The 114,323-nt window shown below is 55.6% G+C and carries 110 protein-coding genes, 1 other RNA gene and 1 other annotated feature (2 of these 112 only partly in view); of the genes, 52 read left to right on the top strand and 59 right to left on the bottom strand.

Going from position 1 to position 114,323, the window contains the following annotated elements:
* The 5 genes from folD to L3068_RS05275 all read left to right on the top strand — a co-directional run.
* Positions 1 to 754, top strand: partial view of a bifunctional methylenetetrahydrofolate dehydrogenase/methenyltetrahydrofolate cyclohydrolase FolD gene (gene folD, locus L3068_RS05295; RefSeq protein WP_014882841.1) — the 3' portion only. 113 nt of this gene lie to the left of the window's left edge; 754 of the gene's 867 nt are visible here — the last part of the coding sequence; the start codon falls outside the window, past its left edge; it ends in the stop codon at positions 752 to 754.
* Position 755: 1 nt separating this feature from the next.
* Positions 756 to 968: a ribosome-associated protein YbcJ gene (gene ybcJ / locus L3068_RS05290; protein WP_004143016.1), complete on the top strand. Its 213-nt coding sequence runs from the start codon at positions 756 to 758 to the stop codon at positions 966 to 968.
* Between the two features lie 283 nt (positions 969 to 1,251).
* Complete coding sequence (locus tag L3068_RS05285) at positions 1,252 to 2,751, top strand: PTS transporter subunit EIIC (protein ID WP_014882840.1); 1,500 nt, start codon at positions 1,252 to 1,254, stop codon at positions 2,749 to 2,751.
* A gap of 86 nt (positions 2,752 to 2,837) precedes the next feature.
* Positions 2,838 to 3,854 (top strand): Mal regulon transcriptional regulator MalI, encoded by a 1,017-nt coding sequence (malI, locus tag L3068_RS05280; RefSeq protein WP_117581131.1) that lies wholly within the window; start codon positions 2,838 to 2,840, stop codon positions 3,852 to 3,854.
* Between the two features lie 73 nt (positions 3,855 to 3,927).
* Complete coding sequence (locus L3068_RS05275) at positions 3,928 to 4,455, top strand: metal-dependent hydrolase (protein WP_117581133.1); 528 nt, start codon at positions 3,928 to 3,930, stop codon at positions 4,453 to 4,455.
* Positions 4,456 to 4,544: 89 nt separating this feature from the next.
* Here the strand turns inward: L3068_RS05275 and cysS are convergent, their stop codons facing one another.
* Complete coding sequence (gene cysS, locus L3068_RS05270) at positions 4,545 to 5,930, bottom strand: cysteine--tRNA ligase (protein ID WP_014882837.1); 1,386 nt, start codon at positions 5,928 to 5,930, stop codon at positions 4,545 to 4,547.
* Positions 5,931 to 6,105: 175 nt separating this feature from the next.
* Between cysS and ppiB the strand changes: the two genes are divergently transcribed.
* The 5 genes from ppiB (at position 6,106) to mnmH (ending at position 10,176) form a co-directional block, all read left to right on the top strand.
* Positions 6,106 to 6,600, top strand: coding sequence for a peptidylprolyl isomerase B (ppiB, locus tag L3068_RS05265; RefSeq protein ID WP_236904780.1), 495 nt, complete (start codon positions 6,106 to 6,108; stop codon positions 6,598 to 6,600).
* A gap of 3 nt (positions 6,601 to 6,603) precedes the next feature.
* Complete coding sequence (lpxH, locus tag L3068_RS05260; RefSeq protein ID WP_063861238.1) at positions 6,604 to 7,326, top strand: UDP-2,3-diacylglucosamine diphosphatase; 723 nt, start codon at positions 6,604 to 6,606, stop codon at positions 7,324 to 7,326.
* Between the two features lie 111 nt (positions 7,327 to 7,437).
* Positions 7,438 to 7,947, top strand: coding sequence for a 5-(carboxyamino)imidazole ribonucleotide mutase (gene purE, locus L3068_RS05255; protein ID WP_014882834.1), 510 nt, complete (start codon positions 7,438 to 7,440; stop codon positions 7,945 to 7,947).
* Positions 7,944 to 9,011, top strand: a complete 1,068-nt coding sequence (gene purK / locus L3068_RS05250; RefSeq protein WP_117581135.1) for a 5-(carboxyamino)imidazole ribonucleotide synthase — start codon at positions 7,944 to 7,946, stop codon at positions 9,009 to 9,011. The genes purE and purK overlap by 4 nt, the downstream gene beginning before the upstream one ends.
* A 94-nt stretch (positions 9,012 to 9,105) precedes the next feature.
* Positions 9,106 to 10,176 (top strand): tRNA 2-selenouridine(34) synthase MnmH, encoded by a 1,071-nt coding sequence (gene mnmH, locus L3068_RS05245; RefSeq protein ID WP_117581137.1) that lies wholly within the window; start codon positions 9,106 to 9,108, stop codon positions 10,174 to 10,176.
* Between the two features lie 87 nt (positions 10,177 to 10,263).
* On the opposite strand, the gene L3068_RS05240 is transcribed toward mnmH, so the two are convergent.
* The 3 genes from L3068_RS05240 to ybbA form a co-directional block, all read right to left on the bottom strand.
* Positions 10,264 to 11,409: a porin gene (locus L3068_RS05240; RefSeq protein ID WP_014882831.1), complete on the bottom strand. Its 1,146-nt coding sequence runs from the start codon at positions 11,407 to 11,409 to the stop codon at positions 10,264 to 10,266.
* A gap of 182 nt (positions 11,410 to 11,591) precedes the next feature.
* Complete coding sequence (gene ybbP / locus L3068_RS05235) at positions 11,592 to 14,006, bottom strand: putative ABC transporter permease subunit YbbP (RefSeq protein WP_117581139.1); 2,415 nt, start codon at positions 14,004 to 14,006, stop codon at positions 11,592 to 11,594.
* Complete coding sequence (gene ybbA, locus L3068_RS05230) at positions 14,003 to 14,689, bottom strand: putative ABC transporter ATP-binding protein YbbA (protein ID WP_014882829.1); 687 nt, start codon at positions 14,687 to 14,689, stop codon at positions 14,003 to 14,005. Before ybbA ends, ybbP begins: the two co-directional genes overlap by 4 nt.
* Between ybbA and tesA the strand changes: the two genes are divergently transcribed.
* The 3 genes from tesA to L3068_RS05215 are packed head-to-tail and all read left to right on the top strand — an operon-like array spanning position 14,660 to position 16,995.
* Positions 14,660 to 15,283 (top strand): multifunctional acyl-CoA thioesterase I/protease I/lysophospholipase L1, encoded by a 624-nt coding sequence (gene tesA, locus L3068_RS05225; protein WP_014882828.1) that lies wholly within the window; start codon positions 14,660 to 14,662, stop codon positions 15,281 to 15,283. The genes ybbA and tesA overlap by 30 nt on opposite strands.
* 28 nt (positions 15,284 to 15,311) lie before the next feature.
* Entirely contained in the window at positions 15,312 to 16,082 is a 771-nt protein-coding gene (locus L3068_RS05220; RefSeq protein WP_014882827.1) for an SDR family oxidoreductase, read from the top strand.
* 58 nt (positions 16,083 to 16,140) lie between these two features.
* Positions 16,141 to 16,995 (top strand): co-chaperone YbbN, encoded by an 855-nt coding sequence (locus L3068_RS05215; RefSeq protein WP_117581141.1) that lies wholly within the window; start codon positions 16,141 to 16,143, stop codon positions 16,993 to 16,995.
* Between the two features lie 86 nt (positions 16,996 to 17,081).
* On the opposite strand, the gene fetB is transcribed toward L3068_RS05215, so the two are convergent.
* Both fetB and fetA read right to left on the bottom strand, forming a co-directional pair.
* Positions 17,082 to 17,864, bottom strand: coding sequence for an iron efflux ABC transporter permease subunit FetB (fetB, locus tag L3068_RS05210; protein WP_023336832.1), 783 nt, complete (start codon positions 17,862 to 17,864; stop codon positions 17,082 to 17,084).
* Positions 17,857 to 18,528, bottom strand: coding sequence for an iron efflux ABC transporter ATP-binding subunit FetA (fetA, locus tag L3068_RS05205; protein ID WP_014882824.1), 672 nt, complete (start codon positions 18,526 to 18,528; stop codon positions 17,857 to 17,859). Before fetA ends, fetB begins: the two co-directional genes overlap by 8 nt.
* A 136-nt stretch (positions 18,529 to 18,664) precedes the next feature.
* On the opposite strand from fetA, the gene L3068_RS05200 reads away from it, so the two are divergent.
* Together L3068_RS05200 and L3068_RS05195 are read left to right on the top strand one after the other, a co-directional pair.
* On the top strand, positions 18,665 to 19,579 hold the full coding sequence (locus L3068_RS05200) for an SPFH domain-containing protein (RefSeq protein WP_008499312.1): 915 nt from the start codon (positions 18,665 to 18,667) through the stop codon (positions 19,577 to 19,579).
* The gene (locus L3068_RS05195; RefSeq protein ID WP_023332259.1) at positions 19,576 to 20,028 is read left to right on the top strand and encodes an NfeD family protein; all 453 of its coding nucleotides are present in this window, start codon (positions 19,576 to 19,578) and stop codon (positions 20,026 to 20,028) included. Before L3068_RS05200 ends, L3068_RS05195 begins: the two co-directional genes overlap by 4 nt.
* Here the strand turns inward: L3068_RS05195 and cueR are convergent.
* Positions 20,025 to 20,435 carry a Cu(I)-responsive transcriptional regulator gene (cueR, locus tag L3068_RS05190; protein ID WP_014882822.1) on the bottom strand — a complete coding sequence of 137 codons (411 nt, stop codon included), beginning with the start codon at positions 20,433 to 20,435 and terminating at the stop codon, positions 20,025 to 20,027. The genes L3068_RS05195 and cueR overlap by 4 nt on opposite strands.
* A 108-nt stretch (positions 20,436 to 20,543) precedes the next feature.
* On the opposite strand from cueR, the gene copA reads away from it, so the two are divergent.
* From copA to ybaK, 3 genes are all read left to right on the top strand, one after another.
* Complete coding sequence (gene copA / locus L3068_RS05185; RefSeq protein WP_023332258.1) at positions 20,544 to 23,042, top strand: copper-exporting P-type ATPase CopA; 2,499 nt, start codon at positions 20,544 to 20,546, stop codon at positions 23,040 to 23,042.
* Between the two features lie 50 nt (positions 23,043 to 23,092).
* Complete coding sequence (locus tag L3068_RS05180; protein ID WP_014882820.1) at positions 23,093 to 23,887, top strand: TraB/GumN family protein; 795 nt, start codon at positions 23,093 to 23,095, stop codon at positions 23,885 to 23,887.
* A gap of 199 nt (positions 23,888 to 24,086) precedes the next feature.
* Positions 24,087 to 24,566, top strand: a complete 480-nt coding sequence (ybaK, locus tag L3068_RS05175) for a Cys-tRNA(Pro)/Cys-tRNA(Cys) deacylase YbaK (RefSeq protein ID WP_117581143.1) — start codon at positions 24,087 to 24,089, stop codon at positions 24,564 to 24,566.
* An 89-nt stretch (positions 24,567 to 24,655) separates the two neighbouring features.
* On the opposite strand, the gene ushA is transcribed toward ybaK, so the two are convergent.
* On the bottom strand, positions 24,656 to 26,308 hold the full coding sequence (gene ushA / locus L3068_RS05170) for a bifunctional UDP-sugar hydrolase/5'-nucleotidase UshA (RefSeq protein WP_014882818.1): 1,653 nt from the start codon (positions 26,306 to 26,308) through the stop codon (positions 24,656 to 24,658).
* 164 nt (positions 26,309 to 26,472) lie between these two features.
* On the opposite strand from ushA, the gene L3068_RS05165 reads away from it, so the two are divergent.
* Positions 26,473 to 27,675 (top strand): MFS transporter, encoded by a 1,203-nt coding sequence (locus L3068_RS05165; protein WP_117581145.1) that lies wholly within the window; start codon positions 26,473 to 26,475, stop codon positions 27,673 to 27,675.
* Between the two features lie 232 nt (positions 27,676 to 27,907).
* Complete coding sequence (gene ybaL / locus L3068_RS05160; RefSeq protein ID WP_023336830.1) at positions 27,908 to 29,584, top strand: YbaL family putative K(+) efflux transporter; 1,677 nt, start codon at positions 27,908 to 27,910, stop codon at positions 29,582 to 29,584.
* A 91-nt stretch (positions 29,585 to 29,675) separates the two neighbouring features.
* On the opposite strand, the gene L3068_RS05155 is transcribed toward ybaL, so the two are convergent.
* The 9 genes from L3068_RS05155 to L3068_RS05115 form a co-directional block, all read right to left on the bottom strand.
* Complete coding sequence (locus tag L3068_RS05155; protein WP_023336829.1) at positions 29,676 to 30,980, bottom strand: inosine/guanosine kinase; 1,305 nt, start codon at positions 30,978 to 30,980, stop codon at positions 29,676 to 29,678.
* Positions 30,981 to 31,042: 62 nt separating this feature from the next.
* Entirely contained in the window at positions 31,043 to 32,005 is a 963-nt protein-coding gene (hemH, locus tag L3068_RS05150; protein ID WP_014882814.1) for a ferrochelatase, read from the bottom strand.
* Between the two features lie 124 nt (positions 32,006 to 32,129).
* Positions 32,130 to 32,774, bottom strand: a complete 645-nt coding sequence (adk, locus tag L3068_RS05145; RefSeq protein ID WP_006809841.1) for an adenylate kinase — start codon at positions 32,772 to 32,774, stop codon at positions 32,130 to 32,132.
* Positions 32,775 to 32,968: 194 nt separating this feature from the next.
* Complete coding sequence (htpG, locus tag L3068_RS05140; RefSeq protein ID WP_023332254.1) at positions 32,969 to 34,843, bottom strand: molecular chaperone HtpG; 1,875 nt, start codon at positions 34,841 to 34,843, stop codon at positions 32,969 to 32,971.
* Between the two features lie 110 nt (positions 34,844 to 34,953).
* Positions 34,954 to 35,559, bottom strand: a complete 606-nt coding sequence (gene recR, locus L3068_RS05135) for a recombination mediator RecR (protein ID WP_014882812.1) — start codon at positions 35,557 to 35,559, stop codon at positions 34,954 to 34,956.
* On the bottom strand, positions 35,559 to 35,891 hold the full coding sequence (locus L3068_RS05130; protein WP_014882811.1) for a YbaB/EbfC family nucleoid-associated protein: 333 nt from the start codon (positions 35,889 to 35,891) through the stop codon (positions 35,559 to 35,561). The genes recR and L3068_RS05130 overlap by 1 nt, the downstream gene beginning before the upstream one ends.
* Positions 35,892 to 35,945: 54 nt before the next feature.
* Entirely contained in the window at positions 35,946 to 37,871 is a 1,926-nt protein-coding gene (gene dnaX / locus L3068_RS05125) for a DNA polymerase III subunit gamma/tau (protein WP_014882810.1), read from the bottom strand.
* Positions 36,552 to 36,616: a sequence feature (DnaX frameshifting element), on the bottom strand. It overlaps the preceding gene by 65 nt.
* A gap of 88 nt (positions 37,872 to 37,959) precedes the next feature.
* Positions 37,960 to 38,511 (bottom strand): adenine phosphoribosyltransferase, encoded by a 552-nt coding sequence (gene apt / locus L3068_RS05120; RefSeq protein WP_000127359.1) that lies wholly within the window; start codon positions 38,509 to 38,511, stop codon positions 37,960 to 37,962.
* Between the two features lie 152 nt (positions 38,512 to 38,663).
* Positions 38,664 to 39,041 (bottom strand): DUF454 family protein, encoded by a 378-nt coding sequence (locus L3068_RS05115; protein ID WP_117581147.1) that lies wholly within the window; start codon positions 39,039 to 39,041, stop codon positions 38,664 to 38,666.
* A 50-nt stretch (positions 39,042 to 39,091) separates the two neighbouring features.
* Here L3068_RS05115 and priC point away from each other — a divergent pair, with 50 nt between their 5' ends.
* Positions 39,092 to 39,619, top strand: coding sequence for a primosomal replication protein N'' (gene priC, locus L3068_RS05110; RefSeq protein ID WP_014882808.1), 528 nt, complete (start codon positions 39,092 to 39,094; stop codon positions 39,617 to 39,619).
* Positions 39,620 to 39,633: 14 nt separating this feature from the next.
* Positions 39,634 to 39,819, top strand: coding sequence for a pleiotropic regulatory protein RsmS (gene rsmS / locus L3068_RS05105; RefSeq protein WP_014882807.1), 186 nt, complete (start codon positions 39,634 to 39,636; stop codon positions 39,817 to 39,819).
* Between the two features lies 1 nt (position 39,820).
* Here rsmS and mscK read toward each other — a convergent pair whose 3' ends face one another.
* Together mscK and acrR are read right to left on the bottom strand one after the other, a co-directional pair.
* On the bottom strand, positions 39,821 to 43,168 hold the full coding sequence (gene mscK / locus L3068_RS05100) for a mechanosensitive channel MscK (RefSeq protein ID WP_032637303.1): 3,348 nt from the start codon (positions 43,166 to 43,168) through the stop codon (positions 39,821 to 39,823).
* A 112-nt stretch (positions 43,169 to 43,280) separates the two neighbouring features.
* Positions 43,281 to 43,934 (bottom strand): multidrug efflux transporter transcriptional repressor AcrR, encoded by a 654-nt coding sequence (acrR, locus tag L3068_RS05095; protein WP_014882805.1) that lies wholly within the window; start codon positions 43,932 to 43,934, stop codon positions 43,281 to 43,283.
* A gap of 141 nt (positions 43,935 to 44,075) precedes the next feature.
* On the opposite strand from acrR, the gene acrA reads away from it, so the two are divergent.
* The 6 genes from acrA (at position 44,076) to L3068_RS05065 (ending at position 50,917) form a co-directional block, all read left to right on the top strand.
* Positions 44,076 to 45,269 carry a multidrug efflux RND transporter periplasmic adaptor subunit AcrA gene (acrA, locus tag L3068_RS05090; protein ID WP_014882804.1) on the top strand — a complete coding sequence of 398 codons (1,194 nt, stop codon included), beginning with the start codon at positions 44,076 to 44,078 and terminating at the stop codon, positions 45,267 to 45,269.
* A 22-nt stretch (positions 45,270 to 45,291) separates the two neighbouring features.
* Positions 45,292 to 48,438, top strand: coding sequence for a multidrug efflux RND transporter permease subunit AcrB (gene acrB, locus L3068_RS05085; protein WP_014882803.1), 3,147 nt, complete (start codon positions 45,292 to 45,294; stop codon positions 48,436 to 48,438).
* 511 nt (positions 48,439 to 48,949) lie between these two features.
* Entirely contained in the window at positions 48,950 to 49,324 is a 375-nt protein-coding gene (tomB, locus tag L3068_RS05080) for an Hha toxicity modulator TomB (RefSeq protein ID WP_008499288.1), read from the top strand.
* Between the two features lie 27 nt (positions 49,325 to 49,351).
* Positions 49,352 to 49,570 carry a hemolysin expression-modulating protein Hha gene (hha, locus tag L3068_RS05075; protein ID WP_014882802.1) on the top strand — a complete coding sequence of 73 codons (219 nt, stop codon included), beginning with the start codon at positions 49,352 to 49,354 and terminating at the stop codon, positions 49,568 to 49,570.
* A gap of 209 nt (positions 49,571 to 49,779) precedes the next feature.
* Positions 49,780 to 50,331 (top strand): maltose O-acetyltransferase, encoded by a 552-nt coding sequence (gene maa / locus L3068_RS05070; protein ID WP_014882801.1) that lies wholly within the window; start codon positions 49,780 to 49,782, stop codon positions 50,329 to 50,331.
* Between the two features lie 118 nt (positions 50,332 to 50,449).
* The gene (locus L3068_RS05065) at positions 50,450 to 50,917 is read left to right on the top strand and encodes a YlaC family protein (RefSeq protein ID WP_014882800.1); all 468 of its coding nucleotides are present in this window, start codon (positions 50,450 to 50,452) and stop codon (positions 50,915 to 50,917) included.
* On the opposite strand, the gene pdxR is transcribed toward L3068_RS05065, so the two are convergent.
* Positions 50,889 to 52,349 carry a MocR-like pyridoxine biosynthesis transcription factor PdxR gene (gene pdxR, locus L3068_RS05060; protein WP_117581149.1) on the bottom strand — a complete coding sequence of 487 codons (1,461 nt, stop codon included), beginning with the start codon at positions 52,347 to 52,349 and terminating at the stop codon, positions 50,889 to 50,891. The genes L3068_RS05065 and pdxR overlap by 29 nt on opposite strands.
* Positions 52,350 to 52,450: 101 nt before the next feature.
* On the opposite strand from pdxR, the gene L3068_RS05055 reads away from it, so the two are divergent.
* Complete coding sequence (locus L3068_RS05055) at positions 52,451 to 53,161, top strand: GNAT family N-acetyltransferase (protein WP_032637309.1); 711 nt, start codon at positions 52,451 to 52,453, stop codon at positions 53,159 to 53,161.
* On the opposite strand, the gene ykgO is transcribed toward L3068_RS05055, so the two are convergent.
* Both ykgO and L3068_RS05045 read right to left on the bottom strand, forming a co-directional pair.
* Positions 53,158 to 53,298, bottom strand: a complete 141-nt coding sequence (ykgO, locus tag L3068_RS05050) for a type B 50S ribosomal protein L36 (RefSeq protein WP_003859006.1) — start codon at positions 53,296 to 53,298, stop codon at positions 53,158 to 53,160. The genes L3068_RS05055 and ykgO overlap by 4 nt on opposite strands.
* A gap of 2 nt (positions 53,299 to 53,300) precedes the next feature.
* Entirely contained in the window at positions 53,301 to 53,561 is a 261-nt protein-coding gene (locus L3068_RS05045) for a type B 50S ribosomal protein L31 (RefSeq protein ID WP_010428154.1), read from the bottom strand.
* A 221-nt stretch (positions 53,562 to 53,782) separates the two neighbouring features.
* Between L3068_RS05045 and pdeB the strand changes: the two genes are divergently transcribed.
* Complete coding sequence (gene pdeB / locus L3068_RS05040; RefSeq protein WP_117581150.1) at positions 53,783 to 55,348, top strand: cyclic di-3',5'-guanosine monophosphate phosphodiesterase PdeB; 1,566 nt, start codon at positions 53,783 to 53,785, stop codon at positions 55,346 to 55,348.
* A gap of 37 nt (positions 55,349 to 55,385) precedes the next feature.
* On the opposite strand, the gene L3068_RS05035 is transcribed toward pdeB, so the two are convergent.
* The 3 genes from L3068_RS05035 to yczE form a co-directional block, all read right to left on the bottom strand.
* Positions 55,386 to 58,478: a beta-galactosidase gene (locus tag L3068_RS05035; protein ID WP_117581151.1), complete on the bottom strand. Its 3,093-nt coding sequence runs from the start codon at positions 58,476 to 58,478 to the stop codon at positions 55,386 to 55,388.
* 102 nt (positions 58,479 to 58,580) lie between these two features.
* Positions 58,581 to 59,651, bottom strand: coding sequence for a LacI family DNA-binding transcriptional regulator (locus L3068_RS05030; RefSeq protein ID WP_014882794.1), 1,071 nt, complete (start codon positions 59,649 to 59,651; stop codon positions 58,581 to 58,583).
* A 76-nt stretch (positions 59,652 to 59,727) separates the two neighbouring features.
* Entirely contained in the window at positions 59,728 to 60,339 is a 612-nt protein-coding gene (gene yczE / locus L3068_RS05025; RefSeq protein WP_014882793.1) for a membrane protein YczE, read from the bottom strand.
* A gap of 87 nt (positions 60,340 to 60,426) precedes the next feature.
* Here yczE and yczR point away from each other — a divergent pair, with 87 nt between their 5' ends.
* Positions 60,427 to 61,848 carry a MocR-like transcription factor YczR gene (gene yczR, locus L3068_RS05020; RefSeq protein ID WP_014882792.1) on the top strand — a complete coding sequence of 474 codons (1,422 nt, stop codon included), beginning with the start codon at positions 60,427 to 60,429 and terminating at the stop codon, positions 61,846 to 61,848.
* An 81-nt stretch (positions 61,849 to 61,929) separates the two neighbouring features.
* On the opposite strand, the gene L3068_RS05015 is transcribed toward yczR, so the two are convergent.
* The 3 genes from L3068_RS05015 to ffs all read right to left on the bottom strand — a co-directional run bounded on the left by L3068_RS05015 (position 61,930) and on the right by ffs (position 62,751).
* A complete protein-coding gene (locus tag L3068_RS05015) occupies positions 61,930 to 62,145 on the bottom strand; it encodes a hypothetical protein (RefSeq protein WP_023310588.1) in 216 nt (71 codons plus the stop codon).
* Positions 62,142 to 62,393, bottom strand: coding sequence for a hypothetical protein (locus L3068_RS05010; RefSeq protein ID WP_023310587.1), 252 nt, complete (start codon positions 62,391 to 62,393; stop codon positions 62,142 to 62,144). The genes L3068_RS05015 and L3068_RS05010 overlap by 4 nt, the downstream gene beginning before the upstream one ends.
* Before the next feature lie 261 nt (positions 62,394 to 62,654).
* Positions 62,655 to 62,751: signal recognition particle sRNA small type (ffs, locus tag L3068_RS05005), an RNA gene on the bottom strand.
* 170 nt (positions 62,752 to 62,921) lie between these two features.
* Here ffs and L3068_RS05000 point away from each other — a divergent pair.
* Positions 62,922 to 63,233 (top strand): MGMT family protein, encoded by a 312-nt coding sequence (locus L3068_RS05000; protein ID WP_014882790.1) that lies wholly within the window; start codon positions 62,922 to 62,924, stop codon positions 63,231 to 63,233.
* Positions 63,234 to 63,266: 33 nt separating this feature from the next.
* Here L3068_RS05000 and L3068_RS04995 read toward each other — a convergent pair whose 3' ends face one another.
* Complete coding sequence (locus L3068_RS04995; RefSeq protein ID WP_014882789.1) at positions 63,267 to 63,794, bottom strand: YbaY family lipoprotein; 528 nt, start codon at positions 63,792 to 63,794, stop codon at positions 63,267 to 63,269.
* Positions 63,795 to 63,997: 203 nt separating this feature from the next.
* Here L3068_RS04995 and tesB point away from each other — a divergent pair, with 203 nt between their 5' ends.
* Positions 63,998 to 64,858 (top strand): acyl-CoA thioesterase II, encoded by an 861-nt coding sequence (gene tesB / locus L3068_RS04990; protein ID WP_014882788.1) that lies wholly within the window; start codon positions 63,998 to 64,000, stop codon positions 64,856 to 64,858.
* Between the two features lie 95 nt (positions 64,859 to 64,953).
* Here the strand turns inward: tesB and amtB are convergent, their stop codons facing one another.
* From amtB to L3068_RS04965, 5 genes are all read right to left on the bottom strand, one after another.
* The gene (gene amtB, locus L3068_RS04985) at positions 64,954 to 66,240 is read right to left on the bottom strand and encodes an ammonium transporter AmtB (protein WP_014882787.1); all 1,287 of its coding nucleotides are present in this window, start codon (positions 66,238 to 66,240) and stop codon (positions 64,954 to 64,956) included.
* Between the two features lie 35 nt (positions 66,241 to 66,275).
* Entirely contained in the window at positions 66,276 to 66,614 is a 339-nt protein-coding gene (gene glnK, locus L3068_RS04980; RefSeq protein WP_008503304.1) for a P-II family nitrogen regulator, read from the bottom strand.
* A 220-nt stretch (positions 66,615 to 66,834) separates the two neighbouring features.
* A complete protein-coding gene (locus tag L3068_RS04975) occupies positions 66,835 to 68,616 on the bottom strand; it encodes a SmdB family multidrug efflux ABC transporter permease/ATP-binding protein (protein ID WP_214602852.1) in 1,782 nt (593 codons plus the stop codon).
* Entirely contained in the window at positions 68,609 to 70,381 is a 1,773-nt protein-coding gene (locus L3068_RS04970) for a SmdA family multidrug ABC transporter permease/ATP-binding protein (protein ID WP_045134720.1), read from the bottom strand. The genes L3068_RS04975 and L3068_RS04970 overlap by 8 nt, the downstream gene beginning before the upstream one ends.
* A 30-nt stretch (positions 70,382 to 70,411) precedes the next feature.
* Complete coding sequence (locus tag L3068_RS04965) at positions 70,412 to 70,870, bottom strand: Lrp/AsnC family transcriptional regulator (RefSeq protein WP_008503307.1); 459 nt, start codon at positions 70,868 to 70,870, stop codon at positions 70,412 to 70,414.
* Between the two features lie 115 nt (positions 70,871 to 70,985).
* Here L3068_RS04965 and L3068_RS04960 point away from each other — a divergent pair, with 115 nt between their 5' ends.
* Complete coding sequence (locus L3068_RS04960; RefSeq protein WP_117581154.1) at positions 70,986 to 72,032, top strand: PLP-dependent cysteine synthase family protein; 1,047 nt, start codon at positions 70,986 to 70,988, stop codon at positions 72,030 to 72,032.
* Between the two features lie 41 nt (positions 72,033 to 72,073).
* Here the strand turns inward: L3068_RS04960 and cof are convergent, their stop codons facing one another.
* Complete coding sequence (gene cof, locus L3068_RS04955) at positions 72,074 to 72,892, bottom strand: HMP-PP phosphatase (RefSeq protein WP_014882783.1); 819 nt, start codon at positions 72,890 to 72,892, stop codon at positions 72,074 to 72,076.
* A gap of 100 nt (positions 72,893 to 72,992) precedes the next feature.
* Here cof and L3068_RS04950 point away from each other — a divergent pair, with 100 nt between their 5' ends.
* The gene (locus L3068_RS04950) at positions 72,993 to 74,693 is read left to right on the top strand and encodes an SgrR family transcriptional regulator (RefSeq protein ID WP_047344470.1); all 1,701 of its coding nucleotides are present in this window, start codon (positions 72,993 to 72,995) and stop codon (positions 74,691 to 74,693) included.
* Between the two features lie 66 nt (positions 74,694 to 74,759).
* Complete coding sequence (queC, locus tag L3068_RS04945) at positions 74,760 to 75,455, top strand: 7-cyano-7-deazaguanine synthase QueC (RefSeq protein ID WP_014882781.1); 696 nt, start codon at positions 74,760 to 74,762, stop codon at positions 75,453 to 75,455.
* 2 nt (positions 75,456 to 75,457) lie between these two features.
* On the opposite strand, the gene L3068_RS04940 is transcribed toward queC, so the two are convergent.
* The 11 genes from L3068_RS04940 to bolA form a co-directional block, all read right to left on the bottom strand.
* Positions 75,458 to 75,787, bottom strand: coding sequence for an addiction module antidote protein (locus L3068_RS04940; RefSeq protein WP_014882780.1), 330 nt, complete (start codon positions 75,785 to 75,787; stop codon positions 75,458 to 75,460).
* Positions 75,759 to 76,124: a type II toxin-antitoxin system RelE/ParE family toxin gene (locus L3068_RS04935; RefSeq protein ID WP_117581156.1), complete on the bottom strand. Its 366-nt coding sequence runs from the start codon at positions 76,122 to 76,124 to the stop codon at positions 75,759 to 75,761. Before L3068_RS04935 ends, L3068_RS04940 begins: the two co-directional genes overlap by 29 nt.
* A 48-nt stretch (positions 76,125 to 76,172) precedes the next feature.
* Complete coding sequence (locus L3068_RS04930) at positions 76,173 to 76,571, bottom strand: YbgC/FadM family acyl-CoA thioesterase (protein ID WP_014882778.1); 399 nt, start codon at positions 76,569 to 76,571, stop codon at positions 76,173 to 76,175.
* Positions 76,572 to 76,670: 99 nt separating this feature from the next.
* A complete protein-coding gene (locus tag L3068_RS04925) occupies positions 76,671 to 77,051 on the bottom strand; it encodes a helix-hairpin-helix domain-containing protein (RefSeq protein WP_047344471.1) in 381 nt (126 codons plus the stop codon).
* A gap of 148 nt (positions 77,052 to 77,199) precedes the next feature.
* Complete coding sequence (ppiD, locus tag L3068_RS04920) at positions 77,200 to 79,071, bottom strand: peptidylprolyl isomerase (protein WP_214602851.1); 1,872 nt, start codon at positions 79,069 to 79,071, stop codon at positions 77,200 to 77,202.
* A 212-nt stretch (positions 79,072 to 79,283) separates the two neighbouring features.
* Positions 79,284 to 79,556, bottom strand: coding sequence for a nucleoid-associated protein HU-beta (hupB, locus tag L3068_RS04915; protein ID WP_002444653.1), 273 nt, complete (start codon positions 79,554 to 79,556; stop codon positions 79,284 to 79,286).
* A gap of 210 nt (positions 79,557 to 79,766) precedes the next feature.
* Positions 79,767 to 82,121: an endopeptidase La gene (gene lon / locus L3068_RS04910; RefSeq protein ID WP_014882775.1), complete on the bottom strand. Its 2,355-nt coding sequence runs from the start codon at positions 82,119 to 82,121 to the stop codon at positions 79,767 to 79,769.
* A gap of 183 nt (positions 82,122 to 82,304) precedes the next feature.
* The gene (gene clpX, locus L3068_RS04905; RefSeq protein WP_014882774.1) at positions 82,305 to 83,579 is read right to left on the bottom strand and encodes an ATP-dependent protease ATP-binding subunit ClpX; all 1,275 of its coding nucleotides are present in this window, start codon (positions 83,577 to 83,579) and stop codon (positions 82,305 to 82,307) included.
* A 126-nt stretch (positions 83,580 to 83,705) separates the two neighbouring features.
* Complete coding sequence (gene clpP / locus L3068_RS04900; protein ID WP_014069126.1) at positions 83,706 to 84,329, bottom strand: ATP-dependent Clp endopeptidase proteolytic subunit ClpP; 624 nt, start codon at positions 84,327 to 84,329, stop codon at positions 83,706 to 83,708.
* Positions 84,330 to 84,589: 260 nt separating this feature from the next.
* Complete coding sequence (gene tig, locus L3068_RS04895) at positions 84,590 to 85,888, bottom strand: trigger factor (protein ID WP_014882773.1); 1,299 nt, start codon at positions 85,886 to 85,888, stop codon at positions 84,590 to 84,592.
* 330 nt (positions 85,889 to 86,218) lie between these two features.
* Positions 86,219 to 86,536: a transcriptional regulator BolA gene (gene bolA / locus L3068_RS04890; protein WP_013095855.1), complete on the bottom strand. Its 318-nt coding sequence runs from the start codon at positions 86,534 to 86,536 to the stop codon at positions 86,219 to 86,221.
* 305 nt (positions 86,537 to 86,841) lie between these two features.
* On the opposite strand from bolA, the gene L3068_RS04885 reads away from it, so the two are divergent.
* The 8 genes from L3068_RS04885 (at position 86,842) to L3068_RS04850 (ending at position 95,715) form a co-directional block, all read left to right on the top strand.
* Positions 86,842 to 87,420 (top strand): lipoprotein, encoded by a 579-nt coding sequence (locus tag L3068_RS04885; RefSeq protein WP_014882772.1) that lies wholly within the window; start codon positions 86,842 to 86,844, stop codon positions 87,418 to 87,420.
* A gap of 45 nt (positions 87,421 to 87,465) precedes the next feature.
* The gene (gene ampG / locus L3068_RS04880; protein ID WP_023332233.1) at positions 87,466 to 88,941 is read left to right on the top strand and encodes a muropeptide MFS transporter AmpG; all 1,476 of its coding nucleotides are present in this window, start codon (positions 87,466 to 87,468) and stop codon (positions 88,939 to 88,941) included.
* 478 nt (positions 88,942 to 89,419) lie between these two features.
* Positions 89,420 to 90,367: a cytochrome o ubiquinol oxidase subunit II gene (gene cyoA / locus L3068_RS04875; protein WP_014882770.1), complete on the top strand. Its 948-nt coding sequence runs from the start codon at positions 89,420 to 89,422 to the stop codon at positions 90,365 to 90,367.
* A 16-nt stretch (positions 90,368 to 90,383) separates the two neighbouring features.
* Entirely contained in the window at positions 90,384 to 92,375 is a 1,992-nt protein-coding gene (gene cyoB / locus L3068_RS04870) for a cytochrome o ubiquinol oxidase subunit I (protein ID WP_014168864.1), read from the top strand.
* Complete coding sequence (locus tag L3068_RS04865) at positions 92,365 to 92,979, top strand: cytochrome o ubiquinol oxidase subunit III (protein WP_008503324.1); 615 nt, start codon at positions 92,365 to 92,367, stop codon at positions 92,977 to 92,979. Before cyoB ends, L3068_RS04865 begins: the two co-directional genes overlap by 11 nt.
* A complete protein-coding gene (locus L3068_RS04860) occupies positions 92,979 to 93,305 on the top strand; it encodes a cytochrome o ubiquinol oxidase subunit IV (RefSeq protein WP_006176899.1) in 327 nt (108 codons plus the stop codon). The genes L3068_RS04865 and L3068_RS04860 overlap by 1 nt, the downstream gene beginning before the upstream one ends.
* A gap of 11 nt (positions 93,306 to 93,316) precedes the next feature.
* Positions 93,317 to 94,204: a heme o synthase gene (gene cyoE, locus L3068_RS04855; protein ID WP_014882769.1), complete on the top strand. Its 888-nt coding sequence runs from the start codon at positions 93,317 to 93,319 to the stop codon at positions 94,202 to 94,204.
* A 149-nt stretch (positions 94,205 to 94,353) separates the two neighbouring features.
* Positions 94,354 to 95,715, top strand: a complete 1,362-nt coding sequence (locus L3068_RS04850; protein WP_023332232.1) for an MFS transporter — start codon at positions 94,354 to 94,356, stop codon at positions 95,713 to 95,715.
* A gap of 31 nt (positions 95,716 to 95,746) precedes the next feature.
* Here the strand turns inward: L3068_RS04850 and L3068_RS04845 are convergent, their stop codons facing one another.
* Entirely contained in the window at positions 95,747 to 96,238 is a 492-nt protein-coding gene (locus tag L3068_RS04845) for a YajQ family cyclic di-GMP-binding protein (protein WP_008503327.1), read from the bottom strand.
* A gap of 121 nt (positions 96,239 to 96,359) precedes the next feature.
* Between L3068_RS04845 and panE the strand changes: the two genes are divergently transcribed.
* Both panE and yajL read left to right on the top strand, forming a co-directional pair.
* On the top strand, positions 96,360 to 97,271 hold the full coding sequence (gene panE, locus L3068_RS04840) for a 2-dehydropantoate 2-reductase (protein ID WP_047027720.1): 912 nt from the start codon (positions 96,360 to 96,362) through the stop codon (positions 97,269 to 97,271).
* Complete coding sequence (yajL, locus tag L3068_RS04835; protein WP_014882765.1) at positions 97,234 to 97,827, top strand: protein deglycase YajL; 594 nt, start codon at positions 97,234 to 97,236, stop codon at positions 97,825 to 97,827. Before panE ends, yajL begins: the two co-directional genes overlap by 38 nt.
* A 131-nt stretch (positions 97,828 to 97,958) precedes the next feature.
* On the opposite strand, the gene thiI is transcribed toward yajL, so the two are convergent.
* On the bottom strand, positions 97,959 to 99,407 hold the full coding sequence (gene thiI / locus L3068_RS04830; protein WP_117581160.1) for a tRNA uracil 4-sulfurtransferase ThiI: 1,449 nt from the start codon (positions 99,405 to 99,407) through the stop codon (positions 97,959 to 97,961).
* Positions 99,408 to 99,598: 191 nt separating this feature from the next.
* Here thiI and xseB point away from each other — a divergent pair, with 191 nt between their 5' ends.
* The 4 genes from xseB to L3068_RS04810 all read left to right on the top strand — a co-directional run bounded on the left by xseB (position 99,599) and on the right by L3068_RS04810 (position 103,665).
* Positions 99,599 to 99,841 (top strand): exodeoxyribonuclease VII small subunit, encoded by a 243-nt coding sequence (gene xseB, locus L3068_RS04825; RefSeq protein WP_008503331.1) that lies wholly within the window; start codon positions 99,599 to 99,601, stop codon positions 99,839 to 99,841.
* On the top strand, positions 99,842 to 100,741 hold the full coding sequence (gene ispA / locus L3068_RS04820; protein WP_014882763.1) for a (2E,6E)-farnesyl diphosphate synthase: 900 nt from the start codon (positions 99,842 to 99,844) through the stop codon (positions 100,739 to 100,741).
* Positions 100,742 to 100,765: 24 nt separating this feature from the next.
* Complete coding sequence (dxs, locus tag L3068_RS04815) at positions 100,766 to 102,628, top strand: 1-deoxy-D-xylulose-5-phosphate synthase (RefSeq protein WP_023332229.1); 1,863 nt, start codon at positions 100,766 to 100,768, stop codon at positions 102,626 to 102,628.
* A gap of 62 nt (positions 102,629 to 102,690) precedes the next feature.
* Positions 102,691 to 103,665 (top strand): aldo/keto reductase, encoded by a 975-nt coding sequence (locus tag L3068_RS04810; RefSeq protein ID WP_014882761.1) that lies wholly within the window; start codon positions 102,691 to 102,693, stop codon positions 103,663 to 103,665.
* A gap of 62 nt (positions 103,666 to 103,727) precedes the next feature.
* On the opposite strand, the gene thiL is transcribed toward L3068_RS04810, so the two are convergent.
* From thiL to nrdR, 5 genes are all read right to left on the bottom strand, one after another.
* Complete coding sequence (thiL, locus tag L3068_RS04805; protein ID WP_048997285.1) at positions 103,728 to 104,699, bottom strand: thiamine-phosphate kinase; 972 nt, start codon at positions 104,697 to 104,699, stop codon at positions 103,728 to 103,730.
* Between the two features lie 77 nt (positions 104,700 to 104,776).
* Positions 104,777 to 105,196, bottom strand: a complete 420-nt coding sequence (nusB, locus tag L3068_RS04800) for a transcription antitermination factor NusB (RefSeq protein ID WP_014882759.1) — start codon at positions 105,194 to 105,196, stop codon at positions 104,777 to 104,779.
* 21 nt (positions 105,197 to 105,217) lie between these two features.
* The gene (gene ribH / locus L3068_RS04795; protein WP_014882758.1) at positions 105,218 to 105,688 is read right to left on the bottom strand and encodes a 6,7-dimethyl-8-ribityllumazine synthase; all 471 of its coding nucleotides are present in this window, start codon (positions 105,686 to 105,688) and stop codon (positions 105,218 to 105,220) included.
* Positions 105,689 to 105,775: 87 nt separating this feature from the next.
* Positions 105,776 to 106,879 (bottom strand): bifunctional diaminohydroxyphosphoribosylaminopyrimidine deaminase/5-amino-6-(5-phosphoribosylamino)uracil reductase RibD, encoded by a 1,104-nt coding sequence (gene ribD, locus L3068_RS04790; protein WP_032637351.1) that lies wholly within the window; start codon positions 106,877 to 106,879, stop codon positions 105,776 to 105,778.
* Between the two features lie 4 nt (positions 106,880 to 106,883).
* A complete protein-coding gene (nrdR, locus tag L3068_RS04785) occupies positions 106,884 to 107,333 on the bottom strand; it encodes a transcriptional regulator NrdR (RefSeq protein WP_008503337.1) in 450 nt (149 codons plus the stop codon).
* Between the two features lie 152 nt (positions 107,334 to 107,485).
* Between nrdR and L3068_RS04780 the strand changes: the two genes are divergently transcribed.
* Positions 107,486 to 108,025, top strand: coding sequence for a SadB/YajI family lipoprotein (locus tag L3068_RS04780; RefSeq protein WP_045269310.1), 540 nt, complete (start codon positions 107,486 to 107,488; stop codon positions 108,023 to 108,025).
* Positions 108,026 to 108,295: 270 nt separating this feature from the next.
* Positions 108,296 to 109,180: a nucleoside-specific channel-forming protein Tsx gene (locus L3068_RS04775; RefSeq protein WP_014882755.1), complete on the top strand. Its 885-nt coding sequence runs from the start codon at positions 108,296 to 108,298 to the stop codon at positions 109,178 to 109,180.
* Between the two features lie 144 nt (positions 109,181 to 109,324).
* Here the strand turns inward: L3068_RS04775 and L3068_RS04770 are convergent, their stop codons facing one another.
* The 6 genes from L3068_RS04770 to tgt form a co-directional block, all read right to left on the bottom strand.
* Entirely contained in the window at positions 109,325 to 110,005 is a 681-nt protein-coding gene (locus L3068_RS04770) for a helix-turn-helix transcriptional regulator (protein WP_117581162.1), read from the bottom strand.
* Positions 110,006 to 110,019: 14 nt separating this feature from the next.
* Complete coding sequence (locus L3068_RS04765) at positions 110,020 to 110,385, bottom strand: VOC family protein (protein WP_014882753.1); 366 nt, start codon at positions 110,383 to 110,385, stop codon at positions 110,020 to 110,022.
* Positions 110,386 to 110,527: 142 nt separating this feature from the next.
* Complete coding sequence (gene secF, locus L3068_RS04760; RefSeq protein WP_014882752.1) at positions 110,528 to 111,499, bottom strand: protein translocase subunit SecF; 972 nt, start codon at positions 111,497 to 111,499, stop codon at positions 110,528 to 110,530.
* A gap of 10 nt (positions 111,500 to 111,509) precedes the next feature.
* Positions 111,510 to 113,357, bottom strand: coding sequence for a protein translocase subunit SecD (gene secD / locus L3068_RS04755; RefSeq protein ID WP_071890803.1), 1,848 nt, complete (start codon positions 113,355 to 113,357; stop codon positions 111,510 to 111,512).
* Positions 113,358 to 113,384: 27 nt separating this feature from the next.
* Entirely contained in the window at positions 113,385 to 113,717 is a 333-nt protein-coding gene (yajC, locus tag L3068_RS04750) for a preprotein translocase subunit YajC (protein WP_000007630.1), read from the bottom strand.
* A gap of 22 nt (positions 113,718 to 113,739) precedes the next feature.
* On the bottom strand, positions 113,740 to 114,323 hold the 3' portion of the coding sequence (gene tgt / locus L3068_RS04745) for a tRNA guanosine(34) transglycosylase Tgt (RefSeq protein WP_117581164.1). 544 nt of this gene lie beyond the right edge of the window; only the last 584 of its 1,128 coding nucleotides appear in the window; its start codon lies off the right edge, out of view; its stop codon occupies positions 113,740 to 113,742.

Below are 114,323 nucleotides of genomic sequence, written 5' to 3'. Positions count from 1 at the left end.
TGTGCTGGTTGGTAGCAACCCGGCATCGCAGATTTATGTCGGTAGCAAGCGCAAAGCGTGTGAAGAGGTGGGGTTCGTCTCCCGCTCTTACGATTTGCCTGAAACCACCAGCGAAGCGGAACTGCTGGAACTGATTGACACCCTGAACGCCGATAAAGAGATCGACGGTATTCTGGTTCAATTGCCGCTGCCAGCAGGCATCGACAACGTGAAGGTGCTGGAGCGTATCGCTCCGGATAAAGACGTTGACGGTTTCCATCCGTACAACGTGGGTCGTCTGTGCCAGCGCGCGCCGCGTCTGCGCCCATGTACCCCGCGTGGTATCGTGACGCTGCTGGAGCGCTATAACATCGACACTTACGGTCTTAACGCCGTTGTCATCGGTGCGTCCAACATCGTGGGCCGCCCGATGAGCATGGAGCTGCTGCTGGCTGGCTGCACGACCACCGTGACCCACCGCTTCACCAAAAACCTGCGACACCACGTCGAGAACGCCGATCTGCTGATCGTGGCGGTTGGCAAGCCGGGCTTTATTCCTGGAGAGTGGATCAAAGAAGGCGCAATTGTCGTGGACGTCGGTATTAACCGTCTGGAAAACGGCAAAGTGGTCGGTGACGTAGTATATGAAGATGCGGCGGCACGCGCCTCTTACATCACGCCAGTACCGGGCGGCGTAGGCCCAATGACCGTAGCAACACTGATTCAGAATACGTTGCAGGCATGCGAAGAGTATCACGACGTAGAGGACGCGTAAGATGGCGACATTTTCATTAGGTAAACACCCGCACGTAGAACTGTGCGATCTGCTGAAGCTGGAAGGCTGGAGCGAAAGCGGTGCGCAGGCCAAAATCGCCATTGCCGATGGACTGGTAAAAGTCGACGGCGCGGTGGAAACCCGCAAGCGCTGCAAAATTGTCGCGGGCCAGACCGTGAGTTTTGAAGGACAGAGCGTGACGGTTACGGCCTGAGCCGTCTGATGCCCGGTGGCGCTGCGCTTACCGGGCCTACGTACTGTCTCCATTTGTAGGCCGGGTAAGGCGAAGCCGCACCCGGCAATTTCTCTCACCATCCCCCCACAATCATCACGGTTAATTATCGATCAACTTCAAATAATCACTATTTCATCTGTTGAAAGGTGAGAATTCAGTTGCGCGTTTTTCAGGCTTTCTCCACGATAAGTAGAACGTTCTACTAAAACGTTCTACTTACAATAACAGCGCCCAAAAAAAGCGCTACTCGGGGGAAATCAGCATGGGTCTGATATCAGGGTTTGTTAAATCGCTGTCTAAGTTATCGATGATTGGTCGCGCCTTAATGCTGCCAATTTCACTGCTTCCCGCTGCGGGCCTGCTGCTGGCCTTCGGCGACAAGTTCCATCTGCCGCTGATGATGAACGCGGGCGGGGTGATTTTTGACAACCTGCCGATGCTGTTCGCCATTGGCTCCGCCGTGGGCCTGGCGTCAGAGTCCGGTATTGCGGCGCTCTCTGCGGCGGTCTCGGTGTTTGTCACCAACATCACCATCAGCACCGTGCTGAGCATCACGCCGGAAATGGCCTCGCAGGGCGGGAAATACGCCATGGTGGTCGGCATACCAACGCTGCAGATGGGCGTCTTCGGTGGCCTGATCTGCGGTATCCTTGCGGCCTGGTGTTTTAACCGCTTCCACACCATGCAGTTGCCGGAGTTCCTTGGCTTCTTCTCCGGTAAGCGCTTCGTGGCGATCGCCACCGCGTTCCTCTCGTTCCTGATGGGGCTGTTGCTGCCGTACGTCTGGCAGCATATTCAGGCCGGTATCGACGCACTCTCGGTGATTGTTAACGGCGATAACCAGGCGGCCTCGACCTTTATCTTCGGCCTGGTGGAGCGTGCGCTGATCCCCCTCGGTCTGCACCATATCTGGTATCCGTCGTTCTGGTATTCGTTTGGGGATTACACAACTCAGGCAGGCCAGGTGATACATGGCGACCAGACCATCTGGTTCAAGATGCTGGAAGAAGGGGTGAAATCCTTCAGCAGCGACACCTACCAGAACGCCGGTAAATTCATGCAGGGTGAATTCCCGCTGATGCTGTTCGCGCTGCCTGCGGCGTGCCTGGCGATGTATCACGAAGCCCACACGAAAAACAAAAAGATTGCGGCCGGTATTCTGTTCTCGGCAGCGCTCACCTGCTTCCTGACGGGGATCACCGAACCGGTAGAGTTTACCTTTATCTTCGTGGCGCCGATTCTCTACGTCTTTAATGCCATCATGGCGGGCCTGGCCTACATGACCATGTACCTGTTGCATGCGCATATTGCCAAATCGTTCTCGGCGGGCTTTATCGACTACCTGTCGTTTGGGATCCTGCCGTCCTTTAACGGTTACAAGACCAACTTCCTGAATGCCATTATCATCGGCATTCCAATGGGGCTGATTTACTACTTTACGTTCCGCTTCGTGATCCGTCGCTTCGACGTCAAAACCCCGGGTCGTACCGATGTCACTGCCAATGCAAATGACAAGTCCGATTCCGAACTTGCCACAGAGATTATCAGCCTGCTGGGCGGCGCGCAGAATATTGATTCCGTTGGCTCCTGCATTACCCGCCTGCGTCTGGAAGTGGCGAAAAGCGAGGCAGTGGATAAAGACGGCCTGAACGGACTCGGCGCCCGCGGCGTGGTCTTCGTTGGCGACAACGGTATTCAGGTGATTTTCGGTGCCAGAGCACAGTTTATCGCCCAGACCATGTCCACCATGATTGGCAAATAATAAGATGCCGGCGTGATGCGTCTCCTGTACGCTGGGGGACGCATTACTTTATCTGGCTGATAATCGGTTAATTTCAGGGAGCGGTTTTGAAGAAAGTCAGCATTATTGATGTCGCAAAGCACGCGGGCGTCTCGGTCTCGACCGTTTCACTGGTGCTGCGCCAGAAAGGGAAAATCTCAGAGGCAACGATCGGGAAGGTCAACGCCGCCATCACGACGCTGGGCTATGTTCATAACGTCGCCGCTGCCAACCTTCGCGCCAACACCTCTAATTTAATTGGCCTGATCCTGCGGGACTTCAGCGACAGCTTTTCCATCAAGGTGATGGCGAGCATTGTTCAGGAGCTGGAGAAGCAAGGCTATATGGTGTTTCTCGGTCAGCCACTGAATGACCGTGAGCATCTTGAACGCACCCTGCTCTCGTTTAAGCAGCAGGGCGTGGCGGGTGTCATCTATCTGGCGTCCGACACCCGCACCGCAACGCTGCCGGAACACATTCGCCACTGCCCGCTGCCGTTGGTGGTCGTTTCCCAGTCGTTGCTGGATGAAAAATGTAACCTGGTCATGCGCGATAACCGCCAGGCCGCGAACCTGGCCGCGCGCTATCTTATCGAGCGCGGACATCGCAATATTGCCTACATTGGCGGGCGCGACGGCTGTCTTCTCCGCGAGCAACGTCTGCTCGGTTTTCGCAGTGCCATGACGCAAAGCGGGCTGGTCTGGCGTGACGAATATTCTCCCGCCTGCCCCGATGATACCCAGGCGGCGGCGATGGTAACGCGCCAGTTGCTTGAGAAGAACAACACCATCACCGCCCTGCTCTGCCACTCCCCGGATGCCATGCTCGGCTCCATCTCAGGCATTCACCAGGTGGGGCGTACGGTGGGTAAAGATGTGTTCCTGACGCAGCAGGTCGCGCTGGTCGGTTTTGAAGATATGCTTCACGTTAACCTTACTTCACCGTCGTTGACCTATGTCTCCTCAGCGAGCGATGAAACCGGGCGTCAGGCGGCAGGGCTGATTATCCGTAAGCTGAAAGAGCCGGATCTGCAAACGCAACGCATCACCCTCTCCGGGCAGCTTATCGCACGCGAGTCGGCGTAAAATCAGAATATAGCACAGCGTATTTTCCGCCATTACCCTGCTATATTTCCATGATTTGCCATGGATAAATGCAATGCCTACCGTTATCACTCACGCAGCTGTTCCCCTTTGCCTGGGCTTAGGCCTGGGAAGTAAAGTTATCCCTCCCCGCCTGTTATTTGCCGGAATTGTCCTCGCCATGCTGCCGGACGCCGACGTGCTGGCGTTTAAGTTCGGCGTCGCTTACGGCAATGTTTTCGGCCATCGCGGCTTTACCCATTCCCTGCTGTTTGCCTTTGTGGTGCCGATACTTTGCGTGCTGATTGGCCGACGATGGTTCAAAACTCCTCTGACGCGCTGCTGGCTTTTTTTGACCGTGTCACTGCTGTCTCACAGCCTGCTGGATTCCGTGACGACCGGCGGAAAAGGGGTCGGCTGGCTGTGGCCGTGGTCAGATGAACGCTTCTTTGCCCCGTGGCAGGTGATAAAAGTCGCGCCGTTTGCCCTGTCGCGCTATACCACGCCGTACGGACATCAGGTGATCATTTCAGAGTTGCTGTGGGTCTGGCTGCCGGGAGTGGTGCTGATGGGGTTTCTGTGGTGGAGAAAACGTGCGCGCTGATGCCCTCACCCCGGCCCTCTCCCACAGGGAGAGGGAGAAAACCTAACAATTCCCTCTCCCTGTGGGAGAGGGTTAGGGTAAGGGGAAAATTACTTACGACGCCAGGTGGTGCCCTGCGGGCCGTCTTCCAGAATAATCCCCATCTCGGTCAGACGGTTACGTGCCGCATCTGCCGCCGCCCAGTCTTTCGCCTGACGCGCTTCCAGACGTGCCTTGATCAAGGCTTCAATTTCCGCCACTTCGCCGTCGTCCGCCTGCGCACCGCTCTGCAGGAAGGCGTCTGGCTCCTGCTCCAGCAGGCCGAGCACGGAAGAGAGCTTACGCAGATGAGAGGCCAGCGCATTCGCCGCCGCCATATCTTCTGACTTCAGACGGTTCACTTCGCGCGCCATATCGAACAGCACAGAGTAGGCTTCCGGAGTATTGAAGTCGTCGTTCATCACCTCAACAAAGCGGGCTTCGAAGGCGTCGCCGCCTGCGGCAGGAACAGACTTGTCGGTACCGCGCAGCGCGGTATACAGACGTTCCAGCGCCGAACGCGCCTGCTTCAGGTTCTCTTCGCTGTAGTTCAGCTGGCTGCGATAGTGGCCGGACATCAGGAAGTAACGCACGGTTTCCGCATCGTAATACTTGAGCACGTCGCGCACGGTAAAGAAGTTGCCCAGCGATTTTGACATCTTCTCGCGGTCAACCATCACCATTCCGGAGTGCATCCAGTAGTTCACGTACTCGCCGCCGTGGGCACAGGTGGACTGCGCAATTTCGTTTTCGTGGTGCGGGAACATCAGATCCGAACCGCCACCGTGAATGTCGAAGTGTTTGCCCAGCTGTTTGCAGTTCATCGCGGAACATTCAATGTGCCAGCCCGGACGCCCTTCGCCCCACGGAGATGGCCAGCTTGGCTCACCCTCTTTGGACATCTTCCACAGCACGAAGTCCATCGGATTACGCTTCACGTCGACCACGTCCACGCGGGCCCCAGCCTGCAGCTGATCCAGATCCTGACGGGAAAGCGCACCGTAGGTCGGGTCCGTTGGCACGGAGAACATCACGTCGCCGTTATCCGCCACATAGGCGTGACCGCGTGCGATCAGCTTCTCGGTGATCTCAATGATTTCGTGAATATGGTGAGTTGCACGCGGCTCGCTGTCCGGACGCTGAATGTTTAAAGCGTCGAAATCTTTGTGCATCTCGACAATCATGCGATCCACCAGCGCAACAAAACTCTCGCCGTTTTCATTCGCGCGTTTGATGATTTTGTCGTCGATGTCGGTGATATTGCGGACGTACTTCAGGTTGTAGCCTAAAAAACGCAGGTAACGTGACACCACGTCGAAGGCAACGAAGGTGCGCCCATGGCCGATGTGACAGAGATCGTAAACGGTAATACCACACACGTACATGCCGACTTCCCCGGCATGAATAGGTTTAAATTCCTCTTTTTGGCGCGTCATTGTATTAAAGATTTTTAACATCGAAGATTCCATGTAAACACGTGTGTGGGTTGTTTGTTCCCTATAATACCTATAATTCGGAATAGGATCAGCACACAATGCAAGGTGATCGCGTCCTGTGGTTATGCTATAACAAGCCCCTATATGTGACCCGAACGCGGGTCGACGTACCACAATAACGGAACAGGATGCAAAAATGGTTACTTTACACACTAATCATGGCGATATCGTAATCAAAACCTTTGATGACAAAGCGCCTGAAACAGTTAAAAACTTCCTGGACTACTGCCGCGAAGGTTTCTACGACAACACCATTTTCCACCGCGTGATCAACGGCTTTATGATCCAGGGTGGCGGTTTTGAACCGGGTATGAAGCAGAAAGCGACGAAAGAAGCGATCAAAAACGAAGCCAACAACGGCCTGAAAAACACCCGTGGCACGCTGGCAATGGCCCGTACCCAGGCGCCTCACTCCGCGACCGCGCAGTTCTTCATCAACGTGGCTGATAACGACTTCCTGAACTTCTCCGGCGAAAGCCTGCAGGGTTGGGGCTACTGCGTGTTCGCAGAAGTGGTTGAAGGTATGGACGTGGTCGATAAGATCAAAGCCGTCTCTACTGGCCGCAGCGGCATGCACCAGGACGTTCCTAAAGAAGACGTTGTGATTACAAGCGTGACCGTTAGCGAGTAATTCGTGGCGACACTCTTTATTGCGGATCTGCATCTGCAAACAGAAGAACCGGCGATCACCGCCGGTTTTCTGCGTTTTTTACGCGGTGAAGCGAAAAGCGCCGATGCGCTGTACATCCTGGGCGACCTGTTTGAAGCCTGGATTGGCGACGATGATCCTGACCCGCTGCATCGTGAAATCGCCTCCGCCATTAAGGCGCTGGTTGATTCCGGTGTCCCCTGCTATTTCATTCACGGCAACCGTGATTTTCTGCTCGGCAAGCGCTACGCCCGCGAAAGCGGCATGACGCTGCTGCCGGAAGAACAGGTGCTCGACCTCTATGGCCGCAGGCTGCTGATTATGCACGGCGATACGCTCTGCACGGACGATACCGGCTATCAGGCGTTTCGCGCCAAAGTTCACACCCCCTGGATCCAGACGCTGTTTCTTGCCATGCCGCTCTTTATCCGTAAACGCATCGCAGCCAGAATGCGTGCGGGCAGTAAAGCCGCTAACAGCAGTAAATCCATGACCATCATGGACGTCAATCCGCAGGCCGTAGTGAGCGTAATGGAAAAACATGGGGTTCAGTGGTTAATCCACGGTCATACCCACCGCCCTGACGTTCATTCCCTTCTTGCCAACGGCGAACCGGCCCATCGCGTTGTACTGGGTGCCTGGCACAGCAAAGGTTCCATGGTCAAAGTGACGCCTGAGGGTGTTGAGCTGATTGCGTTTCCGTTTTAATGTTTTTTCGCCTGGTTTACGACCGCGCAACCGTTTTCCTTGCCCGTATAACATGCTATTCTCTGTGCCCTCGAAAGCAGTGTGTTTCGCACCACAGGAGTTTTAAGACGCATGTCTTCCCGCAATAATCCGGCGCGTGTCGCCATCGTGATGGGGTCCAAAAGCGACTGGGCTACCATGCAGTTCGCCGCCGAAATCTTTGAAATCCTGAATGTTCCGCACCACGTTGAAGTGGTCTCCGCGCACCGTACACCGGACAAACTGTTCAGCTTCGCCGAAAGCGCCGAAGAGAATGGCTATGAGGTGATCATTGCCGGTGCGGGCGGCGCAGCACATCTGCCCGGCATGATTGCCGCTAAAACCCTGGTACCGGTTCTCGGTGTCCCGGTCCAAAGCGCCGCGTTAAGCGGTGTGGATAGCCTCTACTCCATCGTCCAGATGCCGCGCGGTATCCCTGTCGGCACGCTGGCGATTGGTAAAGCGGGTGCGGCTAATGCCGCCCTGCTGGCGGCGCAAATTCTTGCGACGCACGATAAAGCATTACACCAGCGTCTGGCGGAGTGGCGTAAAGCCCAGACCGATGAGGTGCTGGATAATCCAGACCCGCGGGGTGCGGCATGAAGCAGGTTTGCGTCCTCGGTAACGGCCAGTTAGGCCGCATGCTGCGCCAGGCCGGTGAACCGCTGGGTATTGCCGTCTGGCCTGTCGGGCTGGATGCCGAACCGGAAGCGGTACCGTTCCACCAGAGCGTGATCACCGCCGAGATCGAACGCTGGCCGGAAACCGCGCTGACCCGCGAGCTGGCCCGCCATAACGCCTTCGTTAACCGCGACGTGTTTCCGATCATTGCCGACCGTCTGACGCAAAAGCAGCTGTTCGACAAGCTCGGTCTGGCGACCGCGCCGTGGCAGCTGTTGTCCGATAAAGGCGAGTGGAATGACGTGTTCGCGATGCTGGGCGAGCTGGCGATCGTGAAGCGCCGCGTCGGCGGCTACGACGGCCGCGGCCAGTGGCGTCTGCGTGCGCACGAAACCGCGGAGCTGCCGGACGACTGCTACGGCGAGTGTATCGTTGAGCAGGGCATCAACTTTAGCGGCGAAGTGTCCCTGATTGGCGCACGCGGGCATGACGGGCACACCGTCTTTTATCCGCTGACGCATAACCTGCATCAGGACGGCATTCTGCGCACCAGCGTCGCCTTCCCTCAGGCAAATGCCGACCAGCAGGCGCAGGCGGAAGACATGCTCTCAGCCATAATGCACGAGCTGGGTTACGTGGGCGTGATGGCGATGGAGTGTTTTGTTACTCCATCCGGCCTGCTGATCAACGAGCTGGCGCCGCGCGTGCATAACAGCGGCCACTGGACGCAAAACGGCGCCTCCATCAGCCAGTTCGAGCTCCACCTGCGTGCCATCACCGATCTGCCACTGCCGCAGCCGGTCGTGAACAGCCCGTCGGTAATGATCAACCTGATCGGGACCGATCTGAACTACGACTGGCTCAAGCTGCCGCTGGTGCATCTGCACTGGTATGACAAAGAGGTCCGCCAGGGTCGTAAAGTGGGTCACCTGAACCTGAACGATAGCGACACGGGCCGCCTGAGCGCCACCCTGGAAGCCATGATCCCTCTCCTGCCGCCGGAATATGCGAGCGGCATTGTCTGGGCTCAGTCAAAGCTTAAATAAGCGATAAGTGCCGGGGAGTTGATCTTCCCCTTCCCCGGCCTCTCCTCTCGCGCGTAAAATCCCCGCCATTGCTGGTTTTATTTCTGGAATACCCATGAACGATGGAACGGACTATCGCGCAATCCTCGCGTCTGATATCCCTTTAATCGACGTTCGCGCGCCGATAGAATTTGCCCAGGGCGCGATGCCCGCCGCCCTTAACCTGCCGCTGATGAACGACGACGAACGCGCCGCCGTGGGCACCTGCTATAAACGTCAGGGCCCCGAGGCCGCACTGGCGCTCGGCCACAGTCTGGTCAACGGCGAGACGCGTGAGGCGCGCATTAACGCCTGGCGTGAAGCCAGCCTTGCTCACCCTGAAGGTTATCTCTGCTGCGCGCGCGGGGGCCAGCGTTCACATATCTCACAGACCTGGCTGAAAGAGGCCGGTGTCGATTACCCGCTGATCCGCGGCGGCTATAAAGCCCTGCGCCAGACGGCGATTCAGGTGACGATTGAGCAGTCGCAAAAGCCGATGGTGCTTATCGGCGGCTGTACCGGAAACGGGAAAACCCTGCTGGTGAAGCAGCATGCGCAGGGTATCGATCTGGAAGGGCTGGCGCACCACCGCGGTTCGTCCTTTGGCCGCACGCTCACTCCGCAACTGTCCCAGGCCAGCTTTGAAAATCACCTTGCCGTCGAGCTGTTAAAAAAAGATGCCGCACGCTGGGTGCTGGAAGATGAAGGTCGAATGATTGGCTCCAACCACCTGCCGGAGTGCCTGCGCGACCGCATGAATGAAGCGCCCATCGCGGTTGTCGAGGATCCGTTTGATATTCGTCTTGAGCGTCTGCGCGAAGAGTACTTCGACCATATGTGGGCGGATTTTTCTGCCGCTTATGGTGAAGAGGCCGGCTGGAAAGAGTACAGCGCGTATCTGCACCACGGACTGTTTGCCATTCGCCGCCGCCTGGGGCTACAGCGTTTTGCGGAACTGACAGCCCTACTCGATTCCGCGTTGCTTGAACAGCAACGGACAGGCTGCACCGAGGTTCACTTTAGCTGGCTTGCGCCCCTGCTTAACGACTATTACGACCCGATGTACGGCTATCAGCTTGAGAAGAAAGCGGAGAAGATTATTTATCGCGGCACGTTCGCAGAGGTTGCGGGCTGGTTGAATCGCTGAAAAAAGCCGGGTGGCGGCTACGCCTTACCCGGCCTACACGTGCTTTTGTAGCCCCGGTAAGCGCAGCGCCACCGGGGAACAGACGACTTAGAAGTCGTAACGCAGACGCACCAGGTTCATGTCGCCCAGGTTGTCGGTGCTGGAGGTGAACACGTGTTCGTAATCCACGCGGAAACCGTAATCCAGCTGGAAGCTGATACCCACGCCATTGTCGATGCGCTGGTAGTTACGGCCATTCACATACTCAATGCGGTCGCCCATGAAGTAAGGCTGGATGGATTTCACCGCATACTGGCCGATCGGGAATTTATACCCTGCGAAGTATTCAATACCCCACGCGTCGCCCGCAAAGTAGTCGTTAACAGACACTTTTTTGGTGGTCAGGAAGTTCTGATACCAGCCGCCGCCTGCGGAGAAGGTCCAGTTGTCCGGCGTCCAGCTCAGCGCAGTACCGAGGATGTTCTGGTCGTAGGTTTTGCTGTCGCCGTTGTCCGGGTTACGCATGTCCGCACGGGTGTAGTTCCACGCTGCGCCCCAGGTCAGGTCGGTGGTCAGGTGGTAATCCAGGCCCAGTGAACCGCCGCCTTTACGCTTATAGCGCAGGCCGTTACCCGGCAGGTATTCGCTGTCTTCAAACAGGTAGGATGCATAGATATCGGCATCACCCACGGTTTTCTTGTATTTCAACATCTGGCGTGAACGGTAAGAACCGTCGTAGTCGCCATTGATCCCGTTACCTGGTGCCTGAGCAATCATGTCGTAGTCCCAGATATCGGTTTTCGCGCCCACCACATCATAGTAAACGCTGTTCTGTTGACCGAAGGTCAGCGTACCCCAGGTATCGCTCTTCAGGCCGGTGTAGAGCATACGGCGAGTGGTATCGTGTGCGCCGTCTGCATAGTGATGATCCCAGTTAAACTGGGCAGGGATGTTCACACCCAGTTCGTAGTAGCTTATCCAGCTAATATCATCAAACAGGTAGTAATCAGCCGCGAAACGGAAACGGGTACCACCGTCAAAGCCGTTACGTTTGTAGCTGTTTTTACCGTCGTCGCCGGTCATGTTCTGGAACTGAGGACGAATGCTGCCGCCAACGGTAAAGTTCAGACGGCTCAGCGGGTTACCCGCCTGCGGATCCTGTTTAAGAACGGTGATTTCCGCCTGAGAAGCGAAGGTCGTTAATGCCACTGCCGCGCCAATCGTTACCGCCAGCGCTGATTTTTTTATAGTCATTATTTTTCCTTAATAGACACGCTGCTAAATATCTAGCGGGTGAATATTAACTGGAAATAATCGGGCTGTGTGGACGGGTTTTTAATGTTTTGTGCTACTAAATACGTGGGTATTATCACTTTGTGCTTTTAAAATATTGCACACCGGCATAAAAACCGGCGTGCAATTATCACGGAGCTGGATTACCCCATAAACTGCCGGAACAGCGCTTTGCCCCTTAACAGGCGCGTTCCGAGCCAGCCCCCGCAGAGGGAGAGCAGCACCGCGCCGCAGAGAGGCAGAATCAGCCAGAGACGCCAGTCAGGCTCCCACGGGAAGTCGAAGACACGTGTCTGCAACACCGCCAGCGCCGTCTCGGCGCCAATCGCGGCCACCAGACCGGCCACCAGCCCCAGCAGCGCAAACTCGCTCCAGAGCGTCATCCGCAGCAACCGCTTCCCGGCCCCCAGCGTGCGGTAGACCACCAGCTCCTGATGGCGCTGACGCATGCCCACCTGCACCTGGGCCAGCAGCAACAGCACGCCGCAGATGGTCACCAGCACCACCATGACCTCCAGCGCGCGGCTCACCTGCTCCAGTACCTGTCCCACCTGCTTCAGGATCGCCCCAATATCCAGCAGGCTGACCGTCGGGAATTCCCGGTTAAGCTGCGTCAGCATGCCGTTGCCATTTTCCCAGCGGAAGCTGGTCAGCCAGCTTTGCGGCTGTCCATCCAGCGCCCCCGGCGGGAAGATAAAGAAGAAGTTGGGCCGCAGGCTTTCCCAGTCCACCTTTCGCAGGCTGGTGACTTTGGCGGTAAAGTCCTGGGTATCGCCGGTGAAGGTCACGCTGTCCCCGAGCTTCACGTTCAGGCGCGCCGCCAGCCCTTCCTCCATTGATACCTCCCCCACTTTCGGCGGCCAGGTGCCTGCCGTGATCGGGTTATGGTCGGGCCGTTTCTCCTGCCAGGTCAGGTTAAGCTCGCGGTTCAGCGACTCGTCCTTGTTCCCCTCCGTCGACCGCCCGTTGATTTGCGTCAGACGGGCGCGAACAATCGGATAAAACGACTCCGGGACAATATGATGCTCAGAGAGGAAACCCTTCAGCGGCGTAACCTGCTCAGGCGCGATATTGATCAGAAAATAGTTCGGACTTTCCGGGGGAAGCTGCTGCTGCCAGCGATCCAGCAGATCGCCCCGCAGCACCAGCAACAGGGCCAGCAGCATAAACGACAGTGAAAACGCCGACAGCTGGCTGAGCGTAGACCAGGGCTGATGCAGCAGACGATTAACGGCCAGGCGCACGGGCAGCGATTTCACTGTCAGCCTCTTCAGAACGTTGAGCAGTATCCAGCCCAGTACGCCGCACAGCAGCGCCAGCACAACCGCACCGGCCAGCACCGCCCACAGCAGCGTGCTGCCGCCCATCAGCCAGGCCAGCAGCCCCACCGCGACCGCAATAATCACCGGAAGGTAGAACTTCAGCGGCCAGACGTTCGCCACCACATCATTACGCAGCACGCGCAGCGGCTGCGTCGCGAGCAGCAGCCGGTAGGGCCGCAGCCCCACCAGCACCGAGATCACGACCATCGCGCCAATCGCCCACAGCCACGGCCAGAAGCTGGCGGGTGGCAATGCGGACGGAAGCACCGGTTTTAACATCACCATCAGCAGTTTTTCAAACAGCAGCCCTATGATTCCGCCAGTGAACACTGACAAAACCAGCAGCATTAGCCACTGGCCGACGATCAGCTTGCGCAGCTGCGCCCGTCCCGCGCCGAGGGTTTTAAGGATCGCCACCCGATCGTAGCGGCTGCGGCAGTAATGCCCCATCGCCACCGCCACTGCCGCTACCGCCAGCAGCAGGGTTAAGAGTGCCGAAAGCAGCAGGAACTGCTGAGAGCGCTCCAGAGATTTACCGAGCGCCCCCTCGTCCTGCTCCAGCCCGTACCAGCGGTGCTCCGGTTTAAGCTGCGGGAGCAGCCATTTTTCATACGCATCAAGCTGGGCTGGCGTGCCGCCAAACTTGTAGCGCCAGGTGACGCGGCTGCCCGGCTGGACAGCATGGGTTGCCGGAACATCCGCCGTGTTCATCAGCAGGCGTGGCGCAAGCTGGAAGGGGTTAAAGCCGGAGTCGGGCTCCTGCACCACCTCCCCGGCAATTTTCAGCGTGGCATCGCCCACGTCAATACTGTCACCGGCTTTCAGGTTCAGAAGCGCCATTAAACGCGATGCCAGCAGCACCGTGCCGGGCATTGGTTTTAACCCCGGCGGACTGGTTTGTAAGTCACCGTACATCGGGTAGACATCATCCACGGCTTTCACGCTGGCGAGCTGCGGCGTGTCTCCCGCAAAGGTCATGGTCTGGAAGGTGATTTGCTCCCCCACCTTCAACCCTGCTTTGTGCGCTTCCTCAATCCAGCCCGGCGGAACAGGACGCGAGCTTTGCAGCGCCCGGTCCCCGGCCATAAATTCCCGGCTCTGCTGGCTGAGCCCTTTTTCCATACGGTCGCTGACGCTGCCGAGCGCCAGCACGCAGGCCACCGCCAGGCTTAACGCCAGCCAGACAATCAGCAGCGAGGGCGAGCGCCACTCGCGCCAGAACCAGCGGGCAATCATGCTTCCTCCTGAAGCGTACCGTTGACCAGCCGCAGACGCCGGTCGCAGCGGGCGGCCAGCTGCGGATCGTGGGTCACGAGGATCAGCGTGGTACCGTGTTCACGGTTAAGCGAGAACAACAGATCCGCGATTTTGTCGCCGGTTTTACGGTCAAGGTTGCCGGTGGGTTCATCAGCAAACAGCACTTCCGGGCGGCCATTAAAGGCGCGCGCCAGCGCCACACGCTGTTGCTCCCCGCCGGAAAGCTGTGCGGGAAGATGGCTGAGGCGCTTGCCCAGACCGAGCTGTTCCAGCAGCGCCTTCGCATGGGCGCGGCTTTCGCGACTCTTTTCACCGCGCAACAGCGCCGGAAGTTCGACGTTCTCCAGCGCGTTCAGCGTGGGGATCAGCATAAAAGACTGAAAGACAAACCCGATGTGGCGCGCACGCAGCGCAGCACGCGCCTCTTCATCAAGCTGGTGCAGCGGCTGCCCGACAAGATGAACCTCGCCGCTGCTCCCGTCGTCCAGACCGGCCAGAATCGCCAGCAGCGTGGACTTGCCGGAACCGGATTCGCCAATCAGCGCGATGGTTTCAGCGCGTTTGACAACGAGTTCAACTCCAGTAAGGATGGAAAGCTCGTGTTCCCCCTGACCGACGGACTTCTTAAGACGATGAACTTCAACACTGTTTTCCGCTGGCATTTGCCCTTCCTGTTCTTGATTCTGATGACCTTCCGCGCGGCGGCAGCGGACACGTTACTGATTCTTGGCGACAGCCTGAGCGCGGGCTATCGCATGGCGGCCAGCGCAGCCTGGCCCGCTCTGCTCAACGATAAATGGCAGAGCAAGACGACGGTTATCAACGGCAGCATCAGCGGCGATACCTCGCAGCAGGGCCTGTCGCGCCTGCCAGCGCTACTCAAACAGCATCAGCCGCGCTGGGTGCTGGTTGAGCTTGGCGGCAACGATGGATTGCGCGGTTTCCAGCCTCAGCAGACGGAACAGACGCTGCGCACCATTTTGCAGGACATCAAGGCGGCAAACGCCCAGCCGCTGCTGATGCAAATTCGCCTGCCCGCTAACTACGGTCGTCGGTATAATGAAGCCTTTAGCGCGATCTACCCTAAGCTTGCCAAAGAGTTTGATATTCCGCTGCTGCCATTTTTCATGGAAGAGGTCTATCTCAAACCCCAGTGGATGCAAGACGACGGGATCCACCCCAATCGCGATGCGCAGCCGTTTATTGCCGACTGGATGGCAACGCGGCTGGCTCCTTTAGTTAAACATGACTCCTGATTAAGCGGAGATCCTGACAGGTAAAGTTATGCAAAAATCGGTCTTAATTACAGGATGTTCCAGCGGAATCGGTCTTGAAAGCGCGCTCGAATTAAAGCGTCAGGGATTTCGGGTGCTGGCGGCCTGCCGCAAACCCGACGATGTCGAACGCATGAACGGGCTGGGCTTTACCGGCGTGCTGCTGGATATGGACTCCCCGGAAAGCGTCGAACGCGCCGCCGATGAGGTGATAGCCCTGACCGACAATCGTCTGTACGGGCTTTTTAATAATGCCGGTTACGGCGTGTATGGCCCGCTGGATACGCTCTCGCGCGAAACGCTGGAAAAGCAGTTTTCAACCAACTTCTTTGGTGTCCACCAGCTCACCATGCGTCTGCTCCCCGCCATGCTGCCGCACGGCGAGGGGCGTATCGTGATGACATCGTCAGTTATGGGTCTGATATCAACGCCCGGCCGCGGCGCCTACGCCGCCAGCAAATATGCGCTGGAGGCCTGGTCCGACGCCCTGCGCATGGAGTTACGTCACAGCGGCATTAAGGTCAGCCTGATTGAACCCGGCCCGATCCGCACCCGCTTTACCGAAAACGTTAACCAGACGCAGGCGGATAAACCGGTCGAAAACCCCGGCATTGCCGCACGATTTACGCTCGGGCCCGAAGCGGTGGTTGCCAAAGTGCGCCATGCTTTTGAGAGTGAACATCCCAAAATGCGCTACCCGGTAACGCTGGTCACCCATGCCGTTGGCTGGTTAAAACGTCTGCTACCGGGCCGGATGATGGACAAAATTTTACACGGTTGAGTTGAAGCGACAGCGCTCACCCCCATGTAAATAACAAACCGATAAAAGAGAAGGCCGCATGTCCGTACAGAATATCGTCAATATTACTGAAGCAAACCTGCAACAGATCCTCGAACAGTCGATGGCAAAACCCGTGCTGTTCTACTTCTGGTCTGAACGCAGCCAGCACTGTTTACAGCTGACGCCGGTGCTGGAAAGCCTTGCCGCGCAGTACAACGGTCAGTTCATTCTTGCCAAACTGGACTGTGACGCAGAGCCGATGGTGGCGTCTCAGTTTGGTTTGCGCGCCATCCCTACCGTCTACCTGTTCCAGAACGGTCAGCCTGTTGATGGCTTCCAGGGGCCACAGCCGGAAGAGGCCATTCGCGCCCTGCTGGATAAAGTCCTCCCGCGCGAAGAAGAGCTGAAAGCGCAGGAAGCCATGGCGCTGATGCAGGAAGGCAAATACGACGAGGCGCTGCCGCTGCTTAAAGACGCGTGGCAGCTCTCGAATCAGAACAGTCAGATTGGCCTGCTGCTGGCGGAAACGCAGATTGCTCTGCACCGTTCAGAAGACGCCGAAGCCGTGCTCAAAACGGTTCCCCTGCAGGATCAGGACACCCGCTATCAGGGGCTGGTCGCGCAGATTGAACTGCTGAAACAGGCGGCAGATACGCCGGAAATTCAGCAACTGCAGCAGCAGGTCGCTGACAACCCGGCCGATGGGGCTCTGGCAAGCCAGCTGGCGCTGCAGCTGCATCAGGTGGGGCGTAACGAAGAAGCGCTTGAGCTGCTGTTTAGCCATCTGCAAAAAGACCTCGCTGCCGCAGACGGTCAGGCGCGCAAGATGTTCCAGGAGATCCTGGCCGCGCTGGGCACCGGCGATGCGCTGGCGTCGAAGTATCGTCGTCAGCTGTACGCGTTGCTCTACTAACAAAAAAATGCCCGGTGGCGCTTCGCTTACCGGGCCTGGAAAAGTGCGGATCTTAGGCCGGGCAAACGCAGTGCCGCCCGGCATAATCACCGCACGTTTTTCAACTGCGTCACCACCAGTTGATGGCGCGCGTTGTAAAACTTCCGATAGGTCAGGTAACAGGCAATGATGGTGGACAGGCTTGCCGTTGAGAGCAGCATAAACGTCACCATAATCTGATACTTAATCGCTTTTACCGGATCGATACCGGCAAAAATCAGCCCCGACATCATGCCCGGCAGGCTCACCAGCCCAACCGTTTTGGCTGAATCTACCGTGGGGATCAGCGATGAGCGAATGCTCTCACGAATCAGCCGCGCGGAGGCCACTTTAGGCGTCGCTCCCAGGCTTAATTTCTCCTGTAGCTGCTGCTGTTCACTGCTGAAGCGCTGGCCGAGATTGTTATAGCACAGCCCGACGGCCACCATGGCGTTCCCGGCAATCATCCCTGAGATAGGGATAACCTGCATCGGCGTAAACTCAATTGAGCCGGAAAGCACCAGTACCGCCAGCGTTAATGCGGTTCCGGTGGTAATGGCGATAAACGACGAGACAAACGCCTTATCGATGTATTTACTGCGCTTTTGCGCGTTCCACGCCGCATTGAAACAGATAAACAACACCATCAGCAGCGTCAGCACCGCGTGGTTGACGTTGAAAATATACTTCAGCACATAGCCGACAATAATGAGCTGAATCACCGCGCGGCAGATACTCCACACAATGTCCTTTTCCAGCCCCAGCTTTTCACGGTAGCTGACGACAATCGCGATCAGCACCAGCACCATCGAAAACGCCAGGGATTCGTTCGTAATATTGTGCTCACCCACGGTTTGCCTCCTGCATTTTTCCGCCATGCGGCTGGAGCGTCAGTACGTCATCCGCATGGGTAATTTCGTTAGCGTCATGCGTCACCCACAGCACGGCAATATTCTGCTCGCGGACGTAACGATGAATGATTTCATTGACGTTGCGCTTGTTGGCATCATCGAGCGCGCTGGTGATCTCATCGAGCAGTAACACCTTCGGTAAGAACTGCAGATTACGGATCAGCGAGACGCGCTGCTTTTCGCCGCCCGACAGTTCGGAAACGGACTTTGTCAGCGTGTCCGGCGGCAGATTGAAGCGTGCCAGGTCGGCGGAAAACCGTTCAGGATCGGGCGTCTTATGTCGGATCTGCCAGGGGAAAAGCAGGTTATCGTACACCGTGCTGTCGAACAGGCTCGGGGTTTGCACCGAATAAGAGACCTGCTGGCGGTAAGCCTCGGGTGAAAGCGTTGAAATATCCTTCCCCTCAAAGAAGATCTTTCCCGACGTTGGCGTAAGCAGCGACGCAATGATTTTAAGCAGCGTACTTTTCCCGCAGCCTGAGGGGCCGGTAATCAGTCGAAACTCGCCCGGCAAGAGGCTAAAACTGACATTATTCAGAATGGTGGTACCGCCTGTGCGGTAGCCCACGTCCTCAATGGTTAATACCGCGCTGTTATCCTTCATGTGATCTTCTGCCTTTATCCCAATAATGAGCAGTAGTTTACGGCGATGAGTGATAATAAAGCGACTTTCCTCGTATACTTAGGATCAACAAAAAGTGATTTCATTTCTGCCATAGCATGCAAAACAGGAGGTTTTTATGCTCATCGTTGTTCCTGTCCTTATCTTCGTTGCGCTGGTTATCGTCGGCGCAGGCGTCAAAATTGTCCCTCAGGGTTATCAGTGGACCGTCGAGCGCTTCGGCCGCTATACCAACACGCTACAGCCTGGCTTGAGCCTGATTGTCCCATTCATGGACCGCATCGGTCGCAAGATCAACATGATGGAACAGGTGCTGGATATCCCTTCTCAGGAAGTGATCTCCAAAGATAACGCCAACGTTACCATTGATGCCGTCTGCTTTATTCAGGTGATTGATGCGCCGAAAGCGGCCTATGAGGTGAGCAACCTGGAGCTGGCGATCGTTAACCTGACGATGACCAACATCCGTACCGTGCTTGGCTCGATGGAGCTGGACGAGATGCTCTCCCAGCGCGACAGCATCAATACCCGCCTGCTGCACATTGTCGATGAGGCCACGAACCCGTGGGGGATCAAAGTCACCCGTATCGAGATCCGCGACGTGCGCCCGCCGGCAGAACTGATCGCCTCCATGAACGCCCAGATGAAGGCTGAGCGAACCAAGCGTGCCTATATTCTGGAAGCCGAGGGGGTGCGTCAGGCCGAAATCCTCAAAGCGGAAGGGGAAAAACAGTCGCAGATCCTGAAAGCGGAAGGCGATCGTCAGTCCGCATTCTTACAGGCAGAAGCGCGTGAACGTTCTGCAGAGGCGGAAGCCCGCGCGACCCAGATGGTATCCGAGGCGATTGCCGCCGGTGATATCCAGGCCGTGAACTACTTCGTCGCGCAAAAATATACCGATGCACTGAAAGAGATCGGCTCCGCGAACAACAGCAAAGTGGTGATGATGCCGCTGGATGCCAGCAGCCTGATGGGCTCTATCGCAGGGATTGCCGAACTGATTAAAGACAGCGGAAACGAGCGTAAAAAATGATTGAACTGATCGTCGCACATCCTCATGCGTTCTGGCTAAGCCTCGGTGGCTTACTGCTGGCCGCCGAGATGCTGGGCGGCAACGGTTACCTGCTGTGGAGCGGTGTTGCCGCGGTCATTACCGGCCTGGTCGTCTGGCTTCTGCCGCTTGACTGGGCATGGCAGGGGGCGCTGTTTGCCGTGCTGACGCTGGTGGCCGCCTGGCTGTGGTGGCGCTGGCTGAACCGACAGGTAAGCGAACAGAAACCGCTGGATGCCCACCTTAACCAGCGCGGACAGCAGATCGTCGGCAAGCGTTTTACGCTCGACACCCCGCTGGTAAACGGGCGCGGGCATATGCGCGTAGGTGACAGCTCGTGGCCGGTGGTGGCCGACGACGACCTCAGCGCCGGAACACGGGTTGAGGTCATTGCGGTAGAAGGCATTACCCTGCGGGTAAAAGCCTGTTAAGCGTGGGTTTTGCGGTGGCAGCAGCCGGCAAGATTGTCGATAATCGGGCAGTCGGCGCTGTCATCACCCGGACAGGAATCCGCCAGCTGTAACAGCTGTTCACGCATCGACTGTAATTCGATGATATGGCGTTCGATCTCCGCCACTTTTTCCAGCGTGCGTTTTTTCACGTCGGCACTGTGGCGCTTCGGATCGTTAAACAGGTTTACCAGCTCGCCGCACTCTTCCAGGTTAAACCCCACCTGCCTTGCCTGGCGCAGTAACGTCAGTTCATCAAGATGCCGTTGCGTGTAGCTGCGGTAGCCGTTTTCACTGCGCAACGGCGGCGTTACCAGCCCTTTCTCTTCATAAAAGCGAATGGCTTTGCTGGTTAAGCCGGTTTTTTTTGCCACGTCACTGATATTCACATTTCCCCCTTGACCTTCCCCTTGATGGAAGGTTTAACCTTCATAACAGTTAGCGAAAAGCGTTACTCCGGTCAACAACTGACCAGTTCATTATACGGGAGTTTTGTTATGTCTCACACTATTGACCTGACGCTGGACGGCCTCTCCTGCGGCCACTGTGTCAAACGCGTTAAAGAAAGCCTGGAACAGCGTCCTGATGTTGAAAGCGCTGAGGTGACTATCGACCATGCCGCCGTGACCGGCAGCGCCAGCGCGGATGCGCTGATCGATACCATTAAACAAGCGGGTTATGGGGCGGAGCTGAGCCACCCAAAGGCTAAACCGCTGGCAGAGTCATCATCCCCGTCGGAAGCACTGACAGCGGCCACTCCTGAGCTTCCGGCAGCGGATGATATTGATGACAGCCAACAGCTGCTGATCAACGGTATGAGCTGCGCCAGCTGCGTCTCCCGGGTACAAAATGCCTTACAGGCGGTACCGGGCGTCGCACAGGCACGGGTAAACCTTGCGGAGCGTACTGCGCTGGTGATGGGCAGTGCCTCCGCCGCAGAGTTAGTGCAGGCCGTGGAGAAAGCGGGCTACGGCGCAGAGGCCATCGAAGATGATGTCGAACGCCGCGAGCGCCAGCAGGAAACGGCTATCGCCACCATGAAGCGCTTCCGCTGGCAGGCGATTGTCGCCCTGCTCGTGGGGATCCCGGTGATGGTGTGGGGCATGATGGGTGACAACATGATGGTCACCGCCGACAACCGCACGCTGTGGCTGGTGATTGGTCTGATTACCCTTGCGGTCATGGTGTTTGCAGGCGGCCATTTCTATACCAGCGCCTGGAAGAGCCTGAAAAACCGCACCGCGACGATGGATACGCTGGTCGCACTCGGTACCGGCGCGGCGTGGCTCTATTCAATGAGCGTTAACGTCTGGCCGCAGTGGTTCCCGATGGAAGCGCGCCATCTCTATTATGAAGCGAGCGCGATGATTATCGGCCTGATTAACTTAGGCCATATGCTGGAAGCCCGCGCCCGTCAGCGCTCCTCCAAAGCGCTGGAACGATTACTCGATTTAACCCCGCCGACGGCCCGCGTGGTCACGGACGAGGGGGAAAAAAGCGTCCCGCTGGCGGAAGTGCAGCCCGGCATGACGCTGCGTTTGACCACCGGCGATCGCGTGCCCGTTGACGGCACGATAACCCAGGGTGAAGCCTGGCTGGATGAAGCGATGCTGACCGGGGAACCCATCCCTCAGCAGAAATCCGACGGCGATGCCGTCCATGCCGGCACGGTCGTTCAGGATGGCAGCGTGCTGTTCACCGCCAGTGCGGTTGGTAGCCATACTACGCTGTCGCGTATTATCCGAATGGTGCGCCAGGCTCAGAGCAGCAAGCCGGAGATTGGCCAGCTTGCTGACCGAATCTCGGCCATTTTTGTGCCGGTGGTGGTCGGTATTGCCCTGCTGAGCGCGGCGATCTGGTATTTCTTCGGCCCTGCGCCACAGATTGTCTACACCCTGGTGATTGCCACCACCGTGCTGATTATTGCCTGCCCATGCGCGCTTGGCCTGGCCACGCCGATGTCCATTATCTCCGGCGTAGGCCGTGCCGCCGAATTTGGCGTGCTGGTCAGGGATGCGGACGCACTGCAGCGGGCCAGTACGCTGGATACGCTGGTGTTTGATAAAACCGGCACGCTGACCGAGGGGAAACCGCAGGTTGTGGCCGTGAACACCGCAGGCATCGCGCAGGAGGACGCGCTGCGTCTCGCCGCCGCGCTGGAGCAAGGCTCCAGCCACCCGCTGGCGCGCGCCATTCTCGAGAAAGCGAATGCTGCGGCTCTGCCGCAGGTCAGTAACTTCCGCACGCTGCGCGGGCTCGGTGTCAGCGGTGAAGCCGAGGGGCATACGCTGCTGCTGGGTAACCAGGCCTTGCTCAATGATAATGGTATTGATACCGCGGCGCTGGAAACCGAACTGAAAGCGCAGGCATCTCAGGGGGCAACCCCGGTTCTGCTGGCGGTGGATGGCAAAGCCGCTGCCCTGCTGGCCGTGCGCGATCCACTTCGCCAGGACAGCGTGGATGCCCTGGCGCGTCTGCACCGCGCGGGCTATCGCCTGGTGATGCTGACCGGGGACAACCCGACGACGGCAAACGCTATTGCGAAAGAAGCCGGTATTGATGAAGTCATTGCAGGCGTTCTGCCGGATGGCAAAGCGGATGCGATTAAGAACCTGCAACGCCAGGGACGTCAGGTGGCGATGGTGGGCGACGGCATCAACGATGCCCCGGCGCTGGCCCAGGCAGACGTCGGTATCGCCATGGGGGGCGGGAGCGATGTTGCCATTGAAACCGCCGCCATCACGTTGATGCGCCACAGCCTGATGGGCGTTGCCGATGCGCTGGCCATTTCGAAAGCCACGTTGCGCAACATGAAGCAGAACCTGCTGGGGGCATTTATCTATAACTCGCTCGGTATTCCAATTGCCGCCGGCATTTTGTGGCCGCTGACCGGCACGCTGCTTAACCCGGTGGTTGCAGGTGCGGCAATGGCGCTCTCCTCCATCACCGTGGTGAGCAATGCCAACCGCCTGTTGCGCTTTAAACCGAAAGATTGAACCTTGTTCTCGTACGCGCTAGCATGAACCTTTCCGTTTATGGAGCGCGTATGAGCCTGTTTAATCGTATAAAAACCTCGTTTCGCGCCCTCTTTCCCCGCCGTTATGCGTGGCCCGGCCTGGATATCTCCCTGCCCGGCGGTCAGCACCTGCATCTGGTTGGCAGCATCCATATGGGTACGCAGGATATGTCACCTCTGCCCCCCGGTCTGATAAAACGGCTGAAGCGCGCCGACGCGCTGGTCGTCGAGGCGGATATTTCGGGCCAGGAGTCACCGTTTGCCGGGCTTGAAAGCGATCTGACCCTGGCGGAACGTCTGGACGAAGCCCAACTGGCGGAACTGACGCGAGTCGCCGATGAAACCGGCGTGTCGCTCTCCATGATTGACGCCCTGCCGCTCTGGCAAATTGCGATGGTGCTACAAGCCACGCAGGCGCAGCGACTGGGTCTGCGCGGTGACTACGGTATTGATTACCAGCTGCTCAATCTGGCAAGAGCGCGCAATCTGCCCATCATTGAACTGGAAGGAACGGACAGCCAGATTGCGCTCCTGCGTCAGCTTCCGGACGACGGCCGCATGCTGCTGGATGATACGCTGACCCACTGGCACACCAACGCACGTCTGCTGCAAACCATGATTGGCTGGTGGCTGGATGCGCCGCCAGCAGACGGAAAGCTGGCGCTGCCGTCAACGTTCAGCGAATCGCTGTATGATGTGCTGATGAATGCGCGCAACAATGCCTGGCGAGAGACGCTGCATGCATTACCTGCCGGGGAATACGTGGTTGCGGTCGGGGCGTTACATTTGTACGGAGAAGGGAATTTGCCGTCGCTGCTGAAATAAAAAAATGGCCAATATCTCTATTGGCCCGTCAAAGAGGAATTTCATCGTTTTTATTATGCCGAAGGAGACCTTCGGTTGAGCCGATTGTCGCTCAAAGTGACCATCACTGCCAATACTATTGCGCAAGATGGTGCTATTTTTTAGACAAACGTCAGGCGTATGCTGTTGGCATGATTTGTCTGTCGTAAGAAGGATAGCTATGACTCCCGCCGTTAAATTACTCGAAAAAAACAACATTTCTTTCCGGATCCACACTTACGATCACGATCCGAATGAAACCAACTTTGGCGACGAAGTGGTGCGCAAACTGGGGCTGAACGCTGACCAGGTCTATAAAACGCTGCTGGTTGCGGTGAACGGCGATATGAAACATCTCGCCGTGGCGGTCACGCCCGTCGCCGGACAGCTCGATCTCAAGAAAGTGGCGAAGGCGCTGGGGGCGAAAAAGGTGGATATGGCAGATCCGATGGTTGCGCAACGGACCACCGGCTACCTGGTGGGCGGGATTAGCCCGCTGGGGCAGAAAAAACGCCTGCCGACGCTGATTGATGCCCCTTCGCAGGAATTTGACACGATCTATATTTCAGGCGGCAAACGCGGGCTGGATATCGAGCTGGCGGCGGGCGATCTGGCGAAAATGCTGGACGCGAAGTTTGCGGATATTGCGCGCCGGGGTTGAGAAAATTGCCCGGTGGCGCTGCGCTTACCGGGCCTACGATTCGAATGTAGGCCGGGTAAGGCGAAGCCGCCACCCGGCAAAATACCAGACTACTGCCAGCTCACCTCACCCTTCGGCTCATACGCGTTCACGTCAATCGGTGAATTCTGCTCGATGTACTGCTTCAGCACTTCCGCATCAATAAAGCCGGTATTCACATAGCCCGGTTTATTATCAATATGCGGATAACCGTCGCCGCCGGTGGCGTTAAAGCTCAACGTCGCCAGACGGTAGGTTTTTGCCGGGTCGACCGGTTCGCCTTTGATCTTCAGATCATTCAGCTTGCCGTCTTTTGCCACAAAGCTGACGTTGGCAAACTGCGGATAGGCCCCGGAATCCGGCTTCATCTGCGCGACGGCGGTCAGGTAGTCAATCGCCTCTTTGCCGGTCATGTCGGCATAGACCACTACGTTACCAAACGGCTGCACCTTCAGGACATCCTTGTAGGTGATATTTCCGCCTTCAATAGAGTCACGAATGCCGCCCCCGCTCATCACGCCAAAATCAGCACCGGTGCGCGCCATTTGCGCCGCCAGCACCAGGTGTCCCATGTTGGTCTGCACGAAGCGGACTTTGCTGCGGTCTCCCTCCAGACGACCATTCAGCGTGCCGATTTTCACATCCAGCTGCGCTTTGCCTTTGTTCTGGAACGGTGTCAGCAGGGAGAGCATCTGCGGGTTCTCAGCGATCTCTGGCGTGTAAAGTACGCGCTCACTTTTCCCGTCCGGGTAGGTCACTTTCTTCTTCAGGTTGACCGGAATGAGCTGGTAGTGCACCAGTTTCATCTCGCCGTTACGGAACTCAAAGTCAGCCCGGCCCACGTATTTACCCCATTCGTGGGCCTGCACAATCCAGATACCGTTCTGACGGTCCGGCGCACACGGCGTGCCCGGCACGTAATCCACCTGTTTTTTATTCTCGGATGCCATGCACACCGGATCCTGTGAGTGACCACCCACAATCATGGCCAGCGAGCCCGCAGGCAGGCTGCGCGCCATCTCCACGTCGCCGGGTGCATTGGAGCCGTGCTCACCGTTGTCGTAGTGCCCCATGTGCGTGGTGGCGATAATCACGTCCGGCTTTTCGTTCTGCTGCAGTTCCTGAATCACCAGCTTCGCTTCGTCTGCCGGTTTGCGGAATTCAATATCCGTAAAGAACTCGGGATTGCCGATTTTTGCCGTATCGTCGGTGGTTAAGCCAATGACTGCGATCTTCAAATCCTGACGCTTAAACAGCGCCCAGGGTTTGAACAGCCGTTCGCCGGTGCTTTTCTGGTAAATGTTGGCGGAGAGGAAGGGGAATTTGGCCCATTTTTCCTGCTGACGCAGCACCGTCAGCGGGTTATCAAACTCATGGTTACCGACGGCCATCGCGTCGTAGCCAATCAGATTCATGCCACGGAAATCCGGCTCGGCATCCTGTAAATCAGATTCCGGCACGCCGGTATTAATATCACCGCCTGAGAGCAACAGCACGCTGCCGCCCTGGGCTGCCACCTCTTTGCGAATGCCGTCCACCAGCGTTTTTTGCGCCGACAGACCATATTCGCCATATTCACTGCGCCAGAAATGACCATGATGATCGTTGGTATGCAGGATGGTGATTTTATAGGTTTTATCTTTTTCATACGCCTGCGCGGGCAGGCTTACCAGACCCCATGCGGCGATGAGCGCCAGCGCGACGCCCCGCTTCATTAACTTCATCTTCTCTCTCCCTGACCAATAGACAAAGGCAAAAATTACAGTGACTCACAATAATAGACAAATAAGTTTTCAGAATTGCGACTTTCTTCAAATGTCCCGGGCGGGTATGTTAGTCGGATAATAATTACACCCTGCATCTCTAATAACAAAACAACGTGGTATTTATGGCAATCAGCGAATCAACCCCGGCGTCGCCGCCAAAATCGCGCACCTCTTTTAAGGTATTAGGCGCAATCAGTCTTTCGCACCTGCTCAACGACATGATCCAGTCGTTGATTCTGGCAATTTATCCGCTGCTGCAGTCCGAGTTTTCGTTAACTTTCGTGCAGATCGGGATGATCACCCTCACCTTCCAGTTGGCTTCCTCGCTGCTGCAACCGGTGGTGGGCTACTGGACGGACAAATACCCGATGCCGTGGTCGCTGCCGATTGGCATGTGCTTTACCCTGAGCGGTCTGGTATTGCTGGCGATGGCTGGCAGCTTTGAGGCGGTGTTGATTGCTGCCGCGCTGGTGGGTACCGGGTCGTCCGTCTTCCACCCTGAGTCCTCACGCGTGGCGCGTATGGCCTCCGGCGGCCGTCACGGGCTGGCGCAGTCACTTTTCCAGGTCGGCGGTAACTTTGGCAGCTCCCTCGGCCCCTTGCTGGCGGCGGTGATTATCGCCCCGTATGGCAAAGGGAACGTGGCGTGGTTTGTGCTGGCCGCACTGCTGGCGATTATCGTGCTGGCGCAGATCAGCCGCTGGTATGCCGCTCAGCATCGCGTAAATAAGGGGAAACCTAAAGCGAAGATTATCAATCCCCTGCCCCGGAATAAGGTCATTCTGGCGGTTTCCGTACTGCTGGTGCTGATTTTCTCGAAATACTTCTACATGGCAAGCATCAGCAGCTATTACACCTTTTATCTGATGCAAAAATTCGGATTATCGGTACAAAATGCGCAAATCCACCTGTTTGCCTTCCTTTTCGCGGTTGCTGCCGGAACGGTTATTGGCGGGCCGGTGGGCGATAAGATTGGCCGGAAATATGTTATTTGGGGCTCTATCCTCGGTGTCGCGCCGTTTACCCTTATTTTGCCGTATGCCAGCCTCGAATGGACGGGCATTTTAACCGTGATCATTGGTTTTATCCTCGCCTCGGCATTTTCCGCCATTCTGGTCTATGCCCAGGAGCTGTTACCGGGCCGTATCGGTATGGTTTCCGGACTCTTTTTCGGTTTCGCCTTCGGTATGGGCGGGCTTGGTGCAGCGGTGTTGGGGATGGTCGCGGATCACACCAGCATCTTCCTGGTTTATAAAATCTGCGCTTTCCTGCCACTTCTGGGGATGTTGACCATATTCCTGCCTGATAATCGTCACAAAGCGTGAATTACAGGTAGCCAAAGTAAAACTTTGGCTACCTGCCCCCCTTATGCCATAAGGGTTTCCTCTCCATCCCTGACCTGAATTTATCAATATGCGCTTTTTTACGCGCATATTGCCGTTTTATTCAAACTTCAACAATTATTCATAAACATAAGGGCAAAAATTGTCATAAACTATTACCTGGTCTTTTGGTATTCACGCCAAAAATGGAACACTCACCGCGAAAGGAGACGGAATGCACCACGCCACACCGCTTATCACCACCATTGTTGGTGGACTTGTGCTCGCTTTTATCCTTGGCATGATTGCCAATAAACTGCGTATTTCTCCTCTTGTCGGCTATTTATTAGCGGGGGTTCTGGCGGGACCGTTTACGCCAGGTTTTGTCGCGGATACCAAGCTGGCGCCTGAGCTGGCGGAATTAGGCGTGATTCTGCTGATGTTTGGTGTTGGCCTGCACTTTTCCCTGAAGGACCTGATGGCGGTAAAGTCGATCGCCATACCTGGCGCGATCGCCCAGATAGGGGTGGCGACGCTGCTGGGGATGGCGCTTTCGGCCGTGCTGGGCTGGTCGTTGATGACCGGTATCGTATTTGGGCTGTGTCTCTCAACCGCCAGTACCGTGGTGCTGCTGCGCGCGCTTGAAGAGAGACAGCTGATAGACAGCCAGCGCGGGCAAATCGCGATAGGCTGGCTGATTGTGGAAGATCTGGTGATGGTGCTGACGCTGGTGCTGTTGCCTGCCGTCGCCGGAATGATGGAAAAAGACAACATCGGCTTCGCCTCGCTGGCGCTGGATATGAGTATCACCATAGGTAAAGTGGTGGCGTTTATCGCCATCATGATGCTGGTGGGCCGTCGTCTGGTGCCGTGGATCCTGTCCCGCAGCGCGGCGACCGGCTCCCGCGAGCTGTTTACGCTTTCCGTGCTGGCGCTGGCGCTGGGGATCGCGTTTGGCGCTGTTGAACTGTTCGACGTCTCCTTTGCCCTGGGCGCGTTCTTCGCCGGAATGGTGCTGAACGAGTCTGAGCTGAGCCACCGCGCCGCGCATGACACCCTGCCCCTGCGTGATGCCTTCGCCGTGCTGTTCTTTGTCTCCGTCGGCATGCTGTTTGATCCGATGATTCTGGTTCAGCAGCCGCTGGCCGTGCTGGGCACGCTGGCGATCATTATCTTCGGTAAGTCGCTCGCCGCCTTCTTCCTGGTGCGGATGTTCGGCCACTCCCCGCGTACGGCGCTGACGATTGCCGCCAGCCTGGCGCAGATTGGTGAGTTCGCCTTTATCCTCGCGGGTCTGGGTATGGCTCTGAACCTGCTGCCCCAGGCCGGGCAGAATCTGGTGCTGGCGGGGGCAATTCTGTCGATTATGCTGAACCCGGTCCTGTTTGCCCTGCTGGAAAAATACCTCGATAAAACCGAAACGCTGGAAGAGCAGACGCTGGAAGAAGCCATCGAAGAGGAGAAGCAGATCCCGGTGGATATCTGCAACCATGCGCTGCTGGTCGGCTTTGGTCGCGTGGGCAGCCTGCTCGGTGAGAAGCTGATGGCGCAGGGCATTCCGCTGGTGGTGATTGAAACCTCACGCACCCGCGTTGATGAACTGCGCGAGCGTGGTATACGTGCGGTACTGGGCAATGCGGCGAACGAGGAGATTATGGCGCTGGCGCATCTGGACTGCGCGCGCTGGCTGCTGCTGACTATTCCGAATGGCTATGAAGCGGGCGAGATTGTAGCCACCGCGCGTGAGAAATGCCCCAATATTGAGATTATCGCCCGGGCGCATTATGACGATGAGGTGGAGTACATCACCGAGCGCGGTGCGGATAAGGTAGTGATGGGCGAACGTGAGATTGCGAACACGATGCTGACGCTGCTGGCGAAACCGCCGGTTGAAGAGGCTGCTACGGGGTAAGATTTTTGCGGTCTGATGCCCTCACCCTGGCCCTCTCCCACGGGGAGAGGGAACAAACACTAAAAACGGCAACCGGGTTGCCGTTTTGCTTTTACCTGTCCCAATAAGCCTCTTCGAGGCTGTCTTCCCGTTCCGGCAGGCCACGCGTTAAGCGCGGTGAATGCTGGTTCAGCACCTGATAGCTCACGCGGTTCGCGTACTTACACACCTGCGCCAGCGACGAATAGGTCAGCCAGTTGAACTTGTGTTTGCTGGAGTTTGGTACGTTGGTTTTGTGGTAGGCATTGGCGGTAATGTCGTGCAGCAGTGCTGCCAGCGCGCCGTCACCCGCCCCGTTGGTGTTCATGATCTTCTCCGGTCCGCCCATATAAGGCGCAATGTGGGAGTAGATACGCAGCGGGTTGAGGCAATCTTTATGGCGCATACCGCGGCTGAACTCGTACTGGTTGAACTCGGCAATCGCGCCAGGGAGCAACGGGTGCTGGGTTTTGCGTTTGCTCTCTTCTTCCGTAAAGCCCGCCATATAGAGCCCGACGGGGCCGGCAGTGCAAAGCACCAGATCCACCCAGTCCAGCGCTTTGTCAGAGGCCAGCAGCGGATCGCTCTCACCGGTGAGCGCTTCGGCCTCTTCTTCGTTCATCGCCAGAATTGAGACGTGCTCTTTCAGGAACGCCTGCCACCACTCGGGGTTATCGGCAATCACGAATTTGGTGCCCAGCGTGAGAACCACCGGCACGTCGTACTTTTTGGCGTACTCGATCGCTTTCATGGTCGCTTCCGGCATCGGCTCGCCCGGCTTGCAGCGTACCAGATAGGAGGTCAATACCAGCGCAGAGGCACCCGCAATCACCGCTTCCGGAATACTCTCGGCGCGCAGCTTATTCATATGACCCGGGCTGATGGCAAAAGTCCGTTCGCCAGATTCGCCGATCAGCGTAAAGCAGCGACCAATGGGCCCGTTAACGCCCTGAAGATAGTTCAGATCGGTACGGCTGGAGGTGTTGCACAAATAGCGGTAGGCATAACCACCGATTTCAATGTTACTGCACATCACGCCGAGCAGTACCGAGCGGTCATCGGCCAGCACGGAGTAGTTGTGCATAGTGTTACCGATGGTCCCCCCGGCAAACTGATGGGTAATGAGATTTTCACGCACCAGCTCCTGGTACAGCGCTTCGGCAACGTCGTCTTCGATCACCAGGGAGTGACCGGCGCTCAGACCATAACGGGCGACAAACTCATCATCCACTTTCGCTTCAATGTCCACCAGCGTCTGGTCGATACCAACGACCCAGGCGGCGCTGGTTTCATTTTCAGGCTGGATTTGCTGCAGGAGCGGATCGCGCGCATCAACGGGAAAGTAGTGTTTGGATTTACGTTTACCGGGAAATTTCATGGTCTGAACTGTATGAAGAATATGGGCCGGGAATGGTAGCACAAACCCGGCCTGGAGTGCGATCAGCGGCTGTTCGTCACCAGCGAGACCATCATGTCAATATGTTCAGGCGAGTCGTTAAGCGCCGGAATGTACTCGTACTTTTCGCCGCCAGCCTCAAGGAAAAATTCCCGGTTTTGCACCGCGATCTCCTCCAGGGTTTCCAGGCAGTCCGCCGAGAACCCTGGCGACATCACCTGAATGTGCTTAACCCCCTTCTCGCCAAGCATTTTGAGGGTTTCATCGGTATACGGTGTCAGCCACGGCTCGCGACCGAAGCGCGACTGGAAGGTCATCATCACTTTTTCCGGCGGCAGGCCGAGGGCAGAAACCAGCTCACGGGTGGTATCGCGGCAGCGCTGCGGATAATCATCCCCTTCGTTGGCGAAACGCTGTGGGATCCCATGATAGGAGAGCAGCAGCAGATCCGGCTCGCCGTGCTTTTCAAACGACGCGCGCGCGCTGTTGGCAAGCGCCTTGATGTAGAGATCGTTATCGGCGTAATCGCGAATAAAGGTCACGCCAGGAATGCGGCGACGGGTCGCCAGAATGCGCGCCAGCTCGTCCCAGACGGCGGCCACCGTCGAGCAGGAGTATTGCGGGTAGAGCGCCAGCACCACGATATGGTCTACACCCTGCGCCAGCAGTGACTCCACCGCGCTTTCCAGGGACGGTTTTCCGTAGCTCATGCCGAGCGCGACGGGCATATCCGGCAGGCGGGCGGCCAGCGCTTTTTCCTGACGACGGCTGTAAACCATCAGCGGCGAGCCCTCCTCCATCCAGACGGACTGATAGAGTTTGGCGACGCGCGGAGAACGAATCGGCAGAATCACGCCACGCAGCAGCGGCCACCACAGCAGTCTCGGGAAATCCACAACGCGCGTGTCGCTTAAAAATTGTCGCAGGTAGCGTTTTACCGCGTCTGATGTAGGTGCTTCTGGAGTGCCCAGATTGGCAAGCAGGATGCCGGTTTTCGCCTGACTCATTCACGCCTCTTAACCATTTGATAGGTTGTCAATTGTAGCGGAAATGCGTTTAAACGAAACCCATTGCTGTAATAGGTAAGGTGAGAATATTTCTCACCCGGGGACCCGGGTGAGAGGCGCGCGATTAGCCGAGGATTTTTTCCAGCTCTGCACGTACGTCAGCCACGGCTTTGGTGCCGTCGACTTTGGCGTATTTGGTGTTACCCGCCTGCGCTTCTTTGGTGTAGTAGCCGATCAGCGGCGCGGTCATCTGATGGTATTCCACCAGGCGTTTACGCACGGTCTCTTCCTGATCGTCTTTACGGGTGGTCAGCTCTTCGCCGGTCACGTCGTCTTTACCTTCAACCTTAGGCGGGTTGAATTTGATGTGGTAAACGCGGCCAGAAGCAGCGTGTACGCGACGGCCAACGATACGGTCAACGATCAGCTCGTCCGGTACGTCGAACTCGAGAACGTAGTCCACGTTGATGCCCGCTTCTTTCATGGCGTCAGCCTGAGGAATGGTGCGTGGGAAGCCGTCCAGCAGGAAACCGTTACGGCAATCTTCCTGAGCAATGCGCTCTTTGACCAGCGCAATAACCAGCTCGTCGGTTACCAGCTTGCCTGCGTCCATGATGTCTTTCGCTTGTTTACCCAGCTCGGAGCCAGATTTTACAGCGGCGCGCAGCATGTCACCGGTGGAGATTTGCGGAATACCGTATTTCTCCATGATGAACTGAGCCTGAGTTCCTTTACCCGCGCCCGGAGCGCCAAGCAGAATAATACGCATTGCGAAAATCCCCTCAAATGTCGTTTCAATTTTTCAAAAGCGCTAAACAATACCACCAGAACGGACATCGCTCAAGGAAGGCGGGAAGGCTGAAACGGTTAACGGGGGGAGATAATTTGGGTGAGTGCGGTCTGGGCCCTCACCCCGGCCCTCTCCCACGGGGAGAGGGAGAAGACCAGGGGAGGCGTGGTCAGTTACGCCAGAAGCAGCGCATTCACACGTTTAATGAACAGGTTAGGGTCTTCCAGCGTGCCGCGCTCGGCCAGCAGGGACTGATCCAGCAGCAGCTCAACCCACTCGGCAAAGCGTGCTTCGTCCTGGGTATCCGCCGCGCGTTTCACCAGCGGATGATCCGGATTAAGCTCAAAGATATATTTCACTTCCGGCACCGCCTGGCCCGCCGCAGCGAACAGTTTCGCCATCTGAGTGCTCATTTCGTCGGCATCGGTCGTGACAATGGCCGGGGTATCGGTCAGACGGTGAGTGAAACGTACCTCTTTCACACGGTCACCCAGCAGGGTTTTCACGCGCTCAACGAACGGCTCCAGCGCCTTCTCGGCTTCTTTCGCGCTTTCATCTACCTCATCCGCCAGCTTGTCGATGGACTCATCGGCTTTTGCAACCGACTGGAACGCTTTACCGTCGAACTCGGTCAGGTAGTTCATCATCCACTCGTCGATGCGGTCAGACAGCAGCAGCACTTCGATGCCTTTCTTGCGCAACAGCTCCAGGTGCGGGCTGCTCTTCGCCGCCGCGTAGCTGTCGGCGGTGATGTAGTAGATCTTCTCCTGCCCTTCTTTCATGCGGGAGACATACTCTTCCAGCGACACGGTCTGCGCGGAGGAGTCGGTGTGCGTGGAGGCGAAGCGCAGCAGCTTAGCAATGGTTTCAACGTTTGCGGTGTCTTCTGCCGGGCCTTCCTTCAGCACCAGGCCAAACTGTTTCCAGAAGGTCTGGTATTTTTCCGCATCGTCTTTCGCCAGTTTTTCCAGCATCTGTAGCGCACGTTTGGTCAGGGCGTTGCGCAAGTTACGGGTGACGGTGCTGTCCTGCAGGATCTCGCGGGAGACGTTGAGCGGCAGATCGTTAGAATCGATCAGGCCGCGCACGAAGCGCAGGTAGTTCGGCATGAACTGCTCGGCGTCGTCCATGATGAAGACGCGCTGCACGTACAGCTTCAGGCCGTGCTTGTGATCGCGGTTCCACATATCCCATGGGGCCTGCGCCGGGATGTACAGCAGGCTGGTGTACTCCTGCTTCCCTTCCACGCGGTTGTGGCTCCAGGTCAGCGGGTCGGTAAAGTCGTGGGCGATGTGCTTGTAGAACTCGTTATATTCGTCGTCTTTAATTTCAGACTTGTTGCGCGTCCACAGCGCCTGCGCCTTGTTGATTTTCTCCCAGGAGACCACGGTTTCGCCGTCTTTCTCTTCCTGTTTTTCAATCTCAACCGGCAGAGCGATGTGATCGGAATATTTGCTGATGATGGAGCGTACGCGCCAGTCGTTCAGGAAATCATCTTCCCCTTCACGCAGGTGCAGGGTGATTTCAGTCCCGCGGTCTGCTTTGGTGATGTCGTCAACGGTGTACTCACCTTCGCCTTTGGATTCCCAGAGCACGCCGTTCTCCGCGCTGTCGCCCGCCGCACGAGTACGCACGGTGACTTTGTCCGCCACGATGAACGCTGAGTAGAAGCCCACGCCGAACTGACCGATCAGCTGGCTGTCTTTCGCCTGGTCAGAGCCCATGGACTCAAGGAACGCTTTAGTGCCGGATTTGGCGATGGTGCCGAGGTGGTCGATCACCTCGTCGCGGTTCATCCCAATGCCGTTATCAGCGATGGTCAGGGTGCGGTTCTCTTTATTGAAAGAGACGCGCACGCGCAGCTCGCCGTCGCCTTCATACAGATCCGGGTTAGACAGCGCGCGGAAGCGCAGCTTGTCCGCCGCATCGGAGGCGTTGGAAATCAGCTCACGCAGGAAGATTTCTTTGTTGGAATACAGGGAATGGATCATCAGGTGCAGAAGCTGTTTTACTTCTGACTGGAAACCACGGGTTTCTTGTCCTTTCATCTAAGTCGACCTCAACAATGCCATTTAATGGGGTTGTAAAACGTTGAGTGAGAGATGGGGATAAGGGAGAGAAATTTCAAGCGGAGGCCGCGAACGCAGCCTCCGTTTGGTCAGAAAATAATCTTGTGACGCCCGGCCAGAGAGTGCGACAGCGTGGTGCCGTCCACCATCTCCAGCTCACCGCCCACCGGTACGCCGTGGGCGATGCGGCTGGCGTCAACGCCGTACTGTGAGCACAGCTCGGCGATGTAGTTGGCGGTTGCTTCCCCTTCCACCGTTGGGTTGGTGGCGAGGATCACCTCTTTAATCGTTTCGGACTCAAGACGCTGTTCAAGGCGGTCAAGACCGATATCGTCCGGGCCGATACCGTCCAGCGGGGAGAGATGCCCCATCAGCACGAAATAGCGGCCGGAAAACTGCCCGGTTTGTTCGATGGCATAGATGTCCGCCGGACTCTCCACCACGCAAATCTGACCGTTCTCCTGACGACGCGGATTCGAGCAGATGTTACACACATCCTGCTCGGTAAAGGTGCGGCAATCCGCACAGTGACCAATTTCTGACATCGCGCGGGTCAGAGCCTGCGCCAGGCGCATCCCGCCGCTGCGATCGCGCTGCAAAAGGGTGAACGCCATGCGCTGCGCCGACTTCGGGCCAACGCCCGGCAGGCAGCGCAGAGCTTCCATTAACTGCGTGAGCAGCGGACTGGTTTGCATCAGAATGGCATCTTAAAGCCCGGCGGCAGCTGCATACCGCTGGAAACAGAGGCCATTTTCTCTTTCTGGGTTTCGTCGATACGGCGCGCAGCATCGTTAAACGCGGCAGCAACCAGATCTTCCAGCATCTCTTTGTCGTCTTCGAGCAGGCTTGGGTCGATTTCAACGCGACGGCAGTTATGCGCACCGTTGATGGTCACCTTGACCAGACCGGCACCGGATTCACCCGTGACTTCCATCTGAGCGATCTCTTCCTGCATCTTCTGCATTTTTTCCTGCATCTGCTGAGCCTGCTTCATCAGGCCACCCAGACCGCCTTTTCCACCAAACATAGGCTTCTCTCTTCTTTCACGTTTAAGGATTACAACCGTAAGTCAGACTCACGATCAAATGGGGCGAATACTCTCTTCATCCAGATCGGCGTCGAAGAACCGGCGCAGGGTCTGAATGTTGTTATCCGCAATAATCGCCTCGCGCGCCTGCGCGAGTTTCTCTTCATAAATGGCCTGGCGCCACTCAAGCGGCGTTTTCACTGCCGGATTATCATCTTCAATGATAGTCAATTCAACCGGCGCACCCTGTAATGTGGCGAGCGCCTCGGCCAGCGCCTTTTGCGCGCCTGGCGAATTCAGGTGTCGCTGACCAGGACGCAGGTGTAAACGCACCTGATTACCGTCCTGCTCTTTCCAGGCGTTCAGCGCAACCTGCTCGACCAGCTTCGGCAGCTGGAGTTTGCTGACCTCAGCGGCCCAGGCATCGCGGGCAATAGATTCTTCTGCGAGCTTCGCGGAAAGCTCCGGCGTTTTCTCATGCTCCAGCGCCTTTTTCAGCGCTTTCGGCGTAGCGACCTCTTCCTTTACCGTTTCGACAACGGTGGTCGCCTTCCAGCGGTATGCCTCTTCTTTCGCCGGGGCTTTCTGCTCGAGCGCGGACGGTGCCGGGCGCGACTGTACGCGCTCCGTTACCGAGGCCAGTCGTTCAAGCGCGGCGTTGTTCACCGGCCGCGCTCTTCCTGGCGCTGCCGGTTCACTCTTTTTTGGTTTGGTTACTCCCTGCGCACGCTGCAACTGACTGCGAGCGGCAAGCACCGAACTGGTGGCATCCGACAGCGGCACGTTTTGCGGCGGCGGTGTCGGCTGCGGTGGCACCTGCTGAGGTGACATCACCGCCGTTGGGGCGACCGGGGCAAAAGACTGCCGCGGCGCTTCCGGCTCCGGCAGCGGCATGCGCGGGTGGAACGCCAGCGCGCGCAGCAGCGTCATTTCTACGCCCATCCGGGGATCCGGCGCGTACGGTAGCTCTTTACGGCCAATCAGCAGGGTTTGGTAATAAAGCTGTACATCGGCAGGCGGCACGGTGCGGGCAAGTTCACGCATCCGCTGTTCAATGGCGGCCATATCTGCGCCAATTGCCGACGGAGAAAGCTGCAGCATCGCCACGCGGTGCAGCAGGCTGAGCATCTCAACCAGCAGCGCTTCCCATTCAATCCCCCGGCCAGCAGCAGCATTGACCAGCGTCATGACGCGCTCACCGTTGGCGGCAATCATCGCTTCGATGAGTGAAAGCGCCTGATCGTCATCCAGCGTACCGAGCATGGTGCTGACTGCTTCGGTAGAGAGCTTACCGTCACCGCTGGCAATCGCCTGGTCGGTCAGACTCAGCGCATCACGCAGGCTGCCGTCCGCTGCACGTGCCAGCAGTTGCAGGGCGCGCGGCTCGTGGACGATCTTCTCTTCATCGAGAATGTGTTCGAGCTGGGCGCGGATCTGTTCTACGTCCAGAGCCTTCAGGTGGAACTGCAGGCAGCGGGACAGAATGGTGACCGGCAGCTTTTGCGGATCGGTCGTCGCCAGCAGGAATTTCACGTGCGCGGGCGGCTCTTCCAGCGTTTTCAGCAGGGCGTTAAAGCTGTGGCGCGACAGCATGTGCACTTCATCGATCAGGTAGACCTTGAAGCGACCGCGCGCCGGGGCGTACTGCACGTTATCCAGCAGATCGCGGGTATCTTCGACTTTCGTGCGCGAGGCGGCGTCGATCTCGATCAGATCGACAAAACGCCCCTGCTCGATCTCCCGGCAGTTATCACACACGCCGCACGGCGTGGCGGTGATCCCGGTTTCGCAGTTGAGACCTTTCGCCAGCAAACGGGCAATTGAGGTCTTACCGACGCCGCGGGTGCCGGAGAAAAGATAGGCGTGATGGATGCGACCTAGCGACAAGCCGTTCGCCAGGGCCGTCAGCACATGCTCCTGACCGACAACGTCAGCAAAGGTTTGTGGTCGCCATTTACGGGCTAACACCTGATAACTCATGGGCAGGCTCTGCAACGCTGGAAGGTGAATTTATGGAGGGGAATGCTATCACAACCTCACCTATTGAGCGAGGTTGTGAAAACCGGGATTAATGACCCGGGAATGGCACCAGGCTGTAGCTGGTAATGCCCTGTTTTTCCAGGCGCTGTTCGCCGCCGAGATCGAACAGGTTAATGATGAACGCCGCGTCGGTCACTTCGCCACCCAGACGACGGATCAGCTTCACGGTCGCTTCGATGGTGCCGCCGGTCGCCAGCAGATCGTCCACCACCAGCACTTTGTCGCCAGGCTTGATCGCATCAACGTGGATTTCCAGCTGATCGGTGCCGTACTCCAGCTCGTAGCTCTCTGCGATGGTTTCACGCGGCAGTTTGCGCGGTTTACGCACCGGCACAAAACCCACGCCCATTGCCAGCGCAACCGGTGCGCCAAACAGGAAGCCACGGGCTTCGGTACCTACTACTTTGGTGATCCCGGCGTTTTTATAACGCTCGACCAGCAGTTCAATGCTGAGCGCGTACGCTTTCGGGTCTTCCAGCAAGCTGGTGACATCACGGAAAAGAATGCCAGGTTTTGGATAGTCCTGGATGCTTTTGATGCTGTTTTTCAGATATTCAAGCTGCTGTGCAGTTGCGGTCATCGGTTTGTGCCTAAATGAAACAGTGTTACTCACGACGCGCAACGGAGTGGGTAAAGGTAACAATCGTTTAACCTTTAACCAGGCGCGCCTGTGCTCGAAAACGGTCGAATTTACTGGCTGTACGCAATAATTGCAACAGCCATTATGAGGCTTCAGTGCTTTTGTTGCTTTTCATCAACCACGGGGATCCGCCACATGAAGATAAGCAGGCAGGTCAGAATGATCAGCAGCAGGATCCGCACCCACATCATTTTCACCAGCCATAATGAAATAGCAAAGGTAATGAGGATCACCGTAATCGCGCGCGGCTTCGCGCCGGGCGGCATGGCACGGTGTTTTTGCCAGTGGCGCAGGTAGCCACCAAACCATGAGCGATAAAGCAGCCAGTGGTGAAAACGCGGCGACGAGCGGGCGAAGCACCAGGCTGCCAGCAGGATAAACGGCGTGGTGGGCAGTAAGGGTAAAACCACACCCAGTGTACCCAGCACTACCGCGAGCCAGCCAATGATGATTAAAATAGTACGCTGCATAATGCGAATCGTTATCAAACTGAACGGCTACTTTACCACTGGAGAGCGTTTTGAAAACAGCCTTGCTTCTGGAGACGCTGCAAAAACAGTTGACCACCCTGCGAGCAGAGGCCACCCCACTGCTGGGGCACGCCACGCTGAAGCCGCGCTTTGATCGGCAGCTTTTTCGTACCCGCAGTACGGTCATTCAGGATTACCTGGCTGAGGCGCAGACCCACCTTGACGAGCTTTGCCATGCGGTTGAAAGTGAACAGCAGGAACAGGTGGCGTGGCTTGCAGAGCATCTCACTGAGCAAATCACCGCCCTGCATCGCGAAATTGCCGCCTGGCCGCTACGCGCCTGGGACAGCGGCTCGCCCGGACTCGGCAAATGGCAGCGCAAGCGGCTGGAGAATCAGGAGTTTGAACGCCGACTGTTTGAGATGAAACGTGAGCGCGAAGTGCGGCTGAATAACAGCGAAACGCTGGAAGAACAACAATTATTGATGCGCGAGATTAGCGCCCTGGAAGGCCGCATTGTGCGCTGCCGTCAGGCGCTGGATGAGATTGAACGCGTCATTGAACGTTTGACCCGCTAACAGGAGCCACACCCATGTCACTGGAAAATGCACCCGATGAGGTCAAGCTGGCCGTCGATTTAATTATGCTGCTGGAGAATCATGATATTCCCGCCGAAACGGTGCTGAAAGCGCTGGCGATTGTGCAGCGGGATTTCGAAGGAAAGGTGAAGGCCAGTAGCCCTCACCCTAACCCTCTCCCACAGGGAGAGGGAAAATAGATTAAGCCGGAGTGGGATCGTCACCTTTAATGTCGCGCTTCACTTCCGTATGCTCATCACCTTTTTCGTTACGCAGGTGAACTTCAAGCTGGTTGAAGGCGATATTAATATCGTTTTCACGGCACAGGCGATCGATAGACCGGTTAAGCTCATCTACCGTGTAGCTACGGTCACGCAGTTCACGCACGTATAAACGCAGTTCATGATCCAGCGTGCTTGGCCCGAAGGTGGTGAAGAACACCGCCGGAGCCGGATCGTGCATCACTTTCGGATGTTCTGAGGCTGCCTTCAGCAGCACCTCTTTCACCTTCTCCAGATCCGATCCATAGGCTACGCCCAGGCGGATCACCACGCGCGTCACCGTATCAGAGAGCGACCAGTTGATCAGACGCTCGGTCACGAACGCCTTGTTCGGGATGATCACCTCTTTGCGATCGAAATCGGTAATCGTGGTGGCACGAATGCGGATCTTGCTGACCGTACCGGAGAACGTCCCGATGGTGACGGTATCGCCAATTCGCACCGGACGTTCGAACAGGATGATCAGACCGGAGACAAAGTTACCGAAGATCTCCTGCAGGCCAAAACCCAGACCTACCGAGAGGGCGGCCGCCAGCCACTGGAGTTTATCCCACGAGACGCCCAGCGAGCCGAATACCGTCATCGCCCCGACAATAATGATGACGTAGTTCAGGATCGTGGTGATAGCGTACGACGCCCCCTGACGCAGGTTTAGCCGCGAGAGGACCAGCACTTCCAGCAGACCCGGCAGGTTGCGAATCAGCGCCCAGGCTACCACCGACGACACCAGCGCAAACAGCAGGCTGCCCATGGTGACGCTTTTCATCACCGCAGCGCCAGCTTCGGTGCCGTTGTACTGCCAGAGGGTGATGCTGTCGAGGTAGGCGAAAACGGTAATTAAATCAGACCAGATAGCCCAGAACATCACCGCAAACAGCGCGATCATCACCAGCATAGTGATACGCAGCGTCTGCTGGTTGACCTGCTCCAGCGCGATGGTCGGTTCTTCCTGTGGCTCCGCCCCTTCGGCGCCCTCTTTCACCTGATGCTGACGACGCGCGATGGCACGACGGTAAGCAATACGGCGAGCCGCGACGCTTAACCCGCGCAGTACGGTTTGATAGAGCAGATTCCAGACGATCACCAGATAGACCGTTTCGATCCAGCGCCCGGACAGACGCAGCGTGGTATAGAAGTAGCCCGTCGCCGTAAGCACCATCAGCGCCAGCGGAATGATCGCCAGTACCGTCACGGTGGCCAGACGAATATTGTGGGACTCTTTATCACGCCAGCTATCGCGGCACATCGGCCACATGAGGATGGCAATCAGCAGCAGGTTCAGCATAATGACCAGCTGACCCAGCACATCATCCATCAGATGCAGCGGAGACAGTTCAGAAACAACTGACCAGAAGTGAAGCGGCAGAAGCGCCAGGCTGACACGTACAATCTGTCGACGCCAGTGGCTGGTCAGTTGGGCAGGCATGTTGAAATGACGGACCGCAACGCCGTCTTTCTCCAGGACCTTCCAGCACAGGCCAAACACCAGCCAGAACAGCGCCAGTTTTTTGCTGAATGCCCACAGCAGATCGCTGACGTTAAGCTGCATGGTGAGCAGAATCAGGCCTACCGCCAGAATAATCAGGCACACCGGCAGGGCGCGAATAAGGTCGATCAGAATCGCTTTTGGCGTATGGAGCTGGCTGTCGTTGCGCAGTTGCCCCACTTCCGAGGCCAGCTTCGCCTGGTACTGTTTAAGCCATTTCAAACGCCAGCGAATCAGACCGGCAATCAGCAGCAGAGGTAATCCCGCCAGGAAAGCAATCATTACCGCAGGCCAGGCTTTCTCCCAGTTCACGGTGATTTTCATGCTCTTGATCTGCGTTTTCAGCTGTTCAGGGAAGGACTTCACCCAATCCCAGTCCATCGGCTTGTTGCTGTTCACCCAGAAAATTTGCTGCGTCAAAATCTCCTGCAGGCTTTTGGAAACGCTGACCAGCTGCTGCTGGTTGATCTGCAGGTTGATGGCCATCATCAGCTGGTTGCCCAACTGTTTGTTGAGCTGATCCAATAGCTCACGGCGCATATCGACGACCTGGAGCAGCGCGTCATGCACTTCCGGGTTCACGTCGCTGGAATGACCCTCTTCAATTTTGGCGACGAAGTTATCGCTCTGGAAAAGGGCATCACGCTGCTGATTCACGTCAAATTGTTCCAGACGCAAATCCGCAATGCGGTTAGTCATGTCTTCCAGCTCGTCGGCGGACGGCAGCGTCTGCTGCTGCTGGTAGAGAATACGCGACAGCAGGAGGCTACCTTTCAGGACCGCGATCTGTTCTTTGATGTTGCGTTCCGCCTGCAGCGCCCGATCCAGCCAGTTTTTCACTTTAATGTTTTGCTGAACCAGCGAGTTGCCGTTTTCCGTCGCCAGAATCAGACGCTGACTCAGCTGATGGTTAGCCTCAAGCTCCTGTTTCACCAGCGGGTTGGCCTGAATACGGGCCGTTTCATCCGGCGATACCGCTTCCTGGGCCGTTTTTTCCGTCAGGGTCAGACGCTTACTATTTACCGCTTCCTGCAGCAGCTGAAGCTGGTGTTCCAGACGATTAATATTCGCCGTGACGTAATCACGCTGTTTCTGGAGCGTGTCCTGCAGCACCGTATTCCCTTCCAGGCTTTTACGCTGCTGTTCAATTTGCGCATTGAGTAATGACTGCTGAACCAGTAGCAGAGTTTGCTGCGTTGGGCGAAGCGTCCCTTCCCCCACCGTCGTACCGTTCAGGCGGTTGCGGATCTGCTGCAGCTGCTGAGACGCGGTATACATCGCATTTTGCACGCGCTCGGGCTGGGTTTGCAGAGAGACGAGCTGACTGTTGTAGGTCGCGAGGTCGGACTGCGCGGTTTGCAGATCGTCGAGCAATTGGGCAACGCGTGACTCCAGCTGACGCAAAGAAAGCGTGGCGAGCGTCTTACGCGTTTCGTCGTCGTTATCGACGTCACTCAGCGCATTCAGCGCTTCCGTGGCCTTGCGCATGTTCTCAGGCGCCTGCGCCACCTTCTGACGAAGCTGGGTGGTTTCTGCTTTAACGCGCTCAATTTTATCAATATTTTCCAGCGTCTCTGTCAGATCCTGCTGGGTGAGTTTCTCCTGCGGAGAGAGCTCTTTTTGTTTGTTCAGGGTGTCGAGTTGCGACTGAACATCACTGCGTGAGGGGATATCCGTACTGTTATCTGCGCGGGCCCACGAAAGCGGTCCGGTGGAGAAGAAAAACAGCATAGCAAAGAGCAATGCAAAAACAGGATGTTGCGAGCGATTGATGGGCAGCATAGTTGTGAATGATGTCAGCAGATGACCGATAATAGTCCGGCGTGAAGAATATCACGCTCGTCTGAAGCAGAATAGCGTGAACGTTATCCTCTAAGATAAATCCTGGAATGGCTCAGGCGGGTAACGAAGGGGCATCGCTGCGCAGCGTCGGGCAGAACTGACACATTTCCAGTAAAATCGCGACATAGCTGCGTGCTTCCTGCTTGAGGTCAAAGGAGTCCGGCGCAAAAAGCCAGTTTTCCATCAGGCCCGAAATATAGCTGCGCATCAGGATAGCCGCCCGACGAGTCAGTAAATTAGCCGGTAACAGCTTCGCCTGCATACACTGGGTGAGCGTTTGTTCAATGCGGTCATAACTCTCCAGGCACAAACTACGCTGCGCCTGCTGCACCACCGCCATCTCGCCCACGAACTCGCATTTATGAAAAATAATTTCCATCATTAATCTGCGACGTTCTTCAACTACCGTAGCTTCAAGGATATATACTAATATCTCTCTTAATACTGAGAGTGGATCGTCAGGGAATTTTGCCCGATACTCACTCTCAAGATCGCTAATGCTGGACTCTGAAAGCTCCCAGATTTCACTGAACAGATCTGACTTATCTTTAAAATGCCAGTAAATCGCACCCCGAGTCACGCCAGCAGCCTGAGCAATTTGTGCCAACGAGGTTGATGAAACACCCTGCTGAGAGAACAAACGTATTGCCACATCAAGGATATGTTGTCGGGTTTCCAGCGCTTGTTGTTTAGTTTTTCGTGCCATAGGTGAGTGAATTTACAGGAGTCAGATTTACATACATTTGTGAATGTATGTACCATAGCATGACGATAATATAAACGCAGCAATGGGTTTTTGGACTCAGGACCATTGATCAATTTGAAATCGGACACTCGAGGTTTACATATGAACAAAAACAGAGGGTTAACGCCTCTGGCGGTCGTTCTGATGCTCTCAGGCAGCTTAGCGCTAACAGGATGTGACGACAAACCAGCTCAACAAGGAGCTCAGCAGGCGCCAGAAGTCGGCGTAGTGACACTCAAATCTGAACCTCTGCAGATCACCACCGAATTACCTGGCCGTACCAATGCCTATCGCATTGCGGAAGTTCGCCCTCAGGTGAGTGGCATTATCCTGAAACGTAACTTTACCGAAGGCGGTGATGTGAAAGCCGGTGAGTCTCTGTATCAGATTGATCCCGCGACCTATCAGGCCTCTTATGAAAGCGCCAAAGGCGACCTGGCAAAAGCGCAAGCCGCCGCCAAAATCGCCCAGCTGACGCTGAACCGTTATCAAAAACTGCTCGGTACGAAGTACATCAGTCAACAGGATTATGATACCGCTCTGGCCGATGCCCAGCAGGCTAACGCCGCCGTGGTGGCCGCCAAAGCGGCCGTCGAAACCGCACGTATTAATCTGGCCTATACCAAAGTGACCTCCCCTATCAGCGGTCGTATTGGTAAATCTTCCGTCACGGAAGGGGCGCTGGTACAGAACGGACAAACCACTGCGCTGGCTACCGTGCAGCAGCTTGATCCGATCTACGTTGACGTGACCCAGTCCAGCAATGATTTCCTGCGCCTGAAACAGGAGCTGGCTAACGGCACCCTGAAACAGGAAAACGGCAAAGCCAAAGTGGAGCTGGTGACTAACGACGGTATCAAGTTCCCGCAGGAAGGGACTCTGGAGTTCTCCGATGTGACGGTCGACCAGACTACTGGTTCCATCACCTTACGGGCGATTTTCCCGAACCCTGACAAAAATCTGCTGCCAGGTATGTTCGTTCGGGCGCGTCTGGAAGAAGGCACCAATCCAACCGCACTTCTGGTTCCACAGCAGGGTGTGACCCGTACGCCACGTGGCGATGCGAGCGCGCTGGTTGTCGGGGCGGATGACAAAGTCGAAATGCGCAACATTACCGCCACTCAGGCGATTGGCGATAAATGGCTGGTGACGGAAGGTCTGAAAGATGGCGATCGCGTGATTGTTACTGGTTTGCAAAAAGTTCGTCCTGGTGCGCAGGTCAAAGCACAGGAAGTGAAATCTGACGATAAACAATCTGCTTCGGCCGCTGACCAGTCAGAACAAACCAAGTCTTAACTTAAACAGGAGCCGTTAAGACATGCCTAATTTCTTTATCGATCGCCCCATATTTGCGTGGGTGATCGCCATTATCATCATGTTGGCCGGGGGACTTGCGATCCTGAAGCTGCCTGTCGCGCAATATCCAACGATTGCGCCACCGGCGGTGACAATTTCCGCAACCTACCCGGGCGCTGATGCGAAAACGGTGCAGGACACCGTCACCCAGGTTATCGAACAGAACATGAACGGTATCGATAACCTGATGTACATGTCCTCAAACAGTGACTCAACCGGTACAGTACAGATCACCCTGACCTTCGAGTCAGGTACCGATGCTGACATCGCGCAGGTTCAGGTGCAGAACAAACTGCAGCTGGCAATGCCGTTGCTGCCGCAGGAAGTACAACAGCAGGGCGTGAGCGTCGAGAAATCGTCCAGTAGCTTCCTGATGGTTGTTGGCGTTATCAACACCAACGGCACCATGACGCAGGAGGATATTTCCGACTACGTGGGCGCCAACATGAAGGATGCCATCAGCCGTACTTCCGGTGTGGGTGACGTTCAGCTGTTCGGTTCTCAGTACGCGATGCGTATCTGGATGGATCCGAACAAATTGAACAACTTCCAGCTGACGCCGGTTGACGTGATTAACGCGATTAAAGCGCAGAACGCCCAGGTGGCAGCCGGTCAGTTAGGCGGTACACCACCTGTGAAAGGCCAGCAGCTTAACGCGTCCATTATCGCGCAAACCCGTCTGACCTCCGCCGATGAGTTCAGCAAAATCCTGCTGAAAGTGAATCAGGACGGTTCGCAGGTTCGCCTGCGCGACGTAGCGAAAGTGGAGCTGGGTGGCGAAAACTACGACATCATTGCGAAGTTTAACGGTAAACCCGCTTCCGGTCTGGGTATTAAACTGGCGACCGGCGCTAACGCCCTGGACACCGCCACGGCGATCCGCGCAGAGCTGAAGAAGATGGAACCGTTCTTCCCGTCAGGTCTGAAAATCGTCTACCCGTACGACACGACGCCGTTCGTAAAAATTTCGATTCATGAAGTGGTTAAAACGCTGGTAGAAGCGATTATCCTGGTCTTCCTGGTGATGTATCTATTCCTGCAAAACTTCCGCGCGACGCTGATCCCAACCATCGCCGTGCCGGTCGTTCTGCTGGGGACCTTTGCCATCCTTGCGGCCTTTGGATTCTCGATAAATACCCTGACGATGTTCGGGATGGTGCTTGCCATCGGCCTGTTGGTGGATGACGCCATCGTAGTGGTAGAGAACGTCGAGCGTGTCATGGCGGAAGAGGGTTTACCGCCGAAGGAAGCAACCCGTAAATCCATGGGCCAGATCCAGGGCGCGCTGGTCGGTATCGCGATGGTACTGTCGGCGGTATTTATCCCGATGGCCTTCTTCGGCGGCTCTACCGGTGCGATTTACCGCCAGTTCTCGATTACCATCGTTTCCGCGATGGCGCTGTCGGTGCTGGTCGCATTGATCCTGACGCCTGCGCTGTGTGCCACCATGCTGAAGCCCATTCAGAAAGGCGGTCATGGCGAGCATAAAGGGTTCTTCGGCTGGTTTAACCGCATGTTTGACAAGAGCACGCACCACTACACCGACAGCGTGGGCAACATCCTGCGTAGCACCGGTCGTTATCTGCTGCTCTATATCATCATTGTCGTCGGCATGGCCTATCTGTTCGTTCGTCTGCCAAGCTCGTTCCTGCCTGATGAAGACCAGGGCGTGTTCCTGACGATGGCGCAGCTTCCGGCGGGTGCATCGCAGGAGCGTACCCAGAAAGTGCTGGATGAAGTGACGGACTACTACCTCACCAAAGAGAAAGCGAACGTTGAGTCCGTGTTTGCGGTTAACGGCTTTGGCTTTGCGGGTCGTGGTCAGAACACCGGTATCGCCTTCGTCTCTCTGAAAGACTGGGCGGATCGTCCGGGCGAAGAGAACAAAGTTGAGGCCATCACTGGCCGTGCAATGGGGACCTTCTCGCAGATTAAGGATGCGATGGTCTTCGCCTTTAACCTGCCAGCGATTGTTGAACTGGGTACCGCGACCGGTTTCGACTTCCAGCTGATCGACCAGGGCGGTCTGGGTCACGAAAAACTGACGCAGGCACGTAACCAACTGTTCGGCGAGGTGGCGAAACACCCTGACCTACTGGTTGGCGTGCGTCCAAACGGTCTGGAAGATACGCCGCAGTACAAGATCGATATCGACCAGGAGAAAGCACAGGCGCTGGGCGTGTCCATCAGCGACATCAATACCACACTGGGCGCGGCCTGGGGCGGTAGCTACGTGAACGACTTCATCGACCGTGGTCGTGTGAAGAAAGTGTACGTGATGTCAGAGGCGCAGTACCGTATGTTGCCGAACGATATTAATAACTGGTACGTTCGCGGCAGCAATGGTCAGATGGTTCCGTTCGCGGCGTTCTCAACGTCACGCTGGGAATATGGTTCACCACGTCTGGAACGTTACAACGGTCTGCCATCAATGGAGATCCTGGGTCAGGCCGCACCAGGCCGAAGCACCGGTGAAGCCATGAACCTGATGGAAGAGCTGGCGAGCAAATTGCCTTCGGGCATCGGCTATGACTGGACCGGTATGTCCTATCAGGAACGTCTGTCCGGTAACCAGGCCCCTGCCCTGTATGCCATTTCTTTGATTGTGGTATTCCTGTGTCTGGCGGCACTGTATGAGAGCTGGTCGATTCCGTTCTCCGTTATGCTGGTGGTTCCACTCGGGGTTATCGGTGCACTGCTGGCGGCGACGTTCCGTGGATTGACCAACGACGTGTACTTCCAGGTAGGCCTGCTGACAACCATTGGCTTGTCGGCGAAGAACGCGATACTTATCGTTGAATTCGCCAAAGACCTGATGGAGAAAGAAGGTAAAGGGCTTATCGAGGCGACGCTTGAAGCGGTACGTATGCGTCTGCGTCCTATTCTGATGACGTCACTGGCGTTTATCCTCGGCGTACTGCCGCTGGTTATCAGCTCTGGCGCGGGCTCCGGTGCGCAGAACGCGGTCGGTACTGGCGTGATGGGCGGTATGATCACCGCGACCGTGCTGGCTATCTTCTTCGTTCCGGTGTTCTTCGTGGTGGTTCGCCGCCGCTTCAGCCGCAAAAATGAAGATGTTGAGCACAGTCATTCGGTAGAACCGCACTGATACCGGTTTCACATCATAAAAAGGCCGCATTAGCGGCCTTTTTCATTTTAAGAAAAAATCATAAAATACGCTTATTGTGGTTTTATTTATTTTCTGCCAGCGTAACAGGACATATCATAAATAACGCATAACGTAATCCGAGAATACAGGATTTTTTTAAATTCATTTCTTCGGTCAGAGGGTTAGGAATATTCCTAATTAAAAGTTCGGAAAAACAGAACTCCGGATTTGAACTTTTTCTTCAGGCGCAAACCTAAGCTAATGAAACGTAAGGAAGCTAACAAAACAAGCGTTAATCTGGATAAAAATGTTCCGTTCCGGATGAACATTTGCGTAGAGTCTCGCAGCCTGCGGTTTTATTTGTAATTTTTCGTAATAGCGCGGTGAAATCCAGACAGGAGTGGCTTATAGTTAGGTTATCAGGAACACAGCACTCATGTAGCTAAGTCAGTTGTATCCATCCCGACAATGATGTTCGGTGAGTAATAAATCACTCAGAAGGGGATGCGCTATGGACGAGTACTCGCCAAAACGGCATGATATCGCGCAGTTGAAATTTCTCTGCGAATCCTTGTACCATGACTGCCTTGCCAATCTTGATGAAAGTAACCATGGCTGGGTAAACGATCCAACGTCTGCGATCAATTTACAGTTGAACGAGCTTATCGAGCATATCGCTACCTTCGCACTTAATTATAAAATTAAGTACAATGAAGATAATAAGCTCATTGAGCAAATTGATGAATACCTGGACGACACCTTTATGTTGTTCAGTAGTTACGGCATTAACGCTCAGGATTTGCAAAAATGGCGCAAATCGGGAAACCGACTATTCCGCTGTTTCGTCAACGTGAGCAGAGCTAACCCCGTTAGCCTTTCCTGTTAAAATTATTACAATTACTAAGGTGAATTTATGTCTGAAAAACCACTCACAAAGGTCGATTATTTGATGCGCTTACGTCGTTGTCAGTCAATTGACACCCTCGAACGTGTCATTGAAAAGAATAAATACGAGCTTTCTGATAATGAACTGGCGGTATTTTATTCAGCTGCTGACCATCGCCTCGCTGAGCTAACGATGAATAAGTTATATGACAAAATCCCCACATCCGTGTGGAAATTTGTTCGTTGATCTTTGAAGTGTGTCTGTAGAGTTTCTACGCCACGTTCTAAGCTGTATTTACCTGTCCCGTTATGCTCCCTGTGCGAAAGCCAGGTCTCCGTGTTAAACGCGCTCATCAGCAACAATGTTGTGACTCTGCTCACATCGGCTTTTCGGGAACGTTCCCCTCCTGGCCAGTTGCGATTACCCTTCAGGAATCACATCCAGAGAGGTTTACGATGAGCATTGAAAAACAGAAGATGATTTCAGGTGAACATTACCGCCCGGGTGATGAGACACTACGCGCCGACAGACTGCGGGCACGCCATCTCATCCATCGCTATAACCACACTGCGCCTGATGAAAAAACAGAACGCCAGACCATTCTGGCGGAACTGCTGGGGCAAAGTGAAGGGGCTTATATTGAGCCGAGTTTCCGCTGTGACTATGGATATAACATTTATCTGGGCAAAAACTTTTACGCGAACTTCGATTGCGTGATGCTGGATGTGTGTCCTGTTCATATTGGCGATAACTGTATGCTCGCGCCGGGTGTTCATATTTATACAGCAACCCATCCCCTGGATGCGGAGGAACGTAATAGCGGCGTCGAGTTTGGTAAGCCCGTCACTATTGGCAATAATGTCTGGATTGGCGGACGGGCGGTCATTAACCCAGGCGTTACCCTGGGTGACAACGTGGTCGTCGCTTCCGGTGCCGTCGTGACGAAAGACGTCCCGTCTAATGTCGTCGTTGGGGGTAACCCGGCGAAGATCATCAAAACGCTGTAAGATCCCGGGGGAGTCAACTGTTATGGTCTTTTAGCGCCTGACTGTTACTTTTTTCAGCGGGATGGCTCTCCTAAAATTGGCAGACACCCTGTATTGTCTACACGCATAAAGGCAAAAAATGACCGAGATACAGCGCCTGCTTACCGCCACCATCGACGATCTTAACCTCCGCGAAAAGCGCGATAATCGCCCGCGCTTTAGCATCAGCTTTATCCGCAAACATCCCGGACTGTTTGTCGCAATGTATGCCGCCTGGCTGGCAACGCTTATTGTGATGCTGAAGTCCGAGACGCTGGTGGACTCCGTCTGGCTACTGGTTGTGTTATTTGTCGTCTTTAACGCTTTTTTCTTTTTCGACGTGAATCCCCGCTACCGTTATGAAGATATCGACGTGCTCGATTTCCGGGTCTGCTACAACGGTGAATGGTACAACACGCGTTTCGTGCCTGCGGAGCTTATCGAGAGCATCATGCACTCTCCGGCCGTTGAAACCGTGCAAAAAGAGAAGCTGCAAAAAATGGTTTCCACCAAAGGTCAGCTCTCTTTCTATGATGTCTTTACTCTTTCCCGCCCTGCTGCTGCGTAATTAACGCCTGCAGGCGTCGGATACCCGGCACAAACTGCGAAGCAGAGGTATTGCCATAACCTAAAACCAGACCGGTTTGCCCCTGCTTCGCCTCCAGGTAGTACCCGCTCAGCGCAGCGGGTGCCAGCTGAAATGCCCTCGCCTTCTCCACCAGCCTCTGGTCATCAATACCGTTAATCGTCACCGTCAGGTGCATCCCGCCCTCTCCGGCAAGAATACGGTGAGGGGTGTGAAGCGCTGTGCTCAGCGCCTCGCGCAGCTGGCGGTAACGTTTACGATAAAGCCGCCGCATGGCAGCAAGATGACGGGCATAGTGACCTTCTTCAATGAACAGCGCGAGGGTGCGCTGCTCCGCACGATGCCCGCCGCGCAGCAGCGAGCCAATGGCAGCGCGCGACGCCTTCGCCAGTGCGGGCGGCAGCACCATAAACCCCATTCTGAGTGACGGAAACAACGTTTTGCTGAAGGTTCCGAGATACACAACAGGGGCGTTATTCACCATTCCCAGCATGGCCGGTACGGGCTCACCGGCATAACGGAACTCGCTGTCGTAATCATCTTCAATGATCCATGCGTTGTGCTGTCGGGCCAGCTCCAGCAACGCCAGCCGCCGCCGCGCGCTGAGCACGCTTCCGCAAGGGAACTGATGCGAGGGCGAAGTGAAAATCAGCGTGGGGGAAGGCGCACGCAGCCCTTCCCAGCACATTCCCTCATCATCCACCGGCATTCCCGTCATTGTCAGGCCGGTTTTGACAAAGGCACTTTTGGCCCCGGCATAGCCGGGGTTTTCCACCCAGGCAACATCGCCAGGTTCGCTCAATAGCATCGTGCACAGATTAACCCCTTCAAGCGCCCCTTCGGTTATCACTATCTGGCTGGCGTCGCAGTCAATGCCCCGGGAGAGCGCGAGGTGGCGAGCAATCGCCGCACGAAGCGACGGCTCTCCGGCCGGATCGCCATACCCTAGCAGAGCACTCCCCTCCTCGCGCAGGACGCGATCGTACAATCGCCGCCACAGCGGCAAAGGGAAATAGTTGATGGCGGGCGTTCCCGGCGTAAATGCCATGACCGGAGTATCACGCTGCACCGGCGCAGGCAGATGAGTGACCCGTTTTGCCAGCACAACCTCAGGCGCCGGCAATGTCCGGACGCGTGCGCGATGCGCAAATTGAGCAACCTTTGTCCCCTGCCGGTTACGCAGCAAATAGCCTTCAAGCGTGAGCTGATCCAGCGCCGCGTTAACGGTGTTCCGGGAAACCGCAAGCTGCTGCGCCAGCGTGCGCGAGCCGGATAGCTGGCTACCAGACTGAAGTTTCCCGCTGAGGATGGCCTCTCGCAAAGCCAGATAGAGCGCTCGCTGGAGTGTCTCGTCCCCACGCTTTTTCAGTGCAGCATGGAGCAAAGTATAAAATTCATCACCCGGTATATTCATCTCATCTCCTTGTGGTACCAACAAAACATAGCCGAGTGGTGCTTTTTAAGGAACCAGCAATTCACTAGTCTGAAGCTCTTTTCAACGTCACGGAAATGAAGATGAAGACATTCAATGAGTTTGGACAACCCGTGGGCGACGCCCTTATCGACTGGCAGCCTCGACCACATCCGTCCCGGGTGGTGCTGCAGGGGCGTTTTTGTCGGCTTGAACCGCTGCGCGTGGTGCATGCCGAGGCGCTCTTCTCCGCCTATTCCCTGGCCGAAGACACCCGTAGCTGGACGTGGCTGCTGCGCGAACCTGATGCCACGGCCGCCGAGTATGCCGAATGGGTGGCGAGCGTGAGTGATTTATCTGACCCGATGCACTTTGCCGTCATTGATAATCAGACCCAGTCTCCGGTCGGAACGCTGGCCCTGATGCGGATCGATCCGAAAAACGGCGTCGTGGAGGTAGGTCACGTTCATTTCTCACCCCTGTTGAGCCGCACGCCAATGTCGACAGAAGCGCAATACCTGCTGATGCGGTACGTGTTTGATACCCTGGGCTATCGGCGATACGAATGGAAGTGCAACAGCCTTAACGCGCCTTCACGCAAAGCCGCACTGCGCCTGGGTTTTCAGTTTGAAGGGCGGTTTCGCCAGGCGCTGGTCATAAAAGGCCGTAACCGGGATACCGACTGGTTTTCGATTCTCGACAAAGAGTGGCCGGCGCTGGCGAGCGCCTTTGAAGGCTGGCTTGCCACCGACAATTTTACCGCCGATGGCAAACAGAAAAGATCCCTGGAAAGCTGGCGAGAAATACGCGCCTAGCGTCTTTTCTTACGCCCCTGAACCGCCTTAAAGCGCGGATTGGATTTGCAAATCACGTATAAGCGTCCCTTGCGTTTGACTATCTGGCAATCCGGGTGACGCTGTTTCGCACTGCGCAATGAGTTAAGCACCTGCATCATTACCCCCGCTTCGCATTAAGAAAACCGCCAAAACGCTTACGGAAGCGCGCCGCGCTGCCATCCGTGGAGAACGTTTTTTGCTTACCGGTATAAAACGGGTGCGATTTCGAAGAAACCTCGATGGTGATGTATGGATACGTTTCACCGTCGAGTTCAATTTCGCGGTCAGTTTTAATGGTTGAGCCGACTTTAAAATATTCATTGGCACTGGTGTCGTGGAATACCACAGTGCGATACGCTGGATGGATATCAGGTTTCATCATCAATCTCTCATGTTTTGTTATAACATAACAAAATAATATCCAGCCCTTGTTGAAAAAACAACCCCCCTTTTGCCACTGATATTTTACAGGTTTACCTGAGATAAAATAAAAACCAGGCCGCCCACGTGCTATAACTGTATCATTTCGCGGTAAAATCTTTCTCTTCAGGCAGGGAACTCAGCGTCCGGATTTCGACATATGAGAAAGGAAACGACAGCATGAACACCCGACATCTGGTCAGTCTGGTGACTGGCATACTTATCTTTTCTGTGCTGGTTCCCATTTGCCTGAGCATCTGGCTGGCGCATCGCCAGGCGGAAGAGAAATTTGTCGATGCGCTGGATAACTATGCTTCTCGTGTGCTGATACGAACCGACAGGGTCCTGGCTCAGGCAAAAGATGCGCTTAATCATCTGCAAACGTATGACGGCGTGCCGTGCAGCCCTTTGCATTTGAAAGAGATGCGCCGGGCCGCGTTTTCCTGGCGATATGTCCAGGAAGCGATCTATACCGACAACCTGAAACCACGCTGCTCCTCGCTGGAGCAATCCAGCCATGCCTCCCCCTTCCCCCCACCAACGCGCATTACCCGGGATGGTTACAGCGCATGGCTGACGGCGCAAAACGATCTGGGATTTCACCGCTACATGGTTGTGCTGGGCAAAGGCCGCTACCTTGTCATGATCGATCCTGACTCGCTGGTGGATGTGATCCCCTTCGGGGAAATAGCCATCGACGCAGCCCTGGTCGGAACCGCAACACACCGCATTTTTGCCAGCACTAATCCACTCGCGCCGCATATCCGCGAGATGATTCAGGAACGAGAGGGAGACCGCGTCCAGTACAACGGTTCAATGTACGTGATGAAGCCTGTCCCTGAGTTGGGCTTTACCGTCGTGACCTGGGCTCCGCTCAAACCTTTGGCTGATACCTGGCACAGGCAACTCCTTTTCTGGTTACCGTTTGGCATGTTGATAAGCTTGCTCGCCGCACTGTTTGTCTTGCGGATACTGCGTCGCATCCAGTCGCCCCGCAATCGCCTGCTTGACGCCATTAACAGCCGGGATTTTGTGGTTCACTATCAGCCCATCGTGGCGCTCTGTAGCGGGAAAGTGGTGGGGGCAGAGGCGCTGGCGCGCTGGCCTCAGCCAGATGGCAGCAGCCTCTCGCCGGATATTTTTGTTCCCCTTGCTGAACAAACCGGGCTCATCTCGCAGCTCACGCAGTTAGTCATTGAAAAAGTGTTTGAAGATATGGGCCACTGGTTGCAACACCACCCCGATCAGCATATCTCCATTAATCTCGCCCCTGCCGATTTGACCTCCGGCAAACTGCCACCATTGCTGAGTAAGTTAATGAATAAATGGCAAATTCATCCGCGACAAATCGCTCTTGAGCTCACCGAACGCGGTTTTGCCGACCCTAAAATCAGCGCCCCGGCTATCGCCGCGCTACGCCATTCCGGTCACCCTGTCTATATTGATGACTTTGGCACGGGCTACTCCAGCCTGAGCTATCTGCAGGATCTCGACGTAGATACGCTCAAAATTGATAAATCGTTCGTGGATGCGCTGGAGTACAAAAACGTCACGCCGCACATTATTGAAATGGCGAAATCGCTGAAGCTGGCGATGGTGGCGGAGGGTGTCGAGACCGAAGGGCAGCTCGCGTGGCTGCACCGTCATGGGGTGCAGTATGGGCAGGGGTGGTTCTACAGTAAGGCGCTGCCAAAGACGGAATTTATTCTGTGGGCAGAAAATAACCTCGGGAAGTATTCTGACTAAGCCCCGCGGACACAAAATATGGCCGCGGGACTGCCCGTCAGACCGCCTTCTGACGCCAGCTGAAGCGATAACGAAGCTGGCGCGTCTGCAGGAGAAATTCCGGCGAGACGCTGGGGCTCCAGGAGTCATCGCCGCCCACGCCCATGTGGAACGCGTCGAGGTTGAGCCAACACCCCGGCTCTTCACGTAACAGGTGGTGATGGGTTGTCTCGCGCAACTGCTGCTGGCTGTAGCGGCTTATTGAGAAGTGGAACTGACCATTCAGCAGATGCGTTCCTGCCACAAGTTCGCGGGTATCGCAGCGCAAACCATTTTCCGTCGGGAAGATATACGGCGTGTGCATCGCCTCCAGGGGCAATGTCCAGCGCCCCTGCTGTGCCGCCAGCTTTCTGTCCGGGTAATTTTCGTGCGGCCCCAGCCCCAGCCAGTGAACGTTTTCCGGCGCTTCGGCGAGATGAACGCTCAGGCCAATCCGCGCGGGTTCCGGGATATCAGACGCCATATCGACCTGAATATCACCATGCAGAACGCCCTGCTCGTCCACCCGCCAGGTTTTACGGCTCAGGAACAGCGCTTTGCCGTGGTACTCCCAGACATGCAGGGTATTGACCACCACCTCGCGAGCATGCTGCTCTGCATCACAGGACAGTACGCGGGAGGTGAGATCGTACATACCCGCTGCTTTCCAGCGTTCAACCCACGCGTTCGGATCGATTTTCGTCGCTTCGCTCACGCCAATGTCATTATCCAACGGCGCGCGGCTGAAGCTATCCGTCACGGGCGAAATCAACAGTTCCACGCCATCTCGCCACCATTGGGTCAGGTTTCCGGAAGTGCAATCGAACTGCCAGCGCTGCTGCTGATGCGTTATCTCCAGCATGAGGTCATGTTGCGTCAACACGGGAGGTTCGCCCGCAGACACTGTCGGCGCAATAAAGAGAGGAACCGGGAGCGGCCACTGCTCCCACGCGCAGCGATGGCCAGCCGGTGACCACGGCGTTGCCCGCGGCTGGCGAACCTCAACATTCAGCCAAACCTCTCCCGGCCCGGCCTTCGGCGCCGGCAGATCGAGCTCCAGACGCTGGGTGCCCTCGGGAACCATCGCGAGCGTGACCTCGCCCGCGGCCAGCACCTCTCCATCACGTGCAATCGTCCAGCTCAGCACCTCGTTATCGGTGTGGCGGAACAGGTAGCCGCTTTGCACCTCAATCACCAGCGGAGCAGTGCTCGCCAGCGTAAAGGTAAAGAACTGCTGGGCGCGCTGCGCTTCGTACAGCGCCGGATGCGGGGTTCGGTCGGGGAATACCAGACCATTGAGGCAAAACTGCCGATCGTTCGGCTTATCGCCAAAGTCTCCGCCATACGCCCAGAACGCGTTACCCTTTTCGTCTTGCTTCGTCAGGGCCTGATCGACCCAGTCCCAGACAAACCCGCCCTGCAGGCGAGGATGATTGCGAAACGCCTGCCAGTATTTCGCAAACCCACCAAAGCTGTTGCCCATCGCGTGGGCGTATTCGCAGAGGATCAGCGGACGCGTTTCATCCGGCATGCCGATCCATTTCTTGATTGACCATTTAGGGACTGCCGGGAAAGGCTGATCCTGATCGACCCGGGCGTACATCGGGCAGACAATATCGGTCGCTGCCGTATTCGCCCCGCCGCCTTCATACTGCACCGGGCGAGTCGGGTCGGTGGTTTTCAGCCAGCGGTACAGCGCATCGTGGTTCGCACCGTGGCCGGATTCATTGCCCAGCGACCAGATAATAATCGAAGGATGATTTCGGTCGCGCTGCACCATGCGGGTCACGCGCTCGCTCATGGCAGGTAGCCAGCGCGGATCGTCAGCGAGGCGGCTCATCGGCACCATACCGTGCGTTTCGATATTCGCTTCGTCAACGACGTACAGCCCATAACGATCGCAAAGCCGGTACCACAGCGGATGATTAGGATAGTGCGAGCAGCGCACGGCGTTGAAGTTGTGCTGCTTCATGATTTCGATATCGCGACGCATAGTTGCTTCATCCATCACCTGGCCGTTTTCAGGGTGGTGCTCATGTCGGTTAACGCCGCGGATCAGCAGCGGTTTACCGTTGAGCTTGAGCAGGCCATTGCTGACGTCAACGCGGCGGAAGCCAACGTCGCATGCCTCGACCTCGACCACCTCACCCTGCGGGTTGAGAAGCGCAATCGTCAGGCGATACAGTTCCGGCGTTTCAGCACTCCACAGCGCAGGGTGCTCGACGGGGATCGCCACCGTTAACCGCTCAGCCCAGCCGCCACGCTCGTCCACAATGGCAGAGCCTGGCCGCTGGGTCGCGCTGGCACAGCGTTCACCGTTGCGCCACAGCGTTATCGTGACATCGCACTCCGCGTAGCGAGCGCCTGTCAGCGCGACCGCCACTTTCAGCACCGCGCGGTCCAGCTCAGCGTTCAGGTCCGTCAACACATGGTAATCGGCGATCTGCGTTTCGGGTTTATGCAGCAAAGTGACGTCGCGGAAAATGCCGCTCATCCGCCACATGTCCTGGTCTTCAAGATAACTGCCGTCGCACCAGCGCAGTACCATGACCGCCAGGCGGTTCTCCCCGGCGCGCAGCGCCGCCGAGAGATCGAATTCGGCGGGCAAGCGGCTGTCCTGGGAATAGCCTATCCACTGTCCGTTGCACCAAAGATGAAACGCCGAGTTCACGCCGTCAAAGATAATGCGGGTTTGCCCGCCGTGGAGCCAGGCGTCATCCACCTCAAATGTGAGCGAGTAACATCCGGTTGGGTTCTCTTGTGGAACAAAAGGCGGCGTGACGGGAATGGGATAGGTGACGTTGGTGTAGATGGGCGTGTCAAATCCCTGCATCTGCCAGTTAGACGGCACGGGCATCGCAACGGCGTCCGCGCAATCTTCCGTTACCCATGCCTCCGGGACTTGCTCGGGTGCAGGAAAATAATTAAACCGCCACGCCCCGTTAAGAGAACGTCTGCTGACTGACTCCTCGTCGTTCAGGGCCGAGGATTCATGGCGCCAGCTGTGTAACGGCGCATGAGCCGACAGCCGGTTCCACTGGGTAACGCCGTGGTTTTCCCAGTCCCGTCGGGCCAGAATGGCACCGAGCGTCGGTGATAAAGTGTTGGGCATACTAACCTCTTTGCGAAGCGCTCACAATTTTGGTTAACATGCCCTGGCACTGAGCGAGGGTAAAGCATTCCATCGCGGAGCAGCGAGTCAGATCACAAAGTTTTATTTACGCGCAAGCTGCTCTGCCAGGAGAGCCAGGCGTCTGAGCTGCTCCGCCAGATCCTCTTGTTCGGCCTGCTGCGGATGGCGGCGCGCGGTGGAGTGACGGATCACCAGCGTAACCGGCAGCTGAACCTGCCAGCACGCATCGCCCTGGAGGGGGTCCAGCAGCCACGTCACGCTGCGTTCGCCCGCCTGGCGAAACGCCTGGCGAACGGTCGTCAGCGGCGGCGAAAACCAGGCACTGTCGGCCGTATCGTCAAACCCGACTACCGATAGCTGGCCAGGGATCGCTACCCCTTTTTCCGCGCAGGCGCGCATCACCCCAAGCGCCATTTGATCGTTCGCCACCAGAATCGCCTCCGGTAATACCGTACCCGACAGCAGCATATGCCCTTTCTCATAACCGCTGGCCGCGCTCCAGTCACCGTATTCCACGGCAACCGCGTCAAGGCCGGCCTGTGCCAGCGTCGCTTGCCATCCGGCCAGACGCGCACGCGCAGAGACCGAGCTTTCCGGTCCGCTCAACAAAGCAATATGCTGATGCCCCAGCGAAAGCAGATGCTCAACGCCCAGACGCGCCCCTTCCTCTGCGTTAAACACGAGGCTGTTTACCTGCGCTGAGGGCGATACATCCAGAAACAGCACCGGAACGGGCGATGCCAGCGCCCTGAGCTGTTCAGCGTGAGGATCGTCAAGCGGCACATTGACCAGCAGTGCTTCCACCCGCTGCGCCAGCAACGCCTGAAGCGCGGCCTGACACTGGTGCGGTTGCTCTACCATGGAAATGAGGACACTCGCCCCCTGTTCCGCTGCCCGGGATTTTACCGCCGAGACGATTTGTGAAGGCGCGTGCAGCGCCAGATCGGTCGTAATAAGACCCAGCGTACGGGTGCGTTTACCCGCCAGCTGTTGTGCCCGCAGGTTAGGCACATAGTGCAGTTCCGCCATTGCCTGCTGCACCTTTTCCCGCGTGCGGGCAGAGACATGCTCCGCGTCGTTAATCACGCGGGAAACGGTCTGATAAGAAACCCCCGCAAGGGAGGCGACATCATAGAGAGTGATTGCTTTCATGCTTTCTGGCATCGCGATAGTCGAAGCGACTATTCTGCCACAGCGATGCCGTTAAAACATGTGAGCGCTTCGCAAATTAAACAACCCGTTCCGGCTGAGGAACGTTCTCATTGCGCGACTTCTGGCGGAACCAGGGCATACAGAGCTGAATAAGCGGACCAATGGTCAGGGCATACAGTACGGTTCCTACGCCAAACGTACCGCCAAGCACGCACCCAATCAGCAGGACGGACACTTCGATTGTGGTTCGCACGCTGCGAATGGACCAGCCCAGCCGGGCGTGAATGCCTGTCATCAGACCATCGCGCGGGCCGGGCCCGAAACCGGCACCAATGTACATACTGGTGGCAATCGCGTTCATCACAATGCCCGATACCAGGAAAGCGATTCGCACAGGTAACGAACTCAGCTCGGGGATGAGCGCCATGCTGGCGTCTGCCGCCAGACCGATACAAATCACGTTACTGATCGTGCCGAGTCCGGGCATCTGGCGCAGGGGGATCCACAGCAGCAGCACCGCAGCGCCGGTCAAAATGATCACCGTCCCGATACTCATCCCCAGCTGTAGCCCGACGCCGAGGTGAAATACATCCCACGGATCAACCCCCAGATCCGAGCGAATAAACATCGTGGTAGAGAGGCCATACAGACCCAAACCGACATAAAGTTGTAGCAGACGACGTACCATTTTTTATCTTCTCCCGATAACCAGGCTTTCATCCTGACCTAAAATGGCACTATGATTAATGTCCAGTTTTCAAATAGTGGACTGCATATGTCATCACGCCGCTTTGGAAGTCAGTCTCTGGTACGCCTTTTAGGCCACTGGCAGCAAGCTTCATCCCGCACCCCGCTCTGGCGCCAGCTGGCTGACGCGTTGCGTCTGTTAATCCTTGATGGCCGACTGGCATTAAATACGCGACTGCCGGGTGAGCGTGAGCTGGCTACGGCGCTGGACGTGAGCCGGACCACCGTCAGCAGCGCCCTCGCCCATCTGCGCGAGGAGGGATATCTTGAAAGCCGCCACGGCAGCGGGTCGCGCGTGATCCTCCCGGATACGCGCGCCGTTCCTACCCTTTCAGCGGCGAGTGCCGCACTGGATCTCTCCACTGCCGCCCTCAATGCCGGGCCAGAGATCCACCAGGCTTATACCCACGCGCTGACGGCTATTACCCAGCACCTCTCGCTGACGGGCTACGACCAGCTTGGGCTGCCTGCGCTTCGGGAAGCTATAGCGGCACGCTATACCGAACGGGGTCTTCCCACCCGCGCAGACGAAGTCATGGTGGTCAACGGTGCCGTCAGCGGTTTTGCGCTGATATTGCGGATGTTAACCGGGCCGGGAGATCGCGTCGTGGTCGATCACCCTACCTATCCGCTGGCGATTGCCGCCATTCAGGGGGCACAGTGCCGGCCCGTTGGGGTGTCGCTGCCGGATACAGGCTGGGACACGGATGGTTTTGCCGCCACGCTTGCCCAGACCGCACCGCGCCTGGCTTACCTGATGCCTGATTTTCACAACCCAACCGGGCGTTGTATGGATATCGCAACCCGTCAGGCGATCGCCGATATTGCCGCACAAACCCGCACGACGCTGGTTGTAGATGAAACGATGGTCGATCTCTGGTTTGACTCGCCCCCACCGCCACCGCTGGCATCATTTAACCGGGAGGCAACCGTCATGACATTAGGCTCCGCCGGAAAAAGCTTCTGGGGCGGGCTGCGTCTCGGCTGGATCCGCGCCTCTTCACGTACCATCGCCACCCTCGCCCAGACGCGGGATACGCTTGATCTGGGCTCGCCGCTGCTGGAGCAACTGGCGACGCTGTGGCTTATCAACAATAGCGAACGTTTTCTGCCCGCTCGCCGCAAGATGCTTGCGGAACGGCGCGATCGATGCAGTGAACTGCTGCGTGAACATTTTCCCGAGTGGCGATTCCATGAGGCGGAAGGCGGACTGTCTTACTGGATCGAACTTCCCGGCATGCTGGCGACACAGCTTGCCGCGCGGGCAGAAATCATCGGGATTAACCTGGGAACGGGCACACGGTTTGGCTTATCGGGGGCGTTTGACCGCTTTTTGCGCATGCCCTTCTCGCTGGAGCCAGCGGAAATGGAAGCGGCGTTACTGCGGATTAAACCCTTATGGCGTGCATTACATTCAAATGAGCCGGCCATCAAACGCAGTCTGGTTTAAGAATAAAAAGTTTGAAGGGGATCATAAAATAAAAACTGCTGACTGTAATATATGCAGTCAGCAGTTTTCACTGGACAACAATTAATGTTGCGGAGGAATAGGGAAACCTTTCAGCGAAATAACGAAGTTATCACCGTCTTTCTTTATTTTTGCACCGGTATCACACCAGTCAGACGCAATACGAAAGAACTCATCGCTTCCAACATTCCAGCCAAGACGTACATGCTTCACATAGCCTGAGCGCAAGAGATCGCAGGCCTCGTTGTAGTCACTGGCAGTTGACAGTTGTTGTTTCATTTTCTCTTCTTCAGAAGTTTACGTAGTGCTTTGATTTCTTTAGGAGTAAAAGGAGAAACACTCTCTTCTTCCGTATGCTGATTATCAATATCTTCTTCCGATACTCCCGCCTCTTCTACTGCTTCAAACGCCAGCAGCAGCAGTTTCTCTGTGGTCACGCTTAAATTCTCGTTATTCACTTCCGCATAGTGGCGAAGCCTTTCTTTTAGCGCGTCGTCAATTTTAACATTTAAAACCGCAGTAGCCATGTTTGTCACTTCCCTTCGGAATAAGTACTTTATGTAATACACGAAGTTAACACTGTTATCCAGATTTATATTTTTTTGAATTTTGGTGTTAAATAGACGTCCAATTATAAAATGCCAGTCTATTATTACAGGTTTATGACAATAATATTTCAGCACGATGAAATATATATTACAGCGTCTAGGCGTTAAAGTATTGTGGAATAATGACTACCGAGAGAGGTAACGCAGGAAGGTTTGTACGAGGCCGTAAATGGGTGGGGGCCCTGCCAGCTACATCCCGGCACCCACGTCGTCTGCCCTGGCTGCTTCCTTCCGGACCTGACCTGGTGAACAGAGTAGCGTTGCGGGAGAACCAACAGAGCCCCCATTGAGAGCGTTGATAACCAACGCGCTGGCGCATTATCCCTGTGCGAAGACCCAATTGCAAGCGACCCGGAACCGGATGCTGGTTTATTGCGCAAACAGGCGCAGCAATCAGGGCAATCTTCGTTTACCATGGCTGTCCAGATGATCCCCACAGGTGCAGGTATGGACGAACACGACTCCTTTCCCCAACGCGTATGGCAAATTGTGGCCTCAATCCCGGAAGGCTACGTCACAACCTATGGTGATGTCGCACAGCTGGCCGGTTCACCGCGCGCGGCGCGACAGGTAGGCGGCGTTCTTAAACGGCTGCCGGAAGGAAGCACGCTGCCCTGGCATCGCGTGGTGAATCGTCATGGTGCCATCTCGCTGACCGGACCGGATCTCCAGCGCCAGCGCCAGGCATTACTGTCAGAGGGTGTGCAGGTATCGGGATCGGGACAGATTGATTTGCAAAAGTACCGGTGGGTGTACTAACCCCTCCCCCGAAGGAGAGGGTAATAGTAACAATTACATCTGGGTCGGTGGGGTTGGCAGGGACGGCTGATTGGTCTGTGGAGCAACCGGCACTTCGGTTTGCTGTACGGGAACCAGATTCAGGTCGACTTTAGTCCCACCGTGGTTAATGGCTTCCTGAACCGTATCGGTAATAAAGACCAGCTTATCGTTGATCGTTACCGCGGCACTCAGCAGGATACGGGCATTCGGCTGTACGTCTGACGGGTTATATGGCAGCACGAAGCTAAATGGCGCCTGCTTACCTTCAGTACGAACCGCACGCTGAGCCAGGACTTTCGACGGCGCGTCGGCCAGAGAAGCATCAGACAGCGTTACCGTTAATACCGCATCCGGCGGCAAAGCGACTCTCTGTTTGATCCAGATGGTACCGGAAACATTAGGCTGCTGAATGGATTGCTGTGAAAGGGTATTAATCCCGTTCGGATCGGCTGCAGGTACCGGCACCTGGGCGCTCTTACCGGCACAGGCGGACAACGCTACCGCAATCGCTACACCACTTAGCATAGGCACGAGTTTCATTGAAGTCTCCTTATCATCAATGCACCAGCGGGATCGATCCCATCCGATGTCGTTTCAATCACATAACGTATTCAATTGTGGCACAGATCACCGATTAATGCCTGAAAACGTGCCGATATTAAGATTATTCTACCCATCGGACCACTTACATTTCTGCGTTATACTCTGCCTATCTTTCGCTACGGCGTTTATTGAGGACAACTATGAGTCAGGCACTGAACAATCTGCTGACATTACTGAATCTGGAAAAAATTGAGGAAGGACTCTTTCGCGGACAGAGTGAAGATTTAGGCTTGCGCCAGGTCTTCGGTGGGCAAGTCGTTGGACAAGCGCTGTACGCGGCAAAGGAGACCGTCCCGGCAGACCGTCTGGTGCATTCGTTCCACAGCTATTTCTTACGCCCTGGCGATAGCGCAAAACCGATTGTGTATGATGTTGAAGTTCTGCGTGACGGTAATAGTTTCAGTGCCCGCCGCGTGGCGGCCATTCAGAACGGTAAGCCCATCTTCTATATGACCGCCTCGTTCCAGGCACCGGAACCGGGATACGAGCATCAGAAAACGATGCCGCCGGCACCGTCGCCAGACACGCTCAAATCAGAGACCGATATCGCCCGTGCGCTGGCGCATTTGCTTCCGCCACAGGTCAAAGAGAAATTTCTGTGCGATAAACCGCTGGAGATCCGCCCCGTCGAGTTCCATAACCCGATGAAGGGTCACACCGCCGAGCCGAAACGTCAGGTCTGGATCCGCGCCAACGGTACCGTGCCGGAAGATTTCCGCGTGCATCAGTATCTGCTCGGGTATGCGTCAGATTTTAACTTTCTGCCGGTGGCGCTGCAGCCGCACGGCGTCGGGTTCCTCGAAAAAGGGATGCAGGTCGCGACCATCGACCACTCCATGTGGTTCCACCGTCCCTTCAACATGAATGAGTGGCTGCTTTACAGCGTGGAGAGTACGTCGGCATCGAGCGCTCGCGGGTTTGTGCGTGGAGAGTTTTATACGCAGGACGGCGTGCTGGTCGCTTCAACGGTGCAGGAAGGGGTAATGCGTAATCGCGGTTAATAACGTGCTGCCTGATGCCCTCACCCTGGCCCTCTCCCACAGGGAGAGGGAATAAACATTAAAAACGGCAATCGAGATTGCCGTTTTGCTGTTGGTTATGCGTTATACGCATTCTCGCCGTGGCTGTTCACATCCAGACCTTCGCGCTCCTGCTCTTCCGGTACGCGCAGACCCACAGTCATGTCCGCCAGCTTGTAGCCAATAAAAGCGACAACGGCAGACCACACCACGGTGATAGCAATACTTTCCAGCTGCACCAGTACTTGATGAACCATAGTGACACCTTCTGCATAGCCCACGCCACCCAGCGATTTCGCGGCGAAGATACCGGTCATGATACAGCCGACGATGCCGCACACACCGTGCACACCAAATACATCGCAAGGGTCATCAACGCGCAGCACGCGTTTCAGTGCCGTAACGCCCCACAGACCTGCAAGACCTGCAACCAAACCTACCAGCAGCGCACCACCGACACCCACATAACCACAGGCAGGCGTGATACCGACCAGGCCCGCGATTGCGCCAGAACAGGCACCCAGCAGGGAAGGTTTACCGCGCACCGCCCACTCACCGAAGACCCAGGAGAGGATCGCACCGGCTGTGGCCACGACGGTGTTCACGAAGGCCAGCGCGGCGATTTCGTTTGCTGCGCTTGCAGACCCGGCGTTGAAGCCAAACCAGCCAAAGTAGAGGATCGCGGTACCGGTAAAGACCATCGGCAGGTTGTGCGGTTTGAACGCTTCTTTACCGAAGCCCACGCGTTTGCCAATCAGGTATGCGCCAACCAGACCCGCTACCGCGGCGTTGATATGTACGACGGTACCGCCCGCGAAGTCCAGCGCGCCGTGCGTTGCCAGCAGACCGCCGCCCCAGACCATGTGCGCAATCGGCACATAGGAGAGCGTCAGCCAGACCACCACAAAGATCAGAACGGCAGAGAAACGAATACGCTCGGCCAGCGCGCCTACAATCAGCCCGACGGTGATGCAGGCGAACGAGCCCTGGAACGCAACGTGAATATACTGGTAGAAACTGCCCATCAGCGCGGTCAGCTCAATATTTTTCAGCATCACCCAGTCAAAGTTACCGAAGAAGGCGTTGCCGGTGCCAAAGGCCAGCGAGTAACCGTAAACCACCCACAGCACGCAGACCAGTGCGAAGGTCACGGCTACCTGGGTCAGCATGGAGAGAACGTTTTTGCCACGGATCAGACCGCCGTAGAACAGGGCAATCCCCGGAATTGACATGAACAGCACCAGCGCGGTGCTGATCATCATAAAGGCGTTATCGGCTTTATCTGCCACCGCAGGGGCAGCCAGCGCGAGGCCCGGCAGCAGTGCCAGCGAACCCAGACCCGTTTTAAGTGTTGCTATCTTCATTTTCTCGATCCCTATCACTGTGTGCCAGGAGTTACTTACAGTGCCGCTTCGTCAGATTCGCCGGTACGAATGCGAATGACGCGCTGCAGTTCGGCAACGAAAATTTTGCCGTCGCCAATTTTGCCTGTGTAGGCCGCTTTGCTAATGACATCAATGACTTCATCAAGCTGATCGTCAGCAATCGCGACATCAATTTTTACTTTTGGCAGAAAGTTAACGCTGTATTCCGCCCCGCGGTAAAGCTCGGCATGACCCTTCTGACGACCAAAGCCTTTCACTTCGGTGACAGTCAGTCCCTGAATACCCATGGAAGACAACGCTTCACGCACGTCTTCGAGTTTGAATGGTTTGATTACAACCGTAACCAGCTTCATAGATCCCCTCCAGTCAGAATTCGGTAATGGCCGCAGCTTACGCAGAAGGTATTGCAAGGGGTGTGCCAGAAATGAAAACCAGAAGGAACTGCGGTGCAAAGAGCGCTACACGGCCTTGATAAACGAACCGGTGAAAAAAAACGCACCATGCCGGTGCAGGGTGCGTTTCCGTTTTGCACCAACAGGAATGACTGTTAGCGCGTCGCCTCATTTTGGTGCATCAGGCGCTCAGCGATTCTTCCTCACGCACGCTTGCCGCCAGCTCTTCGCCTGCCAGCTGAAGCTGATACATCTGCCAGTAACGTCCCTTGGCTTCCAGCAGTTCACGGTGCGTACCCCGTTCAACGGCCTGGCCGCGATGTAGCACCAGAATGGTATCGGCATCAACGATGGTGGAAAGACGGTGGGCAATCACCACCAGCGTCGTATGGTCACGCACGGCCGACAGCGCCTGCTGAATGGCCTGCTCGGTACCGGAGTCAATACTGGCTGTCGCTTCATCCAGAATCAGAACCTGCGGCGTTTCAATCAGCACCCGCGCCAGGGCGAGGAGCTGTTTTTGCCCGACGGAGAGATTGTTCCCCTGCTCGCCCAGCTTCGTATTGATCCCCTCACTAAACCCGCGCGCCAGATCCGCCAGATGCACTTTTTCCAGTACCTCCCAGACCTGCTCCTGCGTGTAGTCCCGCCCCAGGGTCACGTTCGCATAGAAGGTATCGGCCAGGACGACCGGATCCTGCTGCACCATCGCGACGCCTTTACGCAACACGTTGTGGCTAAGAGACGCGAGCGGACGTCCGTCGATCCGGATTTCACCGTGCGTAACCGGGTAGTACCCCATTAACAGGCTGGCAAGGGTGCTCTTACCGCTTCCCGTATGGCCCACCAGCGCCACGAAACCACGCGACGGAACATCAAGTGAGATATCCTGCAACACCAGCCGGTCTTCGCGATAGGCAAACGAGACATTATCAAAATCAATGGCACCGCTTTGCAAAGGCCGTTCATCGTTGCCGTAGGCCTGTCGCGGCCGGTCCATCAGCTCGAACACACGCTCACCGGCGACCACAGCCTGTTGCAGCATAGACTGCTGGGTGGTGAGCTCGATCAGCGGTTCGTTAAGGCGCCCCAGATAGCTAATAAAGGCGTACAGCACCCCCACTTCAATCGTACCGTTAGCGCTCAGCCCAAACAGCATCAGGAGACCGCAAAGCACCAGCGCAGAGAAAAGGCTCAGCAGCGGACGCAGCAGAAAACCGTCAAGCCGTAGCGTCTGCATGCGTGCCATATAGTGCGAGCGGCTGGCTTCGCCCATCCGTTCACCAAAGCGCGCCTGCTGGCGGAACTGCTGGATAACGCTCATGCCGTTGATGACTTCGTTGAAGCCATCGTTGATGTCGGCCAGATAGGCTCGTACCCGACGCACGATTGGCGTGCTGTAGCGCTGGTAGATGACCATGACGATCAGCACCGCCGGGAAGATCGTGATCGCCACCAGCGCCATGCGCCAGTCGAGACTGAACATTGCCACCAGCATCGCACCAATCAGCGCCGCGCTTCGGAGCACCGTCGCCACCACGGTGACGTACAGATCGCGGATCACCTCGGTATCGTTGGTTACCCGGGAGATAACCTGCCCGACCGGCTGAATATCAAACTCGCTGAGCGGCTGGCGAAGCGCGGCGTCCATTACATCCGTACGCAACTGCTGAACGACACCAACGGCTGCGCGGTTAAACAGCAGCGACTGCGCATAGTGCAGTCCTGCCGCCGTCAGCTGTAACCCAACGTAAGCGACGCCTAAACCCGCCACCAGCCCCAGGGGCAGGTAGCTTTTGGCGACCATATTGTCGATAAAGTAACTGATGAGCAGCGGCCCGCTCACTTCTGCAATCGCCGCTATCCAGAGTAAAAGCACGGCCACGGACAGCGGTTTACGCCACGGCGAGCCGTAGGCCAGCAGACGTTTGAGCGTCGGCGACATCGTTCCGAGCTTACGCATTAGCGGCCTCCTCATTCTGTTCGGGGGCATCATCCAGCGCCGCTTCAAGCTGTTGATAGCGATACATATCGCGATACCAGCCCGGTTGCTCAACAAGATTTTCATGCTGCCCGCGCTGGGCAATGTGCCCGTGCTGCAATACCAGAATTTCGCTGGCTTCGGTCAGCGCCGACAAACGGTGAGCGCTGATAATCACCGTGCGACCGTCGCCCCACTGACGCAGGTTATGCAGGATCTGGTGCTCGGTACGGCCATCCACAGCGGAGAGCGCATCATCCAGGATCAGGATTTCGGCATTCAGCAGCAGCGCACGGGCAATCGAAATACGCTGTTTCTGCCCGCCGGACAGCATGACGCCACGCTCCCCGACTTCCGTTTCGTACCCCTGCGGCAGACGCAAAATATCATCATGTACGCTGGCTAAACGCGCCACATGCTCGATCTCCTCCTGCGTCGCCGCAGGGCATCCGAGGGCGATGTTATTCGCCACGGTGTCCGAAAATAAAAACGGCGTCTGGCTGACCACCGCCAGGCGGCCACGCCACTCATCCAGCAGCAGGTTCTTCAGGGGAATATCATGGAAACGAATATCCCCTTCGGTGACGTCAAAGTGGCGCTGGAGCAGAGAGAGGACGGTACTTTTTCCGGCCCCCGTAGGACCACAAATACCCAACATCTGGCCGGGCTGAAGCGTAAAGCTGACGTTCTCCAGTACCGGATGCGCCGTCTGCGGATAGACAAATTGACGGACGTCGACCTTCATCACGCCTCGCCCTTCCGGGACCGCTTCGCTGCCGTCAGTCACCACCGGCGCTTCGGCCAGCATGGCGCGAATGCGGCTGTAGGCGGCGCTGCCCCGCTCCACAATGTTGAACATCCAGGCTAAAGCCAGCATCGGCCAGATCATCAGCCCGAGATACATCGCAAAACTGGTCAATTGTCCCAGGGTTAACGTCCCCTGTACCACCATCCAGCTACCGCCTCCGATAGCCAGCAGGTTGGCCATGCCAATCGCAACATAGATTGTCGGGTCAAAACGGGCGTCAATGCGCGCGACGCGCATGTTCTTCGCCCCCGTGTCTGCCGCATCGGCGGCAAACAGCGCGGACTGCCGGTCCTCCAGACCAAAGGCTTTGATCATGCGAATGCTGGTCATGCTCTCCTGAGTGCGATCGTTCAGAGACGAAAATGCCGCCTGCGCCAGTTTGAAGCGCTCGTGCAGCTGTTCGCCGTAGCGATTGATCGCCAATGCCATCAGCGGCATCGGCAGCAGCGCCAGAAGGGTCAACTGCCAGCTGATCTGGGTGGACATGACAATCAATACCGCACAGCCCATCACCAGCGAGTCCACCAGCGTTAATACCCCTTCTCCGGCGGCGAAGACCACGCGATCGACATCGTTCGTGGCACGGGCGATGAGGTCCCCGGTGCGATGGCGCAGATAAAATTCGGGATGCTGTCGGCTCAGCTGGCGGTAAAAATCTTCACGCAGCTCAACGGCCAACTGATAGGACGCACCAAACAGCAGCACGCGCCAGACGTAGCGCAGGAGATAAACAATGACGGCCGTCAGCACCAGCGTGCCGACCCACATCAACACCCGTGCGGTGGTGTAATGCTGTTCGGTGACGCCATCCACGACGTACCCCACCACTTTCGGCGGGATCAGCTGCAGAATGGCAATGATAATAAGCAGGGCCACTGCACCGAGGTAGCGTTGCCACTCCCGACGAAAGTACCAGCTTAATTGGGCAAATAATCGCACGCGGTTTGTTCCTGAAGGTTTTTTACGAAGTTATTCAATGGGTAAGGCTGTGGTGTACTTAATCTGTTCCATGGCGAAGCTTGAGGTGACGTCTGATAAGCCCGGAACGCTGTTCACCAGCCGCTTGTAGAAGTCATCATAGCGCTTCATGTCTGCCACCTGGACGCGCATCAGGTAATCGTACTCGCCGGCCATTCGCCAGAAACCGAGCACCTCGGGCATCTCAGAGACCTGAGTAACAAAGCGGCAATACCACTCGCTGCTGTGGTGCTGGGTTTTAATCAGCACAAATGCCGTCAACCCAAGCCCCAGTTTTTCGGGATCGAGCAGCGCGACGCGCCCCAGCAAAATGCCATCATCTTCGAGCTTCTTAAGGCGCTTCCAGCACGGTGTGGTGGTCAGATTAACGGCATCTGCCAGCGCCTGCAAAGAGAGGGTACAGTCACTTTGCAGCAAGGAAAGGAGCTTACGGTCAATTTTATCTAGCATACCCACCTCACAGAGAAAATTTTTCTCCCTTCATTCTATTTTAAAGGCCAGATAGCAACAATTTTTTCTGTGCTTTTCGCTATGCTGGGCACAAAATGACAAACGGATAATTACGATGAATAGCTCCTGGGTTAAACATGCCATCAGCGAAATCAATGCCGACTACCAGCGTTCGGCGGATACCCACCTGATCCGCCTTTCCCTGCCGGGATTTGACGGTATTCAGCTCTATCTGAAGGATGAAAGCACCCATCCGACCGGCAGCCTGAAGCATCGCCTGGCGCGCTCACTGTTTTTATACGGTTTATGTAACGGCTGGATCAAAGAAGGCACTACCATTATTGAATCCTCGTCCGGTTCAACCGCCGTGTCCGAAGCCTATTTTGCCCGCCTGCTGGGCCTGCCGTTTATCGCGGTGATGCCCTCCTGCACTGCAAAACGCAAAATCGAGCAGATCGAATTTTACGGTGGTCGCTGCCACTTCGTTGAGAGTGCCTGCGAAATCTACGCCGCCTCTGAAATGCTGGCCCGTGAGCTCAACGGCCACTATATGGACCAGTTTACCTTCGCCGAACGCGCAACGGACTGGCGCGGCAATAACAACATCGCTGACAGTATTTTCCGCCAGATGACCCACGAGCCGCACCCCGTGCCGTCGTACATTGTGATGAGCGCCGGTACCGGTGGTACCTCAGCCACCATAGGACGCTACATTCGCTGTCAGGGCTACGATACCCAACTGATGGTGGTTGACCCGCAAAACTCGGTGTTCCTCGACTACTGGCAGAGCCGCGATGCCGATCTTCGCAGCCCGTCAGGCAGTAAAATTGAAGGAATTGGCCGCCCGCGCGTGGAACCGTCATTCATCCCGGATGTAGTGGATGAAATGCTTCGCGTGCCGGATGCCGCCAGCGTGGCAACCGCACACTGGCTGGAAACCCAGCTTGGCCGCAAAGTCGGGGCATCGACAGGCACCAATATGTGGGGCGCACTGCAGCTGGCGGCACGCATGCGTGAGGAAGGGCGTACCGGCTCCATCGTCACGCTGCTGTGCGACAGCGGCGAGCGCTACCTTGAGACCTACTACAATGCAGAATGGGTACAGGCTAACATCGGCGACATCACGCCGTGGAAAGTGCAGATTGCACAGCTGCTGAAATAAAAAAAAGCCAGACCGACGTCTGGCTTGCTGGAAGGCGCTCGCTATTCGGGGGAATAAGGGAGGTTGTTGTTGTCCAGCCAATGAGTCAAAAAATGGGACACCGCTTCGTTACCGCAGTGTCCGATAACGGGCAGATGAGGAAGCTCGGCAATCAGCTGCGGCATCGCATTCCCCATAATCAAGCCGCGCCCCACGCTGCCCAGCATCTCTCGGTCATTCATGGCGTCGCCAAATGCCATACAATCCTGCAGCGTTAAGCCCAGATGGTCGCTCAGTACCGCCAGGGCGGAACCTTTGTTACAGCCCACGGGTAATACTTCCAGACAATCTACCGCCGAGAAGGTCAGATGCGCCCGGTTGCCGAGCGCCTCATTTAACTGGATGCGCAGGCGTCGCAGATCGTCGTGATCGCCACAGAAGCAGATCTTGGTCACCGCGTGGGCGGGGATCCGGCGCAGATCGATAAGCTGATATTTAAAACCGCTATAGACATGCGCATGCAGTAACTCGGGGATTTCGCTTCCGGTAAACCAGCCTTGATCGTTAAAAACGTGGACACTGGCCTGTGTGTCCCAGGTGCTGTGCAGGACGATATCCGCCACTTCCGGGTTAAGATCCTGACGGTGCAGTACCTCCCCTTCGACGGTGTGAATGCGCGTTCCGTTTCCGGTGATCAGAAAAGCATCAAGAGAAAACGCGCCCAGTAAATGGCGCATCTCCAGAACATGTCGGCCGGTGGCAAATGTCAGAGTGACATCTCGCTCGCGCAGGCGCTTCAGGGCACTCAGCGTTTTCTCTCCCAGACGGTGATCCGGCATTAACAGCGTACCGTCCATATCAAATGCAGCGAGGCGGGCCATGATGACTCCTGAAATGTGATGCGATTAGCTTGTGCATCAGTATCAGGTGAGATATACGGAAGTAATAGTGAATAGATGATAATTATTGTTCCGGGTTTCTATGCGTCAGCTTAACCGTCTTAACCAGTATCACCGTTTATGGCAGCCGTCCGAAGGTGCGACGCAGCAGGTCACTATCAGCGAGCTGGCAGCCCGCTGTTTTTGTAGCGAGCGTCATGTCCGAACGCTGCTGCGTCAGGCTCAGGAGGCGGGCTGGCTGAGCTGGCGCGCGCAGTCTGGTCGCGGCAAGCGCGGCGAACTGACGTTCCATGCCACCCCGGAGTCCCTGCGCAATATGATGATGGAAGAAGCGCTGAAGAGCGGACAGCAGCATAACGCGCTGGAGCTGGCCCAGCTTGCGCCTGACGAGCTGCGTTCGTTACTGCATCCGTTTTTGGGTGGGCAATGGCAAAACGACACGCCGACGCTGCGCATCCCCTACTATCGCTCGCTGGAGCCCCTTCAGCCGGGTTTTTTACCGGGCCGGGCCGAGCAACATCTGGCAGGACAGGTGTTCTCAGGCTTGACGCGATTTAACGGTAACAGCAGTGAACCCACCGGCGATCTGGCGCATCACTGGGAGGTCTCTGCTGACGGGCTGCGCTGGCATTTCTATATTCGCTCCACGCTGCACTGGCATGACGGCGATAAAATAGAAACGGCGCAACTCCAGCGAAGCCTGACGGCGTTGTTAGCGCAGCCCATCATGCGAACGCTTTTTCAGAGCGTCTTGTCTGTCGAAACCACACATCCGCAATGTCTGACGTTTGTTTTACATCAACCGGACTACTGGCTGGCGCACAGGCTGGCAACCTACTGTAGCCGTCTGGCGCATCCCGATCGCCCGGTCGTCGGCAGTGGTCCCTTCCGGTTGACCCTCTTTGAGCCCGATCTGGTACGCCTGGAAAGCCATGAGCAGTACCACCTGAGTCATCCGCTGCTTAAGGCCATCGAGTACTGGATCACTCCCCAGCTTTTTGATTACAGGCTGGGTACCAGCTGTCGCCACCCGGTGCAAATCGCCATTGGCGAGGCCGATGAGCTCGAAAGCCTGCGGCTGGTGAGCAGCAGCACCAGCCTGGGCTTCTGTTATCTCACGCTGAAACAGAGCGCGCGGCTGAGTGAGATCCAGGCAAAGCGGCTGATTAATATCATTCATCTCTCCAGGCTTCTGCACACGCTTCCGCTCAACGAAGGGCTCATCACGCCAACTCATGAACTGCTTCCCGGCTGGACAATCCCGGAATGGCCTGATTTGACGGACATTGCCCTCCCTGAGGCGTTGACGCTGGTTTATCATCTGCCCGTTGAGCTTCACACCATGGCCAGCCAGCTGAAGGAGTACCTCGCCCTGCAGGGTTGTGAATTGACCGTCATCTTTCACGACGCGAAGACGTGGGATGGATGCCAGCAGCTTGCCGATGCAGACATCATGATGGGAGATAAGCTGATTGGCGAAGCGCCAGCGTATACGCTTGAGCAGTGGCTCCGCTGTGATGCGCTTTGGCCGCATGTGTTAAGCGGACCGGCTTACGCTCATTTGCAAGCCACGCTGGATGCGGTGCAGGCCCAAGCCGAGTCCCGGGACCGACACGCGGGGCTGCAAGCCATTTTCAGCCGCTTAATGGAGAACGCGGTGTTGACGCCGCTCTTTAATTATCAGTATCAAATCAGCGCGCCGCCAGGCGTAAACGGGATACGCCTTAACACCCGCGGCTGGTTTGATTTTACCGAAGCCTGGCTGCCTGCCCCCAAATCGTGAAGAAGCTGGTCGCCGCCGTAGCCAGGCGGTAACATAACGTTTTTACCGTAACTGTTGAGATGATTTATGAAACGTGCCGTCGTCGTGTTCAGCGGAGGACAAGACTCTACTACTTGCCTGGTTCAGGCCCTTCATCAGTATGATGAAGTTCACTGTGTGACCTTCGATTATGGTCAGCGCCACCGCGCTGAAATCGACGTTGCCCGTGAACTGGCCCTCAAACTGGGGGCACGCGCGCACAAGGTGCTGGACGTTACGCTGTTAAATGAACTGGCTGTCAGTAGCCTCACCCGCGACAGCATTCCTGTACCGGATTATGAACCCGATGCCAGCGGCATTCCGAATACCTTCGTACCGGGCCGCAATATTCTGTTTCTGACCCTGACGGCGATCTACGCCTACCAGGTGAAAGCAGAAGCGGTAATCACCGGCGTATGCGAAACAGACTTCTCCGGCTACCCGGACTGCCGTGACGAATTCGTGAAAGCATTAAACCACGCCGTCAATCTGGGCATGGCGAAAGAGACGCGCTTTGAGACGCCGTTGATGTGGCTGGATAAAGCCGAAACCTGGGCCCTGGCGGACTACTGGGGCAAGCTGGATCTGGTTCGCAGTGAAACCCTCACCTGCTATAACGGCATCAAAGGCGACGGTTGCGGCCAGTGTGCGGCCTGTAATCTTCGCGCTAACGGGCTGAACCACTATCTGGCCGATAAAGCCGGCGTGATGGCCGCAATGAAGCAAAAGACCGGGCTTAAATAACGCTACTTAACCGTGCTGTCGAACAGTTTTACGCCGGCAGCACGAGTCACTTTCATTAGCGTCGTCAGCGTTGGGTTACCGTTGTCAGATAAGGTTCGGTATAACTGTTGGCGGGACAGACCGGATTTGGCAGCAATTTCACCTATGCCACCGCGGGATTCGATAACACGTCTTAGCGCGATTAAGTATGCAGGGATTCCCTGGTCTTCATAAATCTCATCCAACGCAACCTGCAGATATAGCTGAGCGTAGGAAGGGTTTTCGCGAAGCATTTTTACGACGGCTTCATCGTGACTGACGGAGCTAGAGAATTTTCGTTCGCTTTTGCTCATCGGATTTCTCCTTTTGATGGTCATTCCAGTAATCAATTGCCAGTTTCACATCGGTCTTTTGACTCTTTTTGTCACCCCCAATCAGCAACAATAGGATCTCCCGATGTTGTACTGCAAAATAGATTCGATATCCGGGACCACAATCAATTTTCAATTCCCAGATACCATCTCTGAGATACCGGTAATCGCCGAAGTTCCCTTTCTCTGCACGGTCAATTCGCAAAAGAATCCGAAACACTAATTCCGGATCCTTTCGCTTCATCTTCGCTACCCACTCCTCAAATGGCACTTTTCCGTCACGGGTACGGTAGCGTTCAACAACGTAGTCCCTGTCCATGATTCTATCCCTGGAAAAACGTTTTGTCTTTTATAAAAGACAAAATTTCTAAACGATCATCAACTCCAGCTTCTCCCGCAATGCCCCTTCCAGCGGCAGAGCCTTCTGGGTTTTCAGATCGATACAGACAAAGGTGATCAGTGCATCAGCCACCACCTGCCCTTCAGGATCGAGCGTCACCACCTGGCTTAATACACCACTCTTGCCGTTGAGCTGTTGCACCTGACTGGTCACCGTGAGTACATCACCCAGCACGGCCGGGCGGCGGTAGTTGATGTTGATATTGACGACCACGAACGCGATGTTATGCGCGGTCAACCACTGAAAGCTTTCGCTGTTTTCCAGCCCGTCCCAGCGCGCTTCCTCAAGGAACTCAAGATAGCGGGCGTTGTTAACGTGCTGGTAAACATCAAGGTGGTAACCGCGTACTTTGATTTTTGTCTGCATAGCGCAATAGCCTTTACTGTTGTTATAGGATCAGAGGTCATAACTGGTATGACCTCTTTATCCTGGCAAATTATCGCCGCAGTGCAAGTAATTGTGAGATTACAACGTCAGGTGTGAGAGGTTACGCTCCACCAGCGCGCTGCCCATGCCCGGCACCTGTTTGAGGTCGTCGACAGTTTTGAAAGGACCATACTCTTCGCGGTAGCTGACGATGGCCTGTGCTTTTTTCAGGCCGACACCGTTCATTGCGCGGGCAAGATCTTCCGCAGAGGCCGAATTGATACTGACCCGCGTACCGTCATCATCCGCCGTTTTACCGGCATCAGCCGCTTTGGATTGCCCTTGCACTGACGCTGAGGCGTCAGACTTGCTCTGCACCGTCTGTGCTTTGGCTGCGGGCGTCGCGGCCAGCGCGCTCGTGGTCATCCCGGTGGTGGCAATAGCCAGCGCAATTAACAGTGATTTGATTCCACATTTCATGCTGTTTTCTCCTTGTTTGTTGACAGCCACGTCACGATAGCCGCCCGGAAAAACAGCTACAAACAGCAGATTGCAGAAATGGAAAAGGCCGCGAAAGCGGCCTTTAGTTTTTGCAGAGCGTTACGAAAATCTGCGAGCAGAGACGTAATTATTGCTGCTGAGTCATCACATCGCCCAGCTTGATTTTGGCGTCTTTACGCAGGTTGCTCATCATGGCTTCGAAAGCAATCTGAGCATTGTTCTGGGTAATGCCCTGAACCATCGCCTTCTTCTGCGCTTCTGGCAGGGTACCGGCTTTTACTTCGTCCAGCGCCAGCAGAACAACGTTACCCTGAATATCGGTGGTGGTGCCGAAGCTTGGTTTGTCCTTCGCAGGCAGAGTCAGGCCAAACGCAGCCTGGCTGATGGGGTCCTGACCGGTACGGCTCAGCGTTTTCGCTTCACCGAAGCTCAGGCCTGCCGCTTTCAGCGCATCGTCTTTGCCCGCTTTCAGATCAGCCAGAATCTTCTCAGCATCCAGTTTCGCCTGCTGTTCCGCTTTGTTGTGCTTAACCTGAGCGGCAACCTGATCCTTCACTTCTGCCAGCGGTTTGACCGCTTCCGGCTTGTGCTCGCTGACGCGCAGCACGAACGCACGGTCACCGTCGACGGTAATGATGTCAGAGTTGCTGCCTGGCGTGCCGTTCTCGCCCACCAGACCACCATTAAAGATGGCGTCTGAAACCGGTTTAAAGTTCAGCTCTTCCGGCAGGTTGTCACGACCAAACCAGCCCGTCTCAACCGCTTTCACCCCAGCAGCCTGCTCAGCACCCGCCAGCGATTCGTTGTCGTTGCTGGCGGCATCGCTCACCTTCTGTTGAAGTGCGTAGTAGGCATCCAGCGCTTTTTCCTGTTTCACTTTCGCCGCGATATCATCACGAACGTCAGCCAGCGGCTTGGTTTTCGCCGCGGTGATGTCGTCCAGACGCGCGACCAGGAAACCAACGGAAGACTTAATGACACCAGAAAGCTGGCCTTTCTCTTTCAGACCCGCATTTTTCAGTTCGTCCGGCGTGGTTGCGTCTTCCAGCCAGCCCATATCACCGCCGTTTTTGGCAGAGATAATATCGGTGGATTTTGCTTTCGCGAGGGTGGCGAAATCAGCCCCTTTATTCAGCTCATCCAGTACCGCTTTGGCGTCAGCCTCGGTTTTAGTCTGAATCACGCTGTAGCGGTTACGCTGCGGCTGAGTGAACTGATCCTGATGCTGATCGTAGTAAGACTGAATTTCTGTATCAGACGCCGTTTCCTGCAGCCCGGCAGCATCCAGCTTGATGTAGCTCACGCGGAACTGCTCTGGAGAAACGAAGGTATTTTTGTTCTGCTCGTACCAGGCGTTCAGTTCCGCGTCGCTGACCTGCTGTTTGGCCGCCAGGGCGTTAACATCAATGGTCGCTTCACGGACAACGCGCTGCTGCGCCACCAGCGCGGCCAGCTCTTCCGTCTCACCTTTGAGCATGAAATCGGTGCCCACAACGGCATTGATAAGCTGCTGAGTTGTCAGTTGTTTACGCAACGCCTGAGCGTATTGGTCAGCCGTCATACCCATCTGGTTGACGATGCTATTGTAACGGGCGTTGTCGAATTTACCGTTTGACTGGAAGGCCTGAGTGGCGAAGATCGCTTTTTTCACCTGCTCATCGCTGATGCCAAGACCCAGCTTTTTGGCATACTGATCCAGTAACGCTTCGTCGATAAGACGGTTCAGCGTCTGTTGGCGCAGGGTCTTCATATACCCTTCATTCGCCGCCAGTTCAGAGAATTGGTCGCCCAGCTGTTGCTGCATACGGTTACGTTCACCGGCAAAAGCATTCTCGAACTGACCACGGCTGATCTCCTGGCCATTCACTTTTGCGGCATAGTTCGCGCCACCGCCAATAAGGTAACTGCTCACGCCGGTCAATATGAACGACACGATAATGATACCGAAAATAATCTTGAGCACGAGACTGTTAGCAGCCGTGCGTAAGCTGTCCATCATGGTGTAACAACACTCCGCTGTAGGTGACTGGTTACCTGACGCTGACGGAAAATCCTGCCCGTCGCGCGTAAAGGCGTATTGTGACAAGAAAACGGGGCGATTGTCAGCCCACAACTCGCATAAACTCGCACAAATCAGGTCTGGACAAACAAAAAAGGCACATCAAATGATGCGCCCTTGTACTTTCCGGCTTCCCTGAAACGGGAAAGCAATCAATTTACTGCGTCTTTCAGCGCTTTACCTGCACGGAAACCCGGCACTTTAGCAGCAGCAATGGTGATCTCTTTACCGGTCTGAGGGTTGCGGCCAGTACGGGCAGCACGCTCTTTAACAGCAAAAGTACCGAAGCCTACCAGTGCAACGTCGTCTCCAGCCTGCAGAGATTCAGTAACAGAAGCAATTAATGCATCTAACGCACGTCCAGCTGCAGCTTTAGAAATATCAGCACCAGCAGCAATTTTGTCAATCAGTTGAGATTTATTCACTGTTCTCTTCCTCTCTTTATAATTTATATCGCGTCTGAGTCCTTCACAACGCGACCGCGCAGCAGTTATATCAGGCCTGCCATGACCTTACAACACCCGTTGTTGATGGCTGACCTAATCAGCAATCTAAATTAGCTATACAAAAAAAGGCTGGCAAGTGCGAAATGCCTTACCAGCCTTGTTTTTATTGACGCTCTTTGCGCGAGGTCACTATTTTGCGGTTACAACCTGCATTCCGGACGGTTCATTCTGCAATGCGAGAGTAAGAACTTCCTCAATTCGCTTAACAGGATGAATCTGCAGATCGGCAATTACGTTGTCCGGAATCTCTTCCAAATCGCGTTTATTCTCGTAAGGAATCAATACGGTTTTGATCCCACCACGGTGTGCCGCCAGCAGTTTTTCTTTTAACCCGCCGATAGGCAGAACCTGACCACGCAGAGTGATTTCACCGGTCATTGCAACATCAGCGCGTACCGGGTTGCCTGTCAGACAGGAGACCAGCGCCGTACACATGGCAATACCCGCGCTTGGACCATCTTTCGGCGTCGCCCCTTCCGGGACGTGAACGTGGATGTCGCGTTTTTCGTAGAAATCCGGGTTAATACCCAGTTTTTCCGCGCGCGCGCGCACCACGGTCAGCGCCGCCTGAATGGACTCCTGCATCACTTCACCCAGCGAGCCGGTGTAGGTCAGCTTGCCTTTACCCGGCACACAGGCGGTTTCGATGGTCAGCAGATCGCCGCCCACTTCCGTCCATGCCAGACCGGTCACCTGGCCTACGCGGTTTTCGTTATCCGCACGGCCATAGTCAAAGCGCTGAACGCCCAGGTAGGCATGCAGATTGTCGCCGTTGATCACAATGTGTTTCAGGCTCTTATCCAGCAGCAGCTGTTTCACCGCCTTGCGGCACAGTTTAGAGATTTCACGCTCAAGGCTACGCACGCCCGCTTCACGGGTGTAATAGCGAATGATGCCGATAATCGCGCTGTCCTCGACGGTCAGTTCGTTGGCTTTCAGTGCGTTACGCTCAATCTGTTTCGGCAGCAGGTGCTGTTTCGCGATATTCAGCTTCTCGTCTTCGGTGTAACCGGAGAGGCGGATCACTTCCATACGGTCCAGCAGCGGGGCCGGAATGTTCATGGAGTTGGAGGTTGCCACGAACATCACATCGCTCAGGTCGTAGTCCACTTCCAGGTAGTGATCGCTGAACGCCACGTTCTGTTCTGGATCAAGCACTTCCAGCAGTGCAGAGGCCGGATCGCCACGCATGTCCGAAGACATTTTGTCGATCTCATCAAGCAGGAACAGCGGGTTTTTAACGCCCACTTTCGCCATCTTCTGGATCAGTTTACCCGGCATAGAACCGATGTAGGTACGACGGTGACCGCGGATTTCCGCTTCATCGCGTACGCCACCCAGCGCCATACGGATATACTTACGTCCGGTCGCTTTGGCGATGGACTGTCCCAGAGAGGTTTTACCCACCCCCGGCGGTCCTACCAGACACAGAATTGGGCCTTTGATTTTGTTTACACGGCTTTGTACCGCGAGGTACTCAAGAATGCGGTCTTTCACGCGTTCCAGGCCGTAGTGGTCGGTATCCAGGATCTCCTGCGCCTGACGCAGGTCTTTTTTGACCTTGCTGCGGGCGTTCCACGGAACCTGCACCATCCACTCAATGTAGCCGCGTACGACGGTTGCTTCAGCCGACATTGGAGACATCATTTTCAGCTTCTGCAGTTCTGCTTCGGCTTTCTCTTTCGCCTCTTTCGGCATCTTCGCCGCGTCGATTTTACGCTTCAGCGCTTCGTTTTCGTCCGGCGCGTCGTCCATCTCGCCGAGCTCTTTCTGAATCGCTTTCATTTGCTCATTCAGATAGTACTCACGCTGAGATTTCTCCATCTGCTTTTTGACGCGGTTGCGAATACGTTTCTCAACCTGCAGCAGATCGATTTCAGACTCCATCATCGCCATCAGGTATTCCAGACGTTCGTTAACGTCGGACATTTCCAGCACGGACTGTTTGTCAGCCAGCTTCAGCGGCATGTGTGCTGCGATGGTGTCCGCCAGACGCGCAGGATCGTCGATGCTGTTCAGCGACGTCAGCACTTCTGGTGGGATTTTTTTATTCAGCTTGATATAGCCTTCAAACTGGCTAATTGCGGTGCGCACCAGCACTTCCTGCTCGCGCTCATCAAGCTCAGGCGAATCAAGGTACTCTGCCTTGGCAGAGAAGTGTTCGCCGTCATCTGACAGAGTGGTAATACGCGCACGCTGCAGCCCTTCGACCAGCACCTTCACGGTGCCGTCAGGCAGCTTCAGCATCTGCAAAATAGAGGCCACGGTCCCGACGGTGAAAAGATCGTTTACACCCGGCTCATCCGTCGATGCTTCTTTCTGCGCCACCAGCATGATTTTTTTATCATGATCCATGGCGGCTTCGAGGCAACGGATAGATTTTTCCCGCCCTACAAACAAGGGTATGACCATGTGCGGATAAACCACCACATCGCGCAACGGCAATACGGGGATTTCAATGCGTTCAGAACGCTCAGGATTCATAGAGCTCTCTCTTAGTTTAGTGTCCGCCAGGTAAGCTGGTCATGTCACTGTACTTCACATAACCATTAACATGTATCCAGTATATGGGGATGTTTCCCACACATTCAACGCTATGAATACGGAAAAAGTAAAGGGGAGATAAAATCCCCCCTTTTTAATTAACTGCTTGTATGATTTGGTGAATTATTCGCCAGATGCCTGCTGGGCTTCCGGTTTACCGTAAATCAGCAGCGGCTTGGTTTGGCCGCTGATTACGGACTCGTCGATAACCACTTTCTCAACATCTTCCATCGACGGCAGATCGTACATGGTGTCGAGCAGCGCCGCTTCAACGATTGAACGCAGACCACGCGCACCGGTTTTACGGATCATCGCTTTCTTAGCAATCGCATCAAGCGCTTCGTCACGGAATTCCAGGTCAACCCCTTCCAGATTGAACAGCGCCTGGTACTGCTTGGTCAGCGCATTTTTCGGCTCTTTCAGGATCTGAATCAGCGCCTCTTCACTCAGCTCATTCAGCGTTGCCACAACGGGCAGACGGCCAATGAACTCAGGAATCAGACCGAATTTGATCAGATCTTCAGGTTCAACCTGCGAAAGCAGTTCACCTTCGTTCGGTTTTTCGGACGAGGCTTTTACCGTCGCGCCGAAACCAATGCCGGAGCCGGTTTCAACACGGTGGGAAATGACTTTATCCAGACCGGCAAACGCACCGCCACAGATGAACAGGATCTTGGAGGTATCAACCTGCAGGAACTCCTGCTGAGGATGCTTACGCCCCCCCTGCGGTGGAACGGCGGCAACCGTACCTTCGATCAGCTTCAGCAGCGCCTGCTGCACGCCTTCACCCGACACGTCACGGGTGATGGACGGGTTGTCTGATTTACGGGAGATCTTGTCGATCTCATCAATATAAACAATGCCGCGCTGTGCTTTCTGTACGTCGTAATCGCACTTCTGCAGCAGTTTCTGAATGATGTTCTCAACGTCTTCACCCACATAACCGGCTTCGGTCAGGGTGGTGGCATCGGCCATGGTAAACGGAACATCCAGCAGGCGCGCCAGGGTTTCCGCCAGCAACGTTTTACCGGAACCCGTCGGTCCGATCAGCAGGATGTTACTTTTACCCAGTTCTACGCCATTACTGGTGTCGCCGTTACGCAGACGTTTGTAGTGGTTATATACCGCTACCGCCAGCACTTTCTTCGCCTGCTCTTGTCCGATGACATAGTCGTCAAGGTGATGACGAATTTCATGCGGCGTTGGCAATGCGCTACGCTCACGGTGCGGCGCAACTTCTTTAATCTCTTCGCGAATGATGTCGTTACATAAATCAACACATTCGTCGCAGATATACACGGACGGCCCGGCAATCAGTTTACGCACTTCATGCTGGCTTTTGCCGCAAAAAGAGCAGTACAGCAGTTTGCCCGAACCATCTTTGCGTTTATCTGTCATGAGTCCAAACCTCTTTTTAAGTTCTTTGTGCCGCACATGACGACGCAAATGCCATTCTAAGACGCGTACTGCTTAAAGCAGCGTGCCGCCCTACCTTAGTATAGCGGCACACTCGCGTCGCGGGCATCAATTACGATGGGTCAATACGGAGTCGACTAAGCCGTACTCAACTGCCTCTGGAGCAGAGAGGAAGCGATCGCGCTCGGTATCGCGCTCGATCTGCTCGAGAGATTGACCTGTATGCTGCGCCATAAGTTCATTCATGCGCGCTTTTACTTTCAGAATTTCGCGGGCGTGGATTTCGATATCCGTCGCCTGCCCCTGGTAACCACCCAGCGGCTGGTGAATCATCACACGGGAGTTAGGCAGGCAGAAACGCTTACCTTTCGCCCCTGCGGTTAACAGGAAGGCACCCATGGATGCAGCCTGACCCATACAGATCGTGCTGACATCTGGCTTGATGAATTGCATGGTGTCATAAATGGACATACCCGCCGTAATCACACCGCCTGGCGAGTTGATGTACAAGTAAATGTCTTTTTCCGGGTTTTCCGCTTCCAGGAACAGCATCTGCGCTACGATCAGGTTAGCCATATGGTCTTCTACCTGGCCGGTCAGAAAGATAACGCGTTCCTTGAGCAGACGGGAATAGATATCGAAAGAACGCTCACCACGTGAGGTCTGTTCAATAACCATTGGCACCAGCGCCATATGGGGTGCAAAGTTATCTCGTTCGCCACTGTATGACATTTCCGTCTCCTGGTTCAAAATTGAAAACACCTGCTGTACTGATTGTAACCTTATGGACGGATTATCAGCCAGTCTCAATCATCGTGATTACATACTTATGGGGTTCGCCACGCCCTATTTCAAGCATAACAACCTTTTGTTGTAACGCTAACACTGAAAGGGCGTTTTAGCACCCTTCCAGGACTAAAGCTGCGATAAAAAAAACCCGTCGCCGGAGGGCAACGGGTTTTTTGGTCAAACTTTAAACCGTTAGGGCGTTATTACGCCTGCTGGTTCATCAGTTCGTTGAAAGAGGTCGCTTTTTCGGTCACTTTCGCTTTCGCCAGAACCGCTTCAACAGCCTGCTCTTCCAGTGCGACGTTGCGCATGTTGTCCATCAGCTCTTTGTTCTTACCGTAGAACTCGATCACTTCTGATGGATCTTCGTATGCGGAAGCCATCTCTTCGATCAGGCCTTTCACGCGCTCTTCGTCAGCTTTCAGCTCGTGGGTACGAATCACTTCGCCCAGCAGCAGGCCAACAACAACGCGACGTTTCGCTTGCTCTTCAAACAGCTCGCGTGGCAGTTCCATCGCTTGCTGCTGGTTGCCACCGAAACGCTGTGCAGCCTGACGGCGCAGCACGTCGATTTCGCTGTCGATCAGGGCTGCAGGAACGTCGATGTCGTTCGCTTTCACCAGACCTTCAATCGCCTGAGATTTCACACGGTTACGCACAGCACCGTTCAGCTCGCGCTCCATGTTTTTACGCACTTCGGTACGCAGGCCAGCAACTGAACCATCTTCCACGCCGAAACGCTTGATGAATTCTTCAGTCAGTTCTGGCAGTTCGCGCTCTTCCACTTTCTTCAGGTTGATCACGAACTTCGCTGCTTTACCTTTCAGGTTCTCAGCGTGGTATTCTTCAGGGAAGGTCACGTCGATAGTGAACTCTTCGCCAGCCTTGTGGCCTTTGATACCGTCTTCGAAGCCTGGGATCATACGACCCTGGCCCATTGCCAGTACGAAGTCAGACGCTTTGCCGCCTTCGAACTCTTCGCCGTCTACAGAACCGGTGAAGTCGATGGTCACACGGTCTTCCGCGTCAACAGCGCCTTCTTTCTCTTTCCAGTTCGCCTGCTGCTTGCGCAGGGTGTCCAGCATGCCGTCAACATCTTCGTCAGTCACGGAGACAATCGGTTTTTCAACTTCGATAGATTCCAGACCTTTCAGCTCAACTTCCGGGTACACTTCGAACTCTACGGAGTAAGTGAAGTCTTCGCCCAGTTTGTATTCGCCTGGAACGTAGTTTGGCGCGCCGGCCGGATTGATTTTTTCTTTGATGATCGCATCAATAAAGTTGCGGCTCATCAGTTCACCCAGCACATCCTGACGCACAGAGGCGCCATAACGCTGAGCAACAACATTCATTGGAACTTTGCCCTTACGGAAGCCGTCAATACGTACTTTTTTTGCTACGTTGACCAGCTCGCTTTTCACAGCAGTTTCGATGCTGTCAGCAGCGATAGTAATCGTTACACGGCGGCCAAGGCCTTGAGTGGTTTCAACTGAAACTTGCATCTTGTTACCTCAAAAAAATCACAGTGCTCGGTCAACTCTGAATCTGTCTGTTATACCGGGATGCTCTCTTAGTGCAGATTCACATTCCCTGTCGCCAGAATCATCCCGAAGACATTCAATAAGACGCGGCATTATAGCGGCATCACTTAGGTGAGTCGAGAACGGTTGGGGCATGTTGCTGCGGCTTTTTTCACACTTTAAGGCTATTTTTAGCCTTAAAATCGCTCCATCCGCTCAAAACTCAGACAAAACAAAACGGCCCGGAGGCCGTTTTGAGGAAATCTGTAAGCAACATACTGGAAAAGCTCCAGCCGTTGCAAATCCGATTTATCAGGCGATGGTGCCTGCACCGCGACACGGCGGTGATGCGAAAACCGTATCCTGCAAGCCTTCCCATTCCTTAATGGTATAGGTATGCAGTGCCAGCGCATGCACGGTGGTGGAGAGTTCTTCCGTCAAGGTGCTGTAGATCAAGCGGTGTCGGTTCAGGAAACGTTCTCCCGTGAAGCGATCGCTAACCAGAACCACTTTAAAGTGGCTTTCAGAACCTGCCGGCACGTTATGACGATAGCTCTCGTCGACGACTTCGAGGAACACAGGGTTGAACGCTGCCCTTAATTTATCTTCTATCTGCTCACGTATCATCATGAAATTACTCCTCCGACAACGCCAGGATGTCACCCATCCCTTTAAATGTTAGCCGCTTTTACCGTTTCCATTACACCTTGACAACAAATATTTAGCTTTCGTCTGATTTTCTCATTCAAACGAATGAAGTTCACTGCGAGACTCATACCTTTCATCATTCGCGAGAGGGGAAATTGGGTAAGCTGGTCAGTTTTCGGACAAGGCGATGAATTTACATGCGTTGACCACTTCCCCTCGCCGTTGGCGATGTTATGATGACGGCAATTTTTCTCTTTATATGCTTACGATTCGTTGAGAACCCGAAAATGTTAAAAAAACTCTTCTTTCCGTTGGTAGCCCTTTTTATGCTGGCAGGCTGTGCAACCCCGCCTACCACCATTGATGTCTCACCAAAAATTACGCTGCCTCAGCAGGATCCAAGCCTGATGGGCGTCACCGTGAGCATTAACGGTGCCGATCAGCGTCAGGACCAGGCTCTGGCAAAAGTGACCCGCGATAACCAGCAGGTAACCCTGACCGCGTCCCGCGACCTGCGTTTCCTGCTGCAGGAAGTGCTTGAGAAGCAAATGACCGCTCGCGGCTATATGATTGGCCCAAGCGGTGCGGTTGATCTGCAGATCATCGTTAACAACCTGTACGCAGACGTGTCTCAGGGCAACGTGCGTTACAACATCGCGACCAAAGCGGATATCGCCATCATTGCTACCGCGAAAAACGGTAATAAGATGACCAAAAACTACCGTGCGAGCTACTCTGTCGAAGGCGCGTTCCAGGCATCGAATAAAAATATTGCTGATGCGGTTAACAGCGTGCTGACGGATACCATTTCCGACATGGCGCAGGACACCAGCATCCACGACTTCATCAAGCAGAACGCACGTTAATCCTGCCGACTGACCCGGTGCTTCACCGGGTCAGTTCATAAGAACATGTCCAGCCATTACTTACGCATTTTCCAGCAACCGAAATCAGCGATTCTGCTGATCCTCGGCTTTGCCTCGGGTTTACCTCTCGCGCTCACCTCCGGCACGCTTCAGGCGTGGATGACGGTCGAGAATATCGACCTTAAAACCATCGGTTTCTTCTCGCTTGTCGGTCAGGCCTATGTCTTTAAGTTCCTGTGGTCTCCGGTCATGGATCGCTACACGCCACCTTTCCTGGGACGTCGTCGCGGCTGGTTAGTGATGACGCAAGTCTTGCTGCTGCTGGCCATTGCGGCGATGGGTTTTCTTGAGCCCACCACACAGCTTCGCTGGATGGCCGCGCTTGCGGTCGTGATTGCCTTCTGTTCCGCCTCCCAGGATATTGTCTTTGACGCCTGGAAGACGGACGTTTTGCCTGCGGAAGAGCGCGGCGCCGGTGCCGCAATCAGCGTGCTGGGCTATCGCCTCGGGATGCTGGTCTCCGGGGGACTGGCACTGTGGCTGGCTGACCGTTACCTCGGCTGGCAGGGTATGTACTGGCTGATGGCCGCCCTGCTTATCCCGTGCATTATCGCGACGATCTTTGCTCCCGAACCAAGTGATGTCATTCCGGTCCCCCGCTCGCTGGAGCAGGCCGTGGCCGAACCGCTGCGCGACTTTTTTGGTCGCAACAATGCCTGGCTGATCCTGCTGCTCATCGTCCTTTATAAGCTGGGGGATGCGTTTGCCATGAGCCTGACCACCACCTTCCTGATACGCGGTGTCGGTTTTGATGCCGGTGAAGTGGGTGTGGTAAACAAAACGCTGGGACTGTTTGCGACGATTGTGGGCGCGCTGTATGGCGGCGTGCTGATGCAGCGCCTGACCCTGTTTCGCGCACTGCTGATTTTCGGCATCCTTCAGGGAGCCTCTAACGCGGGCTACTGGCTGCTGTCGATTACCGATAAACATATGATCAGCATGGCCGCGGCGGTGTTCTTCGAGAACCTCTGCGGCGGCATGGGCACCGCGGCATTTGTTGCCCTGTTGATGACGCTTTGCAATAAATCATTTTCCGCTACGCAGTTTGCGTTGCTCTCGGCGCTCTCTGCCGTGGGTCGCGTGTACGTTGGACCGATTGCGGGCTGGTTCGTGGAAGCCCACGGCTGGCCAACGTTTTATCTCTTCTCTGTCGTGGCTGCCGTGCCGGGAATTTTATTGCTGCTGGTCTGCCGTCAGACGCTGGAATATACGCAGCGGACCGAACACTTTATGCCGCGCACCGAATATCATACCGCCTACCGTTTTGCGTTACGTCTGTTAATGGTGGGCTGCGTTGCTCTGGCACTCTGGCTTGTGGTGCTGATTATTAACGCCAGCACGTCACTGGCACTCCCGTTCGAAGCGCTTCTTCTGGACGCGGGCGCCCTGCTGGCTATTGCCGGGATCCTGACCGGGGGTCTGCTCGATTTCATGGCATTGCGTAAAACGCAGATGACCTGAAGAAAAATGCGAAAGGTTATTTCCCGTTGTAATCACTAACCGAAATTATAACGGCGAAATAGCCAGCGGCCCCCCAAAAAAATATTTGTTGTTTTGTGCGGGATAGGATTTGGAAATTATTGGCTCCAGTTCCAAAACGCTATTTTTCATTAAACGATTCAGCATCCGATAGTTTGATTTTTCGTTTTTTAGATGTCTTTTTATTGATAATTAATTGTTAATTTTTTGTTTATTTTTAACAATGGTTATACCAATTGCCCCTTTTAGGGTATGCTTGGGGGTCCTTTCGTTATAAAGCCCACGCCATGCGGCTTCTGTCATAAAAACCGACATAATTTGCAACACTTGTGACACGTGCGGCAGAACCCGGTAACACCTTCCTGACACAGGCCTAATGATGTTTACAGTAATGTAACCTTCCCGTAAAATGCCCGCACACTTTAAACGCCACCAGACTCCGTGGAATTGAGGTCGTTAAATGAGACTCGGGAAATACAATAAAAGTTTGGGATGGTTGTCATTATTCGCGGGCACTGTATTACTCAGTGGCTGCGATTCTGCACTACTAGACCCCAAAGGACAGATTGGACTGGAACAACGTTCACTGATACTGACGGCTTTTGGCCTGATGTTGATTGTGGTTATTCCTGCCATTTTGATGGCTGTTGGTTTCGCCTGGAAGTATCGTGCGAGCAATAAAGATGCGAAGTATAGCCCTAACTGGTCACACTCCAATAAAGTGGAAGCTGTGGTCTGGACGGTACCTATTCTGATCATCCTGTTCCTTGCCGTACTGACCTGGAAAACCACTCACGCACTTGAGCCAAGCAAACCACTGGTTCACGATGAGAAACCTATTACCATTGAAGTGGTCTCCATGGACTGGAAATGGTTCTTCATCTATCCAGAGCAGGGTATTGCTACCGTGAATGAAATCGCCTTCCCGGCGAACACTCCGGTTCAGTTCAAAGTGACCTCCAACTCCGTAATGAACTCCTTCTTCATCCCACGTCTGGGTAGCCAGATCTACGCGATGGCCGGTATGCAGACTAACCTGCATCTGATCGCGAATGAAGCAGGCACCTATGATGGTATCTCCGCCAGCTATAGCGGCCCGGGCTTCTCAGGTATGAAGTTCAAAGCTATTGCAACGCCAGACCGTGCCGCTTTCGACCAGTGGGTTGAAAAAGCGAAGCAGTCTCCAAACACCATGTCTGACATGGCGGCGTTCGAAAAAGTGGCTGCACCTAGCGAATACAACAAGGTGGAGTACTTCTCTAATGTGAAACCTGATTTGTTCAAAGATGTCATTGGCAAATTTATGGATCACGGCAAGAGCATGGACATGACCCAGCCTGAAGGCGAGCACAGCGCGCATGAAGGTATGGAAGGCATGGACATGAGCCACGCGGAAACCGCTCACTAAGGGGCCGAGGAAGAAAATGTTCGGAAAATTGACACTGGATGCAGTGCCCTACCATGAACCGATTATCGTGGTTACGGTGGCTGCAATTATCATTGGTGGCGCGGCCTTACTGGCCCTGATCACTTACTTCGGTAAGTGGAGCTACCTGTGGAACGAGTGGCTGACTTCGGTTGACCACAAAAAACTCGGTATCATGTACTGCATCGTCGGTATCGTCATGTTAATTCGTGGCTTTGCGGATGCGATCATGATGCGTAGCCAGCAGGCACTCGCTTCTGCGGGTGAAGCCGGCTTCCTGCCGCCGCACCACTACGATCAGATCTTTACCGCCCACGGCGTTATCATGATCTTCTTCGTAGCGATGCCGCTGGTTATCGGTCTGATGAACGTGGTCGTTCCGCTGCAAATCGGCGCGCGCGACGTGGCGTTCCCGTTCCTGAACAACCTGAGCTTCTGGTTCACGGTTGTCGGCGTTATCCTGGTTAACCTGTCACTGGGTGTGGGCGAATTCGCACAGACCGGCTGGCTGGCATACCCGCCGCTATCAGGAATTGAGTACAGTCCGGGCGTTGGCGTTGACTACTGGATCTGGGCGCTTCAGCTCTCCGGTGTCGGTACCACCCTGACCGGTATCAACTTCTTCGTGACCATTATCAAGATGCGTGCCCCTGGCATGACCATGTTCAAGATGCCGGTATTTACCTGGGCATCTCTGTGCGCCAACATCCTGATTATTGCCTCTTTCCCAATTCTGACCGTCACCATCGCGCTGCTGACCCTGGACCGCTACCTGGGCACCCATTTCTTCACGAATGATATGGGTGGCAACATGATGATGTACATCAACCTGATTTGGGCCTGGGGTCACCCGGAAGTGTACATCCTGGTTCTGCCTGTCTTCGGTGTGTTCTCCGAAATCGCAGCAACCTTCTCGCGTAAACGTCTGTTTGGTTACACCTCTCTGGTGTGGGCAACCGTGTGTATTACCGTTCTGTCGTTCATCGTTTGGCTGCACCACTTCTTCACCATGGGTGCGGGCGCGAACGTAAACGCCTTCTTCGGTATCACCACCATGATTATCGCCATCCCGACCGGGGTGAAGATCTTCAACTGGCTGTTCACCATGTACCAGGGCCGTATCGTGTTCCACTCAGCGATGCTGTGGACCATCGGCTTCATCGTGACCTTCTCCGTAGGTGGGATGACCGGTGTACTGCTGGCGGTACCAGGTGCTGACTTCGTTCTGCACAACAGTCTGTTCCTGATTGCGCACTTCCATAACGTTATCATCGGTGGCGTGGTCTTCGGCTGCTTCGCTGGCGTAACCTACTGGTGGCCAAAAGCGTTCGGCTTCACGCTGAACGAGAAATGGGGTAAACGCGCGTTCTGGTTCTGGATCATCGGCTTCTTCGTGGCATTTATGCCGCTGTACGTGCTGGGCTTCATGGGTATGACCCGTCGTCTGAGCCAGCAGATCGATCCGCAGTTCCACCCAATGCTGATGGTTGCTGCGGGCGGTGCGGTGCTGATTGCCTGCGGTATCGCGTCTCAGCTGATTCAGTTCTACGTGTCTATTCGCGACCGCGATCAGAACCGTGACCTGACCGGTGACCCATGGGGTGGCCGTACGCTGGAGTGGGCGACCTCTTCTCCACCGCCTTTCTATAACTTTGCCATCGTGCCGCAGGTTCATGAACGCGACGCATTCTGGGAAATGAAAGAAAAAGGTGAAGCGTACAAGCAACCTGCTCATTACGAAGAGATCCATATGCCGAAAAACAGCGGTGCGGGCATTGTTATTGCCGCCTTCGCTACGGTATTTGGTTTCGCAATGATCTGGCACATCTGGTGGATGGCGATTGTTGGCTTCGCTGGCATCGTAATCAGCTGGATTGTGAAGAGCTTTGACGAGGACGTGGACTACTACGTACCAGTCCGTGAAGTTGAAAAGCTGGAAAATCAGCATTTCGACGAGATTTCTAAAGCGGGGCTGAAAAATGGCAACTGATACTCTGGCGCACTCAACTGCCCACGCGCATGAACATGCGCACCACGATACAGGACCGACCAAAGTCTTCGGTTTCTGGATCTACCTGATGAGCGACTGCATTCTGTTCTGCTGTCTGTTCGCGACCTATGCCGTTCTGGTGAACGGCACAGCGGGCGGCCCGACCGGCAAGGACATCTTTGAACTGCCGTTCGTTCTGGTTGAAACCGCACTGCTGTTATTCAGCTCTATCACCTACGGCATGGCGGCTATCGCCATGTACAAAAATAACAAGAGCCAGGTTGTCTCCTGGCTGGCGTTGACCTGGCTGTTTGGTGCTGGATTTATCGGGATGGAAATCTATGAATTCCATCACCTGATTATGGAAGGCTTTGGTCCGGATCGCAGTGGCTTCCTGTCCGCGTTCTTCGCGCTGGTCGGTACCCACGGTCTGCACGTGACCTCGGGTCTGATCTGGATGGCAGTACTGATGTTCCAGATCTCCCGTCGCGGCCTGACCAGCACTAACCGTACCCGTATCCTGTGCCTGAGCCTGTTCTGGCACTTCCTGGACGTGGTGTGGATCTGTGTGTTCTCTGTTGTCTATCTGATGGGGGCGATGTAATGAGTCATTCTAACGATCATGGCGCTTCCCATGGCAGCGTAAAAACCTACATGACAGGTTTCATCCTGTCGATCATCCTGACGGTGATCCCGTTCTGGATGGTGATGAGCGGTTCTGCGTCTAAACCGGTTATCCTGGGAGCAATCCTGGTGACCGCGGTGATTCAGATTCTGGTGCATCTGGTTTGCTTCCTGCACATGAACACCAAGTCCGATGAAGGCTGGAACATGACGGCCTTTATCTTTACCGTGATTATCATCGCTATCCTGGTAGTCGGTTCCATCTGGATTATGTGGAACCTCAACTACAACATGATGGTTCACTAAGAGCGGCGAGTATGTTTAAGCAATACCTGCAAGTAACGAAACCAGGCATCATCTTTGGCAACCTGATCTCCGTGATCGGAGGGTTCCTGCTGGCCTCTAAAGGCAGCATTGATTACGCCCTCTTTATTTACACGCTGGTCGGTGTGTCACTGGTTGTTGCGTCCGGTTGTGTATTTAACAACTACATCGACATGGATATCGACAAGAAGATGGAAAGGACCAAAAATCGGGTGCTGGTGAAAGGCCTGATCGCCCCTTCCGTCTCGCTGGTGTACGCCACCTTGCTGGGTATTGCTGGCTTTATGCTGCTGTGGTTTGGTGCTAACCCACTGGCCTGCTGGCTGGGGGTGATGGGGTTCGTGGTCTATGTGGGCGTCTACAGCCTGTATATGAAACGTCACTCCGTCTACGGCACGCTGATTGGTTCTCTCTCCGGCGCTGCGCCGCCGGTGATTGGCTACTGCGCCGTCACGAACGAGTTCGACAGCGGTGCGCTGATCCTGCTGGCTATCTTTAGCCTGTGGCAGATGCCGCACTCCTATGCCATCGCGATTTTCCGCTTTAAGGATTATCAGGCAGCGAACATCCCGGTTCTGCCGGTCGTGAAGGGCATTTCGGTTGCCAAGAACCACATCACGCTTTACATCATCGCCTTTGCCGTGGCAACGCTGATGCTCTCTCTGGGTGGTTACGCCGGGTATAAATATCTGGCGGTAGCGGCTGCGGTGAGCGTCTGGTGGCTTGGCATGGCGCTGCGCGGATACAAAGTGGAAGATGACAAAGTCTGGGCACGTAAGCTGTTTGTGTTCTCCATTGTCGCCATCACTTCTCTGTCCGTGATGATGTCCGTGGATTTCATGGTGCCAGATTCGCACAACCTGCTGACTTACGTCTGGTAAGCGACAACAGGTCAATAAAAGGGTGCTTCGGCACCCTTTTTTATTCACAAAATCAATTAATAACGCATGTAATATTTGTTAAATAAGCCCTTATTTACCCCGCCCCTTCCCCGCACTACACTATGGCCTGCTTTTGAACTGAGGTGGTAATGAACGATTATAAAATGACGCCAGGCGAGCTACGCGCGACCTGGGGCTTAGGGACTGTCTTCTCGCTACGGATGCTCGGCATGTTTATGGTCCTGCCTGTTCTGACCACCTACGGCATGGCGCTGCAGGGGGCGAGCGAGGCATTGATTGGCCTGGCCATTGGCATTTACGGTCTGGCCCAGGCGGTCTTCCAGATCCCGTTTGGCCTGCTCTCTGACCGGGTTGGCCGCAAGCCACTGATTGTCGGTGGCCTGCTTATTTTTGTTCTGGGCAGTGTGATTGCCGCCCTCTCCCACTCCATCTGGGGGATTATTCTTGGCCGCGCCCTTCAGGGCTCCGGCGCGATTGCCGCCGCCGTGATGGCGCTGTTGTCCGATCTCACCCGCGAACAGAACCGGACTAAAGCGATGGCGTTCATCGGCGTTAGCTTTGGCGTCACCTTCGCCATTGCGATGGTACTGGGCCCGATAATCACCCATGCGCTTGGCCTGCACGCGCTGTTCTGGATGATTGCCGTGCTGGCAACCCTCGGTATTGCCTTAACCCTGTGGGTCGTCCCGGACAGCAAAAACCACGTCCTCAACCGTGAATCGGGAATGGTAAAGGGCTGCTTCAGCAAAGTGCTGGTTGAGCCACGCCTGCTGAAGCTTAACTTCGGCATTATGTGTCTGCACATCCTCCTGATGTCGACCTTTGTCGCCCTTCCCGGCCAGCTGGCCGCTGCGGGCTTCCCGGCAGCCGAGCACTGGAAAATCTATCTGGTCACGATGCTGATTTCCTTTGTCTCCGTCGTGCCATTCATTATCTATGCTGAAGTGAAGCGCAAGATGAAGCGCGTCTTTATTGGCTGCGTAGCACTGTTGCTGATAGCTGAGATTGTGCTCTGGGGTGCCGGCCCGCACTTCTGGGAGCTGATTGCCGGCGTGCAGCTGTTCTTCCTGGCGTTTAACCTGATGGAAGCCCTGCTGCCGTCGCTGATCAGCAAAGAGTCCCCTGCCGGTTACAAAGGCACGGCGATGGGCATCTACTCCACCAGCCAGTTCCTCGGCGTGGCCATTGGCGGCTCGCTTGGCGGCTGGGTGGACGGTCTGTTTGACTCTCAAACCGTGTTTCTCGCGGGCGCACTGCTGGCGACAGTCTGGCTGCTGGTCGCCAGTACCATGAAAGAACCGCGCTACGTGAGCAGCCTGCGGGTAGAAATCCCGGATGATGTTCAGATTAGCGACGCGCTGAAACAGCGTCTGGAAGCAAAAGAGGGTGTGACGGAGGTCCTGATTGTCCCGGAAGAGCGCAGCGCTTACGTCAAGATAGACAGCAAAATGACCAACCGCTTCGAAGTGGAGCAGGCCCTGAAAGCGTGAAAAAAGCCCGGTTGAACCGGGCTTTTGGGTATTAATCGCGGAAGTTTTTAAACTGGAACGGTTGTCCCAGATCGCCGCCACGCACCAGCGCCATCACGGACTGCAGGTCATCGCGGGACTTGCCGGTGACGCGAATCTCTTCACCCTGGATCTGCGCCTGCACCTTCAGCTTGCTGTCTTTAATGAGCTTCACGATCTTCTTCTGCACCGCGCTCTCAATGCCCTGCTTCAGTTTAGCTTCAACGAACCAGGTTTTACCGCTGTGCACAAACTCTTCCGGCACATCCAGAGAGGTCCCTTCAATGCCGCGTTTTAACAGCTTGGCGCGCAAAATGTCGAGCAGCTGATTCACCTGGAAATCAGACTCGCTCAGCACCTTAATGGTCTTATTTGCGTCGTTCAGCTCAAACGACGCCTCAACGCCACGAAAATCGAAACGTGACTCAACTTCGCGGGTTGCGTTCTCAACGCCGTTGCGAACTTCCTGGATATCAACTTCGGAAACAATATCGAAAGATGGCATCTTTTCTTCTCCCTTCACTTTTGTTGCGTTGCATAATACCCGCTACGAGGCATAACTCAACAGAAGCTTAGCTGTATAATTAAGCTGTAACACCTGGCGCAGTTGCAGGTGAGGAGGAACAATGAAAATTACAGTGCTCGGATGCGGAGCGCTTGGTCAGCTATGGCTGACCGCGCTGTGCAAGCACGGACATGAGGTTCAGGGCTGGCTGCGCGTGCCCCAGCCCTATTGCAGTGTAAACCTGATTGGTGAAGACGGAAGCATCTTTAACGAATCCCTCACCGCGAACGATCCCGATTTCCTGGCGCAAAGTGACCTGTTACTGGTGACGCTTAAAGCGTGGCAGGTCTCAGACGCGGTGAAGACGCTGGCTGCGCAACTCCCCTCCACTTCCCCTATACTGCTGCTGCATAACGGCATGGGAACCATTGATGAGCTGAAAAGCGTCCCGCAGCCCCTGCTGATGGCGACAACCACGCACGCAGCCCGTCGCGACGGCAACATCATCGTGCACGTCGCCAGCGGCGTGACCCATATGGGACCGGCCAGAACACAGGATGGCGACTACAGTTATCTTGCCGATGTGCTGCAGAAGGTATTGCCGGACGTCGCCTGGCATAACACTATTCGCCCTCAACTCTGGCGCAAGCTGGCCGTGAACTGCGTGATCAATCCGCTGACGGCACTGTGGAACTGCCCGAATGGGGAGCTGAAAAACCATCCGCAGGAGGTTGCATCACTGTGTGCTGAAGTCGCGTCGGTCATTGAGCGGGAAGGCTTGCATACCTCGGCAGAGGATTTGCGCGGTTATGTCGAGCAGGTTATTGAGAGTACGGCAGAAAATATCTCCTCAATGTTGCAGGATGTCCGGGCATTGCGCCACACAGAAATCGACTACATTACCGGCTATCTGCTAAAACGTGCCCGAGCACATGGCATCGCCGTGCCGGAAAACGCCCGTTTGTATGACCTGGTTAAACGTAAGGAGAGTGAATATGAGCGCGTCGGCACTGATCTGCCTCGCCCCTGGTAGCGAAGAGACAGAAGCGGTCACCACCATTGATTTGATGGTGCGCGGCGGTATTGAGGTGACGGTCGCCAGCGTTGCCAGCGATGGCAGTCTGGCGGTGACCTGCTCGCGCGGCGTGAAACTGCTTGCGGATGCGCCGCTTGTGCAGGTGGCCGACGGGGATTACGACATCATCGTCCTGCCCGGTGGCCTGAAGGGTGCGGAATATTTTCGCGACAGCCCGCTGCTGGTCGAGACCGTGCGTCAGTTCCACTTATCGGGTCGTATCGTCGCCGCCATCTGTGCCGCCGCCGGAACAGTGCTGGTTCCGCACGATATTTTCCCTATCGGCAATATGACCGGCTACCCCGGTCTGAAGCAGACCATCCCGGAAGACCAGTGGGTGGACAAACGCGTCGTGTGGGATCCACGCGTCAACCTGCTGACCAGCCAGGGCCCCGGCACCGCGATTGATTTTGGTTTGAAGATTATTGACCTGCTGGTCGGGCGCGAAAAAGCGTACGAGGTGGCATCATCGCTGGTGATGCCGGCGGGAATTTATAACTACTATGAAGAGTAGTGCGTAAAAAAGCCGGGTGGCGCCAGGTTAAAGCAAAACGGCAACCAAAGGTTGCCGTTTTTTATGTTTTCTCCCTCTCCCCGCGGGAGAGGGCCGGGATGAGGGCATCAGGCCGCATTCCCGGGCAAAAACTACGGGCGATACACCTTCACATTCGCAAAGCCCTGCTCGCGCAGATACAGTGCCTGCAGGCGGCTCATCACCCCACGCTCACACCACAGCAGATACGTTTTGCTCTGGTCGAGATCGCCAAATTTGGTGCTCAGCTTGTAGAACGGCAGCGACACCACTTCAACGCCTTCCACCTGCAGCGGCTTGTCGTCCTGCTCATCAATAGAGCGGATATCCAGAATCGCATCGTTAGGGCCGAAACCGCTTACGGTTTCCACTTCGACGACGTCCTGCTCGGTCTGCTGGGCGATTTCGCGGATATCAATATTGGACGCTTCCGCCACCACTTTATCCAGTATGCTGAAATCGAAGTGCTCTTCTTCGGCTTCGATCTTCGCCTTCACCGCTTTGACGGTCGGGCTTTTTGAGATCACACCGCAGTATTCCGGCATGGTACGGGCAAAATCTTCGGTGCCGATTTCACGTGCCAGATCGATGATGTGCTCTTTATCGTGGGAGATCAGCGGACGCAGGATCAGCGTATCAGAGACGTTGTCGATCAGACGCAGGTTGGTCAGCGTCTGGCTGGAGACCTGCCCCAGCGCTTCGCCGGTGACCAGCGCCTGCACGCCGTAGCGCTCAGCCACTTTGGATGCCGCACGTACCATCATGCGCTTCAGGATAACGCCCATCTGGCCGTCGTCCACTTTCTCAAGAATTTCGCCCACCACCGGCTCGAAGTTGATCGCCACAAAACGCACGCGGTGGGAGCTGCCGAAACGGTTCCACAGGTAGTGCGCGACCTGGCGAACACCGATTTCATGCGCCGCACCGCCCAGGTTAAAGAAGCAGTAATGGACGCGACAGCCGCGGCGCATCAGCATATAGCTGGAAACGCCGGAGTCGAAGCCGCCGGAGATCAGAGACAAGACATCTTCCTGGGTGCCGATCGGGAAACCGCCGATACCTTCATAACGCCCTTTCACCAGCAGCAGGCGATCGTTTTCGATCTCCAGGTTAACCGTCACGTCCGGGTGCGTCAGACGCACGCGCGCAGACTCGACGTGCTGGTTCAAACCGCCGCCAACATAACGTTCCACTTCAATGGAGCTGAATTCGTGCTTACCGCGACGTTTCACGCGTACGCAGAAGGTTTTGCCTTCGATCTGATCGCGGTACTGAACCAGCGCTTTCTCGAAGATATCGTGCATATCGCTGAACGGGACGTCTTCCACTTCCAGAATATGGTGGATCCCCGGAATACGGGTCAGCGCGTCGCGAATATCCTGACGTTTGTTTTCGTCTTTCGCACGGACTTCAACGTGGTCCCAGTGGCGCACCACGGCGAGCGTTTCGTCGTAGTGCTTTAATACGTTACGAATGTTCCCGGTGAGAATTTTAATAAAGCGCAAACGCACAGATTGGCTTTTGATGGTGATTTCAGGGAACAATTTAATGATAAACTTCATGGCGGCAATGTTTCTTAGGCAAGCGTATTAAGGCTTGTAATGGAAAAGAGTACAGCAGCCCACACCCGTGGCTGCATCCAGGCGCGCAAGTATACCACCATCGCGCCGCTCCTGTGCACATTGCGCGTTATTTGCTTATCCGCCCGAGTCCGTTACCATGTCGGGGCGAAGAATATAAGAGTCAATTCACTATGCCGAAGAAGAACGACGCACCGGCCAGTTTCGAAACTGCGCTGAGTGAACTGGAGCAAATCGTTACCCGTCTTGAAAGCGGCGATCTCCCGCTGGAAGAGGCGCTCAACGAATTCGAACGTGGCGTGCAGCTGGCGCGACAGGGGCAGGTCAAACTGCAGCAGGCCGAGCAGCGCGTGCAGATCCTGCTTTCCGACAGCGAAGACGCGAAAACTACGCCTTTCACACCGGACGCCGAGTAAATGGATTTTGCCAACGAGCTTCAGGCGCGTGTAGTTCGCGCCAACGACGCCCTGCGCCGTTTTATTGCACCACAGCCTTTTCAGAACACTCCTCTGGTTGAGGCCATGCACTATGGCGCACTCTTGGGTGGAAAGCGCCTGCGCCCGTTCCTGGTGTACGCCACAGGCAATATGTTTGGTATCAGCGATAACACGCTGGACGCCCCGGCTGCCGCCGTTGAGTGCATCCATGCCTATTCGCTGATCCACGATGATTTACCGGCGATGGACGACGACGACCTGCGTCGCGGTCAACCTACCTGCCATATCAAGTTTGGCGAAGCGAATGCCATTCTGGCGGGCGATGCCCTGCAAACGCTGGCGTTCTCTATTTTGAGCGATGCGCCGATGGCGGAAGTGGCTGACCGTGACCGCCTGGCAATGATTTCCGAACTGGCGATGGCCAGCGGCGTGGCCGGCATGTGCGGCGGACAAGCGCTGGATCTTGAAGCGGAAGGACGTCAGGTTAATCTGGAACAGCTGGAGCGTATTCATCGCCACAAAACCGGGGCATTGATTCGTTCTGCCGTTCGCCTGGGCGCGCTGAGCGCGGGTGAACAAGGGCGCAAAGCCTTGCCGACGCTGGACAGATACGCAGAAAGTATCGGTCTGGCATTCCAGGTTCAGGATGACATTCTGGATGTGGTGGGCGATACTGCAACATTGGGTAAACGTCAGGGTGCGGACCAGCAGCTTGGCAAAAGTACCTACCCCGCCCTGCTGGGTCTTGAGCAAGCCCAACGTAAAGCCCGGGATCTGATTGACGATGCCCGCCAGTCGCTAAATGTACTGGCCGCACAATCGCTGGATACCTCGGCACTGGAAGCGCTAGCGGACTATATAATCCAGCGTGATAAATAAACTATATATCTCGATGAGCCTTTGATGAGTTTTGATATTGCCAAATACCCGACACTGGCGTTAGTTGACTCCACCCAGGAGTTGCGTCTGTTGCCGAAAGAGAGCCTGCCGAAGCTGTGCGACGAGCTGCGTCGCTACCTGCTCGACAGCGTAAGCCGCTCAAGCGGCCATTTCGCCTCCGGGCTTGGCACGGTAGAACTGACCGTGGCGCTGCACTATGTCTATAACACGCCGTTCGATCAGCTTATCTGGGACGTGGGCCACCAGGCCTATCCGCACAAAATTCTGACCGGACGTCGCGATAAAATTGGCACCATTCGTCAGAAAGGTGGCCTGCATCCGTTCCCGTGGCGCGGTGAGAGCGAGTATGACGTGCTGAGCGTCGGCCACTCCTCCACCTCCATTTCTGCGGGCATCGGTATTGCCGTTGCCGCCGAAAAAGAGAATAAACAGCGCCGCACCGTCTGCGTGATTGGTGACGGTGCTATCACCGCCGGGATGGCCTTTGAGGCCATGAACCATGCGGGTGATATCAAACCGGACATGCTGGTTATCCTCAACGATAACGAAATGTCGATTTCCGAGAACGTCGGTGCGCTGAACAACCATCTGGCGCAGCTGCTTTCCGGTAAGCTTTACTCCTCGCTGCGTGAAGGCGGTAAAAAAGTCTTTTCCGGCGTACCGCCGATTAAAGAGCTGCTCAAGCGCACCGAAGAACACATCAAAGGCATGGTCGTGCCGGGTACGCTGTTTGAAGAGCTGGGCTTTAACTATATTGGCCCGGTTGACGGCCATGACGTGCTGGGCCTGGTCACCACTCTCAAGAACATGCGTGACCTGAAAGGCCCGCAGTTCCTGCATATCATGACCAAAAAAGGGCGTGGATACGAACCGGCGGAAAAAGATCCGATCACCTTCCACGCGGTACCAAAATTCGACCCGTCCAGCGGCTGTCTGCCAAAAAGCAGCGGCGGTATGCCGAGCTATTCCAAAATCTTCGGCGACTGGCTATGTGAAACCGCCGCGAAAGACAACAAGCTGATGGCGATCACCCCGGCCATGCGTGAAGGCTCCGGCATGGTGGAATTCTCCAGAAAATACCCTGACCAATATTTTGACGTGGCGATTGCCGAGCAGCATGCGGTGACGTTCGCAGCGGGCCTGGCCATTGGCGGCTACAAGCCGGTGGTCGCTATCTATTCTACCTTCCTGCAGCGCGCCTACGATCAGGTGATCCATGACGTGGCCATCCAGAAGCTGCCGGTACTGTTTGCGATAGACCGTGCGGGCATCGTCGGCGCTGACGGTCAGACGCACCAGGGCGCATTCGATCTGTCGTTCCTGCGCTGTATTCCGGATATGGTCATCATGACGCCAAGCGACGAAAACGAATGTCGTCAGATGCTGTTTACCGGTTATCACTATCAGGATGGCCCTAGTGCGGTGCGCTACCCACGCGGCAATGCGTTGGGCGTTGAGCTGAAACCCCTGGAAAAACTGACGATCGGTAAAGGTCTGGTGAAACGTCGCGGTGAGAAAGTGGCGATCCTGAACTTCGGTACGCTGATGCCAGAAGCTGCGAAGGTCGCTGAAACGCTAAACGCTACCCTGGTGGATATGCGCTTCGTGAAGCCGCTCGACGAATCTCTGATTTTGAATTTGGCCGAGACGCATGACGTGCTGGTCACCCTGGAAGAAAACGCCATCATGGGCGGTGCGGGAAGCGGCGTGAACGAGGTGCTGATGGCAAACCGCAACGTCGTGCCGGTGTTGAACCTCGGCCTGCCGGATCATTTCATTCCTCAGGGTACCCAGGATGAAGCCCGTGCGGCTATTGGCCTGGACGCCGCCGGTATTGAAGCCAAAATCCGCGCCTGGCTGGACTAATCCCTCCCCTTTTTCGCTCCTGCTATGCTTAAACGTATTGTTTAAACAGCAGGAGCGGAACCATGCAATACACCACATTAGGAAAAACCGACCTTAAGGTTTCCCGGCTTTGCCTGGGCTGTATGACTTTTGGCGAGCCCGAACGAGGGAACCACGCCTGGACGTTGCCGGAAGAGAGTAGCCGTCCGATTATTAAACGCGCTATCGAGGGCGGCATTAACTTCTTCGACACCGCCAACAGCTACTCCGACGGCAGCAGCGAGGAGATTGTCGGTCGTGCCCTGCGTGACTTTGCGCGTCGGGATGACATTGTGGTCGCCACCAAGGTGTACTACCCGTCAGGTGACCTGACTCAGGGCCTTTCTCGCGCGCAGATCCTGCGCTCTATTGATGACAGCCTTAGACGCCTGAACATGGATTACGTCGACCTGCTGCAAATTCACCGCTGGGATTACAACACGCCGATCGAGGAGACGCTTGAAGCGCTCAACGAGGTGGTGAAAGCCGGTAAAGCTCGCTATATCGGCGCGTCGTCTATGCATGCGTCGCAGTTTGCACAGGCGCTGGATCTCCAGGCGCAGCACGGCTGGGCGCGTTTTGTCACCATGCAGGATCACTACAACCTGATCTATCGTGAAGAAGAACGTGAGATGCTGCCACTGTGCTATCAGGAGGGCGTGGCGGTGATCCCGTGGAGCCCGCTGGCGCGCGGACGTTTAACCCGTCCATGGGGGGAAACCACGGCTCGTCTGGTCTCAGATGAAGTCGGAAAAAATCTCTATGACGGTACAGAAGCCAGCGATGCGTTAATTGCCGAACGCTTAGCCGGGATTGCCGACGATACGGGAGCCACCCGCGCACAGGTGGCGCTGGCGTGGCTGCTGAGTAAGCGCGGGGTCGCGGCACCGATTATTGGGACGTCCAGGGAAGAACAGCTGGATGAACTGCTGAGTGCAGTGGATTTATCCCTGACGCCGGAGCAGATTGCCGAGCTCGAAACGCCGTATCAGCAGCATCCGGTGGTGGGGTTTAAATAAGCACCCTCTTTTGTAGGCCGGGTAAGGCGGAGCCACCACCCGGCAATACAGAGCGCACAAAATTAACTGAAGTGATCGTACCCTTTCCAGTCGAGCGTGACCGGGGTACCGTCCTGCACAAACTTCAGCCCTTCGCTCTCCGGCATGATCTGCCCGATGCAGGTAAATTTCGCGCCGAGATGCGCTAACGCCACATCCAGCGTGCCACGGTTCAGCTCAGGTACCGTGAAGCACAGTTCGTAATCCTCACCACCGGAAAGCGCCCAGCGCAGGGCCTGCTCAGGCTCCACGTGGCGAAGCAGTTGCTCTGATAGCGGGAACAGATCCAGGTCGATGCGCGCGCCCACGCCGCTGGCCTTCAAAATATGGCCAAGATCGGAGATCAGCCCGTCGGAGAGATCGATAGCCGAGCTTGCCCGTTCCCGTAGCGCCTGCCCATGCAGAATACGCGGGGTGGGTCGCAGATGGCGTTTCACCAGATACGCCGCGTCGTCAGCATCCTTCACGGTCAAGCGATCCTGAAGAATAGCCAGCCCCGCAGCGCTGTCTCCCGGTGTACCGGTCACGTAGATCCAGTCACCTGGTTTTGCGCCCGAGCGTTTGAGCGCCCGACCGAGGGGCACATAGCCATGGATCGCCAGCGTCATCGACAGCGGCCCGGCAGTAGTATCACCGCCAATCAGCTGCATATCGTAGTAGTTCAGCTGTTCAAACAGCGCATCGCTAAAGGCTTCAAGCCAGGTTTCATCGACCTCGGGCAGCGTCAGGGCCAGCGTTAGCCATGCCGGATCGGCACCCATCGCGGCCAGATCGCTGACGTTGACCGCCAGCGCTTTATACGCCAGATCGGCAGGATCGATATCGGGTAAAAAATGACGTCCGCACACTAAGGTGTCGGTGCTGATTGCCAGCGTCTGTTTTTCGGGAATATTGAGAAGTGCACAGTCATCGCCAATGCCGGTTTCAACATCAAGACGAGAGGTTCTGACACGGTCGAAATAACGGGCAATCAGGGAGAATTCGCCGCATGCCATACGTTATGCCTCAGCAAATAAAAGAAAAAACCGGAGCCGCACTGCCCGTCAGGCAATGCAGGACTCCGGTTTGCGGATCACTTTTTGTGGGGACGGATCGCAGGTGCAGCTTTATCAAGAACGCCGTTAACAAATTTGTGGCTGTCTTCAGCGCCAAAGGTTTTTGCCAGTTCGATCGCTTCGTTGATGGCCACTTTGTACGGCACATCATCACGTTTAGACAGCTCAAACAGCGCGATACGCAACACTGCTTTTTCCACCTGACCCAGTTCTTCGAGCAGACGGGACAGGTATGGCTTCATCAGACCATCGAGATACGCGCTATTAGTCGCCACTCCCGACAGCAGTTCACGGAAGTACAGAACATCGACGTCTTTCACGTCCTGTTCTGACAGGAACTGGTACTCAACATCGGCGATGTCGTTGTGGGACAACTGCCAGGAGTAAAGTGCCTGAACGGCACATTCACGGGCGCGGCGACGAGCAGCAGGTTTCACGGAATTCCCCTTACAAAAAAATCAGGCCTTGATGGCTTTCAATACATTGATCATTTCAAGCGCGGTCAGTGCAGCTTCTGCACCTTTGTTACCGGCTTTGGTGCCAGCACGTTCGATGGCTTGTTCAATACTTTCGGTGGTCAGCACGCCGAACGCGACAGGAATTTCAGCATCCTGCGCAACGTGTGCCAGACCATTGCTTGCACCGCCCGCAACGTATTCGAAGTGCGCAGTGCCGCCACGAATAACAGTACCCAGCGCGATCACCGCGTCGTATTTACCGGTTTTCGCCAGCGCGCCCGCTGCCAGTGGCAGCTCGTAAGCGCCTGGAACCCAAACAACGGTAATGTTCTCATCTTTCACCTGACCGATACGTTTCAGGGCGTCAATCGCACCTTCCAGCAGGCTGTCGTTGATGAAGTTGTTGAAACGCGCAATGGTGATGGCGACGCGAGCGTCCGGGGTAGCTACAGCAGCTTCAATAATGTTCATACTCTTCCTTTACGGGTTCATTTGGCCCCGCAGGGGGGCGGATTTTATCATAATACTTTGCGCACTGCTTCCCTATTTCAGGAGCAATTACGCTGTCGTTAAATGGAGGCAGACATCCGGGCCTACAGGACGAATCTCGCTGAATGTGAGTTGCGGTGCGTCGGCCAGTTTTTCAAGGCCAGGCAGCACAAACAGGCCGCGCGCGTCGTGGCCTAACAGTTTAGGCGCAACGTATACAATCAGTTCATCCACCAGCCCGGCCTGCAACAGCGCACCCGCGAGCGTGGGTCCCGCTTCTACCCAGATGCTGTTCACCTGCTGCTTGCCGAGCAGCATCATCAGCACCACTAAGTCGAGGCGACCGTTGTGCTCAGGTACCATAATGCTACGCACGCCCTCTGGCCATTCGCGCGTATCTTCTTTGGTACGGGCAATCCAGGTTTCACCCGGCTGCTGCACGATGCGATGTTCCGGCGTTATGCGGTTCTGGCTATCAATGACAATACGCAGCGGCTGACGCAGGTTCTCCTGCGGGTAAAGCGCCTGAGTATCGGCATTCAGTTCGTCCCAGCGCACGGTCATAGCCGGATCGTCAGCCAGAACGGTTTCACTGCTGGTGAGGATAGCATGGCTTTGCGCGCGAAGACGTTGCACATCGCGCCTTGCCTGGGGCGAGGTGATCCACTGGCTTTCACCGTTTGCCATCGCCGTACGACCGTCCAGCGAGGCGCCCAGCTTAAGCTGGATATACGGGAACCCGGTGCGCATGCGCTTCAGAAAGCCTTTGTTGATCGCTTCGGCGTCCTGCATCATCAGCCCATGACTGACGTCAATGCCTTCCTGCTGCAGGCGATACAGACCGCGTCCGGCTACCTGCGGATTCGGATCCTGCATCGATGCCACCACGCGGGAAACCCCCGCAGCAATCAGCGCGTCGCAGCACGGTGGGGTACGCCCGTGGTGGCTGCAGGGCTCCAGCGTCACGTAGGCGGTGGCACCGCGCGCCTTCTCGCCTGCCATCCGCAACGCATGGACCTCGGCGTGCGGCTCGCCGGCACGATAGTGGAACCCCTCCCCCACGATCTCGCCATCTTTAACGATCACGCACCCGACGTTCGGATTGGGATGGGTAGTAAAACGCCCGCGCTGCGCCAGCTTCATGGCTCGCGCCATGTAAATCTCATCCTGCATGAGCTTAATCCTGTAAGCGGGCGATCTCTTCGCCAAACTCTTTGATATCTTCGAAACTGCGGTAGACAGAGGCGAAGCGGATATAGGCGACCTTATCGAGCTTTTTCAGCTGCTCCATCACCAGGTTGCCGATCATCTTGCTTGGCACCTCGCGCTCGCCCAGACCACGAAGATAAGATTTTATGTGGTTTAACGCCATTTCGACGTCATCCGCGCTGACGGGACGTTTTTCCAGGGCCTTCAGCATCCCGCTACGCAGCTTCTCTTCGTTAAACGGCTCGCGCACATCGTTACTTTTTACCACGCGCGGCATTACCAGCTCAGCAACCTCAAAGGTCGTAAAACGCTCGTTGCACACCAGACACTGCCGACGACGGCGTACGGATGACCCTTCGCCTACAAGACGCGAGTCGATGACTTTGGTATCCACAGCGGAGCAGAATGGGCAATGCATACGGTATCCCTGTTATCCGGTTAACTGAGTTTCATTTTACCCTGATCTGGCCTGACAACAAAGGAAGAGCTTTTTGAGACAAAGGATCTATGTCTGACGGCACGTTGCTGGCTACCATTAGGGAGATCCGTTATTTCAAGGAAATAAACGCTATGACAAGACGTTACCTGAGAATTTTACTGGTGGGGAGCCTCTTCACCCTCAGTGCCTGTGCACAGCAAACCGAAGTCCGTCAGATGAAACAGAGTGTGAATACACTTAATACGGCGATGGACAAACTGAACAAAGAAACGGTGAAGATCACCCAGCAAAACGCGCTGAACGCCAAATCCAGCAGCGGGGTATACCTGCTGCCTGGCGCGAACACACCTGCGCGGCTGAATAGCCAGATTGGCACGCTGAAAATGTCGCTGGTCAATGTGGCAGCGAATGCAGATGGTACGCGCGCAACATTGCGCATTCAGGGAGAATCCAACGATCCGCTGCCCGCTTTTAGCGGCACCGTTGAGTGGGGACAGATCCAGGGCACGACGGACAATTACCAGGAAGTGAACGTGAAGAACCAGCTCTTCACCGCCCCGGCCAGCGTTTTAGCGCCCAGTGATGTGGATATTCCGCTGCAGTTAAGCGGCCTTACGCCAGAACAGTTAGGCTTTATCCGCATTCACGACATCCAACCCGCCGCGCAGTAAACCCTTCCTTCTGAGCGGAGTGAAATGTCACTCCGCTAACATTTACATTTCGTATGGATTGGCAACATAAATGATTGCCGCTACAATCCCGGCCGTTTAAAGTACGCAAACGTGAACGCAATCGATTACGCGTGTGAGAGATATGTGAAACAACACATATTTTTGTGAGCAAGGATTCCTATAATAGGCTCCGCAGAAACACGAAATATTTAGAAACGCAATTCGCGCATTTTTCACTCCCGGAAGGGAATTTCAATCAGTGGCATGATTATGAAAAAAACATTACTCGCAGCTGGCGCCGTGCTGGCACTGTCCTCCTCTTTCACTGTTAACGCAGCGGAAAACGACAAACCACAATATCTCTCCGACTGGTGGCACCAGAGCGTTAACGTGGTTGGTAGCTATCACACCCGTTTCGGACCACAGATCCGCAACGATACCTACCTGGAATACGAAGCATTCGCCAAGAAAGACTGGTTTGATTTCTACGGCTACATGGATGCTCCGGTCTTCTTCGGCGGTAACACCGATGCAAAAGGTATCTGGAACCACGGTTCTCCGCTGTTTATGGAAATCGAACCACGCTTCTCTATCGACAAGCTGACCGGTACCGATCTGAGCTTTGGTCCGTTCAAAGAGTGGTACTTCGCAAACAACTACATCTACGATATGGGCCGCAACAAGTCCGGTCGTCAGAGCACCTGGTACATGGGTCTGGGTACGGACATCGATACTGGCCTGCCAATGAGCCTGTCCCTGAACGTATATGCTAAGTACCAGTGGCAGAACTACGGTGCGGCAAACGAAAACGAGTGGGACGGCTACCGTTTCAAAGTGAAATACTTTGTGCCAATCACTCAGCTGTGGGGCGGCAACCTGAGCTATATCGGCTTCACCAACTTTGACTGGGGCTCAGACCTGGGCGATAACGACTTCCGCGATCTGAACGGTAAGAAAGCACGTACCAATGATTCTATCGCGTCCAGCCACATCCTGGCGCTGAACTACGATCACTGGCACTATTCCGTGGTTGCGCGTTACTGGCACAACGGTGGTCAGTGGAACGACGATGCCAGCCTGAACTTCGGCAACGGCGATTTCAGCGTTCGTTCTACCGGTTGGGGTGGTTACCTGGTCGTGGGTTACAACTTCTAACCCGTGCGGGACTGTGCGGGCTGATGCCCTCACCCTGCCCCTCTCCCACAGGGAGAGGGAACAAATACTAAAAACGGCAACATACGTTGCCGTTTTGCTTTTACCTCGCCGCCGGGCAAAAAAGCCAGCTCAAGAGCTGGCTTTTTATTGCTTAACCTTGCGCAAAAAATCCGCCAGAGACCTGTCCGCACTTTCGCTAAACCGTCTCTCCGTCTGCACGATATTGAGACATCTGTCGAGCCGGAAACAGCGATAGTCATCGCGCCGTTCACACCACGCCGCCAGCAGCCAACGCTCTCCCCAGAAGAACAAGCCCAGCGGCTGAACCTCACGCTTTGAAAGCTTCCCGGCTTCATCACGGTAATGCAACGCCAGCACGTGCTGGGCGGAAATTGCCTGATGAATCATGTCAAAATCGCTGCGGGAGTGGCTTTGCATGCAGAAATCCGGGGCATAAATCCGCGTCTGCTCCGCCTTTCGACGACTCTCCTCAGGCAGGATCGCCAACACTTTCTCCTGGGCCGACTCCAGCTCGCGCGACAGCGATTCTCCTCCCCAGGTCTTGAGCAGGCGAATTGCGACGATCAGCGCCTCAGACTCCTTATTTGTCAGCATCAGAGGCGGCAGATCAAAACCCGACATCAGCCGGTATCCGCTTCCCGCTTCGCCTTCCACCGGCACGCCGGAAAGCGACAGATCGCGGATATCGCGGTAGACCGTGCGCTCGGAGACGCCAAGCCTGTCCGCCAGATGCGCTGCCGTCGTCAGACGCCTGCCCCGCAGGATCTGCACAATCTGAAACAAACGGTCAGCGCGTCGGGTCATATCGTATTACGCTCTCAGGCAGGTTGATGGAGGCCGACGCGGTTACCTTCGCTGTCGATAAACAAAGCAATGGTGCCAATACCATCCGGCAGTTCCAGCGGGCCAAACACGCACTCGCCGCCCGCGGAGGCAATGCGATCGAGCGTAGCCGTCAGGTTATCCGTATGCAGATAGATAATAGCGCCCTGCTGCGACGGCGAAACGCCCTCAAATTTTGCCAGCGCGCCGCCGGTGGCCGGATCGTCATGCGGGAATACCGCGAGCTCTGCCATGTCCATTTTCTCACGTCTCAGCTGTACCTGCATGACTGGCTCATAAAATTTGATGGCGCGATCCATATCTACCACGGGAATTTCAAACCAGTTAATCACACTTTTCATACATCCTCCTGACTGTTGTTTGGGTTCGAAAAGAGTCTACGACAGGGCTCCTGACAGCATACTGTCAGGAGTGTTTGTCAGGAGCAGATAAAAAAAATCCCGGTCAACCGACCGGGATTTCGATAACACGCTATTCGACGCCTTACGGCAGAATGGACGGCTGATCCGCCCCTTCTTTCTCAACCTTCTGCTGGAGCAGGTGCTCGCGCTTCATGCCGAGTTTCAGTGCCAGTGCGGATGCGACGTAGATAGACGACGCCGTACCGATGGAGACACCAATCAGCATGGTCAGCGAGAAGCCTTCCAGTACCGGGCCACCGAACAGGAACAGCATCAGGATCACCATCAAAGTGGTACCGGAGGTGATCAGGGTACGGTGCAGCGTCTGGGTCAACGACACGTTAAAGATTTCGTACGGCGTACCGCGACGGATCTTACGGAAGTTTTCACGGATACGGTCAGATACCACGATACTGTCGTTCAGTGAGTAACCGATAACGGACATCAGGGATGCCACGATGGTCAGGTCAACCTCAATGTGGAACAGCGACAGAACCCCCATGGTGATCACCACGTCGTGCGCCAGGGCGATAACCACCCCGGCCGCCAGTCGCCACTCGAAGCGGAAACCGACGTACACCAGGATGGAGATCAGCGCCACCAGCAGCGCCATTGCACCGGTCTGAGCCAGGTCCGCACCCACGCTCGGGCCGACAAACTCAATACGCTTGACCGCCGCGTTCTGGCTGGTTGTTTCGTTAATCACGTTAACAACCTTACTGCCCAGCTCCTGGCTGCCGTTAGCATCGTGTACCGGCGGCATACGCACCATGATGTCACGGCTGCTGCCGAAGTTCTGCAGCAGCGGCTCTTCAAAGCCCGCTTTCTGCAGAGACAGACGCATCTGGTCCATATCGACCGGTTTTTCCAGGGAGATCTCGATAACCGTACCACCGGTGAAATCCAGACCCCAGTTAAAGCCTTTCACGCCCATAACGACGATGGACAGAATCAGCAGTAAACCTGAAATGCCGAAGGCCCAGTAGTCCCAGCGCATAAAGTCCCAGACTTTACGGCCATGGTTCAATTGTTCAACAGTATATTCCTGTGCCACAACGCACTCCTCAGATAGACAGCTTTTTGACGCGCTTGCCGCCGTACAGCAGGTTCACGATGGCACGGGTGCCGACAATAGCGGTAAACATTGACGTTGCGACACCGATACCGGTAGTAATCGCAAAGCCTTTGATCGCGCCAGTACCCACTGCATACAGGATAAGAACCTTAATCAGTGTTGTTACGTTCGCATCGAAAATAGAGCTGAACGCGCCTTTATAACCTTCGTCAATCGCCTGCTGAACAGAGCGACCGTTGCTCAACTCTTCTTTGATACGTTCGTTAATCAGTACGTTGGCGTCGACCGCCACCGCAAGGGTCAGAACGATACCCGCAATCCCCGGCATGGTCAGCGTCGCCCCTGGCAGCAGGGACATAATGCCGATGATCAGCACCAGGTTGGCGACCAGCGCACTGGTCGCAATCAGACCAAACTTCTTATAGAAGAAGATCATGAAGAGGATAGAGACCACCAGACCGGCCAGACACGCTTCCAGACCCTGTTGGATGTTCTGCATCCCCAGCGTTGGACCAATGGTACGTTCTTCAACAATCTGAATTGGCGCAATCAGCGCACCGGCACGCAGCAGCAGAGAGAGCTGACGCGCTTCGTTCGGGTTGCTAATACCGGTAATACGGAAGCTGTTACCCAGACGAGACTGGATATTGGCGATGTTAATCACCTCTTCCTCTTTCACCAGCACTGCACGACCGTTGGCATCTTTCTTACCGCTGTCTTTGTACTCCACGAACAGGGTGGCCATCGGTTTACCGATGTTATCCTTGGTGAAGTTAGACATGATGTTACCACCCGCGCTATCCAGCGAGATGTTAACCTGCGGCTGGTTGTATTCGTCCTGGCTGGAAGTGGAGTCGGTAATATGGTCACCGGTCAGAATGACGCGTTTGTACAGCACAACAGGCTGACCTTCGCGGGTCTGTTTCACTTCGGAGTCACCCGGAATACGGCCTGCGGCAGCAGCGGACTGATCGACGTTAGAGTTAACCAGACGGAATTCCAGCGTTGCGGTCGCACCCAGAATCTCTTTCGCACGCGCAGTGTCCTGAATACCCGGCAGTTCAACCACGATACGGTCAGCACCCTGACGCTGTACCAGCGGCTCAGCCACGCCCAGTTGGTTTACACGGTTACGCAGAATGTTGATGTTCTGCTGAACGGCATATTCACGCGCTTCTTTCAGACGCGCATCGGTCATCACCGCGCGCAGCTGGTTGCTGCCCTGAGAGGTGATCACCAGGTCACGGTGACGTTGGGTCAGGTAATCTACAGCCTGATCGCGCGCCGCACTGTCGCGGAACGTGATGCTCATGCCGTAGTTATCTTCTTTACGCACGGTAGTGTACGGGATGCCTTTGTCGCGCAGATCGCTGCGCAGGCTGTCGATATTCTGTTCCTGCAGCTTGCCGAGCGCGGTATCCATATCCACTTCCATCAGGAAGTGAACACCACCACGCAGGTCAAGACCCAGTTTCATCGGCTCTGCGTTCAGCGCAGCCAGCCAACGCGGGGTTGCAGGAGCAAGGTTAAGCGCCACGACATATTTGTCACCCAGCACGCCCATCAGCGCTTCGCGAGCGCGGAGCTGCGTGTCGGTGGTGTCGAAGCGAGCAAGAATTGCACCCTCTTCCAGAGCCACAGACTTAGCGGTAATTTTTTCTTCTTGTAACGTTTTCTGGACCTGGATCAGCGTTTGCTCACTGGCGGCGACACCGCGCGCGCCAGTGATTTGAACGGCCGGATCCTCACCATACAGGTTGGGAAGCGCGTACAGCAGGCCGACGAGAATCACGACGACCAGCATGATGTACTTCCACAAAGGATAACGGTTTAACACGGCAGTTCCCTTTGGGAAAAGTTGGGATTACAGCGCCTTCATGGTGCCTTTCGGCAGAACGGCAGCTACGAAGTCACGTTTGATAACCACTTCAGTGGTGTCGTTCAGGGCGATTGCAATGTAGCCACTTTCAGCCACTTTGGTTACGCGACCGACCAGACCACCGTTGGTCAGCACTTCATCGCCTTTCGCGATGGAGTCCATCAGCTTTTTGTGCTCTTTGGTACGCTTCTGCTGTGGGCGGAGGATCATGAAGTAGAAGATCAGACCGAACACAACCAGCATCAAGATCAGAGACATCGGGCTGCCCTGCGCCGGAGCACCTGTTGCCGCTACCGCATCAGAAATAAAAAAGCTCATTCAAATTCCCTCATTATTAAAATTAATCAACGTTCAACGGTGGAACATCCCGCCCCTGACGTTGGTAGAAATCGGCCACGAAGCTCTCTAATTTACCCTCTTCGATAGCCTTACGTAAACCAGCCATTAAGCGCTGATAATAACGAAGATTATGAATGGTATTGAGACGCGCGCCCAAAATCTCGTTGCAACGATCGAGATGATGCAGATACGCGCGGGAATAATTGCGACAGGTATAGCAATCGCACTCGGAATCGAGCGGGCTGGTGTCACTCTTATGCTTCGCGTTACGGATTTTCACCACGCCGTCAGTCACGAACAGATGACCGTTACGTGCGTTACGGGTTGGCATGACGCAGTCGAACATATCGATGCCGCGACGTACGCCTTCCACCAGATCTTCTGGTTTACCCACACCCATCAGGTATCGTGGTTTATCCGCCGGGATTTGCGGGCAGACATGCTCCAGAATGCGGTGCATATCTTCCTTCGGCTCACCCACAGCCAAACCGCCGACAGCGTAGCCATCAAAACCTATCTCTACCAGACCTTTAACGGAGATATCGCGTAAATCTTCGTAAACGCTGCCCTGGATAATGCCGAACA

The sequence above is a fragment of the Enterobacter cloacae complex sp. ECL414 genome (assembly GCF_021869685.1).
Taxonomy (GTDB): Bacteria; Pseudomonadota; Gammaproteobacteria; order Enterobacterales; family Enterobacteriaceae; genus Enterobacter; species Enterobacter kobei.
Note: the sequence above shows the minus strand (reverse complement) of the source record. Positions and strands in the feature narration are given on the sequence as shown.

Bases quoted from the DNA above. Each gene is read 5' to 3' on its own strand.
- ybcJ (WP_004143016.1), top strand. From the start codon at position 756: ATGGCGACATTTTCATTAGGTAAACACCCGCACGTAGAACTGTGCGAT.
- L3068_RS05285 (WP_014882840.1), top strand. From the start codon at position 1,252: ATGGGTCTGATATCAGGGTTTGTTAAATCGCTGTCTAAGTTATCGATG.
- L3068_RS05275 (WP_117581133.1), top strand. From the start codon at position 3,928: ATGCCTACCGTTATCACTCACGCAGCTGTTCCCCTTTGCCTGGGCTTA.
- cysS (WP_014882837.1), bottom strand. From the start codon at position 5,930: ATGTTAAAAATCTTTAATACAATGACGCGCCAAAAAGAGGAATTTAAA.
- ppiB (WP_236904780.1), top strand. From the start codon at position 6,106: ATGGTTACTTTACACACTAATCATGGCGATATCGTAATCAAAACCTTT.
- purE (WP_014882834.1), top strand. From the start codon at position 7,438: ATGTCTTCCCGCAATAATCCGGCGCGTGTCGCCATCGTGATGGGGTCC.
- purK (WP_117581135.1), top strand. From the start codon at position 7,944: ATGAAGCAGGTTTGCGTCCTCGGTAACGGCCAGTTAGGCCGCATGCTG.
- mnmH (WP_117581137.1), top strand. From the start codon at position 9,106: ATGAACGATGGAACGGACTATCGCGCAATCCTCGCGTCTGATATCCCT.
- L3068_RS05240 (WP_014882831.1), bottom strand. From the start codon at position 11,409: ATGACTATAAAAAAATCAGCGCTGGCGGTAACGATTGGCGCGGCAGTG.
- ybbP (WP_117581139.1), bottom strand. From the start codon at position 14,006: ATGATTGCCCGCTGGTTCTGGCGCGAGTGGCGCTCGCCCTCGCTGCTG.
- tesA (WP_014882828.1), top strand. From the start codon at position 14,660: ATGAACTTCAACACTGTTTTCCGCTGGCATTTGCCCTTCCTGTTCTTG.
- ybbA (WP_014882829.1), bottom strand. From the start codon at position 14,689: ATGCCAGCGGAAAACAGTGTTGAAGTTCATCGTCTTAAGAAGTCCGTC.
- L3068_RS05220 (WP_014882827.1), top strand. From the start codon at position 15,312: ATGCAAAAATCGGTCTTAATTACAGGATGTTCCAGCGGAATCGGTCTT.
- L3068_RS05215 (WP_117581141.1), top strand. From the start codon at position 16,141: ATGTCCGTACAGAATATCGTCAATATTACTGAAGCAAACCTGCAACAG.
- fetA (WP_014882824.1), bottom strand. From the start codon at position 18,528: ATGAAGGATAACAGCGCGGTATTAACCATTGAGGACGTGGGCTACCGC.
- L3068_RS05200 (WP_008499312.1), top strand. From the start codon at position 18,665: ATGCTCATCGTTGTTCCTGTCCTTATCTTCGTTGCGCTGGTTATCGTC.
- L3068_RS05195 (WP_023332259.1), top strand. From the start codon at position 19,576: ATGATTGAACTGATCGTCGCACATCCTCATGCGTTCTGGCTAAGCCTC.
- copA (WP_023332258.1), top strand. From the start codon at position 20,544: ATGTCTCACACTATTGACCTGACGCTGGACGGCCTCTCCTGCGGCCAC.
- L3068_RS05180 (WP_014882820.1), top strand. From the start codon at position 23,093: ATGAGCCTGTTTAATCGTATAAAAACCTCGTTTCGCGCCCTCTTTCCC.
- ybaK (WP_117581143.1), top strand. From the start codon at position 24,087: ATGACTCCCGCCGTTAAATTACTCGAAAAAAACAACATTTCTTTCCGG.
- ushA (WP_014882818.1), bottom strand. From the start codon at position 26,308: ATGAAGTTAATGAAGCGGGGCGTCGCGCTGGCGCTCATCGCCGCATGG.
- L3068_RS05165 (WP_117581145.1), top strand. From the start codon at position 26,473: ATGGCAATCAGCGAATCAACCCCGGCGTCGCCGCCAAAATCGCGCACC.
- ybaL (WP_023336830.1), top strand. From the start codon at position 27,908: ATGCACCACGCCACACCGCTTATCACCACCATTGTTGGTGGACTTGTG.
- L3068_RS05155 (WP_023336829.1), bottom strand. From the start codon at position 30,980: ATGAAATTTCCCGGTAAACGTAAATCCAAACACTACTTTCCCGTTGAT.
- hemH (WP_014882814.1), bottom strand. From the start codon at position 32,005: ATGAGTCAGGCGAAAACCGGCATCCTGCTTGCCAATCTGGGCACTCCA.
- adk (WP_006809841.1), bottom strand. From the start codon at position 32,774: ATGCGTATTATTCTGCTTGGCGCTCCGGGCGCGGGTAAAGGAACTCAG.
- htpG (WP_023332254.1), bottom strand. From the start codon at position 34,843: ATGAAAGGACAAGAAACCCGTGGTTTCCAGTCAGAAGTAAAACAGCTT.
- recR (WP_014882812.1), bottom strand. From the start codon at position 35,559: ATGCAAACCAGTCCGCTGCTCACGCAGTTAATGGAAGCTCTGCGCTGC.
- L3068_RS05130 (WP_014882811.1), bottom strand. From the start codon at position 35,891: ATGTTTGGTGGAAAAGGCGGTCTGGGTGGCCTGATGAAGCAGGCTCAG.
- dnaX (WP_014882810.1), bottom strand. From the start codon at position 37,871: ATGAGTTATCAGGTGTTAGCCCGTAAATGGCGACCACAAACCTTTGCT.
- apt (WP_000127359.1), bottom strand. From the start codon at position 38,511: ATGACCGCAACTGCACAGCAGCTTGAATATCTGAAAAACAGCATCAAA.
- L3068_RS05115 (WP_117581147.1), bottom strand. From the start codon at position 39,041: ATGCAGCGTACTATTTTAATCATCATTGGCTGGCTCGCGGTAGTGCTG.
- rsmS (WP_014882807.1), top strand. From the start codon at position 39,634: ATGTCACTGGAAAATGCACCCGATGAGGTCAAGCTGGCCGTCGATTTA.
- mscK (WP_032637303.1), bottom strand. From the start codon at position 43,168: ATGCTGCCCATCAATCGCTCGCAACATCCTGTTTTTGCATTGCTCTTT.
- acrR (WP_014882805.1), bottom strand. From the start codon at position 43,934: ATGGCACGAAAAACTAAACAACAAGCGCTGGAAACCCGACAACATATC.
- acrA (WP_014882804.1), top strand. From the start codon at position 44,076: ATGAACAAAAACAGAGGGTTAACGCCTCTGGCGGTCGTTCTGATGCTC.
- acrB (WP_014882803.1), top strand. From the start codon at position 45,292: ATGCCTAATTTCTTTATCGATCGCCCCATATTTGCGTGGGTGATCGCC.
- tomB (WP_008499288.1), top strand. From the start codon at position 48,950: ATGGACGAGTACTCGCCAAAACGGCATGATATCGCGCAGTTGAAATTT.
- hha (WP_014882802.1), top strand. From the start codon at position 49,352: ATGTCTGAAAAACCACTCACAAAGGTCGATTATTTGATGCGCTTACGT.
- maa (WP_014882801.1), top strand. From the start codon at position 49,780: ATGAGCATTGAAAAACAGAAGATGATTTCAGGTGAACATTACCGCCCG.
- L3068_RS05065 (WP_014882800.1), top strand. From the start codon at position 50,450: ATGACCGAGATACAGCGCCTGCTTACCGCCACCATCGACGATCTTAAC.
- pdxR (WP_117581149.1), bottom strand. From the start codon at position 52,349: ATGAATATACCGGGTGATGAATTTTATACTTTGCTCCATGCTGCACTG.
- L3068_RS05055 (WP_032637309.1), top strand. From the start codon at position 52,451: ATGAAGACATTCAATGAGTTTGGACAACCCGTGGGCGACGCCCTTATC.
- ykgO (WP_003859006.1), bottom strand. From the start codon at position 53,298: ATGCAGGTGCTTAACTCATTGCGCAGTGCGAAACAGCGTCACCCGGAT.
- L3068_RS05045 (WP_010428154.1), bottom strand. From the start codon at position 53,561: ATGAAACCTGATATCCATCCAGCGTATCGCACTGTGGTATTCCACGAC.
- pdeB (WP_117581150.1), top strand. From the start codon at position 53,783: ATGAACACCCGACATCTGGTCAGTCTGGTGACTGGCATACTTATCTTT.
- L3068_RS05035 (WP_117581151.1), bottom strand. From the start codon at position 58,478: ATGCCCAACACTTTATCACCGACGCTCGGTGCCATTCTGGCCCGACGG.
- L3068_RS05030 (WP_014882794.1), bottom strand. From the start codon at position 59,651: ATGAAAGCAATCACTCTCTATGATGTCGCCTCCCTTGCGGGGGTTTCT.
- yczE (WP_014882793.1), bottom strand. From the start codon at position 60,339: ATGGTACGTCGTCTGCTACAACTTTATGTCGGTTTGGGTCTGTATGGC.
- yczR (WP_014882792.1), top strand. From the start codon at position 60,427: ATGTCATCACGCCGCTTTGGAAGTCAGTCTCTGGTACGCCTTTTAGGC.
- L3068_RS05015 (WP_023310588.1), bottom strand. From the start codon at position 62,145: ATGAAACAACAACTGTCAACTGCCAGTGACTACAACGAGGCCTGCGAT.
- L3068_RS05010 (WP_023310587.1), bottom strand. From the start codon at position 62,393: ATGGCTACTGCGGTTTTAAATGTTAAAATTGACGACGCGCTAAAAGAA.
- L3068_RS05000 (WP_014882790.1), top strand. From the start codon at position 62,922: ATGGACGAACACGACTCCTTTCCCCAACGCGTATGGCAAATTGTGGCC.
- L3068_RS04995 (WP_014882789.1), bottom strand. From the start codon at position 63,794: ATGAAACTCGTGCCTATGCTAAGTGGTGTAGCGATTGCGGTAGCGTTG.
- tesB (WP_014882788.1), top strand. From the start codon at position 63,998: ATGAGTCAGGCACTGAACAATCTGCTGACATTACTGAATCTGGAAAAA.
- amtB (WP_014882787.1), bottom strand. From the start codon at position 66,240: ATGAAGATAGCAACACTTAAAACGGGTCTGGGTTCGCTGGCACTGCTG.
- glnK (WP_008503304.1), bottom strand. From the start codon at position 66,614: ATGAAGCTGGTTACGGTTGTAATCAAACCATTCAAACTCGAAGACGTG.
- L3068_RS04975 (WP_214602852.1), bottom strand. From the start codon at position 68,616: ATGCGTAAGCTCGGAACGATGTCGCCGACGCTCAAACGTCTGCTGGCC.
- L3068_RS04965 (WP_008503307.1), bottom strand. From the start codon at position 70,870: ATGCTAGATAAAATTGACCGTAAGCTCCTTTCCTTGCTGCAAAGTGAC.
- L3068_RS04960 (WP_117581154.1), top strand. From the start codon at position 70,986: ATGAATAGCTCCTGGGTTAAACATGCCATCAGCGAAATCAATGCCGAC.
- cof (WP_014882783.1), bottom strand. From the start codon at position 72,892: ATGGCCCGCCTCGCTGCATTTGATATGGACGGTACGCTGTTAATGCCG.
- L3068_RS04950 (WP_047344470.1), top strand. From the start codon at position 72,993: ATGCGTCAGCTTAACCGTCTTAACCAGTATCACCGTTTATGGCAGCCG.
- queC (WP_014882781.1), top strand. From the start codon at position 74,760: ATGAAACGTGCCGTCGTCGTGTTCAGCGGAGGACAAGACTCTACTACT.
- L3068_RS04940 (WP_014882780.1), bottom strand. From the start codon at position 75,787: ATGAGCAAAAGCGAACGAAAATTCTCTAGCTCCGTCAGTCACGATGAA.
- L3068_RS04935 (WP_117581156.1), bottom strand. From the start codon at position 76,124: ATGGACAGGGACTACGTTGTTGAACGCTACCGTACCCGTGACGGAAAA.
- L3068_RS04930 (WP_014882778.1), bottom strand. From the start codon at position 76,571: ATGCAGACAAAAATCAAAGTACGCGGTTACCACCTTGATGTTTACCAG.
- L3068_RS04925 (WP_047344471.1), bottom strand. From the start codon at position 77,051: ATGAAATGTGGAATCAAATCACTGTTAATTGCGCTGGCTATTGCCACC.
- ppiD (WP_214602851.1), bottom strand. From the start codon at position 79,071: ATGATGGACAGCTTACGCACGGCTGCTAACAGTCTCGTGCTCAAGATT.
- lon (WP_014882775.1), bottom strand. From the start codon at position 82,121: ATGAATCCTGAGCGTTCTGAACGCATTGAAATCCCCGTATTGCCGTTG.
- clpX (WP_014882774.1), bottom strand. From the start codon at position 83,579: ATGACAGATAAACGCAAAGATGGTTCGGGCAAACTGCTGTACTGCTCT.
- clpP (WP_014069126.1), bottom strand. From the start codon at position 84,329: ATGTCATACAGTGGCGAACGAGATAACTTTGCACCCCATATGGCGCTG.
- tig (WP_014882773.1), bottom strand. From the start codon at position 85,888: ATGCAAGTTTCAGTTGAAACCACTCAAGGCCTTGGCCGCCGTGTAACG.
- bolA (WP_013095855.1), bottom strand. From the start codon at position 86,536: ATGATGATACGTGAGCAGATAGAAGATAAATTAAGGGCAGCGTTCAAC.
- L3068_RS04885 (WP_014882772.1), top strand. From the start codon at position 86,842: ATGTTAAAAAAACTCTTCTTTCCGTTGGTAGCCCTTTTTATGCTGGCA.
- ampG (WP_023332233.1), top strand. From the start codon at position 87,466: ATGTCCAGCCATTACTTACGCATTTTCCAGCAACCGAAATCAGCGATT.
- cyoA (WP_014882770.1), top strand. From the start codon at position 89,420: ATGAGACTCGGGAAATACAATAAAAGTTTGGGATGGTTGTCATTATTC.
- cyoB (WP_014168864.1), top strand. From the start codon at position 90,384: ATGTTCGGAAAATTGACACTGGATGCAGTGCCCTACCATGAACCGATT.
- L3068_RS04865 (WP_008503324.1), top strand. From the start codon at position 92,365: ATGGCAACTGATACTCTGGCGCACTCAACTGCCCACGCGCATGAACAT.
- L3068_RS04860 (WP_006176899.1), top strand. From the start codon at position 92,979: ATGAGTCATTCTAACGATCATGGCGCTTCCCATGGCAGCGTAAAAACC.
- cyoE (WP_014882769.1), top strand. From the start codon at position 93,317: ATGTTTAAGCAATACCTGCAAGTAACGAAACCAGGCATCATCTTTGGC.
- L3068_RS04850 (WP_023332232.1), top strand. From the start codon at position 94,354: ATGAACGATTATAAAATGACGCCAGGCGAGCTACGCGCGACCTGGGGC.
- L3068_RS04845 (WP_008503327.1), bottom strand. From the start codon at position 96,238: ATGCCATCTTTCGATATTGTTTCCGAAGTTGATATCCAGGAAGTTCGC.
- panE (WP_047027720.1), top strand. From the start codon at position 96,360: ATGAAAATTACAGTGCTCGGATGCGGAGCGCTTGGTCAGCTATGGCTG.
- yajL (WP_014882765.1), top strand. From the start codon at position 97,234: ATGAGCGCGTCGGCACTGATCTGCCTCGCCCCTGGTAGCGAAGAGACA.
- thiI (WP_117581160.1), bottom strand. From the start codon at position 99,407: ATGAAGTTTATCATTAAATTGTTCCCTGAAATCACCATCAAAAGCCAA.
- xseB (WP_008503331.1), top strand. From the start codon at position 99,599: ATGCCGAAGAAGAACGACGCACCGGCCAGTTTCGAAACTGCGCTGAGT.
- ispA (WP_014882763.1), top strand. From the start codon at position 99,842: ATGGATTTTGCCAACGAGCTTCAGGCGCGTGTAGTTCGCGCCAACGAC.
- dxs (WP_023332229.1), top strand. From the start codon at position 100,766: ATGAGTTTTGATATTGCCAAATACCCGACACTGGCGTTAGTTGACTCC.
- L3068_RS04810 (WP_014882761.1), top strand. From the start codon at position 102,691: ATGCAATACACCACATTAGGAAAAACCGACCTTAAGGTTTCCCGGCTT.
- thiL (WP_048997285.1), bottom strand. From the start codon at position 104,699: ATGGCATGCGGCGAATTCTCCCTGATTGCCCGTTATTTCGACCGTGTC.
- ribH (WP_014882758.1), bottom strand. From the start codon at position 105,688: ATGAACATTATTGAAGCTGCTGTAGCTACCCCGGACGCTCGCGTCGCC.
- ribD (WP_032637351.1), bottom strand. From the start codon at position 106,879: ATGCAGGATGAGATTTACATGGCGCGAGCCATGAAGCTGGCGCAGCGC.
- nrdR (WP_008503337.1), bottom strand. From the start codon at position 107,333: ATGCATTGCCCATTCTGCTCCGCTGTGGATACCAAAGTCATCGACTCG.
- L3068_RS04780 (WP_045269310.1), top strand. From the start codon at position 107,486: ATGACAAGACGTTACCTGAGAATTTTACTGGTGGGGAGCCTCTTCACC.
- L3068_RS04775 (WP_014882755.1), top strand. From the start codon at position 108,296: ATGAAAAAAACATTACTCGCAGCTGGCGCCGTGCTGGCACTGTCCTCC.
- L3068_RS04770 (WP_117581162.1), bottom strand. From the start codon at position 110,005: ATGACCCGACGCGCTGACCGTTTGTTTCAGATTGTGCAGATCCTGCGG.
- L3068_RS04765 (WP_014882753.1), bottom strand. From the start codon at position 110,385: ATGAAAAGTGTGATTAACTGGTTTGAAATTCCCGTGGTAGATATGGAT.
- yajC (WP_000007630.1), bottom strand. From the start codon at position 113,717: ATGAGCTTTTTTATTTCTGATGCGGTAGCGGCAACAGGTGCTCCGGCG.